This is a genomic window from Leifsonia psychrotolerans, from assembly GCF_013410665.1.
Taxonomy (GTDB): domain Bacteria; phylum Actinomycetota; class Actinomycetes; order Actinomycetales; family Microbacteriaceae; genus Cryobacterium; species Cryobacterium psychrotolerans_A.
This window is the reverse complement of the sequence record NZ_JACCFM010000001.1, coordinates 1,438,116-1,552,217: the sequence shown is the minus strand read 5'-3', so window position 1 is coordinate 1,552,217 and position 114,102 is coordinate 1,438,116. Positions and strand designations below refer to the sequence as shown.

Annotated in this window: 108 protein-coding genes, 2 tRNA genes and 1 other RNA gene (2 of these 111 running past the window's edge); 60 read left to right on the top strand and 51 right to left on the bottom strand. The window is 63.7% G+C overall.

What is annotated here, in order from left to right; all coding sequences use genetic code 11:
• Positions 1-355, bottom strand: partial view of a DUF427 domain-containing protein gene (locus HNR05_RS07285; RefSeq protein ID WP_179578414.1) — the 5' portion only. The gene continues 143 nt to the left of window position 1, outside the view; 355 of the gene's 498 nt are visible here — the first part of the coding sequence; it begins with the start codon at positions 353-355; its stop codon lies beyond the left edge, outside the window.
• 84 nt (positions 356-439) lie between these two features.
• Here HNR05_RS07285 and HNR05_RS07280 point away from each other — a divergent pair, with 84 nt between their 5' ends.
• Positions 440-859, top strand: a complete 420-nt coding sequence (locus HNR05_RS07280; protein ID WP_179578413.1) for a PPOX class F420-dependent oxidoreductase — start codon at positions 440-442, stop codon at positions 857-859.
• Here HNR05_RS07280 and HNR05_RS07275 read toward each other — a convergent pair.
• From HNR05_RS07275 to HNR05_RS07250, 6 genes are all read right to left on the bottom strand, one after another.
• Positions 856-2,037, bottom strand: a complete 1,182-nt coding sequence (locus tag HNR05_RS07275; protein ID WP_179578412.1) for an acetyl-CoA C-acyltransferase — start codon at positions 2,035-2,037, stop codon at positions 856-858. The genes HNR05_RS07280 and HNR05_RS07275 overlap by 4 nt on opposite strands.
• On the bottom strand, positions 2,034-3,770 hold the full coding sequence (locus HNR05_RS07270) for a class I adenylate-forming enzyme family protein (protein WP_179578411.1): 1,737 nt from the start codon (positions 3,768-3,770) through the stop codon (positions 2,034-2,036). The genes HNR05_RS07275 and HNR05_RS07270 overlap by 4 nt, the downstream gene beginning before the upstream one ends.
• Before the next feature lie 84 nt (positions 3,771-3,854).
• Complete coding sequence (locus tag HNR05_RS07265) at positions 3,855-5,321, bottom strand: carotenoid oxygenase family protein (protein WP_179578410.1); 1,467 nt, start codon at positions 5,319-5,321, stop codon at positions 3,855-3,857.
• A gap of 17 nt (positions 5,322-5,338) precedes the next feature.
• On the bottom strand, positions 5,339-7,057 hold the full coding sequence (locus tag HNR05_RS07260) for an aldehyde dehydrogenase family protein (RefSeq protein WP_179578409.1): 1,719 nt from the start codon (positions 7,055-7,057) through the stop codon (positions 5,339-5,341).
• A gap of 110 nt (positions 7,058-7,167) precedes the next feature.
• Complete coding sequence (locus HNR05_RS07255) at positions 7,168-7,617, bottom strand: PaaI family thioesterase (protein WP_179578408.1); 450 nt, start codon at positions 7,615-7,617, stop codon at positions 7,168-7,170.
• On the bottom strand, positions 7,610-8,809 hold the full coding sequence (locus HNR05_RS07250; RefSeq protein WP_179578407.1) for a thiolase family protein: 1,200 nt from the start codon (positions 8,807-8,809) through the stop codon (positions 7,610-7,612). The genes HNR05_RS07255 and HNR05_RS07250 overlap by 8 nt, the downstream gene beginning before the upstream one ends.
• Positions 8,810-8,847: 38 nt before the next feature.
• Here HNR05_RS07250 and HNR05_RS07245 point away from each other — a divergent pair, with 38 nt between their 5' ends.
• From HNR05_RS07245 to HNR05_RS07220, 6 genes are read left to right on the top strand one after another with little or no spacing between them, the layout of a single operon-like run.
• Positions 8,848-10,446, top strand: coding sequence for a class I adenylate-forming enzyme family protein (locus HNR05_RS07245; protein ID WP_179578406.1), 1,599 nt, complete (start codon positions 8,848-8,850; stop codon positions 10,444-10,446).
• Positions 10,443-11,387, top strand: coding sequence for an NAD(P)H-dependent flavin oxidoreductase (locus HNR05_RS07240; RefSeq protein WP_179578405.1), 945 nt, complete (start codon positions 10,443-10,445; stop codon positions 11,385-11,387). The genes HNR05_RS07245 and HNR05_RS07240 overlap by 4 nt, the downstream gene beginning before the upstream one ends.
• A gap of 13 nt (positions 11,388-11,400) precedes the next feature.
• Positions 11,401-12,330 carry a winged helix-turn-helix transcriptional regulator gene (locus HNR05_RS07235; RefSeq protein ID WP_179578404.1) on the top strand — a complete coding sequence of 310 codons (930 nt, stop codon included), beginning with the start codon at positions 11,401-11,403 and terminating at the stop codon, positions 12,328-12,330.
• Positions 12,331-12,352: 22 nt separating this feature from the next.
• Positions 12,353-13,138 carry an SDR family oxidoreductase gene (locus tag HNR05_RS07230; RefSeq protein WP_179578403.1) on the top strand — a complete coding sequence of 262 codons (786 nt, stop codon included), beginning with the start codon at positions 12,353-12,355 and terminating at the stop codon, positions 13,136-13,138.
• Entirely contained in the window at positions 13,135-14,358 is a 1,224-nt protein-coding gene (locus HNR05_RS07225; RefSeq protein ID WP_179578402.1) for an acyl-CoA dehydrogenase family protein, read from the top strand. Before HNR05_RS07230 ends, HNR05_RS07225 begins: the two co-directional genes overlap by 4 nt.
• Positions 14,358-15,431, top strand: coding sequence for a phosphotransferase family protein (locus HNR05_RS07220; protein WP_179578401.1), 1,074 nt, complete (start codon positions 14,358-14,360; stop codon positions 15,429-15,431). Before HNR05_RS07225 ends, HNR05_RS07220 begins: the two co-directional genes overlap by 1 nt.
• Positions 15,432-15,470: 39 nt before the next feature.
• Here HNR05_RS07220 and HNR05_RS07215 read toward each other — a convergent pair whose 3' ends face one another.
• Complete coding sequence (locus tag HNR05_RS07215; RefSeq protein ID WP_179578400.1) at positions 15,471-16,715, bottom strand: acetyl-CoA acetyltransferase; 1,245 nt, start codon at positions 16,713-16,715, stop codon at positions 15,471-15,473.
• Positions 16,716-16,783: 68 nt separating this feature from the next.
• On the opposite strand from HNR05_RS07215, the gene HNR05_RS07210 reads away from it, so the two are divergent.
• From HNR05_RS07210 to HNR05_RS07195, 4 genes are all read left to right on the top strand, one after another.
• Complete coding sequence (locus HNR05_RS07210; protein WP_179578399.1) at positions 16,784-17,533, top strand: TetR family transcriptional regulator; 750 nt, start codon at positions 16,784-16,786, stop codon at positions 17,531-17,533.
• 57 nt (positions 17,534-17,590) lie between these two features.
• Positions 17,591-18,160 carry a DUF2510 domain-containing protein gene (locus HNR05_RS07205; RefSeq protein WP_179578398.1) on the top strand — a complete coding sequence of 190 codons (570 nt, stop codon included), beginning with the start codon at positions 17,591-17,593 and terminating at the stop codon, positions 18,158-18,160.
• Positions 18,161-18,348: 188 nt separating this feature from the next.
• Complete coding sequence (locus tag HNR05_RS07200) at positions 18,349-18,555, top strand: hypothetical protein (protein ID WP_179578397.1); 207 nt, start codon at positions 18,349-18,351, stop codon at positions 18,553-18,555.
• Between the two features lie 259 nt (positions 18,556-18,814).
• Complete coding sequence (locus HNR05_RS07195) at positions 18,815-20,629, top strand: HNH endonuclease signature motif containing protein (RefSeq protein ID WP_179578396.1); 1,815 nt, start codon at positions 18,815-18,817, stop codon at positions 20,627-20,629.
• Positions 20,630-21,458: 829 nt separating this feature from the next.
• Here the strand turns inward: HNR05_RS07195 and HNR05_RS07190 are convergent.
• The 9 genes from HNR05_RS07190 to HNR05_RS07150 form a co-directional block, all read right to left on the bottom strand.
• Positions 21,459-22,610: a cysteine desulfurase family protein gene (locus HNR05_RS07190; protein WP_179578395.1), complete on the bottom strand. Its 1,152-nt coding sequence runs from the start codon at positions 22,608-22,610 to the stop codon at positions 21,459-21,461.
• A complete protein-coding gene (nadC, locus tag HNR05_RS07185; protein ID WP_179578394.1) occupies positions 22,607-23,554 on the bottom strand; it encodes a carboxylating nicotinate-nucleotide diphosphorylase in 948 nt (315 codons plus the stop codon). The genes HNR05_RS07190 and nadC overlap by 4 nt, the downstream gene beginning before the upstream one ends.
• Complete coding sequence (gene nadB / locus HNR05_RS07180) at positions 23,548-25,197, bottom strand: L-aspartate oxidase (RefSeq protein ID WP_179578393.1); 1,650 nt, start codon at positions 25,195-25,197, stop codon at positions 23,548-23,550. Before nadB ends, nadC begins: the two co-directional genes overlap by 7 nt.
• 2 nt (positions 25,198-25,199) lie before the next feature.
• A complete protein-coding gene (gene nadA, locus HNR05_RS07175) occupies positions 25,200-26,558 on the bottom strand; it encodes a quinolinate synthase NadA (protein WP_179578392.1) in 1,359 nt (452 codons plus the stop codon).
• Complete coding sequence (locus HNR05_RS07170; protein WP_179578391.1) at positions 26,555-27,334, bottom strand: NUDIX hydrolase; 780 nt, start codon at positions 27,332-27,334, stop codon at positions 26,555-26,557. The genes nadA and HNR05_RS07170 overlap by 4 nt, the downstream gene beginning before the upstream one ends.
• A 122-nt stretch (positions 27,335-27,456) precedes the next feature.
• Positions 27,457-28,218: a polyprenol monophosphomannose synthase gene (locus HNR05_RS07165; protein ID WP_179578390.1), complete on the bottom strand. Its 762-nt coding sequence runs from the start codon at positions 28,216-28,218 to the stop codon at positions 27,457-27,459.
• A gap of 4 nt (positions 28,219-28,222) precedes the next feature.
• Complete coding sequence (locus HNR05_RS07160; RefSeq protein WP_179578389.1) at positions 28,223-29,815, bottom strand: glycosyltransferase family 39 protein; 1,593 nt, start codon at positions 29,813-29,815, stop codon at positions 28,223-28,225.
• 112 nt (positions 29,816-29,927) lie between these two features.
• Positions 29,928-31,298 carry a sensor histidine kinase gene (locus HNR05_RS07155; protein WP_179578388.1) on the bottom strand — a complete coding sequence of 457 codons (1,371 nt, stop codon included), beginning with the start codon at positions 31,296-31,298 and terminating at the stop codon, positions 29,928-29,930.
• Positions 31,295-31,969 carry a response regulator transcription factor gene (locus HNR05_RS07150; RefSeq protein ID WP_179578387.1) on the bottom strand — a complete coding sequence of 225 codons (675 nt, stop codon included), beginning with the start codon at positions 31,967-31,969 and terminating at the stop codon, positions 31,295-31,297. Before HNR05_RS07150 ends, HNR05_RS07155 begins: the two co-directional genes overlap by 4 nt.
• Positions 31,970-32,047: 78 nt before the next feature.
• Here HNR05_RS07150 and HNR05_RS07145 point away from each other — a divergent pair, with 78 nt between their 5' ends.
• From HNR05_RS07145 to HNR05_RS07130, 4 genes are all read left to right on the top strand, one after another.
• A complete protein-coding gene (locus HNR05_RS07145) occupies positions 32,048-32,884 on the top strand; it encodes a carbon-nitrogen hydrolase family protein (RefSeq protein ID WP_179578386.1) in 837 nt (278 codons plus the stop codon).
• A 51-nt stretch (positions 32,885-32,935) separates the two neighbouring features.
• A complete protein-coding gene (locus tag HNR05_RS07140) occupies positions 32,936-33,274 on the top strand; it encodes a hypothetical protein (protein ID WP_179578385.1) in 339 nt (112 codons plus the stop codon).
• 208 nt (positions 33,275-33,482) lie between these two features.
• On the top strand, positions 33,483-33,788 hold the full coding sequence (locus tag HNR05_RS07135) for a hypothetical protein (protein WP_179578384.1): 306 nt from the start codon (positions 33,483-33,485) through the stop codon (positions 33,786-33,788).
• A 42-nt stretch (positions 33,789-33,830) separates the two neighbouring features.
• Positions 33,831-35,567 (top strand): HNH endonuclease signature motif containing protein, encoded by a 1,737-nt coding sequence (locus HNR05_RS07130; protein WP_179578383.1) that lies wholly within the window; start codon positions 33,831-33,833, stop codon positions 35,565-35,567.
• A gap of 80 nt (positions 35,568-35,647) precedes the next feature.
• Here HNR05_RS07130 and HNR05_RS07125 read toward each other — a convergent pair whose 3' ends face one another.
• Positions 35,648-36,850, bottom strand: a complete 1,203-nt coding sequence (locus tag HNR05_RS07125) for an aminotransferase class I/II-fold pyridoxal phosphate-dependent enzyme (protein WP_179578382.1) — start codon at positions 36,848-36,850, stop codon at positions 35,648-35,650.
• Positions 36,851-37,056: 206 nt separating this feature from the next.
• Here HNR05_RS07125 and HNR05_RS07120 point away from each other — a divergent pair, with 206 nt between their 5' ends.
• The 5 genes from HNR05_RS07120 (at position 37,057) to HNR05_RS07100 (ending at position 43,151) form a co-directional block, all read left to right on the top strand.
• Positions 37,057-38,919, top strand: coding sequence for a S1C family serine protease (locus HNR05_RS07120; RefSeq protein ID WP_179578381.1), 1,863 nt, complete (start codon positions 37,057-37,059; stop codon positions 38,917-38,919).
• Between the two features lie 130 nt (positions 38,920-39,049).
• Positions 39,050-40,105: a glycosyltransferase family 2 protein gene (locus tag HNR05_RS07115; RefSeq protein ID WP_246318367.1), complete on the top strand. Its 1,056-nt coding sequence runs from the start codon at positions 39,050-39,052 to the stop codon at positions 40,103-40,105.
• A 2-nt stretch (positions 40,106-40,107) separates the two neighbouring features.
• Positions 40,108-40,920 (top strand): CDP-alcohol phosphatidyltransferase family protein, encoded by an 813-nt coding sequence (locus HNR05_RS07110; RefSeq protein ID WP_179578380.1) that lies wholly within the window; start codon positions 40,108-40,110, stop codon positions 40,918-40,920.
• A 13-nt stretch (positions 40,921-40,933) separates the two neighbouring features.
• Complete coding sequence (locus tag HNR05_RS07105) at positions 40,934-41,800, top strand: glycosyltransferase family 2 protein (protein ID WP_179580658.1); 867 nt, start codon at positions 40,934-40,936, stop codon at positions 41,798-41,800.
• Positions 41,801-41,873: 73 nt separating this feature from the next.
• Positions 41,874-43,151, top strand: a complete 1,278-nt coding sequence (locus HNR05_RS07100) for a hypothetical protein (RefSeq protein ID WP_179578379.1) — start codon at positions 41,874-41,876, stop codon at positions 43,149-43,151.
• On the opposite strand, the gene HNR05_RS07095 is transcribed toward HNR05_RS07100, so the two are convergent.
• The 7 genes from HNR05_RS07095 to HNR05_RS07065 all read right to left on the bottom strand — a co-directional run bounded on the left by HNR05_RS07095 (position 43,148) and on the right by HNR05_RS07065 (position 53,653).
• Complete coding sequence (locus tag HNR05_RS07095; RefSeq protein ID WP_246318366.1) at positions 43,148-44,032, bottom strand: hypothetical protein; 885 nt, start codon at positions 44,030-44,032, stop codon at positions 43,148-43,150. The two genes, HNR05_RS07100 and HNR05_RS07095, sit on opposite strands and share 4 nt — an antisense overlap.
• 129 nt (positions 44,033-44,161) lie before the next feature.
• Positions 44,162-45,913 carry an ABC transporter permease/substrate binding protein gene (locus HNR05_RS07090; protein WP_179578378.1) on the bottom strand — a complete coding sequence of 584 codons (1,752 nt, stop codon included), beginning with the start codon at positions 45,911-45,913 and terminating at the stop codon, positions 44,162-44,164.
• Entirely contained in the window at positions 45,910-47,208 is a 1,299-nt protein-coding gene (locus HNR05_RS07085; RefSeq protein WP_179578377.1) for a betaine/proline/choline family ABC transporter ATP-binding protein, read from the bottom strand. Before HNR05_RS07085 ends, HNR05_RS07090 begins: the two co-directional genes overlap by 4 nt.
• A gap of 400 nt (positions 47,209-47,608) precedes the next feature.
• On the bottom strand, positions 47,609-49,762 hold the full coding sequence (locus HNR05_RS07080; protein WP_179578376.1) for an ABC transporter ATP-binding protein: 2,154 nt from the start codon (positions 49,760-49,762) through the stop codon (positions 47,609-47,611).
• A 48-nt stretch (positions 49,763-49,810) separates the two neighbouring features.
• Positions 49,811-50,776, bottom strand: a complete 966-nt coding sequence (locus HNR05_RS07075) for an ABC transporter permease (RefSeq protein WP_246318365.1) — start codon at positions 50,774-50,776, stop codon at positions 49,811-49,813.
• 2 nt (positions 50,777-50,778) lie between these two features.
• A complete protein-coding gene (locus HNR05_RS07070; protein WP_179578375.1) occupies positions 50,779-51,723 on the bottom strand; it encodes an ABC transporter permease in 945 nt (314 codons plus the stop codon).
• A 73-nt stretch (positions 51,724-51,796) separates the two neighbouring features.
• Positions 51,797-53,653, bottom strand: a complete 1,857-nt coding sequence (locus tag HNR05_RS07065; RefSeq protein ID WP_179578374.1) for an ABC transporter substrate-binding protein — start codon at positions 53,651-53,653, stop codon at positions 51,797-51,799.
• A gap of 181 nt (positions 53,654-53,834) precedes the next feature.
• Here HNR05_RS07065 and HNR05_RS07060 point away from each other — a divergent pair, with 181 nt between their 5' ends.
• The 3 genes from HNR05_RS07060 to HNR05_RS07050 all read left to right on the top strand — a co-directional run bounded on the left by HNR05_RS07060 (position 53,835) and on the right by HNR05_RS07050 (position 54,779).
• On the top strand, positions 53,835-54,125 hold the full coding sequence (locus tag HNR05_RS07060) for a helix-turn-helix domain-containing protein (protein WP_179578373.1): 291 nt from the start codon (positions 53,835-53,837) through the stop codon (positions 54,123-54,125).
• 24 nt (positions 54,126-54,149) lie between these two features.
• Positions 54,150-54,302, top strand: a complete 153-nt coding sequence (locus HNR05_RS07055; RefSeq protein WP_218868837.1) for a hypothetical protein — start codon at positions 54,150-54,152, stop codon at positions 54,300-54,302.
• A 156-nt stretch (positions 54,303-54,458) separates the two neighbouring features.
• Entirely contained in the window at positions 54,459-54,779 is a 321-nt protein-coding gene (locus HNR05_RS07050) for an ABC transporter permease (RefSeq protein ID WP_218868836.1), read from the top strand.
• A 26-nt stretch (positions 54,780-54,805) separates the two neighbouring features.
• Here the strand turns inward: HNR05_RS07050 and HNR05_RS07045 are convergent, their stop codons facing one another.
• From HNR05_RS07045 to HNR05_RS17545, 4 genes are all read right to left on the bottom strand, one after another.
• Positions 54,806-55,552, bottom strand: coding sequence for an ATP-binding cassette domain-containing protein (locus HNR05_RS07045; RefSeq protein ID WP_179578372.1), 747 nt, complete (start codon positions 55,550-55,552; stop codon positions 54,806-54,808).
• Positions 55,552-56,352: an ABC transporter permease gene (locus HNR05_RS07040; RefSeq protein WP_343062494.1), complete on the bottom strand. Its 801-nt coding sequence runs from the start codon at positions 56,350-56,352 to the stop codon at positions 55,552-55,554. The genes HNR05_RS07045 and HNR05_RS07040 overlap by 1 nt, the downstream gene beginning before the upstream one ends.
• 69 nt (positions 56,353-56,421) lie before the next feature.
• The gene (locus HNR05_RS07035; RefSeq protein WP_179578371.1) at positions 56,422-57,114 is read right to left on the bottom strand and encodes an NTP transferase domain-containing protein; all 693 of its coding nucleotides are present in this window, start codon (positions 57,112-57,114) and stop codon (positions 56,422-56,424) included.
• Between the two features lie 42 nt (positions 57,115-57,156).
• A complete protein-coding gene (locus HNR05_RS17545; RefSeq protein ID WP_179578370.1) occupies positions 57,157-58,056 on the bottom strand; it encodes a pentapeptide repeat-containing protein in 900 nt (299 codons plus the stop codon).
• Between the two features lie 70 nt (positions 58,057-58,126).
• Between HNR05_RS17545 and HNR05_RS17540 the strand changes: the two genes are divergently transcribed.
• From HNR05_RS17540 to HNR05_RS07015, 3 genes are read left to right on the top strand one after another with little or no spacing between them, the layout of a single operon-like run.
• The gene (locus HNR05_RS17540) at positions 58,127-58,876 is read left to right on the top strand and encodes an ATP-binding cassette domain-containing protein (RefSeq protein WP_179578369.1); all 750 of its coding nucleotides are present in this window, start codon (positions 58,127-58,129) and stop codon (positions 58,874-58,876) included.
• Positions 58,852-60,426, top strand: a complete 1,575-nt coding sequence (locus HNR05_RS07020) for a hypothetical protein (protein WP_218868835.1) — start codon at positions 58,852-58,854, stop codon at positions 60,424-60,426. Before HNR05_RS17540 ends, HNR05_RS07020 begins: the two co-directional genes overlap by 25 nt.
• Positions 60,427-60,478: 52 nt before the next feature.
• Complete coding sequence (locus HNR05_RS07015; protein WP_179578368.1) at positions 60,479-60,766, top strand: DUF3039 domain-containing protein; 288 nt, start codon at positions 60,479-60,481, stop codon at positions 60,764-60,766.
• Between the two features lie 2 nt (positions 60,767-60,768).
• Here HNR05_RS07015 and HNR05_RS07010 read toward each other — a convergent pair whose 3' ends face one another.
• On the bottom strand, positions 60,769-62,091 hold the full coding sequence (locus HNR05_RS07010; protein ID WP_179578367.1) for a nicotinate phosphoribosyltransferase: 1,323 nt from the start codon (positions 62,089-62,091) through the stop codon (positions 60,769-60,771).
• Between the two features lie 46 nt (positions 62,092-62,137).
• Here HNR05_RS07010 and murI point away from each other — a divergent pair, with 46 nt between their 5' ends.
• From murI to HNR05_RS06990, 4 genes are all read left to right on the top strand, one after another.
• Positions 62,138-63,007 carry a glutamate racemase gene (murI, locus tag HNR05_RS07005; protein ID WP_179578366.1) on the top strand — a complete coding sequence of 290 codons (870 nt, stop codon included), beginning with the start codon at positions 62,138-62,140 and terminating at the stop codon, positions 63,005-63,007.
• Positions 63,004-63,744: a ribonuclease PH gene (gene rph / locus HNR05_RS07000; protein WP_179578365.1), complete on the top strand. Its 741-nt coding sequence runs from the start codon at positions 63,004-63,006 to the stop codon at positions 63,742-63,744. The genes murI and rph overlap by 4 nt, the downstream gene beginning before the upstream one ends.
• On the top strand, positions 63,741-64,334 hold the full coding sequence (gene rdgB / locus HNR05_RS06995) for an RdgB/HAM1 family non-canonical purine NTP pyrophosphatase (RefSeq protein ID WP_179578364.1): 594 nt from the start codon (positions 63,741-63,743) through the stop codon (positions 64,332-64,334). Before rph ends, rdgB begins: the two co-directional genes overlap by 4 nt.
• 93 nt (positions 64,335-64,427) lie before the next feature.
• A complete protein-coding gene (locus HNR05_RS06990) occupies positions 64,428-65,339 on the top strand; it encodes a cation diffusion facilitator family transporter (RefSeq protein ID WP_179578363.1) in 912 nt (303 codons plus the stop codon).
• Between the two features lie 15 nt (positions 65,340-65,354).
• Here HNR05_RS06990 and HNR05_RS06985 read toward each other — a convergent pair whose 3' ends face one another.
• The 4 genes from HNR05_RS06985 to HNR05_RS06970 all read right to left on the bottom strand — a co-directional run bounded on the left by HNR05_RS06985 (position 65,355) and on the right by HNR05_RS06970 (position 67,726).
• Positions 65,355-66,083, bottom strand: coding sequence for a VTT domain-containing protein (locus tag HNR05_RS06985; RefSeq protein WP_179577139.1), 729 nt, complete (start codon positions 66,081-66,083; stop codon positions 65,355-65,357).
• A gap of 97 nt (positions 66,084-66,180) precedes the next feature.
• Positions 66,181-66,858, bottom strand: coding sequence for a DedA family protein (locus HNR05_RS06980; RefSeq protein ID WP_179578362.1), 678 nt, complete (start codon positions 66,856-66,858; stop codon positions 66,181-66,183).
• Positions 66,859-66,860: 2 nt separating this feature from the next.
• Positions 66,861-67,514 (bottom strand): biliverdin-producing heme oxygenase, encoded by a 654-nt coding sequence (locus HNR05_RS06975; protein WP_179578361.1) that lies wholly within the window; start codon positions 67,512-67,514, stop codon positions 66,861-66,863.
• A 130-nt stretch (positions 67,515-67,644) separates the two neighbouring features.
• Positions 67,645-67,726 (bottom strand) — tRNA-Leu (locus tag HNR05_RS06970).
• A 92-nt stretch (positions 67,727-67,818) separates the two neighbouring features.
• Between HNR05_RS06970 and HNR05_RS06965 the strand changes: the two genes are divergently transcribed.
• From HNR05_RS06965 to HNR05_RS06920, 10 genes are all read left to right on the top strand, one after another.
• Positions 67,819-69,048, top strand: a complete 1,230-nt coding sequence (locus HNR05_RS06965; RefSeq protein WP_179578360.1) for a TadA family conjugal transfer-associated ATPase — start codon at positions 67,819-67,821, stop codon at positions 69,046-69,048.
• Complete coding sequence (locus HNR05_RS06960) at positions 69,048-69,947, top strand: type II secretion system F family protein (RefSeq protein WP_179578359.1); 900 nt, start codon at positions 69,048-69,050, stop codon at positions 69,945-69,947. The genes HNR05_RS06965 and HNR05_RS06960 overlap by 1 nt, the downstream gene beginning before the upstream one ends.
• A 24-nt stretch (positions 69,948-69,971) precedes the next feature.
• On the top strand, positions 69,972-70,859 hold the full coding sequence (locus tag HNR05_RS06955; RefSeq protein ID WP_179578358.1) for a type II secretion system F family protein: 888 nt from the start codon (positions 69,972-69,974) through the stop codon (positions 70,857-70,859).
• On the top strand, positions 70,859-72,286 hold the full coding sequence (locus HNR05_RS06950) for a recombinase family protein (protein ID WP_179578357.1): 1,428 nt from the start codon (positions 70,859-70,861) through the stop codon (positions 72,284-72,286). The genes HNR05_RS06955 and HNR05_RS06950 overlap by 1 nt, the downstream gene beginning before the upstream one ends.
• A 292-nt stretch (positions 72,287-72,578) precedes the next feature.
• Positions 72,579-72,743 carry a hypothetical protein gene (locus HNR05_RS06945; RefSeq protein ID WP_179578356.1) on the top strand — a complete coding sequence of 55 codons (165 nt, stop codon included), beginning with the start codon at positions 72,579-72,581 and terminating at the stop codon, positions 72,741-72,743.
• Positions 72,743-73,348: a hypothetical protein gene (locus HNR05_RS06940; protein WP_179578355.1), complete on the top strand. Its 606-nt coding sequence runs from the start codon at positions 72,743-72,745 to the stop codon at positions 73,346-73,348. The genes HNR05_RS06945 and HNR05_RS06940 overlap by 1 nt, the downstream gene beginning before the upstream one ends.
• 553 nt (positions 73,349-73,901) lie before the next feature.
• On the top strand, positions 73,902-75,425 hold the full coding sequence (locus tag HNR05_RS06935) for an Eco57I restriction-modification methylase domain-containing protein (protein WP_218868833.1): 1,524 nt from the start codon (positions 73,902-73,904) through the stop codon (positions 75,423-75,425).
• A complete protein-coding gene (locus HNR05_RS06930) occupies positions 75,422-76,384 on the top strand; it encodes a BsuBI/PstI family type II restriction endonuclease (RefSeq protein ID WP_179578354.1) in 963 nt (320 codons plus the stop codon). The genes HNR05_RS06935 and HNR05_RS06930 overlap by 4 nt, the downstream gene beginning before the upstream one ends.
• Positions 76,385-76,602: 218 nt before the next feature.
• Positions 76,603-76,752, top strand: coding sequence for a hypothetical protein (locus tag HNR05_RS06925; RefSeq protein ID WP_179578353.1), 150 nt, complete (start codon positions 76,603-76,605; stop codon positions 76,750-76,752).
• 188 nt (positions 76,753-76,940) lie between these two features.
• Entirely contained in the window at positions 76,941-77,921 is a 981-nt protein-coding gene (locus HNR05_RS06920; protein ID WP_179578352.1) for a tyrosine-type recombinase/integrase, read from the top strand.
• A gap of 24 nt (positions 77,922-77,945) precedes the next feature.
• Here the strand turns inward: HNR05_RS06920 and HNR05_RS06915 are convergent, their stop codons facing one another.
• The 5 genes from HNR05_RS06915 to HNR05_RS06895 all read right to left on the bottom strand — a co-directional run bounded on the left by HNR05_RS06915 (position 77,946) and on the right by HNR05_RS06895 (position 85,103).
• Positions 77,946-78,221, bottom strand: coding sequence for a hypothetical protein (locus HNR05_RS06915; RefSeq protein ID WP_179578351.1), 276 nt, complete (start codon positions 78,219-78,221; stop codon positions 77,946-77,948).
• Positions 78,222-79,623: 1,402 nt separating this feature from the next.
• Positions 79,624-80,394 carry a sigma-70 family RNA polymerase sigma factor gene (locus HNR05_RS06910; RefSeq protein WP_179578350.1) on the bottom strand — a complete coding sequence of 257 codons (771 nt, stop codon included), beginning with the start codon at positions 80,392-80,394 and terminating at the stop codon, positions 79,624-79,626.
• Between the two features lie 163 nt (positions 80,395-80,557).
• Positions 80,558-80,947, bottom strand: coding sequence for a hypothetical protein (locus tag HNR05_RS06905; RefSeq protein ID WP_179578349.1), 390 nt, complete (start codon positions 80,945-80,947; stop codon positions 80,558-80,560).
• Positions 80,932-82,050, bottom strand: coding sequence for a DNA polymerase (locus tag HNR05_RS06900; protein ID WP_179578348.1), 1,119 nt, complete (start codon positions 82,048-82,050; stop codon positions 80,932-80,934). Before HNR05_RS06900 ends, HNR05_RS06905 begins: the two co-directional genes overlap by 16 nt.
• A gap of 437 nt (positions 82,051-82,487) precedes the next feature.
• Positions 82,488-85,103 (bottom strand): hypothetical protein, encoded by a 2,616-nt coding sequence (locus HNR05_RS06895; RefSeq protein WP_179578347.1) that lies wholly within the window; start codon positions 85,101-85,103, stop codon positions 82,488-82,490.
• A gap of 1,011 nt (positions 85,104-86,114) precedes the next feature.
• Here HNR05_RS06895 and HNR05_RS06890 point away from each other — a divergent pair.
• The 7 genes from HNR05_RS06890 (at position 86,115) to HNR05_RS06860 (ending at position 91,594) form a co-directional block, all read left to right on the top strand.
• A complete protein-coding gene (locus tag HNR05_RS06890) occupies positions 86,115-86,669 on the top strand; it encodes a hypothetical protein (protein WP_179578346.1) in 555 nt (184 codons plus the stop codon).
• A gap of 91 nt (positions 86,670-86,760) precedes the next feature.
• Positions 86,761-88,029 carry a hypothetical protein gene (locus HNR05_RS17360; protein WP_218868832.1) on the top strand — a complete coding sequence of 423 codons (1,269 nt, stop codon included), beginning with the start codon at positions 86,761-86,763 and terminating at the stop codon, positions 88,027-88,029.
• Between the two features lie 1,167 nt (positions 88,030-89,196).
• On the top strand, positions 89,197-89,376 hold the full coding sequence (locus tag HNR05_RS06880) for a hypothetical protein (RefSeq protein ID WP_179577138.1): 180 nt from the start codon (positions 89,197-89,199) through the stop codon (positions 89,374-89,376).
• Positions 89,373-89,774 (top strand): TadE/TadG family type IV pilus assembly protein, encoded by a 402-nt coding sequence (locus tag HNR05_RS06875; protein ID WP_179578345.1) that lies wholly within the window; start codon positions 89,373-89,375, stop codon positions 89,772-89,774. Before HNR05_RS06880 ends, HNR05_RS06875 begins: the two co-directional genes overlap by 4 nt.
• Complete coding sequence (locus HNR05_RS06870; protein WP_179578344.1) at positions 89,749-90,222, top strand: hypothetical protein; 474 nt, start codon at positions 89,749-89,751, stop codon at positions 90,220-90,222. Before HNR05_RS06875 ends, HNR05_RS06870 begins: the two co-directional genes overlap by 26 nt.
• A complete protein-coding gene (locus HNR05_RS06865) occupies positions 90,219-90,659 on the top strand; it encodes a pilus assembly protein TadG-related protein (RefSeq protein ID WP_179578343.1) in 441 nt (146 codons plus the stop codon). The genes HNR05_RS06870 and HNR05_RS06865 overlap by 4 nt, the downstream gene beginning before the upstream one ends.
• Before the next feature lie 50 nt (positions 90,660-90,709).
• Positions 90,710-91,594, top strand: coding sequence for an EamA family transporter (locus tag HNR05_RS06860; RefSeq protein WP_343062493.1), 885 nt, complete (start codon positions 90,710-90,712; stop codon positions 91,592-91,594).
• A 10-nt stretch (positions 91,595-91,604) separates the two neighbouring features.
• Here the strand turns inward: HNR05_RS06860 and HNR05_RS06855 are convergent, their stop codons facing one another.
• Positions 91,605-92,252, bottom strand: coding sequence for a pentapeptide repeat-containing protein (locus HNR05_RS06855; RefSeq protein ID WP_179578341.1), 648 nt, complete (start codon positions 92,250-92,252; stop codon positions 91,605-91,607).
• A gap of 4 nt (positions 92,253-92,256) precedes the next feature.
• Positions 92,257-93,537, bottom strand: coding sequence for an MFS transporter (locus tag HNR05_RS06850; protein WP_179578340.1), 1,281 nt, complete (start codon positions 93,535-93,537; stop codon positions 92,257-92,259).
• A 42-nt stretch (positions 93,538-93,579) separates the two neighbouring features.
• Between HNR05_RS06850 and prfB the strand changes: the two genes are divergently transcribed.
• The 3 genes from prfB (at position 93,580) to ftsX (ending at position 97,020) form a co-directional block, all read left to right on the top strand.
• The gene (gene prfB, locus HNR05_RS06845; RefSeq protein ID WP_179578339.1) at positions 93,580-94,692 is read left to right on the top strand and encodes a peptide chain release factor 2; all 1,113 of its coding nucleotides are present in this window, start codon (positions 93,580-93,582) and stop codon (positions 94,690-94,692) included.
• A gap of 85 nt (positions 94,693-94,777) precedes the next feature.
• Positions 94,778-96,109 carry a cell division ATP-binding protein FtsE gene (gene ftsE, locus HNR05_RS06840; protein WP_179578338.1) on the top strand — a complete coding sequence of 444 codons (1,332 nt, stop codon included), beginning with the start codon at positions 94,778-94,780 and terminating at the stop codon, positions 96,107-96,109.
• Positions 96,106-97,020 (top strand): permease-like cell division protein FtsX, encoded by a 915-nt coding sequence (ftsX, locus tag HNR05_RS06835; protein WP_179578337.1) that lies wholly within the window; start codon positions 96,106-96,108, stop codon positions 97,018-97,020. The genes ftsE and ftsX overlap by 4 nt, the downstream gene beginning before the upstream one ends.
• 58 nt (positions 97,021-97,078) lie before the next feature.
• Here ftsX and HNR05_RS06830 read toward each other — a convergent pair whose 3' ends face one another.
• A complete protein-coding gene (locus HNR05_RS06830; protein WP_179578336.1) occupies positions 97,079-97,477 on the bottom strand; it encodes a PLDc N-terminal domain-containing protein in 399 nt (132 codons plus the stop codon).
• 215 nt (positions 97,478-97,692) lie between these two features.
• On the opposite strand from HNR05_RS06830, the gene smpB reads away from it, so the two are divergent.
• From smpB to HNR05_RS06815, 3 genes are all read left to right on the top strand, one after another.
• A complete protein-coding gene (gene smpB, locus HNR05_RS06825) occupies positions 97,693-98,169 on the top strand; it encodes an SsrA-binding protein SmpB (protein ID WP_179578335.1) in 477 nt (158 codons plus the stop codon).
• Between the two features lie 151 nt (positions 98,170-98,320).
• Positions 98,321-98,696: a transfer-messenger RNA gene (gene ssrA / locus HNR05_RS06820) on the top strand.
• Between the two features lie 361 nt (positions 98,697-99,057).
• The gene (locus tag HNR05_RS06815) at positions 99,058-99,483 is read left to right on the top strand and encodes a hypothetical protein (protein WP_179578334.1); all 426 of its coding nucleotides are present in this window, start codon (positions 99,058-99,060) and stop codon (positions 99,481-99,483) included.
• Positions 99,484-99,505: 22 nt separating this feature from the next.
• Here HNR05_RS06815 and HNR05_RS06810 read toward each other — a convergent pair whose 3' ends face one another.
• A complete protein-coding gene (locus HNR05_RS06810; protein WP_179578333.1) occupies positions 99,506-100,192 on the bottom strand; it encodes a two pore domain potassium channel family protein in 687 nt (228 codons plus the stop codon).
• A gap of 106 nt (positions 100,193-100,298) precedes the next feature.
• On the opposite strand from HNR05_RS06810, the gene HNR05_RS18060 reads away from it, so the two are divergent.
• Positions 100,299-100,829 (top strand): Imm61 family immunity protein, encoded by a 531-nt coding sequence (locus tag HNR05_RS18060; protein ID WP_179580648.1) that lies wholly within the window; start codon positions 100,299-100,301, stop codon positions 100,827-100,829.
• 192 nt (positions 100,830-101,021) lie between these two features.
• Positions 101,022-101,201, top strand: coding sequence for a hypothetical protein (locus HNR05_RS06800; RefSeq protein WP_179578332.1), 180 nt, complete (start codon positions 101,022-101,024; stop codon positions 101,199-101,201).
• Here the strand turns inward: HNR05_RS06800 and hisN are convergent.
• Positions 101,191-102,018: a histidinol-phosphatase gene (hisN, locus tag HNR05_RS06795; protein WP_179578331.1), complete on the bottom strand. Its 828-nt coding sequence runs from the start codon at positions 102,016-102,018 to the stop codon at positions 101,191-101,193. The two genes, HNR05_RS06800 and hisN, sit on opposite strands and share 11 nt — an antisense overlap.
• 120 nt (positions 102,019-102,138) lie before the next feature.
• Between hisN and HNR05_RS06790 the strand changes: the two genes are divergently transcribed.
• Positions 102,139-102,211 (top strand) — tRNA-Lys (locus HNR05_RS06790).
• Between the two features lie 51 nt (positions 102,212-102,262).
• On the opposite strand, the gene HNR05_RS06785 is transcribed toward HNR05_RS06790, so the two are convergent.
• A complete protein-coding gene (locus HNR05_RS06785) occupies positions 102,263-102,913 on the bottom strand; it encodes a hypothetical protein (RefSeq protein ID WP_179578330.1) in 651 nt (216 codons plus the stop codon).
• A gap of 110 nt (positions 102,914-103,023) precedes the next feature.
• Here HNR05_RS06785 and gad point away from each other — a divergent pair, with 110 nt between their 5' ends.
• A complete protein-coding gene (gad, locus tag HNR05_RS06780) occupies positions 103,024-104,424 on the top strand; it encodes a glutamate decarboxylase (RefSeq protein ID WP_179578329.1) in 1,401 nt (466 codons plus the stop codon).
• A 13-nt stretch (positions 104,425-104,437) separates the two neighbouring features.
• On the opposite strand, the gene HNR05_RS06775 is transcribed toward gad, so the two are convergent.
• A complete protein-coding gene (locus tag HNR05_RS06775; protein WP_179578328.1) occupies positions 104,438-105,607 on the bottom strand; it encodes an AI-2E family transporter in 1,170 nt (389 codons plus the stop codon).
• Between the two features lie 150 nt (positions 105,608-105,757).
• On the opposite strand from HNR05_RS06775, the gene cls reads away from it, so the two are divergent.
• Together cls and HNR05_RS06765 are read left to right on the top strand one after the other, a co-directional pair.
• Complete coding sequence (gene cls, locus HNR05_RS06770) at positions 105,758-107,230, top strand: cardiolipin synthase (protein WP_179578327.1); 1,473 nt, start codon at positions 105,758-105,760, stop codon at positions 107,228-107,230.
• Between the two features lie 2 nt (positions 107,231-107,232).
• Positions 107,233-107,901, top strand: coding sequence for a GAP family protein (locus tag HNR05_RS06765; protein ID WP_179578326.1), 669 nt, complete (start codon positions 107,233-107,235; stop codon positions 107,899-107,901).
• A 418-nt stretch (positions 107,902-108,319) separates the two neighbouring features.
• Here HNR05_RS06765 and HNR05_RS06760 read toward each other — a convergent pair whose 3' ends face one another.
• The 5 genes from HNR05_RS06760 to HNR05_RS06740 form a co-directional block, all read right to left on the bottom strand.
• Complete coding sequence (locus HNR05_RS06760) at positions 108,320-109,300, bottom strand: FKBP-type peptidyl-prolyl cis-trans isomerase (protein WP_179578325.1); 981 nt, start codon at positions 109,298-109,300, stop codon at positions 108,320-108,322.
• 107 nt (positions 109,301-109,407) lie between these two features.
• Positions 109,408-109,968 carry a CbiQ family ECF transporter T component gene (locus HNR05_RS06755; protein WP_218868829.1) on the bottom strand — a complete coding sequence of 187 codons (561 nt, stop codon included), beginning with the start codon at positions 109,966-109,968 and terminating at the stop codon, positions 109,408-109,410.
• 29 nt (positions 109,969-109,997) lie between these two features.
• Positions 109,998-110,678 carry an energy-coupling factor ABC transporter ATP-binding protein gene (locus HNR05_RS06750; RefSeq protein WP_179578323.1) on the bottom strand — a complete coding sequence of 227 codons (681 nt, stop codon included), beginning with the start codon at positions 110,676-110,678 and terminating at the stop codon, positions 109,998-110,000.
• Complete coding sequence (locus HNR05_RS06745; RefSeq protein WP_179578322.1) at positions 110,675-111,304, bottom strand: biotin transporter BioY; 630 nt, start codon at positions 111,302-111,304, stop codon at positions 110,675-110,677. Before HNR05_RS06745 ends, HNR05_RS06750 begins: the two co-directional genes overlap by 4 nt.
• A gap of 67 nt (positions 111,305-111,371) precedes the next feature.
• A complete protein-coding gene (locus HNR05_RS06740; RefSeq protein WP_179578321.1) occupies positions 111,372-113,159 on the bottom strand; it encodes a glycoside hydrolase family 15 protein in 1,788 nt (595 codons plus the stop codon).
• Between the two features lie 29 nt (positions 113,160-113,188).
• Here HNR05_RS06740 and HNR05_RS06735 point away from each other — a divergent pair, with 29 nt between their 5' ends.
• Positions 113,189-114,102 carry the 5' portion of a glucose-6-phosphate dehydrogenase gene (locus HNR05_RS06735; RefSeq protein ID WP_179578320.1) on the top strand. 463 nt of this gene lie beyond the right edge of the window, so the window shows 914 of its 1,377 coding nt (coding positions 1-914); the start codon lies at positions 113,189-113,191; its stop codon lies beyond the right edge, outside the window.

Sequence of the window (114,102 nt, the reverse complement as noted above, 5' to 3'; positions counted from 1 at the left end):
CCCGGTCGGCGAGCAGCTCGAACCCGGCTGTCGGTGCCGGGTAGAACCAGGCCGCACCCACAGCGCTTCCGACGGAAAGGTAGCGCGCTTCGCCCTTGAACTCGCAGAAGGTCTGTCCCGGTGCCGGCTGCAGCACGCCCGGCGCGAACGCGCTGCGCGGCAGATAGTAGACCGGCGGATGGCTCGTTTCGAGAACGCGCACAACGTCACCGGTGTCGACCACGCGCTGCCCGTCGACGTCGATCGTGACCCGCTGGCTCATGCGTTCGACGCGGGGCGGTCGGGGATAGTCCCAGACGGATTCTTGCCCGGGGCGGGGAGCGATCCGACGGTGCCGCAGGCGTGGGGGAGTCATGGCATCAGGCTACTGCGCAGGGCTGAATCGCAGCTGCGCATCGTCAGTCTGCAGTCTGTTGTCGAGTGATCTACAGTTGGGCTGATGACGAATCTCGCTCTCTCTGGCCTCGCCGCCGAGACCTATGTGCTGTTGACCACGTACCGAAAAAGTGGGGAGGCCGTGTCGACACCGGTGTGGATCGCGCAGAGCGCAGACGGTCAGGTGCTGGTGACGACGGGTGAGACCTCGGGCAAGGTCAAGCGCATCCGTCAGAACCCGCAAGTCGAGCTTGTGGCCTGCGACATGCGTGGCGGCATCCGTGAGGGGGCGACACCGGTGCAGGCGTATGCCGAGATCGCGCCGGATGCCGACACCCGGGTGCTCATCGAGGCGGCTCTGAAGGAGAAGTATGGCGTGCGGTACACGGCCGTTCGTCTGGCCGGCGCACTGAAATCGAAGACGGCGGGCAGCGTCGTGTTGCGCATCTCGACGGTCGCCACCGAGACGACCGCCACCGACTAAAATGCCTCGATGACGATCGCGGTAGCCAGACCCAGCGCCGCCGGGATCGTGACGAGCCCGTACCCACCACCGCGCCGCCGCAAGTGGTCGAGCGCGTTCGCGATGAGAATCCCGCCGGACGCCCCGAGGGGGTGACCGACCGAGATGGCCCCGCCGTGTGGGTTGACGATGTCCGCGGACACGCCCAGTTCGCGGGTCAGCAGCAGCGGAGTCACCGCGAACGACTCGTTCACTTCGATCACCGACAGCTCGTTCGCCCGGATGCCGGCACGCGCGAGCGCCTTCACGCTCGCGGGAACGGTGGCCCCAAGGCCCGGCGAGCGTACGGCGGCTTGTGCCCAGCCGAGCACTCGACCGCGCGGCTGCCGACCGTCGTCACGGGCTCCGGCCTCGGACGCCAAGACGACGGTGGCGGCGGCATCCGCAAATTGAGGCGCGGTGCCGACCGTGTGCCGCCCTCGATCGGGGCCACTGGTGAGACCGAGACGTCGCTCGACGCGTTCCCAGTGCGGGTCGTCGGCGAATAGGGGGGCCAGCTCGGCCAACGATTCGAGTGTGGTGTCGGGGCGGGCACCTTCGTCGTGTGACAGCACCGCGCCCGCCGGAGTGGACACCGCGACGATCGACTCCCAGGCCGGGGCCGCAGCCGAACGCAGCTGCGAGCGCACTCCATAGGCGTCCAGTTCGGCGCGTGAGATTCCGGCACGGAGGGCCGTGGCATCCGCCGACACCCCAATCGAGACGAATCCGGCGGCCTCACCGGCGGCCGCATCACGTGCGAACGCCGGCGCGTCGGCGAGCATCGGCACGCGCGACATAGACTCGACCCCGGCGGCGACGATCAGATCGGCACCGCCGGAGAGCACCTGTGCGGCCCCGGCGATGACCGCGTCGAGGCCCGAACAGCACAGGCGTGAGACCATTCCGGCGGGAACGGTGTCGGCCCAGCCGGCGTTCATCACCGCAATGCGCCCGACGTTGCCGCCCTGTTCACCGACCGCTGTGCTCACCCCGACGATCAGGTCATCGACGCGGTCGTCGCGGAGGCCACGCTCACTGAGCTGGCGCAGGAGAACGGCCAGCAGGTCGGCCGGCGGAATATCGGCGAGGGTGCCGCCCCCACGGCGCACGCGTGCGCGCGGGGTGCGCACGGCATCGAGAATCAGCGCTCCCGTCACGAGGCCGCCCCGGCGAGCGCCCGACGCAGCTCAGTCTTCACGACCTTGCCCACGGGGTTGCGCGGCAGCACGTCGACCACGCGCAGGTGTTCGGGCAGCTTGTAGGAGGCAATGTGCTGTTCGCGGAGGAACTCGACGAGTTCGGCCAAATCGAGCGTCGTCTCGGGGTGCAACGCCACGAACGCCGCGACCTTTTCGCCGAGCGTCTCGTCGGGGTGGCCCACTACGGCGACGTCGGCCACCGAGGGATGCCGCAGAATGAGTGTCTCCAGCTCGACCGGTGCGATGTTCATGCCGCCGCGAATAATGATGTCCTTCGCCCGGTCGATGTAGCGCAGGAACTGACCCTGTTCGCCCGCGATCTCGAAGATGTCGCCGGTCTTCAGGTAGCCCTCGTCATCGAACGGATTGTTGAGCGTCTCGGCATTCAGATAGCGGGCAAACAACTGCGGGCCGGCGATGTGCAGTTCGCCCGGTCGCCCCGGCTCGGTGATCTCCTCACCGGTCTCCAGGTCGAAGAGTTTCACGTTCGCCCATTCCGACAGACCGATCGACCACTTCACCCCTTCCACGCCGTAGCGGGGGAAGAATTTTGCTCGATCGTCAGGGTTGGGGATGTCGACGTTGCTGGAGAGCAGACCGACGCCCTCGTTCGAGCCGAAGAAGTTGATAATGGGCAGATTGAACCGCTCCTGCCAGCCGCGCACCATTGCGGGGTTGAGCGGGGCGGAACCCGAGCCGATGCGCGTCAGGCTGCTCAGGTCGATCTTGCTCAGGAGGTCTTCGTTGTGCAGGAGCATCGACAGCAGCGCCGGCGGGGCCAGCGTGTAGGTGACGCGCTCACGGGCGATCTGGCCGAAGAACGTGGGGGCATCGAAGGGGTGGTGTTGCACGAGCACGCAGCCGGTACGCACCCAGGGCAGCAGCATGGCGCAGATGCCCGCCATATTGATCATCGGGAACGCGTTCAGGATGACGTCGTCGGTGGTGGTGTTCGAGGCATCCTGGCAGACCATGCTGAAGACGAGCCAGTCGTAGTGTGCCCGCATGACGCCCTTCGGCACACCCTCGGTGCCCGAGGTCCAGCAGATCGTCACGCAGTCGTTGGGGTCGTTGGGCGCGGCTTCGCGGTAGGCGGCAACCGCTGCTTCGTCGGCGGCGGTGGCCAGGCTCGGGAACAGATGAGTGACGCCGGCGCTGTTCTCGCAGAGAGCATCGTCGGCGAGTCCGTAACTGAACACCTCGCGCACACTCGGAATCTGATCGCGGAGCCGAGCGAAGTCGTCGGCCGGATGCCGGTCGTGGAAGGCCCGGGCGGCGATGACCCAGTCGAATGCGGCGGCATTGCCCATCGTTGTGGCCTCATGGTCGCGGTACTGCATGGCGAGCGGGGAGACTGTCGCGCCCAGCGTCCAGGCGGCGATGAGCGCCTCGGTGAGCTCTGCGCCGTTGGCGAGTTGAATGCCGATCGTGTCGCCGCGACGCACTCCGGCCTCGGCCAGCCGTGCGGCGAGCGCGGTCACCTCACTGTCGATCTCACGCCAGGTGAGGCGTCGCGCCGCCCCGCCGGCCAGGGCCGCACGGTTGGCCGGGTCGACGAGCGCGAGTGCATCGCCACGCCGGGCGGCGGTTGCGCGAAACATCGCGTCGATGGTCTCGGGGGTCCATTGTCCATTCCGAAGAAGAGTATCGACGCGGGACTGGGGGTGCAGATTCAGACGGCTCTCGGTCATTGCGGATCCTTACTGGTTCAGTCTGTGTTGTGCGGCCGACGACTGTGTCGGCCGCAGAACAGTGTGATCGTGTGGATACTTCGGTTAAGAAAGCTGATCGGCCCGGATCCAGGTGGCATGGAATCCGGCGGGGACCGACTGTGGAAGCTTGATGCGGGCGATGGGACCCGCGGCGATGTCCTCCGCTGAGAGCACGAGGATCTCGCCGCGGCCCTCGGCCTCGTCGTTGACAAAGGTCACCAGGTAGCCGTCGCTGTCGCTCGTGGAGCCATCGCGTGGGGCGAACGGGCTCTCGGAACCCCACCGTCCGGCACCGAACTGGTAGGTCTCTTTCTCGCCGGTCTGCGAGTCGTGCCGCACGATGCCGTCGAACAAGAGCGTCGGCTCGTTCGCCAGGCTCATGTTGTAGGAGTAGCGGTGCCTGGTCCCGACAATGCGCTGGTCCATGCTGGGGAACTCGATGTTCTGGTCGTCGATCGGGCGCTCACTGGTCTGCCCGGTCGCGAGATCGAACTCGTAACGGTACAACTGCGCATCCAACCGCATGTAGGCGAGCATGTTGGCCAGTGGATGTTCAAAGGTGGTCTGGTGCTGGGGGTTCTTCACCCGGCACACCTCCATGATGATCTTCGTTCCCTCTTCCCACGAGTTGACGACGTGGTAGATGTAGCAGGGCTTCGCCTCGAACCAGCGCACGTCCGCCCCGGTTCCGTAGCGGGGGAGTACGGCGAAGCGGGAGACCAACGACTTGTCGTAGAAGATGCGGTACTTGCCATTGCGCCGCGCCTCCTGATCCTGCACGAGTGGCAGGTCCATCAGAATGGTGTAGTTCTCGGTGATCGCCATATCGTGAGGCAGCCGGGGGCCGGGAAGATCGACTTGGGCGAGGTGCGTCTGCGTGCCATCCGGGCCGATGATGCCGTATCGCATGTAGTCGATGTCGGGCCCGTAGTCGAACCAGAGCAGCTCCCCGGTGCGCTCGTCGGCCTTCGGATGCGCCATCATGTCGCCGGCGAACGTGCCGAGGAAGTCCTGCGCGCCGAGCGTCTCGAGCGAAAGCGGGTCGACGGCGTACGGGTCGCCGCAGAGGTACCAGGTGGCGAGCACCTGCCCGCGGTGGAAGATCACGTCGGTGTTCGCCGAATCCTTGATGCCGAGACCGTGCCCGTTGCCGAACGGATTCTGTTCGGGGTTTTCCATGAGGCCGGTCCACAGCGACTTGCCGGCAGCAGATTCCTCGTGGAACGCGCGGGTACGCACCCAGCGGTTGCGGTAGCGCACCTGGCCGTTATCGAAGTGCACCGCATGGATCATGCCGTCGCCGTCGAACATGTGGTACCGGCCGGGAGCGTCGAAGCGACGGTTGGGACCGTTGCGCAGGTAGACCCCGTTCAGGTCACGCGGTACCTCGCCGATGACCTCGAGGTCTTCGAGCGACAACTCGGTCTGCACGGGCGCGTACACCCCGAGCAGATAGGGATTGTCGAATGATCCGTTGTCTCCCAGTGCACGGGCGACGGCGATCGGCTGGTCGGGGGTGGCTGCGGGCATTGTCGGAACCTCGGTTTTCAGTTGCGCACAGAGCGGAGTGGGCGGCGGGATTGCACGACGCGGAAGCGTCCGGTGACGAACGAGTCGTCGGTGAGGGTCGCGGTGCCTGCTGGATTCAGGCCCGACACGTGGAAGTCGCTGAATGCGGCGGAGAAGTTGATCGGCATCGCGCCGGTGAGGTTGGTGGTCAGTGACGCGCCCGCCGCAGCGAATCCCTCTTCCGCGGCATCCACCAGATCGTCATTTGTGGAATAGAGGAACGCGGTGATCGCCCCGTGGCGGGAGGCGTTTTCGACCGCGTGCCGCAGCGCAGAGCGGGCGTCGGGCACCCGGATGAGGAACACGACAGGGCCGAAGCACTCCTGCGCGAACAGGTCGTCGTCCGTGGCGCAGACGCCGGCGATCAGCGGCGTGCTCGTGCGCGCATCCGGGTAGCCGGGTGCCGGCCAGTCGCGCGGTTCGCTGAGGACCCGGGCCCGTGAGCGCAACGTCGCGGTGAGCGCGGAGATCTCGTCGATGGTGCGCTCGGCCTGGATGGTTCCCAGCACCGCGGCCGCTCGTCGGGGGCTCTCCAGAATGGCCTCGACGGCGTCGACGATGCCCTGTTCGAGCTCGGCCGCCGACATGTTGCCCTCGGGCGTGGTCACGCCCGACTGCGGAATATAGATGTTCTGCGGCGCCGTGCACATCTGTGCCGAGAACAGACTGACGGCGCCGGCGATCGCACGCAACGTTCCGGCCGTGTCGTCGAACGAGTCGAGCACGACCGCGTTCAGGCCGGACGTCTCGGTGTAGACGCGCGCCTGACGGGCGTGCTCTTCGATCCAGGCGCCGTAGCGCGCCGACCCGGTGAAGTCGACAATGCGCATCTGGGGGTGGGTGGCCAGCTCCGAGGTGATCGGCTCGATCGCAGAGTCAACGGCGAGCTGCACCACGTCGGCGTCGCACCCGAACTCGACGAGCGTCTCGCGCAGGATCTGTACGGCGAGCGCCATCTGCAGTACCGACGACGGATGCGGCTTCACGATGACCGGGTTGCCGGTCATGAGATTGGCGAACACGGCCGGGTAGACGTTCCAGGCGGGGAAGCTTGCGCAGGCGACGACGAGCGCGGGGCCGAGTGGCACGATGCGGTAGGTCTTCTCCAGCGCGACCAGCTCGGTGCCGAAGCTCTGCTCCCAGGTGGCGGTGGTCGGGACCCGTCCCAGTACCTGCCAGGCCGCGGCGATGGCTTCGAGACCCCGATCCAGTGCGTTCGTGCCGCTGCCGGACAGGCTCATGCCTCGTCCCTGGCCGGTGGTATGCATGGCCGCCAAGCCGAGCACGGGGTTCGCGGCGAAGAGCCGCTCGATCATCTCGAGGCAGAGGCCCGTGCGCTCCGGCACGGTGAGCCTGCGCCACGACGTGCGGGCATGCAGCGCGCGCTCGACGAGAAGGGGAGCGTCGGCGCGCGGGTAGCTGACGCCGAGCGGCAGGCGAGTCCAGGGCGAGACCTCATCGATTTGAAGCGTGCTGGTGCCGACATGATCGCCCAGGTCGAGAGGCCTGCCGAGAATTGCCGCGAACTGCGCCGCGGCATCCTCTCCCCGCGGACCGGACGGCTCGCGCCCGGCGAAACCGCTGAAGGCGGCACGACTGGTGACGGCTCGCGCGGCTTCGGCGAGCAGGGCCTGGTGCGCCTCGGCCAGCGCTGCAGGCGTGCGTGCAGTCGCCTGCTCGGGGGTGATCGTCGTCATTGAGAACTCCTCTGGCAAGTACCATAAGCGAAGTTAGGCGAGGAAGGCAAGGGTGATCTTCGACCCCGTCGCTCGGCCCACGTCTGTCGAGCGGAGCGACGGAGGCTCGCTTAGAGCAGAAGCTGCGTGCAGCGGAAGAGTGCGATGCGCGTGTCATCGGCGTCGAACACCTCGGCGTCCCACACCTGCGTGCGGCGCCCGCCGTGCACGAGCACGGCTACGGTGCGCACGGTTCCCGCGCGGGCCGTGCCCAGGTACGAGGTCTTCAGCTCCATCGTGGTGAACCCGGTCGCGCCCGGCGGCAGTGCCAGGCGGCAGCCGAGGCCGCAGGCGGTATCGGCCAGTGCGACGACGGATGCGGCATGCAGGTAGCCGTTGGGGGCGAGCAAGGCTGGCGTCACCACCATCTGCGCGTCGATGCGCCCCGCGGCGACGGCGGTGACCTCGAATCCGAGGAGGCCCGGAAGGCGTCCGACGCCGAGGGCGGTCAGTTCTTCAGGACTCGGGAGCCCCTGTGCAGTGGCCGGCGGCGTTGCGCGTGCGGCGCGATCCTCACTCATCGTGCACCTCCAGGGCAACGGCGATGGCTTGGCCGACGCCGATGCATGCGGTCATAATGCCGAGTCCGCCGCCGCGTTCACGCACCGCGTGGGCGCAGTCCATGAGTGCTCGCGTCGCGGATGCGCCGAGGGGGTGGCCCATGGCGATGGCCCCACCGTGGGGGTTGACCTGCACTCGCGCGGGTGGGTCAAGCCGTCGAAGGCAGGCGAGCACCACGGCAGCGAATGCCTCGTTGATCTCGAGCACGGCGACATCGCCGAGGGTACGGCCCAGTCGGTGCAGGAGCTTCTCGACGGCATCAACCGGAGCAAGCGCGAAGCGAGCGGGATCGACGCCGACGACGGCCGACCCGAGAATGCGTGCCAGCGGGTGGCTGCCCGACGCGACGACGCGTCGCCCCGAGGCGATCAAGGTCGCGGCGGCACCGTCGCTCAGCGGCGACGAGTTGCCGGCGGTGACGGCGCCGCCGGGGGAGAACGCGGCGGGTAACGCGGCCAGGGCCGCGGCAGTCGTATCGGCTCGGATGCACTCGTCACGGTGCAAGCCGGCCAGGTCGAGAACGCGACCATTATGGAATCCGTCGGCCCACGCCGCCTGGGCGCGCTCATGTGAGCGCAGTGCCCAGGCATCCTGAGCGGAACGGTCGATGCCGACCTCCTCGGCGATCAACTCGGCGGAGCGTCCGAGCGAAGCGGTCCAGTGGTCCGGGAACACCGGATTCACCATGCGCCAGCCGACGGCCGACGACACCAACTCGGTGCGCATCGGCAGGCGATCGTCGACGGGTGTGAGCACGTGCGGCGCGCGGCTCATCCCCTCGACGCCACCCGCGACGACCAGATCGGCGTCACCGGCTCTGATCATTCGCGCGGCCTGTACGATCGACTCGGCCCCTGAACCGCACAGCCGGTTGACCGTCGAACCCGGCGTTGATACCGGAAGTCCGGCGAGCAAAACGGCCATTCGTGCGACATTGCGGTTGTCTTCGCCCGCGCCGTTCGCATCGCCATAGATGACATCGTCGATGCCCGCGGCCGTCACGGCGCGGTTGCGCGCCGCGAGTTCGCGCAGCGGCGCGGCGGCCAGATCATCCACCCGTATTCGAGACAGCGAACCGCGATGGCGACCGAACGGGGTTCGAACGGCATCGAGGAGGTAGGCCTGATTGAGCTCTGTCGACGTCAGTGTCATCTGTACTCCACTCTCAAACTTCGCTTATAGTACCGATTATGACAACTACGGTGTTGGGCGGTGCGCGCGTCGTCGGTGATGTGCTTGACGTCGCAGCTCAGCGCCACGGTACACAAACGGCGGTGCAGGATTCCACCGGATCGCTCACATTCGTCGAGCTGCGTGACCGTGCCCGACGCCTGGCCGACGGCTTGCTGCGCAGCGGCCTGCTCCCCGGGGACCGGGTGCTCGAGGCGCTCCCGAACAGCTGCGACCTGCTCGTGAGCGAGATGGCGCTCGCGCTCGCCGGGCTCGTGCGGGTGCCGCTGAATCCCCGACTCGGGCCGTCCGAGTGGCGCGGCATCCGTCAGGATTGCGGCGCCCGTGGGCTGATCGTCGACGCCGGGCTGCGCGGTGCCGACGGCGTGGCGATCACCGACGTGATCGCGTGTGAGCGTGTGTTCCGTGCCGATGCGGGGGACCTGGACGGTCTGATCGCCACCGGCTCAGCCACTGCGGTGCTGCCGCAGGCGCAGCCGGGCGACACGGTGGGCCTGGCCTACTCGTCGGGAACGACGGGACTGCCCAAAGGTGCGATCCGCACCCATGCGATGCGTCTGGCCGCCGCGCAGGCGATGCTGCGCGAGGTGATCGCTCCGACCGGTGCTGTTGGGGCGTACCTGCACGCCGGGCCTGCTATCCATACCAGCGGCCTGTTCATCCTGCCGATGCTGGCCCTCGGCGCCCGGCAGGTGATGGCCCACCACCCCGACCCCGAGCGGATCGCCGCCCTGATCGCCGGGGAGCAGATCACGCACCTCGCCCTGGTGCCGAGCGTGCTCGAGGCACTCACGCACCTTCCCCTCGGCGATCGTGCGGCGTTCGACCACGTCAGGATGCTGGCCTCTGCGGGCGCGCCGATGCCGCCCGCGCAGATTCGTCGCGTCGCAGAACGCCTCACCGACCGCCTGGTGCAGTATTACGGCTTGGTCGAGGCGATCCCGCCGCTCTCGGTGCTCAGCATCGACGACCATGCCCGCGGGCTGCGGGATGAACCGCGCTTGCTGGCCTCGGCCGGGCGCATTGTCGCCGAGGCCCGAATCGAGATCAGCGCCGGGGCGGGACTCGGTGAGGTCGTGGTGTCCGGTCCGATGGTCGCTGCCGGGTACTGGAACGCGGCCGAGCGGGCCGACCTGGGGAAGGCTTTTGAGGGTGCTGCGCTCGCCACCGGCGATATCGGGTCGATTTTTGAGGGCTACCTCTTTCTGACCGATCGCACGAACAACATGCTGATCAGTGGCGGATACAACATCTACCCCAGCGAAGTCGAGGAGGCCGTGGCGCTCTGCCCCGGATTGCGTGAGGTCGTGGTGGTGGGAATTCCCGACGAACGCTGGGGGGAGCGCATCACGCTCGTCTACACGACGATGTCGGGTCGTGACCTCGACGCGATGCAGCGGCGCGCCCTACGGACATCCCTCGACGCCCTGTCACGACACAAGCGACCCAAGTCTCTGCATCGCCTTGCCGAGTTTCCGCTCGGAGCCACGGGCAAGATCGATCGTCGTGCGGTGGTGGCGCACTTCATCGCCGCAGAACGTACCGGCGCCGAGCATCAGGCCCCCGACTCTCCCCACGAAAGGTTCCTCACCACATGACTGCTTCTGCACTGCTTTCGCGCCTGCGCCTGCCGGTGGTGGCCGCCCCGATGTTTCTGGCGTCGGGACCCGAACTCGTCATCGCTGCCAGCCGCGCCGGCATCATCGGCTCGTTCCCCACACCGAACTGCCGCACCATAGCGGAGCTTGACGGCTGGCTCACGCAGATCACGACCGCACTCGGAACCGGGCCCGACGCCGTGCCGTGGGCACTGAACCTGATTACACATTCGACGAACACACGACTGTCCGCCGACCTCGAGCAGGTGGCGAAACATCACCCACCGATCGTGATCACGGCGCTCGGCTCGCCTCGGCCGGTGGTCGATGTGGTGCACGCGTACGGTGGGATTGTGCTCGCCGACGTCGTCTCGTTGACGCTGGCGCGCAAGGCCGCGGATGCCGGTGCCGACGGACTCGTCTGTGTGTCAGCCGGAGCGGGCGGCCACACCGGCAGTCTCTCGCCGCTGCCGTTCATCGCGGCGGTGCGGGACAGCTTTGAGGGGCTGGTCTGTGTCGGCGGCGGCATTGCAACCGGGGCCGGTGTGGCCGGTGCCGTCGCCGCGGGCGCCGACCTCGTCTACATGGGCACACGGTTCCTTGCCTCCCGCGAGAGCATCGCGCTCGAGGGGCACAAGCAGATGGTCGTCGACAGCGGCATCGACGACCTTGTCGTCTCGGCGGCAATCACCGGCACGCCGGCATCCTGGCTGCGCCCCTCGCTGGCCGCCGTCGGCATTGACCCGGCCGCGACCGCTGTCGTTGCCCGCGACTATTCGACCGAGATGTCGAACATTCGTCGGTGGAAGGACACCTGGGCCGCCGGGCAGGGGCTGAGTACGATCCGTGCGATCGACACGACGGCTCAGATCGTCGATCGCCTCGCCGAGGAGTACGCCGCGGCGCTGGATCGGGCCGGTCGGCTTGCCTTCGCACGCTGACTATGCTGGCAGGGTGTCGACGACGTTTCCCCAGAATGGCAGTGCAATCGGGAGGGGGCTGCTCGCGGTGGGCGACCGCTGGACATTGCTCATCCTGCAGCGTGCTTTCGTCGCGCACACCCGTCGTTTCGGCGACTGGCGCGCGCAGTTGGGGCTCAGTGAGTCGACGCTCGCCGCACGTCTGCGCGGCCTGGTCGCGGCCGGGCTGATGGAGCGCGTGCCCTACGACGACAACGGTCGAACCCGTGACGAGTACCTGCTCACGGCACGGGCGCTGCAGCTGTGGAGTCTTCTGCTGGCCATCTGGGGCTGGGAGCGGATCTCGATGCCCGACGTGCCGAACGCTCCGGTTTTGGTGCACAACGATTGCGGCAGTGCGGCCCTGCCCGTGCTGGGGTGTGGGGTCTGTGGGGTGAGCCCGGTCACGGCGCGCGACACCTCCGCCGAGCGCGGTGCCAAGGCAGAGTTTGCACAGATCGCCGTGCCCCGACTGCACCGGCGCGCACAGGAATCGAGCGGCCCGATCGACCCGCTGTCGTACTACCCGCAGACGATGGAGATCCTCGGCGACCGGTGGAGCACCGCAATCCTCGCCGCGGCGTTTCTCGGCGTGCGCCGCTTCACCACCTTCAAGACGGAGCTCGGCATCGCCCCGTCGATTCTGTCGGATCGGCTCCGACGTTTCGTGGCGGCCGGAGTGCTGCACGCTCCGTCTGACGAGGGGGAGTACCGGCTCACTCGACGAGGGATGGACTTCTTCCCCGTCTACGCCATCCTCGTCGATTGGGCCCTCCGTTCGTATCCCACGCACTCGGCCCACGATCTCGTGATCCGGCATGCGTCCTGTGCTGCGCCGCTCCGCCCGATCCTGGTCTGCTCACACTGCGGTGGTGAGCTCAGCCGCACCTCGGTGCACTTCACGTTTTCTCCAGCCGTGTCATAACTCCCTTCAGGAACGGATGCACATGAATCACGACAGTGTCGTCACCTCACCTCGGCTGAGCGGAAAAGTCGGTCTTGTCACCGGCGCGAGTCGGGGCATCGGGCTCGCGATCGCGCGCCGTCTCGTCGCCGAGGGGGCGCGGGTGTGCATCACCGCCCGCACGCCGGAGCCGTTGGCCGACGCCGCGGCCTCCTTTCCCGCGGGAAGCGTGATCGTCGTGGCCGGCAAGAGCGACGATCCCGCACACCGCGCCGAGGTGCTGGATGCGGTCGGTCGTGAGTTCGGCGGGCTCGACATCCTGGTCAACAATGCGGGCATCAATCCGGTCTACGGTCCGCTGATCGACATCGACCTCGTCGCGGCTCGGAAGCTCATTGACGTCAACGTGCTGGGCACGTTGGCCTGGACGCAGGGCGCCTGCCAGCACGCTGCGCTCGCGTTTGCGGCCCGTCACGGTTCGGTGATCAACGTCGCCTCGGTGACGGGGCTCGTCGCGTCGGAGGGGATCGGAATGTATGGCGTGACCAAGGCCGCGATCATGCACCTGACGCGCACGCTGGCTGTTGAACTGGCCCCCGACATCCGTGTCAATGCCGTCGCGCCGGCCGTGGTGAAAACCCAGTTCGCCCGCGCGCTGTACGAGGGCAGAGAAGCGGAGGTGGCGGCTGGCTACCCACTTCGACGACTCGGCACCCCGGACGACGTTGCCGCGGCGGTGGCGTTTCTCGCCTCGGCTGATGCGTCTTGGGTGACGGGCCAGGTGCTGACGCTCGACGGCGGGCTGCTTGCGGCAGGGGGACGAGCATGAGTGGCACGCCTCCGGAATGGGAAGCGCTGCGCGCCCGCACCCGAGAGTTCATTCGCACCGTCGTCGTACCCGCCGAGCCGGCACTGGGCGAACGACTGACGGAGGAGATGCGCGCGAGCCTGATGCAGGCCGCCCGGGAAGCGGGCGTGTTCGCCCCGCACGTGGCCCGCGAATACGGCGGCCAGGGCGTGCCGATCGAACACTGGTCGGCCATCTTTCAGGAGGCCGGCTATTCGCCGATCGGCGCGAGCGTGCTCAACTGCATGGCCCCCGACGAGGGCAATATGCACATGCTGGGCCTCATTGCGACCGATGCGCAGAAACAGCGCTACTTGGCCCCGCTCGCCGCGGGCGTTGTGCGCTCGTGCTTCGCGATGACCGAGCCGCATCCGGGCGCAGGATCAGACCCGGAGGCGCTCGGCACCGCGGCAGTGCGCGTGCCGGGTGGCTGGCTGATCAACGGACACAAACGGTTCATCAGTGGTGCCGAGGTCGCCGGTTTCGCGATCGTCATGGCCCGCAACGACGCCAGTGACGGCGTGCCCGCCGGGGCGACCATGCTGCTGGTCGAGATGGACAACCCCGGCCTCCGTATCGGCGAACAGATCCACGCGATCGACCGCGCGATTGCCGGCGGGCATCCGCACGTGCATTTCGAGGACTGCTTCGTCGCCGATGAGGCGGTTCTCGGCGCTGCGGGAGAGGGATTTCGCTACGCGCAGGTGCGGCTGGGGCCGGCCCGTCTCACCCACTGCATGCGCTGGCTCGGTCTGGCCCGGCGCTCGCTCGACATCGCACTGGATCGAGCGAACGAGCGTCGGATCTTTGGTCACCGGCTCGGTGAGCTGGGCATCGCGCAGGAGATGATCGCCCAATCGGTGATCGACATCGAGACCAGCAACGCGATCATTGCCCAGACTGCGCAGCTGCTCGAGACCGACCCGAAGGCGGGGTCGGCGATGTCGTCGATCGCCAAGGTATTTACCTCGGAGGCGGTCTACCGGGTGATCGACCGTGCGGTGCAGCTCTGCGGCGGCGACGGTGTCACCGACAACCTGCCTCTCGCGTCGTTCCTCAACGAGGTGCGCCCCTTCCGCATCTATGACGGATCGAATGAGACGCACAAATGGGCGATCTCCCGTCGCGCGTTATCACAGCGCCGCAAGCAGGTGGCGGAGGGTGCGCCGCGGCTGGACGTCGTCGGCGAGGCCGGCGCCTGATGTCGACGCCCGACGGGATCGAGGTCGTCGCGACGCGGGCGGATGCGGTGGCGCTGGTGCGCCCACCGCTGCTCGTGCTCGACGCGCTCGAGGAGTTCTTCGATGCCGAGGGTCTGGGCTCGGGGGCTCTCTCCTGGGAGCGAATCGGCGAGGGGCACTCGAATCTGACCTACCTCCTGCGTCGGAATGCTCGCTCATTCGTGCTGCGCCGAGGCCCCCGGCCGCCGCTGCCGAAATCCACTCATGACATGATGCGCGAGGCCCGCATCCAGCAGCTCGTCGGGGCTGCGGGTATCGCTGTGCCCCAGATCGTGGCGGTCTGCGCAGACGAGTCAGTGCTGGGAGTGCCGTTCTACGTCATGGACTACCTCGACGGCGTCGTCATCACGAACGATGTCCCGCCGGCGCTCGATACTCCCGCGCAGCGGCGGGAGACGGTGTTCGCCGCGGTGGACACTCTGATCGGGCTGCACCGGGTCGACGTCACACAGGGCGGGTTGGCTCAGGTCGGAAGGCCGGATGGCTACCTGCACCGCCAGGTGAGCCTGTTCTCGGCGCTCTGGGAGGGCGCAACACTGCGGTCCCTTCCCGAGGTGTCGGCGGTGGCATCCTGGCTCGTGGCGAACACGCCCACGAGCCAGCGGGCATCCGTCGTGCATGGCGACTTCCGGCTGGGCAATCTTATGTTCGAGCATTCCGCGCCCCCGCGCGTGCTGGCGGTTCTGGATTGGGAAATGGCCACCGTCGGCGATCCGCTCGCCGATCTTGGCTATTTCACCGCAACGTATGCGCAGGCGGGGCTGGTGCCCACTCCGCTTGAACTCACGACGGTCACGCGCCTGGCCGGTTACCCGACGCGCGACGAACTTGCGCAGCGCTATGCCGCGGCAACGGGCGTCGACCTGTCGAACCTGCGGTGGTATCAAGCGCTTGCACTCTGGAAATCCGCGGTCTTCTGTGAGGCGATCTACACGCGGTGGTTGAACGGGGAACGGCCGGGCGACGCCTACGCGCCGCTGCTCGAGCAGGGCGTTCCCCGGCTCATCGAGGCCGCGGCTGACCTGATCGGCTGATCTGACCGGCTGAGGCCCGCTCGGTTCGGCGCTGCCTCTCTACCGATCCTGCCCGACCACGAAGCTCGCCACCGTCGCGACGCTGCCCCCGAAATTGAGGGTTGCCACATTCTGGGCGCCCTCGACCTGCATGGCGCCGGCCTGCCCGGTGACCTGGCGGCGGGCATCGTTGAGCATGCGCACGCCGGTCGCGCCTACCGGGTGCCCGCCCGACAGGAGTCCGCCCGAGGGATTCACCGGGATCGCGCCGCCCCGTTCCATCCGGCCGTCCTCGACCGCCTGCCAGGCCAGACCGGGCGCCGTGATGCCGAGGTGATCCACGGCCAGGTACGAGCTGACCGAGAAGCAGTCGTGCAGTTCGATGGCATCCAGCTCGTCGATGCCCCTGAGGCCCGCGCGAGTGTAACTGTCGGTGATCGCCGTGCGCAGGTGCGGAAAAAGGTAGGGGCTGTCGACGGATGCGGCAAGCTTCTCGTCGAGTGACATCGAGGAGGTTCGGTGGCCCCACCCCGTGAGGCGCGGAGGCATCGAGGCGTGCCCGTGCCGTGTGCGCCAGCGCTCCGCATAATCGCGACTTGCGAACACCACGGCGCTGGCCCCATCGGAGATGCGGCCGCAGTCGCTCTTACGCAGCGAGCCGATGATCACGGGATTGGTGTCGTCGTCGTCGGCGAATGATGCCGGGGTCTCGATCCACGTGCGGGTCTGTGCCAGGGGATTGCGACGTGCATTCTCGCGACTGTTCTGCACAAGCCTCGACAGATGTTCGCGTGTCATTCCGCCGTAGCGTCGCGTGATCTCGTTGGCAACGCGATCAAACGCCGTCGGCCAAGCCAGCTCGCCCAGATCTTCCCGCGCGCGCCACGATGCGGCACCCAGATTATGGGCGGCGGCTCGGCCGGGCACGTTGCGCATCTGCTCGACGCCCACGACAAGCACGACGTCGTACAGCCCTGCTTCGATGTCGGCCATTGCTCCCAGCGCCGCCATGCTTCCTGACGCACACGCTGCCTCATGCCGAGAGGAGGGGAGTTCGCGCCAGGCATCCGTCACCGCGGGAAGCATGGCCCCGAGGTGAGACTGACCGGTGAAGAGCTCGCTCGCGTGGTTGCCCACGTGCCCGCGCTGCACGTCGCGGGCGTCGATTGCGGCATCCTCGATCGCGCCGAGTGCAGCCTCGCGCAGCAGCGCGAAGAGGGGATCAGCAGTGCCCTCGGTGCTGATATTGCGCGCGAAGTCCGTCTGAGAACCTCCGAGCAGATACACGCCGTTGGTGCGGTTCATCGTTATCGACTCCGTTCAGGACAGCTGTCCGGGTCGACTGTCCTGGACATGTGGCCTACGGTATAGGTGTGCCCGCATCCCGTCAACCCACGCACCCCGACCATTCGACCGCACGCACGAGTTCGCGCGATGATCGAAAAGAGGCGCTCATCGTGGCGGCGGTGAAGACGCTGAAGGAAGTCGGCCTGAGCGGATGCACCGTGCGTGCGCTGGTGGATCAGACGCCATTCAGCAAAAGTGTCGTGCACTATTACTTCGACAGCATCGACGAGATTGTCGAGAGCGCCTACGGCCGCCTCACCGAGAGCTACGTCGCGAATATTCGACGGGCCGCGGCCCAGGCGGACGACCCGGTCGACGCATTCTGGACTGTGGTGTTCGAATGGCTCGGCCCGTTCGTCACACACATGAGCATGCTCCGACTGTGGCTGGAATACTGCCAAGCCGGCGTGGACAGTGCCGAGAAGATCACGCGTGCCGAGAAGATCACACGTGCCGAGAAAAAGGGCCTGCGCCACTCCATTGAGGCGATTGAGACGCTCCTCGCCGATGCGCTGCAGGAGATCCGCCCGCAGGAGATCCGCCCGCAGGAGATCCGTACGCTCGCTTCAGGCGCGAGCGAGAGCGCGCTGCGCTACCTCATGGGCTCGGTGATTCAGATTCCAGCGTTTGCCGACAGCTTGTCGGTCTCCACTGTCGAACGCGTGAGTGCTGATCTATCGCTGCTCACCGGCGTTCCCGCGCCTTCGGCCCGATGGCAGCCGTTCAACCACGACCGGTTCTGCGCGGTGTGCGGAGATGATTCCTTCTCCCGGTGAGGCAGGTAAAGTGATCGTGACGTGCGCGACGCCGACTGTCGCTCCGAGGGGGAAACAATGACTGCAGCACCGGGCTGGTACGCCGAAGCCGAGGGATCGACTCGCCAACGGTGGTGGGACGGCACCGGGTGGACCGAGCATGTTCAGGATTCGACACCGAACGTTTTTGCCGTGGCCCGACCGGCCGTCGATGGAACGACTCCCGTGTATGGACCCTTGATCTGGCTGATCGTGCTTCTTCCGCTCATCACTGTGCCGGCGATTCTGGCCTGGGACATCGAGGCCTACCTGATGGCGTCGATGTCGGGAGAGTTGATTTTCGATGGGGGCTACATCGCCCTTCAGGCGATCAGCTGGCTGTTGTACGCGGCGACCGTGGTGTGTGCCGTTTTCGACTCTCGGCGCCTGCGCGCTCTCGGGTATGTGCGACCGTTCCACTGGGCGTGGACGTTTCTGTCCAGTGCCGTCTACATCATCGGCCGTTCGGTGGTCGTGAAGAAGCAGGCGGGGCGTGGACTGACGCCGATTTGGGTGATGATCGCCGTCTTCGTTGTGGACATCGTGGTCATTTCGACGAAGATTGTCGGTGCAATGATCGCTGTGGTCGAAATGATGCCGACGTACTAGCGGGTATCAGGGTCTAACGGGTATCACGGCCGAGTGAGGCCGCCCATCGTGGGGGAAGGCGCTCGATGGTGGGCGCGTGAACAGGGGAGTCGATGGCTGCAGCGCCAGGATGGTACGTCGAGCACGCCGGGACGACCCGCCAGCGTTAGGGGGACGGTTCCGAGCGGACCGAACACGTGAAGGATGCCGTGGACATCGTTGACCCGGCATCGGGCCGCCCGGCACTCACGGCAGCGACTCCGATCTCTGGCCCACTGATCGGGGTGATCACCCTCCTGCCTCTACTTCTCGTTCCCGTGCTTGTTGCGTTCGATGCCAGCGGAGACTCGGTGGGGAACGCGTGCGGAACGGTCATGCCGAGTGAGAGCTATCGCGTCACGATGCTCTGTGGTTAGCTGATCGGGCGGTGCCTATCGTGCCTGCTGTTTTCGACTACCGTCGACTGCGCAGTCTCGGTTTCGTGCGCCCGTTCCGCTGGGTCGGGGCAGTTCTGCTGACTGCCGTGTACCTCATGGGACGCGTTATCGTCGTCAACCGACAGGCGGGGCGAGGGCTCGACCGGGCGGCGCTCCTCCCCAGATAAATGTTCGATGACTTATGCACAGATCCTGAGATTTGCTCGTATTCATCTGCGCAAAGTTTTAGAGTGGGGGTATGGAAAAACTCACCGATCGACTCAGGGAATCCGCCGCAGCGGTCGCCCGGCTCGGTGATGGTGTGGCCGCGTTCCACGGGCTCTCCGACGCCGAGTTGCTCGGGGCGCAGGGTCTGATTGCGACGCTACGGCGACAGGTCGACAGTTACGCGGTGTGGGCGGCCGGCGAGATCGCGCTTCGATCGAAGCCCGAGTTCGGTCAGCGGGGCCTGGCCCGGCGGCACGGCTTTGGCAGCCCGGAGTCGATGATCGAACGCACCGCCGGAACGACCCACGCCGACGCTGTGAAACTGGTCAGCCTGGGCGTGATGCTCGCCGACACCGCGGATGCCGCCGAGGCTGCTGTGGCCGCTGACGCTGCTGCCGCTGCTGCTACTGCCGCTGCTGCCGCTGCTGCCGCTGCCGCTGCTGCTATTGCCGCTGCTGCTACGGATGCGGAGGATGCCGCCGCCGAATCGGGTGACGCTTCACACGCCGACGATCCCGGCGCTGTCGACGCGGAGGCCGGCCCGCCGCCGGGTGCGCCGAGTGCGTTGTCGTGGCTGGCCGAGGTCTCGGCGGCGTTGAACGCGGGAACACTGTCGGCCGATGCCACAGCCGCCATCCGCAAGGGCCTGGGCGAGACCGGCCCCGGCGTGTCGGCCGAGAAGCTTCACGCGGCAGCCGTGCTTTTGATCGGTGAGGCGCGCACCCTGAGCGCCGACACGCTCTGGAAGCGGGCCCGGGTGCTGCGGGATCAACTCGACATCGAGGGCATCAGCCGCCGCGAGAAGACCCAGCACGGTGAACGCTTCTTCCGCCTCTGGAAGCAGCCCAACGGCATGTACCGGACCAGCGGCCTGTTCGCGCCCGAACAGGGCCGGCAGATCGAGCTGATCGTCGAGGGAATCACCGGCCCTCGCCGCGGCGGACCGCGCTTTGTCGACCCCACAGCCCACGCGAAAGCTCAGGCCCTGCGCGACGACCCCCGAACAACCGACCAGATCGCCGCCGACGGCATCCTCACCCTGCTGCACCTCGGCACCGAGGCTGACCCCCACGTCGTCCTTCTCGGCCGCCGCCCCACCGTCACCGTGCACGTGAACGCCGCAGCGCTTCCCGCGGCCAACCCGCCCGAGCACCCCGAGCCCGCCACGCGCGGCACCGCCAGCGATGACCGCGATCAGCATCCGCGCAGCGGCGAAACCCTGTCGAGCTCGGCCCTGTCGCCACCAGCACCAGCACCAGCACCAGCACCAGCACCAGCACCAGCACCAGCACCAGCACCAGCACCAGCACCAGCACCAGCACCAGGCTCAGTATCAGCACACGCGCCCGCGCCCCGACCAGCCGCGCCCCTGCCACGTTCGGCACCCAGCACATCAGGCGCAGCGGGCGGGTTCGGTCATATCGACGGTGTCCCGGTTTCGCTTGCGACGGTTGAACGGCACCTCTGCTCCGGCTACATCGCCGTGCAGTTCGGTCCCACGGGTCAGCCGGTCAACCTCGGACGCGAACAACGCTTCTTCACCACGGCACAACGCGCCGCGTTGGCTGCCCGCGACGATGGGTGCGGCTGGGTGGACTGTGACAAACCAGCCTCCTGGACCGAAGCGCACCACATCGAGCACTGGGTCGATGAACACGGCAACACCGACCTCGCCGTTGGCATTCTGCTCTGCTACTTCCACCACATGCTGCTGCACAACAACGGCTGGCACATCGACCGACACGGCGACACCTACTGGCTTGTCCCACCAGGCGACATCGACCCGAACCAGACCCCGATCCAGCTCCGCAGCGTCAACCTGCTGCAACACACCACACGTCCGTGAACCGAACGCACTCACGAACCCACTGACCGACCGGCGGGGCACGGATCAAGCTGCCCCCGTTGATCGGGCCCGTCGAGATCACCGCACCGAGTCTCGGGACGGGTCACGGGGTCTCGACAAGCTCGACCAGCGGGGCGGGCCCGACCAACGGAGTGGGCCCGACCGGTGAACCCGTTGATCGGGCCCGTCGAGATCACCGCACCGAGTCTCGGGGACGGGTCATGGGGTCTCGACAGGCTCGACCAACGAAGGGGGGACGACCGGCGGGGCGACCCGGTCCGCGAACCCGTTGATCGAGCGTGTCGAGATCACTGCACCAGGTCTCGGGGACGGGTCATGGGGTCTCGACAGGCTCGACCAACGGAGGGGGGACGACCGGCGGAGGCGGGGGCGGGGCGACCCGGCCCGCGAACCCGTTGATCGAGCTCGTCGAGATCACCCCACCAGGTCTCGGGGACGGGTCATGGGGTCTCGACAGGCTCGACCAACGGGGCGGGGACGACCGGCGGGGCGACCCGGTCCGCGAACCCGTTGATTGAGCGTGTCGAGATCACTGCACCAGGTCTCGGGGACGGGTCATGGGGTCTCGACAAGCTCGACCAACGGAGGGGGGACGACCGGCGGAGGGGGCCCGACCAACGGAGTAGGCCCGACTGGCGAAACCGTTGATCGAGCTCGTCGAGATCCTCCACCACGTCCCGGGGACGGGCCACGGGGTCTCGACAGGCTCGACCAGCGGGTGGGGGCTCGACCAGCGGGTGGGGGCTCGACCAGCGGGGCGGGGGATCGACCAGCAAAGTGGCAACCCGCGCCGCGGTGTTGACGATGACTACGACTGGTTGGCGCCGAGCCGCGCGACACTGTCCACCGCCATGCGCACGGATGCCACGGCTTCGGTCACGTCGTCGGCCGTCGTCGTAGCGGCCAGCGTGAACCGCACGGCTGTCTGGGCGACCTCGACCGACAAGCCGAGCGCCGTCAAAACGTGGGAGGCCTCATCGCTGCCCGCGGCGCACGCCGAGCCGCTCGAGCAGACGATGCCCCGGCGCTCCAACTCGAGAAGCACCGCCTCACCACTGGTTCCCGGAAAGACGAACGAGGCCGTTCCTGGCAGCCTGTGAGCGGGGTGACCCGTCAGTTGGGCGAGCGGAACCCCGGCCAAGACACCCGCGATCAAGGCTTCGCGGAGCCCGGTGGTGCGCGTGGCGGCATCCGTTCGTTCCAACTCGGCCAGGCGCAACGCGGTGGCCAGCGCGACGGCGCCCGCCACATTTTCGGTGCCGCTGCGCTTTCCACGCTCCTGCCCGCCGCCGTGCAGCACCGGCTCGAGAGGATAGCGTCCGCGTACGAACAGCACGCCCGACCCCGGGGGAGCGCCGACCTTGTGCCCGGACAGGCTGAGCGCGTCGACGCCCAGCGCCATCACGTCCAGCGGCAGCCAGCCGGCGGCCTGCACCGCGTCGGTATGGAATGGAACCCCGTGCTCCCGGGCGACCGCCGACAGCTCGGCGAGCGGCTGCACCGTGCCGACCTCATTGTTGGCGTACTGCACCGTGACAAGGGTCGTGTCCGGGCGGATGACGCGGGCAAGATCGGCCGGGTCAACCCGGCCCGTCGCATCCACCGGCAGCATCGTGACCTCGAATCCGTGCACCCGGCGCAGGTACGCGACCGATTCAAGGACGGCCTCGTGTTCGATCGGAGCGGTGACGAGGTGGTGGCCGCGCGGGTTGCCGAGCGCGAGGCCCTTGATTGCCAGGTTGTCTGCCTCGGTGCCGCCACTCGTGAAGACGACGTCGCCCGGGCGGCAGCCGAGCACGCCGGCGACGGTGCGCCGCGCATCCGTCAGAGCAGCACGAGCAGCCTCGCCGATGCGGTGATGGCTTGACGGATTGCCGAAGCTACCCGTGAGATGCGGCCACATGGCCTCGAGCGCTTCGCGGCGCACGGGAGTGGTCGCAGCGTTGTCGAGGTAGATCATGGCCGTGCGGCAGGCGCGGCAGGCGCGGCAGGCGCGGCAGGCGCGGCAGGCGCGGCAGGCGCGGCAGTGGCAGCAGTGGCGGCAGTGGCAGCGACGGTTAGCCGGATGTCGAGTCCCAGATCGAGCGAGCGCACGCTGTGCGTGAGCGCACCGACCGAAATGACGTCGACCCCTGTGGCCGCGATGGCTGCGACGGTGTCGAGGCTCACCCCGCCGCTGGCCTCGACAATGGCCCGTCCGGCGACGATGGCCACGCCCGCACGAAGCGCATCCGGGTCGAAATTGTCCAGCATGATCGTATCGATTCCGGCGGCGAGCACGGGTTCAATCTGGTCGATTCGGTCGACCTCGACCTCGAGATGTGTCGTGTGTGACAGCCGGTCGCGCACCTGCCGGAGGGCGCTCGTGACGTCGAGTCCGCCCGCCGTGAGCACCGCGAGATGGTTGTCTTTGGCCATCACCGCGTCGGACAGGCTGAACCGGTGGTTGTGACCGCCGCCGTCTCGCACGGCCTGACGCTCAAACTGGCGCAGGCCCGGCGTGGTCTTTCGGGTGTCGACGATACGGGCCTCGGTGCCGGCCGTGAGGGCCACGTACTGTGCGGTGAGGCTGGCGATCCCGCTCATCCGCTGCACGAAGTTGAGTCCGATGCGTTCGGCTTGCAGGATGCCGCGGGCCGGCCCGGTCACGCTGGCCAGCACGGTTCCGGTCGCGAAGTGGGTGCCGTCGGCGACGAGCACACGCACCTGAACCCGCTCGTCCGTGAGACGGAACGCGGCCTCAAAGACGGCCCCACCGCTGAAGACCCCGGGTTCGCGGGCGATGAGATCGGCCGTAGCCGTGGCATCCGCGGGGATCAGGGTCTCGGATGTCAGATCGCCCCAGGGGGCGTCTTCGGCGAGCGCGGCCCGCACAACTGTGTCGATGGTGTGTCTGGTCAGCATGCGAAGGCCTCCTCGGCCGAGTAGAGAGAATGGCGCGCCCACGTCACTGATTGTGCGAGCGACGGATCGGCGTGTGGGAAGTCATCGCGATGGTGGGCGCCACGCGATTCCTCGCGGGCGAGTGCTGCAGCCACCGTGAGTCTGGCAAGCAGCAGCAGATTTGCGTCCTCGCGTTCCGCCACGGAGGGGCCGTCGGCGGCGGGATCGACGCCGTGCCATCCGCCGAGCGCTGCGGAGGCCATACGGAGCCCGTCGCCAAAGCGGTGCACCCCGGCGTGCTCCCACATCACATCGGCGAGCCGGTCACGCCGCACGAAAGTCGTGGCGGGTGAAACGACCGGCTCAATCACCGCACCGTGCCCGGCCGCACGGAGTCCGGCCGCACCGTGCCCGGCCGCACCGTGCCCGGCCGCACGCGAGTGCGGCGTGACCTGCGCGGGCGGCCAGCCGTCCGCGTCGAGCGCTCTCACCGCACGGTCCGCGAAGACGGCGGCCTCGAGCAACGAGTTTGACGCCAACCGGTTGGCCCCGTGCGCGCCGGTGCGCGCGACCTCACCGACAGCGAAGAGGCCGGGCAGGGTGCTGCGTCCCCACAGATCGGTGACGACGCCGCCCATCCAGTAATGCGCGGCCGGCGCGACGGGTACCGGGGTGTCAGCCCAATCGAGGCCGGCCGCCTGGCAGGCGGCGGTGATGGTGGGAAAACGCGACTCCAGCGTGCTGCGGGGAAGCGACGTGGCATCCAGTCGTACCGGTTCGCCGCCCTGGGCGGCCATCTCGGTAGCGATGGCCCGGGCGACCACGTCACGGGGCGCGAGCTCGGCATCGGGATGCACGGCGAGCATGAAGCGTTCTCCGCGACGGTTGCGGAGCACGGCGCCCTCACCGCGCACGGCTTCAGACACGAGGGGCGTGCCCGGAACAGCCAATGCGGTCGGGTGGAATTGGTAGAACTCCAGGTCGGCCACCGCCGCGCCCGCACGCCAGGCTGCCGCGACGCCGTCGCCGGTCGCGACGTGCGGGTTCGTGGTGTACCGATAGAGCGCGCCGGCCCCGCCCGTGGCGAGGATGACGGTGTCCGCGTCGACGAGCCGGCACACGCCATCGCTACCCGCCACGAGTGCCCCGGCGACCCGCCCATGTTCGACGACGAGGTCGGCGAGCATGCTGTGCTCTCGGATGCGCAGGCTTCCGGCCCGCAGCGGACCCGGTCGGGTGCCCCGACGACGCACCGTCGCAACCAGCGCCGTTTCGATGGCCGCCCCCGTGGCGTCGCCGCCGGCATGCAGCACGCGCGAGCGGGAGTGCGCGGCCTCGAGACCGCGGCGCAGGCCCGACTCGTCGTGGTCGAAGTCCACTCCGAACCGGATCAGGTCGCGCACCCGGCCCGGCCCCTCCGTGCAGAGCACGCGCACGGCCTCAGGGTCGTTGAGGCCGGCGCCGGCCCGCAGGGTGTCTTCGATGTGCGCCTCGGTCGAATCGTCGGGAAACAGCGCCGCGGCGATCCCGCCCTGCGCGTAGAGCGTGTTGCTCTCGGGTAACGCGCCCTTGGTGACGAGGGTCACTCGGTGTCCGGCGTCGGTTGCGCGCACTGCGGCAAGCAGCCCGGCGAGCCCGCTACCGACGACGAGAACGGATGCCATGGCTAGGCTCCGGCTAATGCGGACACTGGCGCGGATGCGGTGACGGGCGCGGGCACGGTGGCCGGCGCAGTCGGCAGGGCCGCCAGCATCCGTTCGAGGGCAAGTCGGGCATGGTCGGCGACATCGTCGGCGACGGTGATGCGGTTAAGCACGGCGGCGGGCCGTTCGGCCGTGCCGACGAGCGCATCGAGAACCCAGGCCAGGTAGCCCGCGTGGATGCGGTACATGGTCGAGCAGGGGCAGACGACGGGGTCGAGGCAGAAGATGGTGTGCTCGGGGTGCTCGGCGGCGAGCCGCTGCACCAGGTTGATCTCGGTGCCGATGGCGAATGTCGATCCGGCCGGAGCAGCGGCGATCGCCCTGCGAATGTAGTCGGTCGAACCGTATTCGTCGGCCGCGTCGACGACCGGCATCGGGCACTCGGGGTGCACGATCACGCGCACGCCTGGGTGCGTCTGACGGGCCGCAGCGATCTGGTCGACGGTGAAGCGCTTGTGCACGCTGCAGAATCCGTGCCAGAGGATCACCTGTGCGCTGTCAAGCTCGGGGGCGGTATTGCCTCCGAGCGGACGGGTCGGGTTCCACATCGGCATCCGCTCGAGAGGGATCCCCATCGCCTTTGCGGTATTGCGACCGAGGTGCTGGTCGGGAAAGAAAAGCACCCGCTGGCCGCGCTCGAACGCCCACTCCAGCACGGTCTCGGCGTTGGACGAGGTGCAGACGATGCCGCCATTCTCGCCGCAGAAGCCCTTAAGCGCGGCCGAGGAGTTCATATAGGTGACCGGGATCACGGGAACCCGGCCGTCGGCATCCGGTTCGGTGCCGTACAGCTCTGTGAGCTGCTCCCAGCACTCGGTGACCGAGTCAATGTCGGCCATATCGGCCATCGAACAGCCGGCGGCGAGGTTCGGCAGGATCACGGCCTGATCCGGGCCCGAGAGCAGATCGGCGGTCTCGGCCATGAAATGCACGCCGCAGAAGACGATGGCTTCGGCGTTCGGGCGGCTGCGTGTGGCCTGGGCGAGTTGGAACGAGTCTCCGACGAAATCGGCGTGACGCACGACCTCATCGCGCTGGTAGAAGTGGCCGAGCACGACGACACGCTCGCCGAGCGTTGCCTTCGCGACACGGATGCGCTCATCAAGCTCCGCCGGTGCCGCCGTGCGGTAGAGCTCGGGAAGCTCGCCTTGGCGGGGAGAGCCGGTGGGGATCACGTCGCCCATCGAGGAACCGGGGCCGTAGCCGGGCACACCGGCGTCGAACTCCCACGGCGCCGTTGCGAGGTCGGGGCTGCAGGTGCTGCCGGAGGACTTTCCGGTACTGATGAGCCTGATGGTCTGGTCGACGGATGCGTTGATCATGGTGCTTCTTCCGAGTGGGGGCGTGCGGGAATGTCAGAGGGGCGGCGACCGGAGGGCGGCGGGGTGGCCGGCGGGCTGGCGTCGTTGAAGCGGTACAGTCGCGGCGGCCGATGCCGCGTCCCGGCCAGGAATTCGCCGGTTTCGACGACGTCGCCCGACGCTTCCACTCGGCGCCGGAAATTTGCCGGATCGATCGATCGGTGCAGCACCGCTTCGTGAACCTCGCGCAGTTGCGCCAGGGTGAAGGTCTCTCCGAGGAACGAGTGGGCGATCCGTGAGTATTCGACTTTCGTGCGCAGTCGCCAGAGTGCGTACTCGACGATGCGGTTGTGATCGAAGGCGAGCTGCGGCAACGAATCGGCCGGGAACCACCGCACGTTGTCGCCGACAGCGACCTGAGCGGCCTCGTCCGACTTCACCAGAGCCCAATACACGACAGACACCACCCGTCGGCCCGGGGAGCGTCCAATCGCGCCGAAGGTGTACAGCTGCTCCAGGTAGGTGGGTGTGAGGCTTGTCGTTTCACGGAGCGTGCGGGCGGCCGCGGCGGCGAGTTCCTCGTGGTTGGGAAGCCAGCCTCCCGGCAGCGCCCACTGGTTGCGGTGCGGATCACTCGTGCGACGCACCAAGGGCAACCACAGTGTCATCACGCCGGATGCCGCGTCGTCGTGTTTCTCGACGGGGCGCAGCGCAAAGATAACAGTGGACACCGCCAGCGTCGCGCTCAGTGTCGCGCTCAGTGTCGTGCACTGTGTCGTGCGCTGTGCTGTGCTCATCGGAACCCCCGCCGAGTAAAGGTGCATGGGACTTTAACTCTTGGGTTCCATCATAGAGTCAGAATGACTCAAACGCATCTGTGCGGTCGCCGAGCGAGTCACCGAGTGCGGTCAGCGACGCGCTAACCCTGGCGCGACGTGACCGCAGCCGGGGGTGGCACTGCCGCCGCACGCCGTGCCGTTTGGCCGGTGAGGCCCCACATCGTGACTCGGCCCATCGCCTCGATCACGATCCGGCTGCTCATCTTCGACGCACCGAGGGTTCGTTCGACAAATGTGATCGGTACCTCGGTGACGACCAATCCTGCCCGCACGGCATGCAGCAGCATGTCGATCTGAAAGCAGTACCCGTGGCTCTCGACGCTGCCGAGCCGCATTCGATCCAGAGCGATCGCACTGAAGACGCGGAAGCCGCCGGTGACATCACGTTGGGGCAGGCGCAGCAGAATGCGGGAGTATGTCGATCCGCCCTGGGAAAGCATGCGTCGGTGCCACGGCCAATTGACGATCGAGCCACCCGGAATCCAGCGCGACCCCAGCACGACGTCGGATGTCGTGGCCGCAGCCAAGAGGCTCGGCAGTTGCTCGGGCAGGTGCGAGCCATCGGCATCCATCTGCACGAGTGTGGTGTAGCCATGGGAGAGACCCCAACCGAAACCCTCGAGGTATGCGGCGCCGAGACCCTCCTTCGACGAACGGTGCAACACCATCACTGAGGGGTGACGGGCGGCGAGTTCATCGGCGATGACGCCGGTTCCGTCGGGCGATGAATCATCGACAATGAGAACATCGGCGCTGGGTGCGCTCGCGAGCACGCGGCTCACGATGGGCTCGATGTTCTCACGTTCGTTGTAGGTCGGAATGATGACCAGCGTGTGTGGCATGGGGCTACCTCGTCATTTCGATAATAGTCGTGCGTTGAATGGTGGTGCTCGCCGCCTCGGTGAACCCGATGCTCTCAAGGTCGTGAACGTCGGTCCCGCGCAGGGACTCGACGCTTCCCACGTTTTCGAGCACCCAGACGGTGTGGGTAGCGGCCAACCTGTCGGTGACGGATGCCAGCGGTACCGTCGTGTCCCACAGCCCGGCCGTGTCGGAGAAGGGGTGAGCGAGTGTCACGTCGTCGAGTCCCCGAAAATCCTGCGGGTAGAGCCGCATCGCCAACCGTGGACGGCGTGAGGGTCGCGTGCTTTCGTCAAACACGACCGCCTCGCCGGGCTTGGCTCCGGCCCCCACCACACTCGCCGCCTGTCGCCAATCGCTCCCGCCGTCTTTTGCGAACTCCGTGCGCTGCGCGAGGAAGGTGGGGATCATGAGGGCGATGAGCAGCAGCAGGGTGCAGACCTGAAGCCAACGCACGCGCAGTGCCACGATCCCGATCGCGATCACAATCGCGACGGCCGGGGTGCAGAACGAGAGATAGCGTTCTGAGTACATGGGGGCGATCAGGCGGGTCCCGACGAGCAGAACGGCACTTGGCACGATCAGCCAGGTCAGCAGCACGAGCAGGGTTCGACGCTCGGGGGCGTGGGGTCGAGCGCGGAGTCGAGGGTCGAGTCGAGGGTCGAGCCGAGGGCGGCGGAAGACCCAGAGAATCGCTGACCCGATCAGCAGCCAGGCGACGAGGGCGCTCAGCGCGGAGCCAAACCATTGGCCCACCATGGCCGTGGCGAGATCAGCCTGTTTTCGATGGGCCAGAAACGAGATTTGGTCGTGCTGCGCGAGGCCGTAGACGAGAACGGGCAGGGCAAGGGCGAGCGCAACGCCCACGGAACGAAGCCACGCGCCAAGGCGATGAAGTCCGTCCTCACGGTGCGGACCACTCAGCCAGACGGCCACGGCGTGCGCCGGAAGCAGCAACACGAGATAGAGAAACATGTAGATACCGGCGGCAAGAAGAACGGCATAGCCGATCCACGCACGACGACGTTGACGCGGCGTGGAGTCCGGTCCGAGGCTGACCTGCAGAATGTGCAGCAGAAGCACCGTGAGCCAGACCGCGATGGCCGTGGCCAACGCCGTCGAGCGGGCTTCGGCGCCCATGTAGGTGACGCGAGGCAGCGTGGCGAACACCAGCGCGGCGATCACGGCGATGCGCGTGCCGAACCCGGATCGCACAACCACCATTCGGGCAAGTGTTGCGGTTCCCGCTGTCGCCAGTCCAATGGCCAGGGCGCTCGGCAGTCGTGTCGCCAACTCGGAGGCGCCGAACATGTCAATCCAGGCATGAAGAAACAGATAGTACATTCCATGAACGGCATCCACGTGCCCCCACATCGGGAAGAGGGACGGCAACGACCTCTCCGCCGACAGAACGCTTGCGGCCTCATCACCCCAATACGAGGGTTGCCACAAGCCGGCGAAGGACACGAGGAACCCGAATACCCCGAGTAGTGTTGCCGTCCCGGTGAATCCGCGCTCAGGCGGCGATACAGGCGGGGAACCCGTCGAACTGGTCGGGTGCGCGAGTGCGAATGTCACGCTCTGACGCTATTCCCGGAGGCGTGCTCATTGGCTGGGCGTCACACGAATCGTGCTGCGAAGGCTCTCAGGAGGTGTTCACCGAACGTTCAGCCGACCTCTTTCAGAAGCATCAGTCCGGAGGGAGGTGTCGCGGAAGTGTTGCCTCCACCGCTAATCCGGTGCCGGTATTTCGCACCGAGATGGTGCCCCCCGCCCGCTCAACAATGGCGTGCACGACGGCCAGACCCAAGCCCGACCCGCCGTTCCCGCTCGCTCGGGATCCGTCGGTGCGAGAGAAGCGGTCAAAGGCAATCGGAATAAACCCGGCGGGCATGCCCGGCCCGGTATCGACGACGCGCAGATGGGCGTCCTCCCCGTCACGGTGCAGTGTGACCGTCACGATGCCCGTATCGCCGATGGCCGTCATCGCGTTTGTAATCAGATTGTCCACGAGTTGGCCAACATTCGTGCGCGAGAGCGCGTAGTGACCGTGCGGGTCGGCGCCGGTGATCTCGTAGGCGATTTCCAACTCGCGTGTGCCCGTGGTGATACGGGCGCGATCGACGGATGCCGTGATCTCAGCGCACAGGCCGGTCCAGTCGGTTTCGGGTGGGGCCTGGTCGCTTTCGAGCTTGGACAGTTCAAGCAGGTTGGTGGCCAGCCGGGAGAGTCGCTCGACAGTCTGTGAGGCCGCGTCGATGTCTTTCAGCAGCGCGGGGGCATCGCCAGAATTGAGATGCGCAAGCTCCAACTGTGTTTTCAAGACGGCGAGGGGCGTACGCAGCTCATGGCTCGCATCCGAGACGACCTGCTTCTCACGATCGACGCCGCGCCGTAGGCGGTCGATAAACGCGTTGAGGGTGTGTGCCAGCCGGCTCACTTCGTCGCGACCGGCGGGAACCGGCAGCCGGGCCGAGGCCCCGACCTCGCTGAGGCTCTCCGCTTCCTCCCGCAGCCGGTTGACGGGGCGGAGAGCGGCGCCGGTGAGTAACCAGGACGCAGCGCCGAAGCCGATCACGAGTGCCACCGTGCCGGTCACGAGCACGCTGGTGAGTTCGTCGAGCAACAGGGCAAGAGCCTCTTGTCGGCGCGCCGTCACGATGACCCAGATTCCCGCCGACGTCGGAACGGGCGTGGCCATCACCAGGTAGATGGTATGACCGACCTGAACTTCTTGAGGGCTCTCATCCAGGGTCGTCAACGACGTCGTGAGCGCGGCCAGGCTGTGGGGGAGTGTCGACTGCTGGACAAGTCCGGTTGGGTCGATGACCGCGGCCAACTGGCCCTCGGCCGGCGGCTCGACTTTCGCCGTCGGGGAGCCGAGGATGTCGGTGACGATCGGGGCCGCATCGTTCCGCAGGAGGGTCGAGGTGGTTTGATCGAGAATCGACCGCACCTCGAGTCGGAAGAAGAACGCGGCGGTACTGAACAGGATCGCGGCCACGGCGAGGCTGCCCAGCGTGATGCGTGCCCGGATCGACAGCCCGGGCAGTCGCATCATTCCGTCAGCTCCACCGTGTACCCAGTGCCTCGCACCGTCACGATGCGAATCCCGGCCGCCACAGAATCGATCTTGCGTCGCAAATAGCTGATGTACTGATCGACGATGTTCGGGTCGATGTGCAGCGTGCCATCCCAGATCTCTTCGAGAATTGTGGTGCGGTCGACGACGGCGCCGGCACGGCTGCAGAGCAGTCGCAGTAGTGAGAACTCCTTGGGACTCATCGAAATCGTGTGGCCCGCGACGCTCACGCGCAGGTCACGGGAGTCCAGCACGAGGCGACCCAATTCGAGCGTGAGCGGAGTGCCCATTGATTGGCGTCGCAGCAGTGCACGCACGCGGGCGGTGAGTTCGGCGAAGGCGAACGGCTTGGTCAGGTAGTCGTCGGCGCCGCTATCGAGACCGAACACACGGTCTTCGACGGTGTCCCGTGCGGTGAGCAGGATCACCGGCATGGTGCTTCCGGTTTCGCGGATGCGCCGACACACCTCAAAACCCGACATCTGCGGCAGCATCACGTCAATAGCGGCCAGGCCGAAGTCCTCGTGCGCGACGGCGATCAGGGCATCCATTCCGTTGGAGAGACGCAGCACGTCATACCCGTCTGCAACGAGCCCGCGTTCAATCAGCGCTCCCATCTGCTCATCATCCTCAACCACCAGGATTCTCATCAGCACACCTTTCACGCACTCAGGCTGCAACTTTCTCACACTCACCGCAGTGTGTCAGCCTCCAGTTAGGCTGGCGCCATGGTCGAATCCGCTGTGTCGCAGTCCTTTTCCCCGCTTGGCGTTGCTGTCGCACAGTTTCAGCCGGGTATCGATGAAGTCGAGAATCTGGTCACAATGCGTCGACTCGCGGGCGTTGCGAGGGATCGGGGCGCTCGGCTTGTGGTCTTTCCGGAATATTCGGCCTACTTCGAGCCGGCCCTTGGTCCGGGCTGTGTGCAGGCGGCGCAACCCCTCGACGGCAGCTTTGTCCAGGCTCTGGCGGCGCTCGCCGAGGAACTCCAGCTCTGTGTGGTCGCCGGAATGCTGGAGCAGGTGGCCGACGCAACGCGCTTCTCGAACACGCTCGTCGCCGTGTCGCCGACCGGTGAGCTCGTGGCACGCTATCGCAAACTGCACCTCTACGATGCGTTCGGCGACACGGAGTCGAAATGGGTGGTCGCAGGCGAAATCGAGCAGCCTGAGACGTTTGACGTCGATGGCCTGACGATTGGTTTGCAGACCTGCTACGACATCCGTTTTCCCGAAGTCACGCGACGCCTCGTCGACGCCGGTGCCGACGTCGTGCTGGTTCCCGCCGAGTGGGTGCGGGGCCCGCTGAAGGAGCACCACTGGCGCACTCTGGTCACGGCGCGCGCGCTCGAGAACACCATTTACGTTGCGGCAGCCGACCATGCGCCGCCGGTCGGCGTCGGCAACAGCATGGTGGTCGACCCGATGGGCGTCGAGTTGGTCACCATTGGCGAGACGACGGATGTCGCTATTGCGTGGGTCTCGCGCGAGCGGATCAACGCGGTACGAGCGATCAATCCGGCGCTCGAATTGCGCCGGTTTCGAGTCGCCCCTGTCGGTGAGTGAGTCCCGGCGTCACGCCCGCTGAGCCTAGATCGGTAGCGCGTTCTGTCCTTCGTGCCCACACCGCTGATCGTTCCCGCCCCGCTGATCGACCCCTCGCCGCTGATCGAGCCCGCCCCGCTGATCGAGCCCACCCCGCTGATCGAGCCCGCCCCGCTGGTCGAGCCCACCCCGCTGATCGAGCCCGCCCCGCTGATCGAGCTCGTCGAGATCCCGCGAGTCACCCTCGAGACCCGGCCCATCCCGCTGATCGAGCCCGCCCCGCTGATCGAGCTCGTCGAGATCCCGCGAGTCACCCTCGAGACCGAGCCCAGGGTCTCGACAAGCTCGACCCACGTTTCGGTGATCGACCCGCACCCCCTTCCGCTGATCGAGCCTGTCGAGATCCCGTGACCCAACCTCGAGACCGGGTACCGAGGTCTCGACACGCTGGACCCACGTTTCGGCGCTCGAGCCCGCACCCCTTCCGCTGATCGACCCCACCCCGCTGATCGTTCCCACTCCGCTGATCGACCCCACCCCGTTGATCGACCCCACTCCGCCGATCGACCCCACTCCGCCGATCGAGCCTGTCGAGATCCCGTGACCCAACCTCGAGACCATGGACCGAGGTCTCGACAAGCTCGACCCACGGTCGGCGGTCGGCCCCGTACCCCGCCCGCCGATCGACCCCACCCCGTTGATCGTTCCCACGCCGCCGATCGACCCCACCCCGTTGATCGTTCCCACGCCGCCGATCGACCCCACCCCGTTGATCGTTCCCATGCCGTTGATCGTTCCCATGCCGTTGATCGAGCCTGTCGAGATCCCGCGAGCCACCCTCGAGACCCGCGGGCAGGGTCTCGACCGGTTCAAGTTCTCGATCCCTCCACAGACACACCTACGAGAACTTATCCACATATACTGAGAAAAGCTCGTAATCGTGTTCGTTCTTTGGGAGAATGGAGCTATGTCAATCACCTCCCCACCCCCCGTCTCCGCCTCGGAGCCGACACCCGCCTCGGGTGCGTCGGCACCGACCGCGGCCATGGTGCTGGCGGCGGTCGAACAGGCCCGCTCGGTTCTGGCAGTGCTCGGCACCGTCGGCCCCGACCGGTTCACCGACGACGACCTCCTCGGGGTGCTCGGTGCGTTCGAAGGTGTGGGCCGGCTGGTTGATGCCGGCCGGGTGGCTGTGGCGGCGACGGTCGAGGAACGCTCCGGCCGGTGGCTGGGCCGTGACTCCCTGGCGGCGAAGCGGGGCTGCACCAGTGGCATCGACCTGATCACCCGGATCACCCGCATTTCCGGCCGTGAAGCGAAACGGCGTAGCGCCCTCGGCCTGCGGATGCGCGACACGCAACACGTCGGCACGATCATCCCCGCACTGTTCCCCACGGTCGGTGCCGCGGTCGCTTCGGGGTTGCTGGGGGTGGATGCGGCGGAGGTGATCATGTCCGGTCTGGCCGAGATCTCCCCGCGCGTCGCCCCCGATGACCTCGCGGCTGCGGAACGCGCTCTGGTGGGAGCGGCGACGGGCACGATCACGGCCGAGAATGAGGGTGAGCCGGGCGCGGGCTTTGCGTTCTCGGCGGACTCGATGCGGGTGCAGATGTTGCAGTGGCAGGCGGCGCTGGACCCCGACGGGGTGGCACCGAACGAGGTCGAGGGTGAGGCGACGAGCACGATCAGTTTCGGCCGCTTCAAAGACGGTGTGTATCCGGTGCGAGGCGGTGTGACTCCCGATCTGTACGGAATCATGAACCTCACCTTCGACGCCTTCATCGCCGCCCACAAAACCCCCGCGTTCCCCACCGCCGCCGAGCAAGCCCGCGACCAGGCACGCGACAACCGCGCCGAGCACGACGACCGTGCCGAGCACGACGACCGTGCCGAGCAGGATGCCCACGACGGTCCCGACGGACACGACTTGAACGACGAGCGCGACCGCGAGTACGACGACCGTGACCACGAACGCGATGACCACGACCGCGACCACGACCACGACCACGACGGCCACGACCACGACCACGACCACGACCATGACGACCACGGTCAGGGTTCAGCCTCGGCCGAGGCTCCTCTTCCCGGGTCGGCCGGGCACGAGTTCGATGACGTCGACACCCGTACCGCCGGTGAGAAGCGGGCCGATATTCTGCGCGGCATGTTCACCCAGTTGGCCCAGGCCGACGGCACTCCCAGCATTGGTGGTGCACCGCCGACGGTGGTGGTGCATGTGAACGTGAACGATATTGAAGCCGGTCGCGGTGTCGGCTGGATCGACGGCGTCGACGCCCCCATCTCGCTTCGCACGGTGGATCAGATGATGTGTGCCGGAGGCACCCAAACGGTTCTGTTCGGTCCGAACGGTGAGGTTCTGACGCTGACCGATCCGCAACGACTGTTCAACCGTGCCCAACGCCGGGCGATCCTCGCCCGCGACGGCGGCTGCGGCGTTCCCGGCTGCGATGCACCCACACAGTGGCTCGAGTTTCATCACGTGATCCCCTGGAGCAAAGGCGGCATTACCGAGGTCGACAATGGTGTGGCGTTGTGTTGGCGACATCATCACACCATCGAAACGTCCGGCTGGGAGATCCTCATGGTCAACGGCCGACCCCAGGTGAAAGCCCCGGCCTGGATCGACCCGAGCCGCACCTGGCGCGACGCCAACCGCCACCGCACCGACACCCACCGCACCGACTGAACCGCTGAGGCTAACGCGCCGCGACCGAGCCGCCGCGACTGTCTGCCGTGACTGACCCCGCAGCGACTGTCCTGCCGCAGTTAGAGCCGCCTGATGCCCGCCAACTGGGCGACGGCCTGTTCGAGCACCGCGCTCCTTTTGCAGTAGGCGAATCGTACAAGCGAGCTGAAGTGGTGCCGATTCGCCGGCGACGTGAACGCTGAGAGAGGCACAGCGACAACGCCGGCCAACTCGGGAAGCGCCTGGCAGAATGCGACGCCGTCCGCATAACCGAGCGGCGCGACATCCGCCACGATGAAATAGCTGCCCTGGGGGAGCGTGACGCCAAACCCCGCGGCGGTCAGTCCTGCAGCGAGCAGATCGCGTTTGGCCTGGAGATCGGTGGCGAGGTCCTGGTAAAACTCATCAGGCAGGTCTAGCCCACGGGCGATGGCTGGTTGAAAGGGGGCACCATTCACATAGCTGAGGAACTGTTTCACAGTGATGATGGCGGTGACCAACTCGGCAGGAGCAGTGAGCCAGCCGATCTTCCATCCCGTGGTGTTGAATGTCTTGCCTGCCGACGAGATCGTGATGGTGCGTTCTCGGGCACCGGGCAGACCGGCAATCGGGGTGTGGGTGGCGCCGCTAAAGATCAGATGCTCATACACCTCGTCGGTCACGATCAGAGCGTCGTGTCGGGTCGCGAGCTCCACGATCAGCGCCAAGGTCGCGTCATTGAAGACGCTTCCGGTTGGATTGTGAGGGTTGTTGACAAGGATGAGGCGGGTGCGGTCAGTGATTGCGGCCCGCAGATCTTCGGGGCGTGGCTGAAAATCGGGGGCGTGCAGCAGTACTGTGCGGTGCACCCCGTCGGCGAGGCCAATCAGTCCGCCATAGGCGTCGTAGAACGGCTCGAATGTGACGACCTCGTCGCCGGGTGATACCAACGCGAGAAGTGTTGCAGCAAGTGCTTCGGTGGCGCCGGCCGTGACGAGAATCTCGCTGGACGGATCAACGGTCAGACCGTAGAAGCGCGACTGGTGCCGTGCGATTGCAGCCAACAGAACAGGGTCGCCACGCCCGGGTGGGTACTGGTTCACACCGTCGCTGATGGCCTGGCGTGCCGCCTCAAGCACCGGAGCCGGGCCGTCTTCGTCGGGAAACCCCTGACCCAGGTTGATTGAACCGGTGCGCACCGCGAGCGCGCTCATCTGCGCGAAGATGCTGGCGGCCACACCGCCGTCGGGGGAGAGGAGTCCGGCGCCACGTGCGGCGCGCTGCCAGGGGGCGGGAATGGTCATCGAGAAACCTGCATGGCTCCCAAACTACGACATTCAGTGACACAGCCAGTCGCGCTACGCTGATTTCGTCGGCAACTCTGCGTGATTCCGCCGGTCGGATCCAACCCCAAGCAAGGTCACGGCTTCGCCATCGGATGCTCTTACTTCTCACATAGAGAACACTCAGGTTCGAGCGTGAAGCTGACAACGCTTGGAAGGAGCACCCCATGACCGACAACACACAAGAACCCGGCACAACCCCCGAACAATCCGGCAACGGTGTGAACCCGGAGGTCAATGCGGGGGCGCCGGCGAACGTATCGGATTCCGCGGCGCAGGCCGCAGAAAGCGCCATTGCCGCCGCGCATGCTGCGGCAGCGGAAAGAGCTGCCGCGGCGCTGGCTCACGAAGCCGCCGTTGAAAAGGCCGCCGCCGCCCAGCGAGCGGCAGCTGCAGCGCAGGCTGCTTTTGCCGCTTCGGCCGCGCCAGCACCACCAGCCGCACCCGCAGCAGCATCCGCTGTTCCCGCCGCGCCCGCTACGATTCCTCCTGTGTCCGAGGCTTCATCAATTCAAGCCCCGCCCGCTCCGCCGGCCCCACAGGTGGCTCCGCCAGTCGCGTCGGCCCCGCCGGTAGCCCCTCCAGTCATGCCGGCCCCGACGGTTACGGCAGCCCAGCCTGAGTCGATGGCTCAGCACGCTGCGTACCAGCACGCGGCCCCGAGCGCGGCCCCGAGCGCGGTCCCGAGCGCGGTCCCGAGCGCGGTCCCGAGCGCGGCCCCGAATGGATCTACGGCCGCCTATCCCACCGATGCATTCGGTCGCCCGCTCTATGCCTCCGAAAACGGTTCTCCGACCGAACCGAACCAGCCGGCCCCTGTACCCGCGCGTCGCCGACGGGGCGGAATGCTCGTCGCGGCACTGGCCATCGGTGCGATCATCGGCGGCGCAACCGGTGCCGGAGTGGTCGCACTCGCCGGTAGTGGCAACAACAACTCCGGTGCGGCCAGCCAATCGCAGGGTCCCGCGAACATCGTGGTGAACAACACCCAGAGCGTCAACGACGTCACTGCTGTCGCAGCGAAGGCGTCGCCGAGCGTTGTGACGATCAACGTGACGACGTCCTCTGAGGGTGGCACGGGGTCGGGAGTGATACTGAGTGACGACGGCTACATCCTGACCAACACACACGTGGTGACTCTGGATGGAGCCTCGGCCGACGGAACGGTCAAAGTCACCCTGAGCGATGGCTCAATCTACAACGCAAAGGTGATCGGCACCGACCCCGTCTCCGACCTGGCCGTCATCAAGCTGGTTGACGCCTCCGGTCTGACCCCGATCAGCTGGGCGAACTCGAGCAAGCTCAACGTAGGCGACGCGACAGTCGCCATCGGAGCACCCCTAGGTCTCTCGGGCACAGTGACGACGGGAATCGTCAGCGCGCTCAACCGCAGCATTACCGTCGCGTCGTCGGCGGCGCCGACGTCACCGGACACCACAACACCAAACAAGAACAGCACGCCGGGCCCGTTCGATTACTACTTCGATCAGGGCAACGGGAACGCCCCGCAGCAGAGTGCGACAGCAAGCGTGTCGCTGCCCGTGATTCAGACCGACGCGTCGATCAACCCGGGCAACTCCGGTGGGCCGCTGCTGAACAGCAGCGGAGAGTTGATCGGCATCAACGTGGCGATCGCGAATGCGAGCACCACATCGTCCACGGGCGGGAGCATCGGCGTCGGATTCGCGCTTACGTCGAACCTGGCCAAGCGCATTTCTGACGAACTTATCGCCACGGGAACGGCCACCCATGGTCTGCTCGGCGCGAGCGTCGGCGATGCATCAGCCGCGGCGTCGAGCACGACCGTTGGGGCGTTGATCAGCTCAGTGACCTCCGGTGGTCCGGCCGCAGCCGCCGGATTGCAGAAGGGCGACATCGTGACCAACTTCAACGGCGTGCCGATCACCGGGGCGACAGATCTCACTGCTCAGGTGCGTGCCGTAGCAGCCGGCGCGAAGTCGGAACTGACGTACGAACGCGACGGAAGTGCGAAAACCGTCTCGGTCACCCTGGGGTCCCTCGCGGGCTGACCGGCTGTTCCTTCCAGACAGCAGCGCCGCCGGTTAACCCGGCGGCGCTGCTGTGTCTGGCGCTGAACCACCCTTAGCGCTGCCCCATCGGCTGCCTGATAGGCTGATCGACCTGATCACGAATGGAACTATGGCTAACCTCGAGCACCGACCCGGCGACGAACCCTTGATTGGCGTCTCCTATGTGATGCCGGTGCTGAACGAAGTGAGCCACGTGCGAGCCGCTGTCGATAGCTTGCTGCAGCAGGACTACGACGGTCCGTTCGACGTGACTCTCGCACTCGGGCCGAGCATAGATGGCACGACAGAGCTTGTGGCGGAGATGGCCGCGGTCGATCCGCGCATCCGCGTTGTGCCCAACGACATCGGCTCGACACCGGCCGGTCTGAACATCGCGATTCACGCGTCATCGTTCCCGGTGATCATTCGGGTGGATGCCCACTCGGTACTTCCCTCAGACTATGCTCGCATCGCTGTGGCCACGTTGGAACGCACGGGTGCCGCCAATGTCGGCGGCATCATGGACGCGCAGGGAGAACTGCCGTTCCAGAAAGCCGTCGCCCGTGCTTACGGTTCGCGCGTCGGGCTGGGCGGAACACCCTTCCACATCGGTGGGGCAGAGGGGGAGGCCGACACGGTCTACCTCGGTTGCTTCCGCCGCTCGAGCATCACCGCGGTCGGTCTCTTCGACGAGAGCATCAAACGTGGTCAGGATTGGGAACTGAACCGTCGCCTGCGCGAATCCGGGGAAACCGTCTGGTTTACTCCCGACTTGAAAGTGCTCTACCGTCCGCGACCCAGCGTGGCCAGGCTGGCCCGGCAGATGCTGTCGACCGGACTCTGGCGCGGCGAACTCGCCCGACGTTTTCCCGCTGCCAATGGGCTGCGCTACTTTATACCGCCGGCGACGGTTGTCGGCACCGCTCTCGGACTGGTGCTCGGAATCGTCGGAATTGTAGTGGCCGTGCTCGGTGGGACCCCGTGGCTTCTTCTCGGATTCGTCGCCCCCGCCGTGTACCTGCTCTTCGTGATCGCCGCCACAATCCTCGTGACCCGCCCGGACGGTTTTCGTGCAGCGCTCTGGTTTCTCATAGTCTTGCCCTGCATTCATTTTTGCTGGGGAAGCGGCTTCGTTCTCGGCTATCTGAAGCTGACCAGCAACATTACTGCTCACACGGGAAGATAATCATGCAGCCAGAATCACCGGCCTACTCCCGTCCCCGCTCAATTGATGAACTTCGCCGTATCACTCAGCCTCCCGAAGTGCGGCTGCGCGACAACGCCGAGCATTGGACGGCCTCGCTCTACCTGCGCGACCTCTCTCCATACCTCACCTGGATGCTGCTGAAGACGCGCATCTCGGCGAACGGTGTCACCGGACTGATGATCTTGGTCGGCTGGTCGACCGCTGCCGCACTACTCATTCCCGGTATCTGGGGTGCGGTTCTCGCCCTTCTGCTCAGCCAGTTGCAGATGCTGGTCGACTGCTCCGACGGCGAGGTTGCCCGCTGGCGCAAGACCTCGTCTCCGGCCGGGGTATTCCTCGACAAGGTGGGCCATTACACAACCGAGGCTCTCATTCCGATCGCGTTCGGAATCCGTGTCGCCGCCTACCCGTTCGAGGCACCCGCCGACTTCCTCTGGACGACGCTGGCGCTGCTTCTGGCCCTGCTGATCGTACTGAACAAGGCGCTCAACGACATGGTGCATGTGGCCCGGGCCAACGCCGGCCTGGTGAAGCTCGCCGATACCCAGGGAGAGAAGGCGCCAACTTCGAGTCTGCTCGCGCGCGCACGCCGCTTCGCCCGGTTCGTGCCGTTCCACCGCCTCTACCACTCGGTTGAGATGACAATCGTGATCTTCGCCTCAGCGCTGGTGGGGCTTTTCCTGGGGCAGCCGCTCGTCGATCGAATCGTAGTGATTGTTCTCGTGCCACTCGCCTTCCTCGCGCTCGTCGGCCATTTCGTTGCGATCATGGCTTCCAAGCGTGTCCGTTCCTAGCGCGCACGAGCGGATGCTGCCGACTGTCGGCGTCGTCGTGCTCACCCAGGGAACCCGGCCAGACGACCTTGATCGCGGGCTCCGAAGCATCCTGGCGCAGCGGGGCGTGCAACTCGACGTGGTCTGCGTGGGCAACGGCTGGGAACCGACTGGACTGCCGGGCGGCGTCGCTACCCTCGGCCTCCCGACGAACCTCGGCATTCCGGCTGGCCGAAACCGTGGTGTCTCGCTCGTGACGGGGGAATACCTCTTCTTTCTCGACGACGATGCCAGCATTCCCGACCCGAATTTTCTGCGGGATGCCGTCGCCATCGTGCGTTCAGACCCATCGATCGGTCTCGTGCAGCCGCGCGTGGTTGACCCGAGCGGTTTGACCCCGCCGAAGCGCTGGATTCCGCGCATTCGCAAGGGGGAGGCTACGCACTCCAGCGCCGTTTTCTCAGTCTGGGAGGGCGCCGTTCTGCTGCCTCGTTCCGTCTTTGACGCGACAGGCGGCTGGGCCGAGCCATTTTTCTATGCACACGAAGGTATCGAGCTGGCCTGGCGGGTCTGGGATCAGGGCCTCCGCGCCTGGTATGCCGGCAATCTTGAAGCTCACCACCCCGTGATTTTGCCCACGCGACATGCGGCGTATTACAGGCTGAATGCGCGCAACCGCGTCTGGCTGGCGCGCCGCAATCTTCCGGCTCCGTTCGTGCCGCTCTACGTCGGGTCGTGGACGGCCATTCAGATGTTGCGGTGGGCGCGAAATCGGCCGGCATTGTCGGCCTGGTTCGGCGGCTGGCGCGAAGGCTGGACGCACGACCCGGGGGAGCGGAGGCCGCTGTCGGCCCGCACAATCTGGCGCATGACATTGGCCGGGCGGCCACCGATCGTCTAACGATTCGCTACCGGTCCGTCGTTTCGAGCCGGTTCCCACGGAGTCACTCAGGCGCGCTCGATAGTCTTAAAACGTGGGTATTAATCATGACGTCAGACGGGCCGTTAAATTAGTCAAAGAGGTGCGGGCGTCGCGTCAAGCGAAGCGTGCGCTGCACGGCAAGCTGGCCGAGCAAGGCCCACTGCCCAGCGGGCATTTCAAGATTGCGGTCTACTTTGCCGATGGCCCGGTGAACCTCTACCAGATGCGCCAGTGGTACAAACCGCTGGCCAGACTGGCCGAGACCTGGCCGGTCGTAATTCTCAGCCGCACCTCGGGAGGCACTCTCACGATGCTTTCCGAATCACCGCTACCCGTGGCACATGTGCGGAAAGTGACCGAGTTGGAGCAGGTCATCGCCGAGCAAGACATTCGTGTCGTGTTCTATGTGAACCAAAACACAAAGAACTTCCAGATGATGCGCTATGGGCGCCGCTGGCACGTTTTCATCAACCATGGTGAGAGCGACAAGATGTACATGACGACCAACCAGTTCAAGGCCTACGACTACGCGTTCGTCGCCGGGGATGCCGCGTTGGCACGCCTCGACACGGTGCTCTGGAACTATGACTTCGATGCGCGAGCGGTGAAGATCGGACGCCCTCAAGCCGACCACTACGCTGGAACGCTTCCGTACACGCCGGACGAGCGTCAGGTCGTGCTCTACGCCCCCACCTGGGAAGGCGACCGCCCCGCCGCGGCATACGGTTCGATCGCCAGTCACGGCGTCGGGATCGTCACTGCTCTCCTGGCGACCGGTCGTCACCGGGTCATCTACCGCCCCCACCCGCGCAGTGGTGTCGTCGATCCGGCCTACGCAGCCGCAAACAAGCGGATCATCCAGGCGATTGCCGCAGCCAATGCGCGTGATTCCGCTGCGCAGCACATCTACGACACCGGTGCCGAACTCGGCTGGCAGCTTTCGAACGCCGATGTGGCGATCGTCGATATTTCGGCGATGGTCTACGACAGGCTCGCTGCGGGAAAGCCGTTGCTGATCACGCGCCCGTTGAATGCCGCGGCAGAGATCGACAGGGGTGGGTATCTCTCCGACTGCGAATGGCTTGCGGCGAAGGATGCCCCGAACGTGGTCGCCGAAATCGACCAGCTCACTCACGACGAGGCAGCCGAGGCCCGCCTGGCCGTCTGGGTCGAACGGTACTTCGGCGATTCGACGCAGGGTGCGGCAACGGCACGCTTTCACGCGGCAGTCCAACACGTGATGGATGAATGGGACCGGTTCAAGACGCTGCATTCCCAAGACGCCGAGATCGACGAACTCGAAAAGGAACCGCAGGGCGAGCCGGTCTAATCTTCCTCGGATGATGGCTGTGCGGACGGAGGACGCCGCAGCACCGAGCGCGCGCTTGTGCCTAGACGCGTGAGTCGCATAGTTGCGGCCTCGCGCACTCCCACCTCGCGCACCCGCACCGTGCGCACTTTCACATCGCGCACGATCGGTTCGAGTTCCGCTCTGAAGAAGGCGGGAGCCGGTCCGAATGCGAGCCGTGACGACTGCACGACTCGTTTGCCGAGGATGTGGTTGCCGGCGCCGCCGATGACCGCACCAATCCCAAACGGCGCTGCTTTTCCGATGAAACTCGCGCCGCCGCGAGAGGCGAACTGACGTATGAATGCGCTTTTCAGCTTGTCGGTCAGGGGGACCATGATGGTGCGCGGAATACTGCTCGTGACGAGTTCGCCCCAATAGGCGGTGCGCGCGGTGCCGGCGCCGGTGACCTGACCGCCAAGCTGGCGCACGAGGTCGGAGCCTTCCCGGCCCAGCATCATTGTCAGCACGAGTGCCCGGGCGCGTTCGGGGTCTTCGACGGCGATGCCATGCACCTCGCTCACCGATTGCGCGTACAGGGTCGTCGCCTCGAGAAAGCCGGCCGTCTCGACTCCGCTCAGCACCAGGGTGATGCCGGTGGTGACACCGGGAATGACGGCGGTCGCTCCGACGGCAGCCCCGCCGGTGGTGACGGCAGCCAGGTAGCGGCGTTCCAAAATCCGCACGAGTTCAGCGGGACTCGCCGTCGGGTTTCGGCGACGAATGGCCCGAATGTGCGCGAGCACAGACGGCCGATGGATCGCCAGCATGCGATCGAAGCCCTTGATGATTCCCGACGGCAACTGCCCGCCTTCGGCGGGACCGCCAGTCGGCGAGACGAGGGGCTTGGGTTTCCTGGCCATGGCATGAGCTTACGTGTTCCGGAACGGAGAAGCCTGGCAGAGCTCCGGCGGACTCACCGTGCCTGCACGTGAAATGGCCCGGCATCCGAACGGATGCCGAGCCACGTCACGTCGTAGTCATGACCGGAACTAGTTTGTCAGCCCGTCGACGTAGTCCTCATTCTTGGAGATCCACTCCGCGACGATGGGTGCGTAGTCGCCCGAGGTCTCACCATTGAACATGACGTTCTCGAGTGAGTACAGCAGGTCAGAGTCGAGTGTGAAGTCTCCGATCCAGCCGGCGAGGGTGGGGAAGTCCTTCGTGAACGCGAGACTGCCGATGGAGTGGATTGACTCTGTCGTGCCGAGCGCGCCCTTCGGGTCAGCCAGGTTCTTCAGATCGAACTCGTCATAGGCCCAATGCGGGCTCCACAGTGTCACGGCGATGTTCTCACCGGAGGCTAGGGCGGCCTTCAACTCTGACAGCATCGCCGGCGTTGACGAGGTGATGAAGTCCATACCTTGCAGCCCGTAGCCGGGGATCACATTCTTCTCGGTCGCATTCGTGAGACCGGCACCCGGCTCGATGCCGATGATCTTGTTGTCGAACAGATCAGCGTGAGCCGCGAGGTCGTCGAGCGAGTCGATCGGAGCATCGGCGTTCACCGCAATGAAGTTGGCCGCGTCGTTGTTCCACGAACCGAGGTCGACGAGCGTGTCGCCGTACTTCTCCATGTAGGCCTCGTGAGTGGTCGGCAGCCAGCTGTCGAGCACCAGGTCATAGTCGCCGGTGCTGAGTCCGGTGAAGACAGTGCCTGCATCCGCGTATTCGAGGTCGACGGTGTAACCCTTCTTCTCCAGGATGTCCTTCCAGAGGTACGAGGCCGCCTCGCCCTCCGGCCAGCCGTTGAAGACGGCGAGCGTGAGGGTCTTCTTGTCACCGTTGTCCGGCCCCGCTGCAGTCGCACCGGTGTTCGCCGTGAACCCGGCGACGCCGAGCGCTGCGACGACGACGACGGCACCGCCGACGAGCAGTCCGCGCGTGAGACGGCGAGACGGCGCACTGACGCGCTTCGGGCGGGGTGCGCCGAGAGCGGCGGTGAGACGGTCGAGCAGGATCGCGAGGATGACGACAGCGAGGCCGGCTTCGAACCCGAGGCCAACATCGATGCGGCTGAGGGCCTGCACGATCTGACCCCCCAATCCACCGGCGCCAACCATTCCGGCGATGACAACCATCGAGAGTGACAGCATGATGACCTGGTTAACGCCGGCCATGATCGTCGGTGCGGCGAGGGGCAGCTGGATCTGGCGCAGGATGCGACGCGGGGAGGCGCCGAAAGCGTGGCCGGCTTCGACAACCTCCTTGTCGACTCCGCGTATGCCGAGTTCCGTCATGCGCACACCGGGGGCGAGTGAGAAGATGATCGTCGCGACGATGCCCGGAACGACTCCAACCCGGAACAGGATCAACGCGGGAATCAGATAGACGAAGGCCGGCATGGTCTGCATGAAGTCGAGCACTGGCTTCAGGATCTTCGAGGCAGTTCCCGAACGTGCAGCCAGAATTCCGAGCGGCACGCTGATCACGATCGCAATGATCGCGGCAACGAGTACCAGAGCGAGAGTGTCCATGGCGTTTGACCACTGGTCGACACCGACGATCAGCCCGAGACCGACGACGGTGCCCGCACCGAATAGCCAGCCGCGCGCCCAGACGCCGAGGGCAGCGATCACCAGAATGAGAATCCAGAACGGTGGAGACTGAAAAATCAGGGCGACGCCCTCGTAGAAGCCGCCGAAGAGCGCGCTGATCACGTTGAAGACGGGTTGAAAAATATCGGTGATGAACTGCACGAAGGCCTCGGCCCAGGTGCCGATGGGCAGACGGATGTCGGTCATCGGGTACCTCCTTCAGAAGCGAATGCCGGGGCCGTTTCTCGTAGGGTCTCGGTGATCACTTCCATCGAGTAGGTGGCCGGTGGTTCAACGATTGCGACCTCGCCCGTGTGCGACGGAACGTTTCCCAGCGCGGCAAGCAGGGTGACACGGGGAATCACGCCGAGGAGGCGCTTCTTGTCATCGATGACGGCGACCGGCAGCGGGCTCTCGACCGAAAGCTCGAACATGTCGCTGAGGTGCGCATCGGGTTCGATGGTGGCCACGTCGTTGCGCACGATGAGGCTGAGATCGGTCTCGCCCGCTCTCACCTGGCGCATGACGTCCTTGTCCCGTACAACACCGACCAGGGTGCGGCCGTTGCCCACGACGAATGCGGCAGAAGTCTGCAGGTCGCGCATCGTGCGCAGGGCGGCCCGGGGGCCAGCCGAGGCTGAGACGACTGACTTCGCCGGTTCCATCACTCCGGATGCGGTGAGCACCCGTGCCCGGTCGACATCCTGCACGAACTGCGCAACGTAGTCGTTTGCGGGGTCGGTGAGAATGTCGTCGGGGGTGCCCACCTGAACGATGCGGCCATCGCGCATGACTGCGATGCGGTTTCCGAGGAACATGGCTTCGTTCAGATCGTGCGTGATGAAAATGATGGTCTTACCCAGTTCGGACTGAAGTTCGACGAGTTGCTCTTGCATCTCGCGACGGATCAGCGGGTCGAGGGCAGAGAACGCCTCATCCATCAGAAGAATATCGGTGTCGCTGACGAGGGCGCGGGCCAGCCCCACACGCTGCTGCATGCCGCCGGACAGTTCACCGGGGAGTTTGCTCTCCCAGCCGGCGAGACCAACCCGTTCGACGATGCTCTGGGCACGCTCACGGCGCTCCGCCAGCGGAATTCCCTGCACTTCGAGACCGTATGCGGCGTTATCGAGCACGGTGCGGTGCGGGAGCAGGGCGAAGTGCTGGAATACCATCGAAATGTTCGAGCGACGGACCTCACGAAGCTTCTGCGCCGGAATTCCGCTGATCGGCGTTCCCATAACGGTGACCGAGCCGGATGTCGGCTCCAGCAATCCGTTCAACATGCGGATCAGGGTCGATTTGCCCGAGCCAGACAGGCCCATGACCACGAAGATCTCGCCGGCCTTCACATCGAAGGACGCATCAATGACGGCAGCAGTTCCTAAGTGTGACAGCGATGACCGGTCGGCACCGGCCTGTAGTTTTTTGACGACTTCCTTGGGTTTGCGACCAAATGCTTTGTAGAGATGGTGAGCGCTAATTGCGATGTTTTCGGACACGTGTCTCCGTCCCGGGCGCGAAAGTGGTTGTGCGCCAGGGGTTTTCGTTTCTGTCGGCCGGGTGTGTGAGATGTGCTCCGGTTACCCATCAAGCACTGGCTGCACGATTCAACGTGCACGGGCCAGGCGACTCGAACTGTCGGAGCGGGCGTGGTCATGGGACCGTCACCAACCTCGTCACACCATACGTCCACGGGCAGCCGATGGAGCTGGTGCCGGCGTGGTCGCGGACTGGTTTTCGGCCCGAAGGCCATCAAACAACGTATCAACCAGACTGGAGTGCGTCCAACTGAGACGCCCTCACGTGCAGATATCGCGCTCCATGCCCACCGCCAAACAGTCCCCGGCGACAGGGATCGGGCGGAATCGGGCCGGGTTCCAATTTTCTTGTGACCCCCACTCAGATGTGCACCTTTCCGGTCTTATGAATCACCGAATCGACGTTGAGCGGAAAGTGACAGGCCACGAGGTGGCTAGCCGGTCCGGTCGGTTCGGGCAGCAGATGGGGGCGAATCCCGCCACCGCCCACCTGCAGTGGGGGTTCGACGCGCGCGCAGATCTCCTGGGCGGCCGGGCATCGTGTGCGGAAGCGGCATCCGCTCGGTGGGTTCATCGCAGACGGGAGTTCTCCACGCACCCCGAGCTGGGTCTTCTGCTTCTCGACGGCGGGGTCTGCGACCGGAATGGTATCGATCAGCCCGCGTGTGTAGTGGTGGTTCGGTCGCGAATACACGTCGACTGCCGACCCGATCTCGACCAGCTTGCCCAGATACATGACGGCGATGACGTCGGAGAGGTAACGCACCACCGAGAGGTCGTGGCTGATGAAGAGATAGGTGAGCTCACGTTCCCGTTGAAGCTCCTTCATCAGATTCAGAACCTGCGCTTGGATCGACACATCGAGTGCCGAGACCGGTTCGTCGGCCACAATCAGAGCGGGCTGGAGCGCGAGCGCCCGGGCGAGCCCGATGCGTTGGCGTTGTCCACCCGAGAACTCGTGCGGATAGCGTTCCGCCGAACTGCGGGGAAGCCCGACGGCATCGAGCAGTTCGTCGACCCGCGTGTTGCGGTCCCGCGCGGTGCCGACGCGTTGAATCTCGAGAGGTTCCCTGAGAACGGCCCGCACCCGCATGCGCGGATCGAGGGAGGCGTAGGAATCTTGAAACATGAACTGCACATTCCGGCGGCCCTCGCGCGCTTCCTTGCCGCGAAGGCTTTCAACGGGGCGTCCACGAAACAGGATGCGCCCGCTGGTCGGCTTTTCGAGACCAACCACCAGCCGACCGAGTGTGGTCTTACCGCACCCCGACTCGCCGACAAGCCCGAGGGTCTGGCCGCGGCCGATCGAGAGGGAGACCTCGGCGACGGCACTGATGGCACCCACCTTGCGTCGCGCGATTGCACCGGCAGTCACCGGAAAGTCCTTCACGAGACTCTCGAGCTGCAGGAGCGGTTGCGACGTGGCGGGCATGTCGGCCTTCGGCGCCACCCACTCCCGGTTCTCGGTGAGGAGGGGGTCGCTCACTGTCGCGCTGGCGGCTTCATGTTTGGCGGCAAGTTCTTCGGCTGAGCCGAGGGGCTCGGTGCAGGGCACGAAACAGGCGAACTCCTGCACTCCTGTTTTCAGTGCCACAGCCTCCAACGTCGGCACGACAGTGCGGCAGACGTCAGTCGCAAATCTGCATCGCGGCGCAAACCGGCAGGCCGGGGGCGGGGACACGAGGTCGGGGGGCAGCCCCGGAATTGAATAGAGCAGGGCACCGGTGCCGGCAGCACGCTCCGGAAGAGCTTCGAAGAGCGCCTCGGTGTACCGGTGCCGCGGCCAATCGAACAACGTGCTGGTGGTGGCCATCTCGGCAATCTTGCCGGCATACATGACGGCAACCCGGTCGGCCCTCCCGGCGATCACACCCAGGTCATGGGTGACCAAGATCATGGCCATGTTCAGTTCGACGCGCAGGCGATCGATGAGTTCCAAGATCTGCTTCTGAATCGTGACGTCGAGTGCCGTCGTCGGTTCGTCGGCGATCAGTAACTTCGGTTCGCAGATCAGGGCCATCGCGATCATCACACGCTGGCGTTGCCCACCCGACATCTGGTGCGGATACGTATTGAGGTTCCCGGCGGCGTTCGGAAGTCCCACCAACTCGAACATCTTCAGCACCGACTCGTTGGCCTCGGACCGGCTCAGGCCGCGGTGCAGCACGAGAGGCTCGCCCACCTGCTCACCAATGGTCTGCACCGGATTGAGACTCGTCATCGGGTCTTGAAAAATCATGCCGATGTCTCCACCCCGCACCGAGCGCATCGTGGCCTCAGACGCCGAGGCGAGGTCGAGGCCGTTGAAGAGCACCTGACCGCCGACGATGGATCCGCCCGGCGGCAGTAGGCGCTCGATTGACAAAGCGGTCATTGTTTTTCCGCTGCCGGATTCCCCGACCAGCCCCAGCGTTTCGCCGGCCTCGACAGCGATGCTCACCGAGTCGAGCGCGTGCACCGTCGACTTGCTCAGACGGATGTCGGTGCTGAGATCAGTGATTTCGAGCAGTGCCATCGCTCTTCCCTTCGCTGGGTGAAACTCTCGTCGTCGCTGCGAGCCGCTCTACCGACGTTGCAGTCGGACTTCGACCGAGTCGCGCAGCCCGTCACCAACCAGGTTGACGGCCACCACGACCAGGATGATCGCGAGTCCCGGGGGGTAGATCAGCCACCAATAGTTCGTGAAGATGTTCTGAGTGCCGTCACTGAGCATCCCGCCCCAGTCGGTGGCCGGCGGCGCAATTCCCAGGCCGAGATAGCCGAGATAGGCCACGAGCAGAATCGCATCCGCAACCTGGAATGTCGCGTTCACGATGACGGTGCCCACGACATTGGGCATGATGTGCCGTGAGACCGAGCGCCAACTCGAGCCACCCATCACCCGCACGGCCTGGACATATTCGCGCACCCGCAGTGTGAGCGATTCCCCGCGCACGAGACGCGCGGGGATCAGCCACGCGGTCAGACCGAGAACAAAGATCATCACCGGGATGCTCGGCTGCACGATCGTGACGAGGAACAGGAGCAGGAACAAGATGGGGATCGACAGGATCGCGTCGACGATACGCATCATGAGTCCGTCGATCACCCCACCGAAGAAACCGGCGATTGCCCCCCACAGTGTGCCGATGATCGTGGCGATAGCTGCTGCCGCGAACCCGACGATGAGCGAGGCCTGCCCGCCGATCATCATGCGGCCGAGCTGGTCGTAGCCGGCACCGTCGGTGCCCAGCGGATGCCCGGGACCCGGCGGCAGATTCACATCAGCCAGGTTGACGGTCACCTGGTTGGTCGGATAGACGAGAGGGCCGAGAAAGCAGAACACCACGGCGAGAAAGACGATGACGAGGCCGGCGATCGCAAGCCGATTCTGAATGAAGACTTCAAAACCGAGCCGAAACATGCTCTTGGGCTTGCCGACGGGGAGGCCCGTGGGAAGCACGACGATCGGGGCCGACTCGTTCGGCTCGACGGGAACGGGCGTCATTGTCGAGTCGTCGCCGAATTCCTGCTCTGGGTTCTGTCCCATGGTCATAGTTTCACCCGCGGATCTATGATGACGAGTGAAATATCCGCCACCAGATTGCCAATTACCGTTGCGAACGCCGTGACGATCACGACGCCGAGTTCCACCGGGTAGTCGGATTGCTGGGCGGCATTCCAGAACAGCAGCCCCATACCGGGAAAGTTGAAGATGGACTCGGTGATCAATGCGCCGGCGAACAGGGCCGGCAGCGACAGGCCGAGCAGCGTGATGATGGGGATGAGTGCGTTGCGCAACACGTGCCGACTCAAGACACGCGATTCCGAGGCGCCCTTCGCCCGGGCGGTGCGCACGTAGTCTTGGTTCACGTTGTCCAGCACCGAGGAACGCATGTAGCGCGAGAAGCCCGCTATTCCGAGCAGTGCGAGCGTCACGATCGGAAGGATCATGGCGTCGAAGTCGCTGAAGATCGGACCGATACCGTTTGATTGGGGTGCTTCGGGCGGGAACCAGGGCAGTTTCTGTGAGAACCAGTCGATCATGACGAGGCCGATGAAGAACGTCGGTGCGGCGTAGAAAATGAACGAAAGCGCCGTCGCAATATAGTCGAATGCCCGGTTGCGGCGTACCGCCTGGTAGATGCCGACGGGGATGGCGATGATGAGAGTGAGCAACAGCGCAAAACCGCCGAGGATCAGTGTCTTTGGCAATCGTTGGACCAGCAGGGAACTCACCGACTGGTTGAGTTTGTAGGAGAAGCCGAAGTTGCCGGTCGCCCAGTTGCCGAGGTCACGAAAGTACTGCAGGATCAGGGGCTGGTTGAGTCCGTTCTCGGCGTTGAACGTCGCGATCTGTGCCGGTGTCGCGCGCGGGCCGAGAATGGCGTGTGCGGCGCCACCGGGAAGCGCCTGCAAGAGAATGAAGACGATGATCGTGACGACGATGACGACAGCGATAGCCTGCACGACACGGCGCAGAATGTAGCCGAGCATTCAGTCACCTCCGTCGTCGGGGTGGTCCGGCACCGTCCGGAGAAACCGAACGGTGCCGGTGGATCCAGGTCACTCAGTAGTGCCACTCTTCGGGGGTGAGGGTTCCGAATGGATTCAGGGGGGTGACGCCCTGAAGCCCGTTGGCCACCTCAACCAGCGAGTAGGTGTAGTTGGGCGACCAGATGACCGGGAGGTCCTTGGCCAGTGCATCCTCGTACGCCTGCATGACTGCGGTGCCGCTCTGTGTTGCGGTGTTGTTGATCAGCGTGTCGATCGCCGGGTCGGAGTAGCTGCCCGAGTTCGATCCGGCACCGGTGGCGAATAGAAGCTCACCGGTCGGGTAGAAGTCGGGCACGTAGACCCAGCCACCGCCCCAGTTGCCGATCTGCCAGGTGCAGGTTGCGCCCGTGCACGGGACGGTGTTGCCGATGACGGTGTTGAACGGCTGCGGCTGCAGGGTGAGACTGATTCCGACCTCGGCAGCGTTTGACTTCAGCGACTGCATCCCCGTGGTGATCGACTGAGTACCACTGGCATACGGCAGATCAAACGAGAGTTGCTCGCCGGCCGTAATGCCTTCACCACACTCGCCGGTCGCCGTGCCCGGCTTGGCACAGGTGGAGACACCGCCCGGAACCACCGTCCACCCGTTGTCGGCCAGGTACTTCTTCGCGGCGCTGATACTGAAGGGATACAGATTGTTCTGTTCCGACTTCGAAATCAGCGGGCTGTCGGGTGGCACCAAGGGGACCGGGCCGTCGGTGATCACGCCGTAGCCTTTCGCTGCTGCATTGATGATGGAGACCTGGTCATAGACCGATTGGAGTGCTTGCCGAAAGTAGAGCTGCTTGAAGATCGGGCCAACAGTGGGGTTGTTGAAGTTAATCGGGAAGTAGTTCACTCCGTACAGGAACCAGGGGTCCAGGGTGTAGTTGGCGCTCAGTGGATTCGGGCCGGCCTCGGTTGCCGGTGTGTTGGGCGGCTTCGGCTTACTCAAATCTTGCGTCGGAATGTAGCCGACGTCGATCGTCTTGTTCGCATTCAGCACGTTGAACTCCGCGGCATCGGTCGTGAATGGAACCTCGATGAACTCCTTGATGCTCGGCTTGGTCGGGCCAGAGTACTTCGGGTTCGGAACCATTGTGACGTGGCCGTCAGAGCTGAAGCTCTTGAGCTGCCACGGTCCGTCGACGACCGACCAAATTGCGCTGGTCGCATAGGTGGGGAGGTCCTTGGACTGAGCGTTCAAGTAGGCGTAGACGGCGGCGCAGCCCGAGACATCGGTCGCGCAGGTTCCCTTCGCTGTGGCGCTTGTCATGTCCCAGGCCATCGGCATTGGGGTGATCTGGCTCAGCTGGTTGTAGAGGAACCACTGCTCGCTGTAGGCCTTGTCGGTCGTGAAGACGATGGTGGAGGCATCGGGGGTGGCGACCGCAGTCACATTGTCGGGGAATTGGCCGGGAACATAGGCTGCCCAGTTGGCCTTTTCCGCGGTTTCCATGTTGAACCAGAACAGAACGTCCTGCGAGGTGACTTTCTCGCCGTTGCTCCATTCGTAGGGCTTGAGTGTGACGGTCACTGTCGTGCCGCCATTGCTGAAGACCGGGGCGTTGGCAAGACTGAGGGAGTCGTTGATGGCCGGGCTGCCTTTGTTGTCGCCAAACCAGTACAGCGTGCGATACATCGGCAGCTGCAGTTCAGAGGAGTTGGTGAGGCTGAAGTTGGCCAAGGAGGCGAACGGCCAAATCCAGTTTGGAATCGTGTTCGGGGGATCCGCGAAGGTCACCGTGTTTGCGCTTTTGCCCGGTGCGCTTGCGTTGGCGGTGGTCCCACTCGACGTGCAGCCAGCCAGGATCAGTAACGACATCGCTCCCACGCAGAGGGCGATCTTCTTGACCGTCCCCGTTCTGCCGAGCCCCAAGGTTTTCATGAGAATGTACCTCCTTGGCCGACACGGGTCGCGCTCGTGCGAGACGTCGAATCGGTTTTCTCCCCAAAACTGTACGCTCCAATTCAGCCGCCGATCCGGAGAATCCTCACAGACGGATGCCGGGTTTTTCGCCCCTGTGCGGGGGATAGTGTCGCTTCGACAGCGGAACTACACTGTGGCCATGCCGCAGCCTCACTCTGAAGCATCTCGCATCCTGGGTCGCCGATTGCGTCAGCGCCGGCGGGAACTCTCGCTCAACCAAGAGCAGGTTGCGCAGCGCGCCGGGCTGAACGTGTCGAGCTATGCGCGCATCGATCGTGGCCACGGAAATCCCACGTTCCACACGCTGATCCGGCTGGCCGGTGTACTGGTGATCGAGCCCGGCGAATTGGTCGCCGGGTTCACTGCGGCGCATTTGGTGGCGGCGCCCGACGCGTGGCCGAGCCCGGAGGGGCATCGCATCACGCACTAGTCGCCTCAGAAACGAGGTGTCACGATGAGTCCTGCCCGCGGTCTTGCTCGCACGTTCGACACCAAGCGGGGCCGGGAAAAGATATCGGTGGCTGCTGTCGCCGGAGTCGATCTCGACGTGGCCGAGGGCGAGATCGTCGGGTTTCTCGGCCCGAACGAATCTCTGGCTGCACATTGAGGATTTGCGTTCAGAACGGGGAGCGACGATCTTCCTGACCACTGCGCTTGAACCTGCGCAACCCGACCTGGGTGATCATCAGGCTGGTTCAACCCGTCCTGTATCTGGGCCTTTTCGGACCGCTCCTGACGCCTCCGGCCGAGCGTATTTGAGCGGGTGACTCCCGCCAGTCGAACTGCTCTCCTACTGGGGCGCGTTCTGCGCGACGTCGTGCTGTTGTTCGTGCACGGTGTCGTGCTCGTTGCCCTCGGCTTCGCATGCAGACCGACCGGTTCGATCGGCGGTGAGCTGCTGGGCCCTGGGCTCACCATGCTTCTCGGCGGTGCCTGTTCCGCCTCGTCGAATGCTCTGGCGCTGACCACCACGAGTGAAGACGTGCTCGCTCCGATCCTGAACAGCGTGGCGTTGCCGGTCCTGCTGCTTTCGGGAATCCTCCTGCCCATCAGTACGCGGACGTTCCGGAGGGAGAACGCCTGAATTGACGCTCCGAGGCCCGGGGCGGGTCAGGCGGGAACGATCCCGTAGTCTGCATTGTATTTCGCCAGGACGTCGTGAATCGGAGCGTCGAGTACGAGCGAGCCCTTATCGAGGTACAGGCCGCGCGAGCAGAAACGGCGCAGGTCGCGTTCGTTGTGCGAGACGATGAAAAGCGTGCGCCCACCGGCCAGCAGCTCCTCGATCCGGCGATAGCACTTCTCCCGAAATGCTTTGTCGCCCACGGCGAGCACCTCGTCCACCAGCAGAATCGGTTCTTCCAGCCGTGAGATCACGGCGAAGGCAATGCGCACCTTCATGCCGCTGGAGAGATGCTTGTACGGAGTATCGAGGAAGTCTGCGATCTCGGCAAAGTCGATGATGTCGTCGAAGCGAGAAGCGATCTGCTTGCGGGTCATGCCATGTAGGCCAGCCGTCAGGTACACATTGTCACGCACGCTCAGATCGTCGACGAACCCACCCGTGATCTCGATCAGAGGTGCAACGCCCTCGGCGACGTGCACCGTGCCCTCGTCGGCAAGTACGACTCCGGTGACGAGCTTCAGCAGGGTCGACTTCCCCTGGCCGTTTCGGCCGACGACGCCAATGGCTTCGCCCGGTTGCACCGTGAACGAGACGCCGCGGAGCGCCCAAAACTCGCCGGGGCGCGACCGGCGGCTGCGACGTGCGAAAAGGTCTTTGAAGGAGCGCCGACCGCGTCGGTTTCTGCGGAAGCGTATGCCGACGTTGTCCAACGCGATGACCGGTGCCGGCACTAGATCTCCTTCAAAACCGCGCGCTCTGTGCGCATGAAGACGAGGATGCCGACGAGCAGGATGACGACCGACACGGCCGCACTGACCCCGACGGTCATCCAGTTGAGCTCCTGGGGAAAGAAAGCCGAACGATAGAGGCTGAAGATGCCGCTGAGCGGGTTGAAGCCTGCCCAGAAATGCAGCTCGGCGGGAAGATTCGTCGTCGAGTAGATGATGGGGGAGGCATAGAAGAGAAACCTCAACACCAACTTCACCGCACGCTCCAAGTCGCGGAAGAACACAACGAGCGGCGCAACGATCAGCCCGACCCCGGCGGTGAGAACCGTCTGAATCAGGATTGCAAGCGGGAACAGCAGGGCCTCGATGTGCAGCGGTGCCTGATAGATGATCGCGAAGAGCGCGAGCACAGGCAGGGAGGCGACGAACTCGATCCCCTTCGACAATACGAGGCGGTTGACCCAAATCGATCGAGGGATGCGGGTTGATCTGATCAGTTTTGCTTCGCGAAGAAATGCTCGGGTCGAGTCGGAGATGGTGCCGTTGAACCACATCCAGGGAAGAAGGGCGCTCAGGAGAAAGATGATGTAGGGGTCTTCGCCGACTCCGCGGTGAAAGATCTGGGTGAAGACGAACCAGTAGATCCCGGCCATGACCAACGGATCGAGGATCGACCAGAAGTAGCCGAGGAGAGAGGTTGAATAGCGAACTCGCAGATCGCGTTGCGTCAGCAGCCAGAGCGCATGACGATAGCGCGCGAACGGTGTGCGCTGCCCCGGGCGCACTTCAGCGTAACTACTCACACGTTCTATCGTAGGGCCGCTGGGCCGAGGAATGGTTCCGGTCGGGAACCCGACAGGCGCAGCCGTTGCCTAGACGAAAAGGTTGGCCCGCTCGAGGTCCTCGGCAAAATCAACCTCGACGGCGTAGAGGTCGGAGATGTCGACCGGCTCGACAAGCATGCGGTTCTTCTCAATCGCAAGCTCGATGCCGCGCTCGAAGTAGTCCTGGTCATCGACCTTCGAGAGGTGGCGGAGCAGAACTGCCTTGTCGACGCTCGAAATGTAGTTGATGCCGACAGCCTCGCCCAAGCCGCCACGCACCGTCTTAGACAGTTCTTTGATGTAGCCTTCGGCACTCGTTGTGTACTTGACTTCTTCGTCGGAGACCTTCGAGGTGTTCACCGTGACGAACGACTGATCGCGCGCCATCATCGCCGCGGCGCGGTCAAGGATGGTCGGGTCGAAGACGACGTCACCGTTCATCCACAGCACTCCGCCGGGGCCCGAAGCCTGAAGCGCACGCATCAGGCTCTTGGACGTGTTGGTCTGGTCGTACTGCTCGTTATAGACGAAGGATGCCTGCGGGAAGGCCTCGATGATGTGCTCGAGCTTGTATCCGACGACGATGGTAACTTTCGCCTTCCGGCCGAACGCGTGCTCGATGTTGTCGAACTGCTGTCCCATGATGGTGCGGCCGTCGCTGAGTTCAGTCAACGGCTTCGGCAGTGAGCGGCCGAGTCGGCTGCCCATGCCCGCTGCAAGAATGACTACCTGGGTGGTCACGATTATCTCCTCAAAAAAGGTGTGAGCATTCAACCGGAGCCTTCAATGCTGAAGAATTTGCTCACGGTTTGCCCAAAAGTTCACGTTAAGACACACCGTTATGCCACTTCCACAGTAACCGCGCACCCTGACGACAGTGAAGAATTCGTGCAGCCGTATCCAATTCGTGATAGAGCATGGAGGATTCTCCCAGGAAAAGCGACGGTGTTCATCTGCGCAGTGGCGCGCGTCACGGGCAACGCAGCGGGCCGAGGCTTGGTAGGTTTGGCTGGTGACTTCCGTGCCTACTCCTCCTGAGCCTGACCAGCCTGTGAATGACATGCCCGGAACCAAATCGACCCCCGCACCGGCCCCTGCACCGGCCAAGCCTGCCGTGGGGCAGAGTTCGACTGTGATGACGGCGGCAGCGACGCAGGCGCCTGCGAACGGCGCGCCTGCCAAGTCCACAGCCGCGAAGAGCACGCCCGCCAAGGCAACGCAGGCGAAGAGCACGCCCGCGAAGAGCACGCCCGCGAAGGCAACGCAGGCGAAGAGCACGCCCGCGAAGGCAACGCAGGCGAAGAGCACGCCCGCGAAGGCAACGCAGGCGAAGAGCACGCCCGCGAAGTCCGTTCCCGCGAAGAGCGTTCCCGCGAAGAGCGTTCCCGCGAAGTCCACGGCAGCGAAGAGCGCGCCTGCGAGGAGCACGCCGGCGAAGTCCACGGCAGCGAAGAGCGTCGTTGCGAAGTCGACTCCTGCGAAGTCCTCAGCAGCGAAGAAGCCACGAAGTGAATCCACGTCGGCCCAGGCCGCCGCACTCGTCACCCAGCCAGGCCGCGCCGTCTCCGAGGCTGTCGAGGCGAGTGCCGCTGCCCCTGACCGTGAGGCCACCGATCGCTCGGCTGAGGCCCCCTCCCGCAGCGTTGCAGCGAAGAAGCCACAGCGCCGAACTCCGGTTTCCACGAGCGTAGTCTCGGCTCGGGCATCGGCTGCGGCGGCTGAATCACCCGTCGCTCCAGAAGCCCCGGTTGTGATGGCCGTCCACGGACTCGAGAAGTCGTTCGGGCAGAACATGGCCGTTGCCGGCATCGATCTCGAAGTTCGTGCCGGATCCTTCTACGGGATTGTCGGTCCGAACGGTGCCGGCAAAACGACAACTCTCTCCATGATCACCGGCCTCCTCCGACCTGACGCCGGTTCGATTCAGATTCACGGAATCGACGTCTGGAGCGATCCGCTGAAAGCGAAGCGCATCGTGGGAGTGTTGCCCGACCGACTGCGTCTCTTTGACCGACTGACCGGTGCACAACTTCTTCACTATTCGGGTGTCCTCCGGGGGCTTGACGGCGAAACGGTACGGACCCGTGCTGCCGATCTGGCTGCAGCATTCGGCCTGGACGACGCGATGAATCGCCTGGTTGCCGATTACTCAGCCGGAATGACCAAGAAGATCGCGCTCGCCTGCGCCATGATCCACTCGCCTCGACTGCTTGTGCTCGACGAGCCGTTCGAATCGGTTGACCCGGTCTCCGCCGTCAACGTGACCGAAATTCTGCAAAAGTACGTGGCGAGCGGTGGCACCGTGGTGCTGTCGAGCCATGGAATGGATCTGATTCAACGGGTATGCGACCATGTGGCGATCATCGTGCAGGGGCGAGTGCTCGCGTCGGGAACGATCGATGAGGTTCGAGGCGTGAAGTCACTAGAAGAGCGTTTCGTCGAGCTCGCCGGCGGACGCAAGGTGGCGGAAGGCATGGAATGGTTGCACAGCTTCTCGGACTAAAGCTCCGTCTGATTGCGAACATCTTCCGGCGCAGCCCCTGGCAAATCGTTGGAATTGTCGTTGGGCTGGCCTACGGGCTGGGGGCGGCCGTCGCGCTTGCGATCCTGCTCGTGAGTCTGCGCTTCAGCGGGGATCTGGCGCTGATTCGGGATGGCCTCATCGTCGGCGGCTCGCTCGTCGTTGCCGGCTCGCTCGTGCTGCCTCTCATCTTCGGCGTCGACGACACGATGGACCCACGCAAGTTCGCCCTCTTCGCAATGCCCACTCGCACGCTGTCGTTCGGTCTGGCCGTATCGGGGCTGATCGGGGTTCCGGCCGTCGCACTCACGGTCGTGACGCTGAGCACTGTGGTGACCTGGTCGCGCGGGATCGGTGAGACCGTACTGGCCATCATCTCGGCGGCACTCATCGTCGCGACCTGCATCCTCGCCTCACGGGTCAGCACATCGATCGGCGCTTTGCTTCTGTCCTCCCGGCGGTCGCGTGAGTTTTCGGGAGTGTTCGGTGTGCTGCTTGTGCTTTTGATCTCGCCGGTCGTGGTTTTGCTGGTGTCGATGGACTGGGGAACTTCGGGCCTGCGGGTACTCAGCGAATTCGCCGGCATCCTCGGCTGGACGCCGTTGGGTGCTGCGTGGGCGGTGCCCGGAGACGCAGCGACGGGACTCTGGGGTTCCGCACTTCTGAAGCTCGTGATCGCTGGAGGCACGCTCGGGGGCGCCTGGTTCGTCTGGCAGCGACTCGTGGCCCGTATGCTCGTCACGCCCGGGCGTGAGGTCGCAGCGAAGCAGTACGGCGGACTTGGCTGGTTCGATCGGCTTCCGCACACTCCGGTGGGGGTGATCGCTGCACGCAGCTTCACCTATTGGGGGCGTGACTCGCGCTATTGGGCGTCGCTCATCATGATTCCGGTCATTCCTTTCATCGTGCTTGTTCCCCTCTCGATTGCCACTGTTCCGGTGCACTACCTGGCTTTGCTTCCGGTGCCACTGATGTGCATCTTCCTTGGCTGGGCATTGCACAACGATGTCGCCTACGACAGCACTGCCATCTGGTTGCACGTTGTCTCGGGCACCCGTGGCGTCGCAGACCGAATCGGGCGCCTGGTTCCGGCCATCGTCACCGGCATCCCGGTCATCGGCTTGGGATCGGCACTCAGCGTCGCAGTCTACGGAAGTTGGGCGCAATTGCCCGCGCTGCTGGGCGTGAGCACCTGCCTTCTTCTCACCGGACTCGGTTTCGCCAGCTTTACCTCGGCACGGTTCCCGTACCCCGTTACGAGACCCGGCGACAGTCCGTTCGCCCAGCCCCAGGCATCCGGCACCGCTTCTGCCCTGATCCAGTCGTTGACTCTCTTCGGATCGGTGCTGCTGTCGTCTCCGGCGATCATCGCGGCAGTCCTGGGGATCTTCGTGGATCCATCCTGGAACCGACTCGCTTTGATCTTCGGTGTTGGTGTCGGCGTCGTGGTGCTCGTCGGAGGGGTGTGGTTGGGGGCGCGTACTTTTGACCGGCGCGGACCCGAGATGCTTGCGTCAGCTCTGCGCGCTTAGCGTCGTCGCCCACACGCTGGTCACTCCCAGCGCCGGTGTCTAAACTGGGATCATGACTCACGAATTTCGCGCAAGCATCGCAGACCCAGGACAGCCGGGCGGCGGCACCTCGACTCTCGACCGCGAGCTCGAGGAGCTGCTTAATCAGGAACAGATCGAGCCCGGTGACCACGAGCGTTTCTCGCACTACGTGCCCAAGAACAAGATCATGGAGTCGGCGCTGACCGGCAAGCCGGTTCGCGCGTTGTGCGGCAAAAAATGGTTGCCCGGCCGCGACCCCGAGAAGTTCCCGGTGTGTCCGTCGTGCAAGGCCATTTACGAAAAGATGAAGGCCGAGTAACGCTAGCGGTAGGTCGTCGGGATAACGGGTTCGCCCCGACCGAGCCGGAAGGCTTCGAGCGGCAGTTCGCGCATGACGGATTCGTGGTGGGTGCGAGCGAGCTGGGTACCCGCCGCGCCCAGGTAACGTTCATCTATTGCGCCCTGATTGATGAACGGCACCAGCAGGGCCCGGTTCAGGCCTGATGTTCCGGAATCCTCGGGGAGGCCAGCCGGTCCGTCGCCGAGAAGAACGATTTCTTCGTGGGCGATCCCCGAGGCGTCGAGTCGTCGGACCGCATCCTTCCGTCCCCCGACTGATGCCTTCGCGGTCGAGGTCTTCGCGACTGGAATCCAGGCGCCGGTGTCGTCGGTGTGGGCGACCAGCTTGTAGACCATCCCGGCGGCCGGCGATCCCGATCCGGTCACGACCGAGGTGCCAACACCGAAAGCATCGACGGGTGAGCCGGAGAGCGCGGCGATGGAGTACTCATCGAGGTCACTGGTTACGGTGATCGTCGTGTTGACCGCGCCGAGTTCGTCGAGTTGTCGGCGCGCCGCAGCGACGACGGTCGGCAGGTCTCCAGAATCGATGCGAATGGAGCCGAGGCCGACACCGGCAACCTTCACGGCCATGTCAATTCCACTCTCGATGTCGTACGTGTCGACCAAGAGAGTGGTGTGTGCGCCGAACGAGTCGACCTGGGCCCGGAACGCCGTCTCTTCGCTGTCGTGAAGCAGCGTGAAGGAATGGGCAGCGGTGCCCATTGTGGGGATACCCCAGGTGCGCCCCGCTTCCAGGTTGCTGGTGGCCGAGAACCCTGCGATGTAAGCGGCACGGGCAGCGGCCACCGCACCGTATTCGCTCGTACGGCGCGAGCCCATCTCGGCGATCGGGCGGCCGAGACTCACCGACACCATGCGTGCCGCGGCGCTGGCCACCGAGGTGTCGTAGTTGAGCACACTGAGAATCAAGGTTTCGAGGATGACGGCCTCGGCGAAGGTGCCTTCTACGACAAGAAGTGGCGAGCCCGGAAAATAGGCCTCCCCTTCCTGATAACCCCAGATATTGCCCTGGAACGAATAGTTGGCCAGCCAATCGAGTGTGGGGGAGCGCACAACCTCGTTGTTACGCAGCCACGAGAGCTCGGCATCCGTAAAGCGAAAGTCGCGGATCAACTCCAGGAGGCGACCGGTGCCGGCAACGATGCCATAGCGGCGTCCGGCCGGCAAACGGCGCGCGAACGCCTCGAACATGCACTCTCGATGGGCCGTGCCGCTGTGAATTGCGGCATCTACCATCGTGAGTTCGTAGCGGTCGGTGCGAAAGGCGCTGGTCTCGGTCACAGTCAAAAGCCTAGCCGTCCGCCGTGCAGCACTAAGCTTGATGATCGTGACTGACGCACCGATTGGGATCTTTGACTCCGGAGTCGGAGGCCTGACTGTCGCCCGGGCGATCAAGGACCAGCTGCCCAACGAATCCATTCTCTATATCGGAGACACGGCACACTCGCCGTACGGTCCGAAGAAGATCGCAGACGTGCGTGGCTACGCACTCGACGTACTCGACGACCTGGTGGCCCAAGACGTCAAGATGCTGGTCATAGCCTGCAACACAGCATCCGCGGCCATGCTGCGTGACGCGCGGGAGCGCTACAGCGTTCCCGTCATCGAGGTCATTCAGCCGGCGGTGCGTCGCGCGGTCGGCACCACGCGCAACAATCGGGTCGGCGTGATCGGCACAGCGGGAACCGTCAATTCGCGCGCGTACGACGATGCGTTCGCCGCAGCCACCCAGATTCAGCTGTTCAGCCAGGCCTGTCCCCGATTTGTTGAATTCGTCGAAGCCGGTGTGACAACGGGGGACGAGGTGCTGGCCGTGGCCGAAATGTACTTGGCACCCTTGAAAGCGTCGGGCATTGACACTCTCGTTCTGGGCTGCACCCACTATCCCTTCCTCAAAGGCGCCATTTCGTACGTCATGGGCGAGGACGTCGCTCTGGTCTCGAGCGACACCGAGACCGCCAATGATGTTTACCGCGTTTTGGTCGGTCAAAACCTGCTTCGTGCGCGGGGCAACCCGCCCAGCTACCGTTATGAGGCAACGGGCGACAGCGCCGAAGATTTTCTTGCCCTGGCCCACCGTCTGATCGGTCCGGAAGTGTCCCAGGTCGATCTGATTGAGACCGGCTCTGTCAATCTTCACGACCTCGCCGCGGCCCGCACGCTTTCCCCGTCCACCCCCGTCAAGGAGAACCAGTGACCGACATTCTGCGTGCCGATGGCCGCACCAACGACCAGCTTCGCCCCGTCACCATCGAACGCGGCTGGAGTGCCCAGGCCGAGGGGTCCGCCCTGATCTCGTTCGGGCGCACCAAGGTGCTCTGCACCGCCTCATTCACCAATGGTGTGCCGCGCTGGATGGCCGGCAAGGGCAAAGGCTGGGTGACCGCCGAATATTCGATGCTTCCTCGGTCGACCAACTCTCGCATGGACCGTGAATCGGTCAGGGGCAAGATCGGCGGCCGCACGCATGAGATCAGCCGGTTGATCGGGCGCAGCCTGCGTGCCGTCGTCGACATGAAGGCGCTTGGCGAGAACACCATCGTCATTGACTGCGACGTTCTGCAGGCGGATGGCGGCACGCGAACGGCCGCAATCACCGGCGCCTACGTTGCCCTTGCCGATGCGCTGGAGTGGGGCCGCACCAAGAAGTTCATCGGACAGAAGGCACAGCCGCTGATCGACAGCCTCTCGGCCGTTTCGGTCGGCATCATCGACGGTGAACCGATGCTCGATCTGGAATACACCGAAGATGTGCGTGCCGAGACGGACATGAATGTCGTCGTCACCGGCCGCGGCCTGTTCGTCGAGGTGCAAGGCACTGCTGAGGGGGCGCCATTCGACCGACGCGAGCTCGATTCGCTTCTGGATCTCGCCCTCGCCGGCGCGGTGAACCTCACGGAGTTTCAGAAGATTGCACTGGAGAACCGCGCGTGAACCGTGTCGTCCTCGCTACACACAACCAGCATAAAGTCGACGAGCTGCGCCGCATCCTCGACGTGACGCTGCCGGGCATCGAAGTACTGGCCTATGACGGGCCGGAGCCCGTTGAAGACGGCGCGACCTTCGCAGAGAACGCCTTGATCAAGGCACGCGCCGCGGCAGCCCACACGGGGCTGCCGGCGATCGCCGACGACTCGGGCATCTGTGTCGATGTCTTGGGTGGGTCGCCCGGCATCTTCTCAGCGCGCTGGGCTGGGCCGGGCCGGGACGGTGCAGAGAATCTGCGCTTGGTGCTCTGGCAGATCAGCGACATGGCCGACGAGCATCGTGGTGCCCATTTCACCTGTGTCGCCGCACTTGCACTGCCTGACGGAACGGAACGGCATGTGACAGGGATCTGGCCGGGTCAGATACTGCGGGAGGCCACCGGGGAGGGCGGCTTCGGGTATGACCCGATCTTCAAACCGAACGGTCATGACAGCTCGGCCGCCGACTTGGCGCCTGGTGTGAAAGATGCCGAGAGTCACCGTGCGATCGCCTTCGGCGAACTCGTCCCGGTGCTGACGGAGTTGCTGCGACCGTAGCGGGATTGCCCGGCCCGCGCTGCTGAGAACAACACTCATTCCCAACTAGCGCGCGGGCTGGCTTCCGTTGAGAAAGGCTCGTACCGTGGAGGTATGGGTCACGATCATTCTCATTCAACGGGTACGAACCGCAGCAGACTGTCGGTGGCGATCGGCATCGTTGCGTGCGTTTTGGTCGTCGAAGTTATTGGCGCATGGCTCAGCGGTTCTCTGGCTCTTTTGGCCGATGCCGGGCACATGTTTTCAGATCTCGCCGGTCTCAGTGTCGCGCTGACGGCGACGCTTGTCGCCGCGCGTCCGGCCACCGACCGGCAAACCTACGGCTATCAGCGCGCCGAGGTGTTCGGCGCGCTCATCAACGGCGTCATTCTGATTGTTGTGGCGGCTTTCGTGGTGGTTGGCGCCGTCTCTCGACTGCTCAGTCCCGAATCGGCCGAACTCCATGCGACGCCGATGCTCGTCGTTGCGATCATCGGCTTGGGGGCGAACATCGTGGCGATGCTGGTGCTGCGGCCGGCGGCTGAGGCGTCGATCAACATGCGCGGAGCGTATCTCGAGGTTCTCGGCGACACGTTGGGTTCCGTGGCCGTCATCGTGGCGGCAGTCGTCATCCTGACCACGGGCTTCGGACAGGCCGACGCGATCGCCTCGCTGCTGATTGCGGCGCTCATCGTGCCGCGTGCGTACTCGCTGCTCCGGGATGTGGTGCGGGTGCTCAGCGAGTCCGCCCCGGCAGATACCGACGTCGCTGAGATCCGGGCGCATCTCTTGGGCACCGCTGGGGTCGTTGCGGTGCACGATGTGCATGTCTGGGCGATCACCTCGGGAGCCCATGTGTTCAGCGCTCACGTTGTCGTTGAACCGCAGGTACTCAGCAGCGGGGGAGCAGGTGCTCTCCTCGACAGGTTGGCGGAATGTTTGGCGCACCACTTTGACGTGGAACACTCGACGTTTCAATTGGAACCGGCCGAGCACGCAGCACACGAAGACCATCTGCACCACTAGCGGATGCGCGATGGGTTAGGCCTCGTGCTTGCCCTCGTGGTCGGTGTTGAAGGCATCCGACGGTAAAACGAGGTTTCCAGTCGCCGTCTGCCCCTCGCGGTTGGCCTTTTTTGCCTTCGCACTGGACTGCAGGTAGTGAATGACCGTGGGAATCAGGGTGATGACGACTGCGCTGATCAGAATGAGGTCGATATAGGACTTGACGAAATCGGCGACGGGCGGGATGAGATTCAAGAGGTAACCGAAGTAGGTCAACCCGGCGCCCCAGATCATTGCCCCGATGAAGTTGTACAGCGAGTACTTGCGATAGTTCATGTGCCCAACGCCGGCGGCTACGGGAGCGAAGGTACGCACGATGGGAACGAAGCGGGCGAGGATGACGGCCATTCCGCCAAACTTCGCGAAGAACGCATTGGTTCGTTCGACATTTTTGACGCTGAAGATTCCTGATTCCTTGCGTTCGAAGACGCGCGGACCCAACTTGTGTCCGATGAGATAGCCCACCTCACCACCGAGGAATGCGGCAAACCCGATCGCGAGACAGACCCACCAAATGTCGATCTGAATCAGCGTGCCTGTGAGGAGGCCGGTGATGACGAGAAGGGTGTCACCGGGGAGCAGGAAACCAATCAGCAGTCCTGTCTCGGCGAAGACAATCGCACACACGACGACGAGAGCCCAGGGTCCCGCAGAGGTGAGAATGACCTCCGGGTCGAGCCATGGGATGAGCGAAGTGTGGAACACGAGTGAACTCCATAATGCATTGGACAGCTCTAAAAGCGGAGACGGTAGAAGGTACAAAGTACAGGTTAGCCCGATTAGGCGACCGTTCCTCCCACGGCTACTCCCCAGAGATCTGGTCGGACACCTGGGCTTTCGCTGCTGCCTCGCGTGTCTCGCGTCGGTCTTCTCGCCAGGTGCGGAATCCGAAGATGATCGATGCGGCGATGAAGACGCCGGCAATGACATACGCCGCGTTCTTGACTCCTGGAATCGCAGCAGCGTAGTACCCGATCAGGGTGAGCCCAACGCCCCAAGCCAGAGCGCCCACGGCGTTGCTGCTCAAGAACTTGTAGTAATTCATGCGGCCGACGCCGGCCACAACCGGAACAAAGACCCGGCCCCAGGGCATGAAGCGGGCGATCACCACGGACCACCAGCCGAATTTGCGGTAGAAATTCTCGGTCTTCGCAATTGCAACGCGGGTGCGCCGACCGCCGTGCCGATCCAGGTAGCCGCGACCATACCGGCGGCCGAGCAGGAAGCCGACCTGGTCGCCCAAGAACGCTGCGATACCGGTGCCGACGGCAAGCACGGCGATGCTCAGGTTAGGCGTGGATGCCGCAACGAGGCCTGAGCCGAACAGCAATGAATCACCGGTGACGAATGGAATGAAGACGCCGAGAAAAAGTGCGGTGCCGGCAAAAACCAGACCCCAGATGACGAGGTAGAACAGAATTGCTCCGCTGTGCCCGAGCAGCTCGTCGAGCTGGCCGTCGAGCGCTGACGCGTGGAGCATACTTAGGCCGCCAGGGCGTCGAACAACGCGCCGTTGAACGAGAATGAGGCGTCGACTTCGGCGACCAGGAGTCTCACCTGCTCGTCAGTTAGGTCAAGACGGTTCAAATTTTCACGGTAAGCCCGCTTGTACCGAACGACGCTCTCGATCTGCTCGAAGCGAAAGAAGCGCAGCTGCTCGGGAGCGGCCCCATAGTGGCGGGCCACGAGCGATGCGATTGCCTGGCCGCCCGAAAGGTCACCGAGGTAGCGCGTGTAGTGATGGGCGAGAGCCTGAACGCCGTCGGACGCGTCGAGGCCCCTCAGATGCTCAACGTACTCGGCCGTCGCAGCGAGGGGTGGGTAGATATCGCGCCAGTGTGCCGCGCCCAGCGCGACGAGGTCAGCTTCGATCGCGTTCATACGAACCAGTCTCGGGTCGAACAGTGCGTCGAGTCCGGGGACTGTGCTGACGTCAACGCGCCCAATGAGGTCTTCCAACGCTTCGTAGATCCAGGCGTACTGTGCCAGATACTGCGTGTAGGCAGCCAGCGAGAGCGAGCCGCCCATGAGTTCTGTAATGAACGATCGGTTCTCGGTGCTGGTGTGCTGGCTCTGGGAGCTCGCGCGGATGTGCCCCGCGAGATCGAAGGGTGCCGCTATCAGTGTCGAGGTCATGGAATGCCTGTCTCAGAGTGGGAAGGTTTGGTAAGGCGATCCTAACCTACTTGCCTGGGTGGCAGCCACACGGCCGTTGAGAGGGGCTCGCGGTCGCGAACTGAGTCGGTCTGTTTTCACCGACGCCGTGTGCGGGAGAAGGGACTTGAACCCTCACGCTCGAAAGCACAGGAACCTAAATCCTGCGTGTCTGCCAATTTCACCACTCCCGCGAGTGCGGTTCAAGTGTACTTGGCGGGGGAGACCCGTTTTGCCTGTGGATAAGTTTCACGCGCGGCGCGCGGATCGGAGCATCATTCAGGGCATGAGTGAGGCTGTGCGTGTGATCACCGAGCGGGTGCGGGTGCGCGTGCGTCAGGAGGGGCTCGACCTGGCTGATGATGGCCGTCTTGCCAATCAATATGTGGGCGATGAAGTGCGTCGCTATAGCGAACGCGCCCTGGGTGGTGCCGTGCCGATGCTTGACGATGAGCGAGCGGCGACGCAAGAAGTCATCGCGTGCTTGACAGGGTTTGGGGTGTTACAGCCGTTTCTTGACGACCCGGGCATCGAAGAAATCTGGATCAATTCGCCCACCCGAATCTTCGTCGCACGCAGTGGTGTCGCTGAGCTCACCCCGCTTGTGATGACCGAGCAGAGCGTGCGCGACGTCGTGGAGCGCATGCTGCAGGCATCCGGAAGACGCATCGACTTCTCCTCACCGTTCGTCGACGCATCATTGCCCGACGGCTCTCGGCTTCACGCGGTCATTCCCGACATCACCCGCCGATACTGGTCGGTCAATATTCGCAAGTTCACTCGTCGCATCCGTGATCTGCATCGGCTCGTCGAACGTGATTCGCTCACCCTGCAAGCGGCAGAATTCCTGCGCATGTGCGTGTGGGCCGGTCAGAACATTCTGGTCTCCGGGGCCACCCAGACCGGCAAGACGACACTGCTGGGCGCCTTGTTATCGAGTAGTCGAAGCGCCGAACGCATTGTCACCGTTGAGGAGACCTTTGAACTCGACGTGAGTGCGCGAGATGTCGTGGCGATGCAGTGCCGCCAGCCAAGCCTCGAGGGCACGGGGGAAATCACTCTGCGTCGACTGATCAAAGAGGCATTGCGGATGCGACCTGACCGCATCGTGGTGGGCGAGGTGCGTGAGGCCGAGAGCCTTGACCTCTTGATCGCTTTGAACAGCGGTCTGCCCGGCATGTGTTCCATCCATGCCAACAGCGCCAGAGATGCGCTCGTGAAGCTTTCGACGCTCCCGCTTCTTGCCGGGCCGAACATTGATGCGGCATTCGTGTTGCCCACGGTCGCCGGGTGTATCGACATCGTCGTGCACTGCGAGCTGAACCGACGTGGGCATCGGCGGGTGAGCGAGATCCTCGCTCCGAGCGGGCAGCTGAACGGCGCAGCGGTCGACGCGAGCCCCCTCTTTGTTGTGATCGACGGGGTGCTTCAGCCGACAGGCGCCTTCCCATCCAAAATGTCGAAGTTCGCGGCGGCCGGGCTCGATCCTGCCGTCGTCTTGCGGTCGAGCGACTGATGAGCATTGTTCTCGGTTGCGTTCTCGGTGCGGGCCTGCTGTTGATCGCCTCGCCGTTTCTCTGGCCGATCGGGCAGACGACGGCCTCGTCGGACGGCAGCACCGCGACCGGGTCACCGAACCATCTGGGCCGCCGCGTCATCGCTGCGGCCAATTCGAAACTCGCGCAGGCAGGGCTCGGTCGGGTCTCTCCCGCGGCGGTCGGCAGCGTCTCGCTCGTGCTCGGCGTTGCGGCTTCCTCGCTCGCCGAGGCGATCGTCGGGGTGCGCGTGCTGTCGCTGATCGCCGGCGGAGCTGCCCTCGCGGTGCCCACGCTCCTCGTCGGGTGGCGAGGTCGGATGCGACGTCGAGCGAACCGCACGGTTTGGCCCGATGTTGTGGACCATCTGGTGTCCGCGGTGCGGTCGGGTTTGGCGCTTCCCGACAGCGTCAGCAGCCTGGCGCACGTGGGACCCATAGCGACCCGCGGATCCTTCGCACGTTTCGAACTGGAATACCGGGCAACCGGAAATTTCGGGCAGTGTGTCGACACCCTGAAGAGCGACTTGGCCGACCCCACTGCAGATCGCATCATGGAAACCCTCCGAATGGCTCGGGAGGTTGGCGGTACCGACTTGGTTGTCGTCTTGCGCAGCTTGGCGGGGTGGCTGCGTCAGGACACCGCGATACGCATGGAGGTCGAAGCGAGGCAATCATGGATCCTCAATGCGGCGCGACTGGGTGTTGCGGCGCCCTGGATCATCCTCGTGTTGTTGAACACCCGGCCCGAAGCGGCGCTGGCCTACAACCGGCCAGCCGGTATGGCGGTCATTCTGGGCGGGCTCGTCGTGTCAGTGCTGGCCTACCGAATCATGGTGAGGCTGGGACGCTTGCCGGAGGAACGCCGGTGGTTCCAGTGAGGTGGTTCAAATGAGGTGGTTCTCGTGACGAGCCCGATGGCCTGGGCAGTGTTCCTCGGGAGTGTGCTGGGTCTCGGTCTGTGGTCGCTGGTGAGCGTGACCCCGCGGTTTGGTCGACCACGGCTCGCGGCGCGAGTTGCGCCCTCCCTGCTTGATGTATCGGTCGAGGCGCGCAAAGTGGTCGGACGCACCACGGTCAGCCCCATCCCGGTTCTCGGCTCGATTTTCGCTCCGCTCATTCAACGGATGGTCCGCCCGTTCGGAGCGCTGGTGGGTGGCGCTGACGCGACCGAGCGGCGGCTTCGCCAATCGGGTTCGCGGCAGAGCGTTGATGCCTTTCGGGCACTGCAACTCGTCTGGGCGCTTGTCGGCATCGCGCTCGCGTCCGCAGCGGTATTGCTACTCCCCGCATTTCAAGCCTTGCCCCTGCTCGCTCGTCTTCTTCTTCCTCTTGTGGGCGGCGTTTCCGCAGCATTCGGGCGAGATCTGCTGTTACAGCGTGCGGCCGCACACCGCGTGGCGCGCATCCGGAGTGAATTGCCGACAGTACTTGAGTTCTTGACACTCTCGCTGTCGGCCGGTGAGGGAATACTCGATGGGCTGCGCCGAGTGTCGAAGGCAGGCTCCGGCGATGTGTCGAAAGAGCTGTTCGGCGTCGTGGCCGAGGTCCACGCCGGGGTGCCGCTGGCCACAGCCCTCACGTCGTTGACGCAACGCCTGCAGATCTCAGCGCTCAGCCGATTCGTCGATCAGCTCATCGGTGCGTTGGAGCGCGGCACGCCCCTTGCCGACGTGTTGCGGGCGCAGGCGCAGGACGCCCGCGAGGAAGCCAAACGGGACCTGTTGGAATCGGCAGGCCGCAAGGAAGTGTCGATGATGGTCCCCATCGAAAGTCCAATAGGATGCTTCTAATGGATGCTGGCGTGTATACCCGAATTAGTAGCGACTCCGAGGGCGAGGGGAAGGGCGTAGCCCGCCAGGAAGAGGATTGCCGGGCCCTTGCTGGCCAGCTCGGCTGGGTCGTCGTAGACGTTTACCGCGACAACGACGTCAGCGCTACACGGTCCAAGATAAGGCCTGAGTATGAGCGGATGATGGCAGACGCACGCTCCGGGCGAATCGGTGGCGTCGTCGTTTGGGCCATCGACCGTTTGACCAGAACCCCGCGCGAGCTCGAGAACGTTATCGACATCGCCAATTCGACGGGCCTCAAATTGGCGAACGCGACGGGCCGAAGCGAAATTGACTTGTCCACGTCAATCGGCCGAACATCCGCGCGAATGATGGGCATCTTCGCGCGCCTTGAGACTGAGAACCAGAGCGCACGCCTCAAACGAAAGTATGAACAAAAGGCCCAAGCGGGGGAGCCCCACGGGTTCGCCCCCTACGGTTTCGAACGCCGTGTGCCCGAAGGTGGAACCATCGGCCTCGACTTCGCGATTCCAGAGCAGGCAGAAATTATCCGGGAGGCCGCCAAACGAACGCTCAGTAGGGAGTCGTTGCGCTCCATCGCTATGGACTTTGATGCCCGCGGAATCCCAACGCCGCGGGGCGGAAAGTGGAACAGCACGGTCCTCAGGCAAATCCTTGTACGGCCTGCGAATGCTGGTCTCAGGCAGCACCGCGGGGAAGTGGTGGGCGAATCGAAGTCAGAGAAAATCATCTCCGTCGAGTTGTATCACCAGCTCGTTGCGTTCCTGAGCGACCCATCACGGAAGTCCAATTTCGAAGGAGCAACACCCAAATACTTGCTCTCAGGGATTGCCCGGTGCGGCGCTTGCTGGGAAACCAAGGGCGGGCGCATGCGGCGCCTCGATGGGCGCAGCCAGAAGCAAGCGAATGGCACGTTCAAACGCCAACCGCCGGCCTACAACTGCAGCGCATGCTTCAAGATTCGCCGCAATCAGGCGAAGGTCGAAGAGGTTGTCGTAGCCGTTATCGTGGCCCGGCTCTCAAAGCCGGATGCCATGATTCTCATCGGGGCGGCAAGCCCGCAAGAGGCCCTCGATGCTCAGAGCGCACTGGACGCCCTCGATGCGCAGCTTGCCCTTGGCGTGGATATGTTTTCAGACGGCGAAATGAACCGGGAACAGTTCAAGCGCCTGAACGAATCCCTTGAAGGGAAGAAGATTGCAGCCGCACGCCGGCTGGCCATTGCCCGGCCAAGCAGCCCGCTCACCAATCTTGCCGGCGCACCCGATGTGCAGGCGGCCTGGGACGTGTTACCGCTCGGGGCGCAACGGGATGTTGTGGATTCACTCATCACCGTTACGATTCTTCCCGTGGGTTCCGGTGCACGGTTCAATCCTGAATCCGTCCAGATTGACTGGAAGAACTAGCTCAACACGGCTCTAAGCGTGGCTTCTTGCTCGGGGGATAGCGGCGGCGCTACGGCTACCAGGCGGGCGGCGTAATTGGCGATAGAGGTGGTCATGATGGGCGGTTCCGTTCCCTGAGCAACGACCGCCGGTGTGAACGGTCAGACGCCCTATGCGCTCGGATTCATAGAGATGCTCAAACCGTTCGCCGCTGTGGAATGAAACCCCAGGCCAGTGGCAAATGCTTCTTGCCGGTCCCGGGTGCATGGCCGAGCAATCCCGGGCGCGTCGACGCACTGCGCATAGGTAGGGCATGGCAACCATCGCTCAGCAACCGCAGCCCTCCTATGTCGTCATCGGCTCGTTGATGGAAGCAGCGGCGTGGGCGCGGGCGGCAGGGCTGGAACCCACCGATTGGGACCTCATCGAAGAGGGCCCGGTACCGCTCCGCGTTTACGCCCGGCTCAGCTTCGCCTGATGCGCCCCGGCATGGCTGCGCTCATCATCGGGCAGGGCGTACTCAGCCCATCGCACGCCCCGTGGGCCTTGAGTGAACGCCGACTATTCACTAGAGCATCCGGGCCAACGCTAACGCCGCCCGAAGCCCTCACAAGTTACGAGCTCACCTTTGACATCCTGTCGCGCGCATCCGCAGCAGGGCACGTTTCGACCGTCGTCGTCGGTGACGGGCAGTCGCTCGATTTCACCTCGGTCACCGGCGTAAACTTCCAATGCTCCGTCGAGCTCCTTTTCAACCAGCCGAGAACCGGAATCAACGAACTTGAACGGTTCCACGAGCGCGTCGCCGACCTGCAGGGGTACTTCGACCTGCTGAACGAAGACGGTACCCACGGGGTTTGGGTTGATGAGGGCCTTCGCTCAGCGGCATGCCGCAAGATGGCTCGCGATGCCCTCGGTGACTGCATGCTCCTGATTGGGGCAAGCGCTCACGGCGGCCTCCAACCTGCGGATGCGGCCGCAGCTTGCGAGTGGGTTGGGCTGGATGCGCCTTTGATTCACATGCACGCGCCGAAGCTGCACGACCAGCGCGATTATGATGGCGACCCGAACGAACCGTTCTAATAGGGGAACCATGGCAACGACATTCTTGTTCATTGGGCCTGAGGTGCTCACGGGGCCCGTGGGGTGACGCTGGAACGCCGCGAGCGACTGTTGGATTGGGTGCGGTTGGCTCACGCTTCTCGGAACAGTAACGTGGTCTCCGTGTCGCGCGCCGGCAAGCCGATGTCGTTCGTAGGCGCAACCGGCCGCGACCATCACGAATACTTCGCGGCACACCTCGAGCCCGTCGAGATTCGCAGGATGAATACGGTCGCGAAGCTTTCGCCGACCGCCTCGAAGTCATTCGTGAGTACCTGAACGCGGGGCGAACCCGGGTGGACCAGCTCATGATGTTGGACACGGATTTGAGCTTTAGCGACATGAACTACATGGCTCGAGTCCTTCACCGTTCCGGCCGCTTGACGTTGCTCGAAGGTGAAGAACCTGGTCGAGGTATAAGCCAGGTGCGGGCCGATTTTCTCTCACGGATTTTCGACGTCGGCGCAAGTCACATGGATGAAGGCTGGGCCGACAAAATCGAGCTGGAGTTCCCGCTCCGGGACCGGACTGGACGGTGGCGTCAGTCGCCAAAGATAAAGTAAATCGTATGGACTCAATCGCTTCTCTCCTTGCCCGTACCGAAGGTAGGCGCACACAGTCGCTGGCGTCGCTGGATGAGGATTCTCAGGCGGCGTTGGGTCAGTTCTTCACACCAGGCATCGCGGCGGACCTTATTGCTTCGATGGTGCAGCTCCCCGCGAGTGGAACTCTCAGAGTGCTGGACCCTGGTGCGGGTTCGGGGTCGCTCACCGCTGCTATCGCAGCGCGAATCTTTCGAGAGGCGCCGGCCGTCAAGCTGGAACTCGTCGCCGTTGAGCTTGATGAAAGCGTTTGCGGAGTTCTTCGTGAAACACTTGACGACATTCGAGCGACCGGGACTGAACTCGGGGTTGAAGTCAGTACCGGTTTGGTGACAGTTGACTTCATTGAGGAAGCCGCATCGCTCGGCGCCGACTTCGGTTTAGTCATCATGAACCCGCCATATGCGAAGATTCCCGCAGGCTCACCGCACCGAAAAGCAATGGCACGGCACGGGGTTGAGGCACCGAACCTTTACGCTGCGTTCCTCGCCCTTGGGGCAATTGCGCTCAAACCTGGAGGGCAGCTCGTAGCAATTACACCGCGTAGCTTCGCGAACGGGCCGTACTTCGCGCAGTTCCGTGGATTCCTGCTGGACCGAGTTTCGCTCAGCCGCATTCACGTATTCGAATCACGCAAGACCGTGTTCTCTGACACTGGAGTCCTGCAAGAGAACATCATCATCGCCGGCACTCGGGATGGCATTGCCAACACTGTCACGCTATCCGCATCGACCGGGCATGAAGATGAAGTTACAGAACGCGTGGTGCCAGCTGATGTGATTGTGCACCCCGGCGACCTCCACCGATTCGTCCGCATCCCTTCCGCTGCCGGTGCCGACGATGCTACGAGCATCATGCAGAGCCTGCCGGCGACGCTTGAAGACCTCGGGGTGAAAGTGAGCACTGGCCGCGTGGTTGACTTCCGTTCTCGAGACAACCTCGTGAGCGAACCCGACGGCGGAACCTACCCGATGGTGTATCCCGCGAACATAAAATCTGGCATAGCGATTCACCCAATGCCGATAGGTAAGCCGCAGTGGTTCCAGTTCGTCGAGCCGAAGGATGAAAAACTCCTTGTTCCCGCTGGTGCCTACGTCATTATCAAACGGTTCTCGGCTAAGGAAGAACGTCGTCGAATCGTTGCAGGCGTTTGGTCTGATTCGACCACACCAGCCGCTTTCGATAACAAGACCAACTACGTTCACTCCAACGGCACCGGCCTCGATATGCGATTGGCGACCGGACTGAATATCTGGTTGAACTCCACTCTCGTCGACACCTACTTCCGGGTATTCTCTGGGCACACTCAGGTGAACGCCACCGACCTCCGGTCGATGCTTTTCCCGTCCGCCGCCGCACTACGCTCGTTGGGACGGGATGAACCGTTCGAGTTGCCGACGCAGGGGGAGATTGACCGGATGGTTACGGAATTGCTCGATACGGAGATGGTCGCTTGAGCGCGGAATCGCGTCTCAAAGAAGCACGGTCAGTGCTTGAAGCTCTCGGGTTCGATAAGGCCCAATCGGGAGACAGAAGCGCATGGACGCTCCTGGCACTTCTACAGCTCAAGCCGGGTTCCGCGTGGGCCGAAGCGCAAAGCCCGATGCTCGGAACTCACGCAATCATGGGGTGGGTCCGCCAACACTACGGCAAGGACTACGCGCCAAACTCTCGCGAAACGTTCCGCCGACAGACCCTCCACCAATTTGTCGACGCTGGCCTAGTCGTTTACAACGCCGATGACCCCGGACGTGTGACCAATTCAAAGGACAACAACTACATGGTCGCCCCTGAAGGGCTGGCTCTCTTGCAGACGTTCGGCACGAGCGAGTTTGAAAAGCGTCTGGCCGAATACTTGGTCACGGCGCCGGGGCTTAAGGCCAAATACGCCGCGGCGCGCGAGATGACTCGCATCCCCGTCACTCTTCCGGATGGAACCGAAATTGACATTGCCGGTGGCGGTCAGAATGTCCTCATCAAAGCAATGGTTGAGGATTTCTGCCCACGCTTCACACCAGGTGGGCATGTGCTCTACATCGGCGATGCTGACGCAAAGCTTGCAGTCTTTCTCGAGGATGACCTTGCCGCACTCGGAGTGACGATTGACTCCCACGGCAAGATGCCAGACCTCGTCGTTCACCAGGCTGACAAGAATTGGCTCTTCCTGATGGAAGCTGCCAGCACCCACGGGCCGGTTGATGGAAAACGGCACGGAGAGTTAGCAAAACTGTTCTCAGGTTCGACCGCTGGCCTCGTATACGTTTCGGCGTTCCCAGACCGGAAGACGATGCGGGGGTATCTCGCCGACCTTGCATGGGAGACCGAAGCGTGGACAGCTGACGAGCCGTCACACATGATGCACCTCAATGGCGACCGTTTCTTGGGCCCGCACGAACGAACCCGAGCTGGTAATTAACGGGTTAGAAACACTCCTGCACGAGCGACGGTTTAGGCTGGCGCATAGCCTTGACCAATGCCTATTACCGTTTACGAAATGTCCAACTCCCGCCGAGAAGTCACCAGTATCCTCAAAGCCGGTTGGTGAGAGTTTGCAGACGGAATTGACACATATGCCGGCATGGAGCTTGACGTGCGGGCGTACTTGGATTCCGCGGGGAACACGAATCCGACGAGATGCCCATCGAGGGCCTAGAGCACATCCAGGAACTCAGCGGGGTAAGCGTGGAAGTCGTGATGGATATCGCCGGCAGGCTGACCGAGCTTGCTCTAGAGACCGATGTGTTCATACCAGCGACGCTCAAGTCCGAGCCAAATGCAAACTGAGTTCCTCGCCGGGTCTTCCTTCGACGAGGTTCCAACTATGGCGATAGGTTCTACGGCTTCATTGCCGGCCCGGCATTCGCCAAATTCACTGATGCCGCCAAGTAGCGCTAACGCTCATTAGCGGGAGCTAACCGGCCTTGTTCATTGTCGCGTTAGTTGACGTCGCTATACCGCGCATAGTTAGGCTCATGGAACTCATCGAGAAGCCGCAGCCGGGTGGTACGGAACTAACGCAGCGGCACATCAAACTCGTGGAGAATGCGCTGCTCGCCAGCCGCGCGCCAGCCACACGAAGGGCCTATGCCGGCGCCATTAAGCGGTTCACCGAATGGTCGGCCGCGAATGGCAATCACACGCCGCTCCCCGCCGACCCACGCAGCGTCGCGGCCTGGTTGGTGACCCTCGCCGCTGACGACGGCCTCAGTATGAGCACCATCACCATCGCTTGCAGCGCACTGAAGGCCTGGCACCTCGACGGCGGCCACCGTGACGTGACCAGGCATCGAGGTATTGTGCAGACCTTGGCTGGGTTGCGCCGGGAGCTCGGGACTGCACCTAGAAAGAAGGCCAGGGCCTTCGATGTACCCGAACTTCGACGCTTGCTGAACGCCCTTGACACCGACTCGAACTCGGGTCGCCGCGACCGTGCGCTCATGCTCCTCAGTTTCGCAAGCGGGATGCGGCGCAGCGAGGTGGTTGCCCTCAAACGAAGCGACCTTCAGCTTTCAGCCTCCGGGATTCGAATCACCATAAGACGCTCCAAAACCGACCAGGTCGGCGCCGGTGTGGAGATTGCCGTGGTCGCTGGCAGCAACCCGGCAACGTGCCCAGTGCGTTCGATGCGCACGTGGTTGGGTGTGCGCGGTGGTGGGCCGGAGGACGCGGTGTTCACCCGTGTCACCCGGGGCGACGTGATTCTAAAAACTACGCAGTTGAGCGGGCAAAGTGTGAGCCTCATCCTCAAGGCAACGGCTGCGAAAGCGGGCGTGGAAGTGGAGCACTTGAGCGGACATTCCTACCGCGCTTCGCATATCACGGAGGCGGCGGCGGCAGGGGTTCCGCTGGAGCGAATTGCACGTACAACGCGGCATTCCTCGAGCGTGATTCTGGGTTACATCCGTTCGGCGAACTTGATGGAAGAAACCAGTGCGGCATCGCTTGGGTTGTGAGGTTTGCAGCGACGCACCGGGCCGCTAGGGCTCCGGGTCCCCGGCCAGGATGCAGCAACACTCCGGGCTGGACATGACCAACTCGACGCCTTCGCGAATGCAGCGGCTGTGGTAGCGGAAATCTGTCATCACGGCTGCGACCAAGTCGCCAGGTTTGCGGAAGGTTCGGGCGAGCCGGCGCCATCGCGAATAGCGTTCCGGCGTCAGCTCGAGTGGAGACATTGCCGCCAAAATGTGGAGCGCAATACCGAAAGAGTCAATAACTTCGGGGGACTCCTTGGGGCCGAACGGGATGCTCATGAACCCCCTTATGCGCGCTACCCAACAACCAATGACGCTGTCCGCCCGCGCGGTGTGGAACGAAGGCGAGCGTGCCTGCTCACCCCTCTCCGGTGGCCGAGTGCGCCCTCAAGTTTCCGGCGACAACTCGCCCAACTCTGGCTCAGTGGTTAGCCACGGCTCCGTGCCATCCAGGGCGACAACCGGCTCATCGGGAAGCGGCAACTGCACTACGTTCGGTTCCATTGCGGAAGTCTACGCCGAGAGTGCGAACGGGGTGGCGGTGACGCGGTCGAGCCTCTCGTTAGGCGATGACTTCGACTCACACATGTGTCTGTCAGTGCGAACGCCCTATCCGTTGCTTTTGGGGGCCGTAGGTAGGAAGAAGCGCAAACAAGCGGGCCTGCAATGGTGGGAGAGTCTCGAAAAATGCCCCACCCATCTCCGGCCAATACTGCCCATGCTGATGTTGAAAATGGTACCGCGCTTCCTTACCTTATGACGTCACCTCGACGGAACGTCGTCCACCTTTCAATTTTCGGATGTTTGTTTGGTCTCAATATGTCGGCAATGTGCAGGTCTCGTCCATCCCCTCGGCACGGTCCTTGTGGCATGAATCGTGAGGTGTTCTCCCTTTGCCGGCCACGTCGGCAGTCGTCTGGGCTACGCAATGAACCTGTTGCTCGAGCCGCCTAGTTGTTGGAAGTCTGGCGGATGCTCCCGCCTTGGCGAGTTCGCCCTCCCGGCCCGCTCGTCGTTGAGGGGCGCAGCGCTCGCGCGGGACTGATGCGGGGGCTACGGAATCAACGCTGCCGCCAGTCGGGTAGATGAAATTGCATCGGGCAGCTCGGTCAGCCTGCGGCACGTGTGGTCTGCCTGCAGAACGCTGGGTGGCTCAGCGCGGGTGGCACTGACGGATGCCGCCGTGGTTCGTTGTTGGCGTGAAGCTACGAGTCCAGAGCGCGCACTTCGGGATGGTCGCGAGTGGGCGAAAGGCCGGCCGAGGTGCCGTGAAGTTTGTAGCTCCCCTTGGTATCGGGTTGGGAGCAGCGGTTCCCCCTCCTTCTATGCGTTCAAGGCGAAAAGTGCAGCATCGAAAAGAGGGGAACACCTCAGCGACTTGGGCTAGCGCCCTGAAATTCTTCGGCTGCTTGCGGCCGAAGTTTCGATACGGCTGCGGCTAGATAGGTCCGTAGGAAATAGGTCTATTCGTCCGACGTGCTTTCCGCTATCCGGGCAACAAGAGCCTCCCGAAATCCTGGGGGGAGCGGGCCGGTGATGAGCACGTGGTTGTCACCAACGCTGATTTCGATTCCGCCTTCGAGCGTCTCGTGGAGTTCCATTGGGTGCCTTTCGTTAGGGATGTACATATAGATAGGCGTCGTGCCAGGTCTTTTCGGCTTTCTCCCAAAGAATCTTGAATTCAATACGCAGTCGCGTCGAGAAGAACGCTGCGGAGCTTTCGTAAAGCGCTCGCCTCGGCGTTTGCCAGCTCAATCTTTGAAAGTCCCAGCTCGGTCGCCAGGGCGGCTCGAGTCGGGCCTCCGGCCTCTGGCAAGTAGTAGCCGGTGACCACTGAACGTTCGGTCTCGTGGAGCAAATCGAGTGCTGCCAGCACAACACGTTTCAGTTCGCCGCTGATGACTGCATCCTCGGTGCTCTGCACGCTGGAATCAGCGAGTGCTTGAGCTTCAACATCGGCTCGAATCGTTTCGGTGCCGGTGTCGTCGTTTCGTGTGAGCTCGGACAGTCGCGAAGCGCGGTCGCTGTGAGCGACGGTGCCACGCCGCAGCTCCCGGGTGATGCACGTAGCGCCGTAGCTGACGAAGGAGGCGGTGTTCGAGTTCCAACTCGCAAGGGCCGTACTGACGGCTAACCGGCCCTCTTGCATCAACTCGTCGTGGCTCGGGCCGGTACCGGAGCTGTAGCGTCCCGCAATCTTGGCAACCAGTGGTTCGTAGCGGCGGATGAACTCGGCGTGAGCGCGGGATGCGTAACGGTTGCCCGGGGATTGGCGGGCTTCAGCGGCAGCGCGCATCTCGAACATGGACACTTCGGCGGCGCGGGCATCGTTGTGCTTGGCGGTGCGCGCGAGGAGGAGCGCTCGGCGGGCCCGGGTGGCGTCGGTGGCGAGTCGAATGTCGGGTAGTGCGTGCTCGCGAAGTTCAGCATCGGGCAGGGTTGAAAGCAGCATGAAATGGCCGTTCGTCGTAATCGAAGGGCTGGGTTCTCCCAGTCCGTCCGTTACCCTGCGGCGGTCGCCATTTCGTGCGTCCCCGGGCAAAAAAATGCCCCGCACAGGAAACATCTGTGCGGGGTTGTGGGCGGTGTGAACGCACCCGGGAGGGTGAGTGTAGTTACGGTTCGGTGGCTTCTAGCTCGCTCATGAACGCGTCCCTGACCTGCTCGTCGAGGTCAGCCATCCTGATGGGGGCACCAGTTTTTTGAAGGGCAAGCAGTTCGGCTACGGCGGCTGCGATAACGTCAAGCGCATCTCCGGCAAGGAAGGCCGAATGCTTGGCGGGGGATGCCTTTGGGTTCCTCTTGCGAGGGGGATTTACTCCGTACTTTCTGACCGGCGCGCCTTTGGCCGCAGCGTACCGGGCGCGGGCGGCTTCGCGCCGCCGTTCGACAGCTGAATCGGTGCAGCTGCCGGTGCAGCGGGCGCCGCCGTCTGCCTTCGAACGGCACATTGTCTGTCCTACCTTTGTCGCGAACTCCAAATTCGAGATTAGCTCTTCTGCCATGCGGGTCCGAGAATGTGCGGCTCGCCGGTGATGGGAATGCCACCCCGGTGCTCGGTCATTTTCTCACGGAGGACATCTGCGGCGTGGTCCGCGTCGTCGGTCGGGACCATGACTATCAGTTCGTCGTGGAACGGCAGCCACAAGCTTTCAGCGCCGAGCACTGCGGCGACACGCATGATGCCGGCGTAGAAGACGTCTGCCGCGGAGGCCTGAATGCGCGTATTGAGCACAGCGTATTCTTTGCCTACTGACGGCCTCGGGATGGGGCGACCCCCAATGGTGAGTTCGGCGGTTCCTGCCCGCATCTCCGCTTTTAGTCGTTCTGCGTATGCCGCTAGGCCGGGGAAAGCTCCCCAGATGTCCGCAATAATGGCGGTCGCTTCGGGAACTTCGCAGTTCAGCCGCTGGGCGAGCCCTTTGGCGCCGGCGCCGTAGAGCACCGAGAGTAAGCCCGTTTTGAAAAGTGACCGGGCCCCAGCATCTCCGCGGACTTTCAGGGCAAGGTCCGTGTAAAGGTCGCCGGCAAGGATAGCGGCGCGCATGGAGGAGTCGCCGGAAAGTGCGGCGGCTACCCGCGGTTCGACTTGAGATAAGTCTAGTGCCACCAGCGCGTGTCCCGGCTCGGCGAGCAGGAGCGGACGAAGCGCCCCGGTGGTGTTCTGGAGCGAGGGACGCAGGATAGTACCGCGGCCAGTCTTCGCGTGGTGCAGGACAAGTTGAGGGAACACCCGGTCGCCCTTGCGGTAGTGCTCAAACTGCCCGAGTGTCGACAATCTTGCCCCGATATGGCGGGCCTCGCGGAATTGCGCCCACACCAAGTGGGCTGCCTGAGTGGGCGGAACGATTGTTCGGTCGGCGTCGCTTCGCGCGAGCGAGGGTGCGCCGTCGTGGTTCGTGACGTGGATGCCAACTCGTTGCAGCCAATCGTGCGTTCGGGTCGCGCCGGAGGCTGACTCGTCGAGCACGTCCAAGCCAAGTTCACGTGCGGCCTGGGCGCGGAGCGCCTGGTGCGAGGCGAGTTCACTCTCGAGCAGCTCTATATCAACGCGCCACCCTTGCGCCTGCCGCGGTCGCCAAAGCTGCTCGTGACGTGCGGACGTCATGACCGCCGCTCGAGTTTCTAGTGCTGCTTGGTCTTGGAGTGTGGCCATGAGCCGAGCAGTCGATACAGCCTGACGTGCTGCCCCTGCGGATTTGAGTGTGGGGCGGTCTCGTCGCATTGACACCCACGACTCAGCACCCGGTTGTATGACTGCCTGGGCGACACTGGCGCAGTACATCCATCCGAACCGGTCGAGTGGCTGCGAAGTGATGCGATGTAGAGCAATGGCGGTTTGAGCCGCGTTCGCCACCCAAACGCTGGTCCCAGAGTCCCGAACAGCGGCAAGGGCGCGCCGGATTGCCTGGGTATCCGTGCGCGAGATGAGCAGGTTTCGCCCGCTGGTTGTCCCGAAGGCGAGCTGACGGTCGGTCAACGCGGCACCCCACGGTCGTTGAGTCACCAGCATTGCCCGGAACTCTTCCAGGGTAATCGACTCCACTAGCTGACCTCGTGCGTCTCGGGCGGGGCGACGGTTGCGTTGGGCTCAGGCGGGGCAATCGGGCGGCCGGGGATGAGCGCGCGGCCAGACGCATCAAAAGCTTCGACAACATACTGCTTCGATTTCTTGGACTTCTCTGCACGGTTGGGTACCGTCATTCGGTAAGTCACGCCTTCGAACGGCACGCTTGTATTCAGAATCTTCCGCAGTTCGTTGCCCCACTTGACGGCAATCTGCGTTTCCGTACCGCCGGTGAAAGCGAGCTCGGATGGAAGCAAAGGGCGTTCATCTTCGGCGCCGATTTTAGAAATCTTGAAGAGTTCCGCTGCCGGTCGTGGATGGCCGCTCGAATGTTTCCAAATGGCGGCGAGCAGTTCCCCCCACTCGGTCCCTAGGTCGTCTTGCTCGGCCACTTCAGCGTCCCAGCCGGTGAGAGCGAATTCTGCAAGCTCTCGACCGTTCGAGTGGGTTAGGTGTGACATCGCCCCTAGAATCTGGCCGGCCCAGTTGTGTGAGAACTTCATGCCCGGGATGACGCGTTGCGTGGCCTTGTTCTGCAGTCCGTGCAACAGAACCGTATGCGCCGCCGCGAGGAGCTGGGGCCGGTTCTTCAAGACGTAGGCATAAAGGTTTGGGTGACGGTAGACCGTTTGGTCCGAGGCAGTGCCTGCGGGTGGGCGTTGAATCCTAATCGTCAGGAAACGGCGATTGGTATCACCGCCGAGCTCAACCTGGTTTCCGGCTGCCGTAATGATGACGTTCTTCAGGGTGGCCATGTCATTGCCCTGCAGAATGCGGTGCTTCACTTCGCCATCGACCGCGGAGAGTGCGCCGGTGAGAGTGGTGCCTTTCACCTCGGCGCCCCGGGGGACCTCATCGCAGTGGAAGAACCGGCCACCGGAGAGGATGAGCGAAACCAGGGCCTTCTGCGTCTCGTCGTCAGCCCATCCACCGACCTTGTACGAGGTAGCGTGGACGTGGCCCTGCGCGAGGAGGCGGCCAATCATAAGCAGATATGACTTGCCACTACCCCTGTCGGGGGCGGTAGCGAGAAACCCGATGGAGCCGTTCAGGAGCGGGCGCCCTACGCATGTCAGGAGGTAGGCAAACGCGCGCGCTTGGTCAACCGGCGTTGCGAATGGGAAGGATTCCAGGAGTTCCGTGCGGAGGAAGTCGTAGGCAGCCTGAGCGTCTTGTTTGCTCGGGTTGTCGGGTACCACGTAGTCCCGCAGCCACCGCGAGCGGTCGCGGTGGGGCATCGTAATGACCGCCTTGGCGGCGCGGTTGTACCCGGGGTGACGTGCGATGCGGCCTTCAGGAGTGAGAACCGGCTCGGTCGCGACATGCTCGACGGGCGGTAGCATGCCGGGGCCCTGCAAGGCCTCGAGCGTCCCGCTCACGATGGAAGGTGGCACAGAATGGTCGTACTCGACCGATGGGCCGTTCTTCCCCTCACGGGTGCGGACAAGCTGGGCTGCGGCGATGAGAAGACCGGTGCCGTTTCGCTCGTTCCATCGTCGGACCGAACCCGAAGGGGCTACTGAAATAATCCCCTCGACCACTCCATCGGTTTGAGTTGCGAAAGCCAAGGGCATGCCACCATCGGTGTTCAGAACCGCGCTCTTAATGGAATCGGCGAACTGGGTAATCACAGCCAGCGTGGGCTGGTTGCGGTTCACCTGAACTGCGCGGCCGCGCGCGGCAAAGAGCTCGGTCTTTGTGGTGACGTGTCCTTCCTCGACCAGCCGCGTAGCGAGTTCCTCAGCGGTCTCCTCAGGTTTCGCACGAGCTTTCGCTTGGGCCTTTGCGTAAAGGTCGAACGGCCGGAGCACCTCCGTCAATTTCCCAGAATCTGCGTCTAGCTGGAGAAACGTCGATAACCCATGTGGGAGCCGCGCTATGAGGTTGTCACGGCGATAGTCGTGACTGGTCGCGCCGCTGCTGGTTTCTTGCCAGCCTGCATCGAGTGCCCATTGGCGCATCTCGAGCGATGTTGTACGTCGATTGAATCGGTCTCGAATCCCGTTGGTCTGGTCGTCGTGCTCGCGGGTGTCGTAACCGCGGACGAGCGCCGTACGGGTGTCACTAGCTACATCCAGTACGACGCCAACGCCCAGCAACTCTTGCGGGCTGAGAGGTGTCAGCCTGCCGCGGTCGCCGTCAGCGAGTGCGAAACCTGCGGTTGGGGCAACGATGACGGCGTTGCCGAAAGTCAGCTGGGCGAGTGGCACAGAGGATTGCGTCGCGGTCACGGCGGGGAGGCTGGAGATGAGCTGCTGATACGCCTCGGGGGTGGAAAGGGTGACACCGGCGTACGCCTGCAGCATGCCGTTGGAGGACGACTCCACCCATCCGGTGCGGAGCCGTTTGAAGACCTTCTCGCAGGAGGCCATAGCGATGGCGCTATCGAACGCATCGCTCTGGGCCGGAATCGTGATGGTCAGCGGGTACGTATGTTCGGTCCCAGTTGGGATTGCTCCGCGTAGGCCCATCTGAATTGCCAGTGCTGAGCTGGAGGATTGCGGTACCAGCGTCAGGTGTGCGGCCTGAAGCTCGGATGATGCTTTCTGCATCCTGGCGGTGTCGGCATCGAAGCCGGCGGTCAATGAATCCATGGGGGGGGGACCTTTCTGTTACTTCCAGATAGGTGCGGGGTAGGAAGATTTTTGAGACATCGGCAAAAGATTTCCTCAGGGTGCTTGGATTGAGGCAAGCAAAGAGGGGGACAGGGGGAGAAGGGGGGCATTTTTCCGCCGTTTCGTTATCCCCGCTTTAGAGGCGACACTTCTGAACTCGCTCTCTAAGAATCTTCAGGTCCTGAGTCGTTTCGTCCATCAATGAAGCTGGACGAGAATCCTCCCCCAATGCCCCCCCTGCCCCCCGCCCTTCGGGGTATGTGAGGATTGCGGACGGAGAGCCCCTCAAAGCTTTGTCGCGTGGAGCTACCCAGAATGAAAGGAGTTTGCCCCCCGAAGCCCCCGTCCCCCCTCCGGGCAGGAATGTCGGAACCGCTGATTAAAGGCAGTTCCTTGAAACCCGCCGCAGGGTACGGGATGAACCCATATCAGGGCTTCGGCCTCAAACGGCCGTCACCGAGTAAGCGGCGCTCCAGCATCACAAGGCGGCGCAGCCCTCACTTTCGAAAGTGAACTTCCATGTTCGAGTCATTAATAGCAGCGCGCCCGTCTACCCGTCACTGCAAGATTGGACGGCTGCTCACCGAAATCGCATTAACCGACCCGCAAGGCGCACGCAACTTGAGTAAAGGCCTAGCCCGTTCGGCTGATGAGCTCTCAACCCGCGCGATTTGGAGGGAGATAGTCGCCCAATTTCCCAACCGGCTGTTCGCCCCGGGGGCTATTTACAAACACCGCGCAAGGTCGTGTCGGTGCCCGGCGTCAACTCACTAGACGTTGAGGTGGAAGGGGACATCTGAGCAATTTGCAGTGGCCCCTCCCGCCGCGCTGTTTGGCATCCACAATGAGATATCTGTACGAATAGCGGCACTGACCGTACGCTCGTACAGTAATATTGGTTGGTGGTAGCCCACGCCGAAGTCTCCCTTCCCGCGCGTAGCTCGACTAGGAACGCCACTTGGCGCCCCCCCCCAAACAACCAAGGACCACATGGCTTTTGCAATCAGCCCTTCCCCGGACGACGAACTCCCCACTCGTGAGGACGGCGCGCCGTTCCCGTACGCGTTCGTTGTTCCGTCTGGCGCAGCCCTGTTCGCTGACACTGTGACAGAACTCGTCGAACAAATCATCGTGGGGTATGTCGAACTCCCTGAGATGGACGCTGAGGACGACCCGTACTTGGAAGCTCGCCTTGACCATCTCGCTGTTCTGGCCGCGAAGGCGCAGGCGACGGTCGTGGCGACGTTGGAGGAGGAAGGACAGTTCGTCGTTGAGGACCTGTCTGAGGACACGCTGACTGCGCTGTTCACTCGGAAGGACGGCCCTGTCCTTGAGTTCGATGAATGGCGTGAGGAAATCCCGCTGATTCTGTTCACCACGAACTACGCCCCGTTCAGCGAATTTGAGCGGCCGGTCGGTGAGAACATCATCTGGTTGAACGCGTACACGGAACGGACGTACTTGGATTCGCTCGAGAAGCTCGGTGTCGGCGAACTGCATGTCCGCGCGGATGACGAAATCGTCGTGGAGGCCGACAGTGTGTGAGGGCGGTGGCTTCGGCTGCCGCCCTAAATTCTGAGTCATCTCGGAACAATGTTCGGGGCGGGAGCACCGTGAAACGAAGGAACATCAAACCATGTCAAATCTTGACCCCGGCTCGACGAGCCCCCTCGAACCTGAGACTGTAGAGCTGTCCGATGCCGATGCTGTAGCTGACGCGCCCGTTGAACTGAACGTCAAGTCGCGATTCAACGCTCTCCCGAAGCCCACCAAGGTTGGACTCGCTGCTGGCCTCGCCCTGCTGCTTGTAGCCGGCGGGACTGGTGCGGCCTTCGCTGCTGTAGGAGCCGCCAACAAGGCGGCTCACACCGCGGCGGTCACCGACTACACCGAGGCGATGAAGGCGCTCGCCCTGGCGAAGAAGGCGGACGCTACGAAGTCTGACCTGCTCGGCACGACTGTCGTGGATGCCGGGGCTTTCAACACTCAGGTTGGCGCTCTTGTCACCGCGGTCGAAGGCATCGTTGATGAGCCCGCTCGCCTCGCTGTCGACGGAGAGCGCAAGACCTTCGAGAAGCTGTTCACAGGCATTGCCGCGGACCGCACCCTCGACGTGAAGACCGGCAAGCTCGTCGAGGGCACTAAGGTCATCGCGACCCCGGACGCACCGACGGCCAACGAGACGCAGGAGACCGACGACATCAAGGCGGTCACCGAGAAGCTGGGCAAGCTCATCGCCGCCAAGACCAAGGCGACGGACGACACTGGCAAGCTCATCAGCAAGGTCGCTACCGGCACCCAGAACCTGCTTGACACGTTCCCGGCCGTCATCGAGTCGGTGCCAGCGCACGGTCAGGGCCGCCTCGACGGTTCAGTCTCCGCCGGCCAGGGCGAACGCGACGCACTTACCGCAGCAATCGCAGCGTTCAAGGACAAGAAAGCCAATCCTGTCGAAACCCTGACCGCCTACGCTGCTGCAGCGGAAGCCGTCCGCGCATCCCACGACGCTGTCGAAGCGCAGAAGGCAGCCGAAGCCGCAGCAGCAGCACAGGCAGCAGCAGACGAAGCAGCACGCAACTCCGGCGGCGGTTACTCCGGCGGCGGTGGTGGCGGTGGTGGCGGTGGCAACTCCGGTGGCGGTGGCGGTTACTCTGGCGGTGGCGGCGGTGGCAACTCCGGTGGCGGTGGCGGTGGCGGTGGCGGCTCATCGTCCGACGGTGGATACACCATCGGTGTCGGTTCCAACATGACGTGCAATAACGCTGGTGGCAGCAACAGCTCGTCGGGTGGCTTACTGCTTATCCCTGGGTTGAATGTCGCCAGCTATTGGGTTTCTGGTGGCCCTGGCAACTGGACCGTCCACTGGACGTGCAACGCTCCAGATGATGGTAGTAGCGACTGGTAATTCTCCGCTTCGCCCTCTCGCCCGGTATGTCTTCGGGCTGCTGGGCGAGAGGTGTTTAACGGCTAGACCCGGATGTGGACACGGGCAGGGATATTGAGAGGTGCTGAGCGCTGGATGAGCAACGTGGTGCTCTTGGGTCGAAGTGTGAGTGCGGTGATTGCGGCTGCAAGGAAAACCACTGTGAGTGTGGCGATGAGCGTTCTTATCCGACAAGCCGACCTCGTCGACGACTGCCGGTCAGTGGCGTGGAGGTGCGACGGTAGGCGCTGCGAGCAAGCTGCACGGCCCGATGACGAACTGTTCGGCTGTCGGAGCGCGCTGTCTGCTGGCACCGGGCCAGCCTTCGTGAGCGGCCCAACGCATGGAGTGGGGCTAAGACGGCAGCGCGATGGTGCCATTCAAGGTGGGCAGCCCCGAGGACAAGGGGGCCTTCACCGTCGAGACTTACTCGGTCATTGGTTCCGGAAACAAAGCACGGATTGACCACGTCACTTATGACCCACACCGATTGGTGGGTAGGGATTCCATGCCGGAGGGCTCGGTTATGTTGGACGATTGGGTTGTCGCTAGAGTGCCGGTGGCAGCACCGCAAAACTATTGCTGTCGATGTCAATCGGACGCCGCCGATGGCCGGACAAGAGCTCCGTTGGCGGCTGAGGCGACCGTCAGGTACACACAGCCCGTCCGCGCCACGAAACTGCCATGAGCGTAGACGGCGCCGGAGTGCACGCCGCGTCGCCGTCACCAACGACGGGACCATCGGGGCCATCGACGGGTGCGCTGTTGGCGGGCTCGGGACAACTTACCTACCTGACTACGAGGTTCACGCGACTTACCAGATTGGTGACACCGAGCTTGGCAAGCGATGTGGCCGAAGCGGCAGCCATTCTCAGTCAAGTTCACTTTCGAGTACGCGCCGGGGCTCGGGGCCCGTCGCCGATGCTGCTCGCAGTCGGCCGCACAATCTGCAAGACCCTCATCGCTGATGGAGTGCCGCGTGTTTCTGAACTCCGACCGAAGTTTCATTAGGAGCATCTTTATTCGATGATGGTCCCCCTGGTATTCCTGATCCTGCCGATGACGATTCTTTTCGCCGTCTACCCGGGGCTCTACGTACTTCAAACCGGATTTTGACCGTACAAGCAGTCACAACGAGAGAAGGAGACGATGATGTTGGTCTGGTGGCGTCGAATGAGACGGGGATGGACGGATGACACGGGCGACGTTCCGGGCTGGGTGTTGATCACACTGATGACCGCCGGGTTAGTAATCATCATTTGGGCGCTGGCGGGTCCGGCACTGAGCGGTGTGTTCAAACAAGCGATCGACAAGGTCTCCGGGTTGTGACTCTTGCCGGGCGTACGGCAGTCGGCGACGATGAGGGCTCGGCTGTGGCCGAGTTCGTGCTCGTCGCAGCGTTGTTGACGCTCCTGACACTGTCGGTGATCCAGCTTGCGCTGGCGCTGTATGTGCGTACGACACTCCTCGACGCCGCGTCGGAGGGCGCCCGATACGCGGCGCTCGCCGGGAACGGTCCGTCCGACGGGGCCGAACGAACCAGGGACCTGATTGAATCGGCCATCGGACCGGTCTACGCGTCACACATTACCGCCGCCTATGGCACCCAATACGGCTTCCCAAGCGTCGAGGTTCGGGTCAGGGCTCCGCTTCCCCTCCTGGGCCTGCTCGGGTTCGACCGCGGTGTGAGGGTGGTGGGCCATGCTGCGGTGGAAAGTCTGGACTGAGCCTTGTCGTCGGGCCGGCAGCGAGAGCGGCTCGGCATCACTCGAGTTCATCACCGCCGGGATGATTCTTCTGGTTCCCCTCGTCTACCTGGTTGTGACGCTCTCGGCGCTCCAAAGTGGTGCGCTCGCCATTGAAGGAGCGGCGCGGCACGCAGCGCGCGTGTTCGTGCAAGCACCGGACGAGACCGAGGCACGCGCGCGGGCGCTGCGCGCTATCGAATTCGGACTGGCCGACTATGGTCTCGACGCTGACGATTCAACCATCACAATCGAGTGCGACAATCCGGTTGCCGGATGCTTGAAACGGCAGGGAATCGTGAGGGTGACAGTGAGGATCAGCATTGCGCTACCGCTGGTTCCCGACGTGCTCTCGCTGCACGACACCGCACGCATCCCACTCGAAGCACGCGCCAGCCACACCGTGTCGCGATTCTGGGGCGCGCAGTGACCAGGCGGCGCATCAGCGGCGACACCGGTTCAACTCTGATTCTGACGGTGTTCTACGGCATGCTCGCCCTCGTGCTGATTCTCGTACTCACCGCTGCCACCTCGCTCTACCTGGAGCGCAAACGGCTGTTCAGCCTGGCCGACGCGGCGGCGCTCGCCGGGGCCGAGGCCTTTGACCTGGGCGCAGTGACCATCGAGGAGGGAAAGCTGCGTCCGCGGCTGGACTCGCTCCGTGTTCGCCAGGCCGTCGATGGCTTCCTCGCTGTCGCACCGCACCCGCAATTTGAGGGGCTCAGGGTGACCCAGGCGGAGTCGCTCGATGGCTACAGTGCCACGGTAACGCTGCGTTCAGCGTGGCGCCCGCCGGTACTCACGCTCGTGTTGCCGGTAGGCCTTCCCCTCGAGGTGACGGCCGAGGCCCGAGCGATCTTCCGCTGACGCCCGGTACGCTCGTTCAGTATCCGTGTCGGATGCCGGCAAGGAGAAGAGTGACGACTCAGAAAGACCGAATGATCGGGGCGGGCGCCCAAGTCGCCACCGAAGTGAGCATCAATTTCGGATCGTCACTGGCCGGTCTGGTGATCCCTCTGGTCGGCGCACCCGTCGTCGTTGCTGCCCGTCAATGTGTCATGCTCTGCGCACTGCTTCCGTTCTACCGCCCGAAACGTTCCAGTTTCAGCTGGCGTCTGATCTGGCCGGCCTTGGCGCTCGGCGTCGTACTCGCCGTGATGAATCTGGCGTTCTACGAGTCGGTCAACCTGTTGGGCCTGGGTATCGCAGCCACCATCGAATTTCTCGGTCCGTTCGCGCTCGCGTTGGCCACCTCGCGGCGCCTGCTCGACGTGCTGTGCGCCCTCTTCGCGGCGGGCGGAGTGGTCTTGCTCACCTGGACCGGCGGCGAGATCAGCCTGCTCGGAATCGTCTTCGCTCTGATTGCGGCGGGCGCCTGGGCGGCCTACATTTTACTCACCCGACGTGTTGCACACACATTTCCCGGCCTCGAGGGCATCTCGATCGCTGGAGTGGTCAGCCTCCTTCTGATTCTGCCGGTCGCGCTCATCACGGTCGAGCTGTCGGCGCTCACATGGGCAGTAATCGGGCTGCTCGTCGCCGTGGGCGTGCTGTCCAGCGCCTTCCCGTACACGCTCGACACATATATTCTGCGCCGCATCACTCCGCGCGTGTACTCGATCATCACCAGCTGTGGCCCGGCAATTGCCGCGGTCTTCGGTGCACTCGTGCTGGGCGAGTCATTCGAAGTGCAGCAGATCGTGGCGATCGTCGTCGTCTGTGTCGCCGCGGGCGCGGCTCTTGCCACTCAGCGGGATCAGCCCACGACAGATCTCGAACGCACGGCCGGGGCGTTGACCTAACCGGGCGCTGCTACTCGACGCGCAGGCCGAGATGCGCTGCGAGCAGGGGAGCCAGCTGTGAGAGCTGGGCATCGTCGATGGTCGCCCCGCGCAGCCCTTCGATGCCGCGGATGGCACTGAAATCGCTTGAACGCAGGTCGACATCTTTCAGCTTTGCGTTTGTCACGTCGAGGGTGCCGATACGGCAGTCGCGCAGCTCCAAACGCTGAATCGTCGCGCCGCCGAGATCCAACTCTTCGATGATGCAGTTCGACAGCAGCACATCGGTCAGGTGGGCGCTGCGCAGATTGACGAAGTCGAGCTTTGAACCGTCGATCTGTACCCCGCGCAGAGTGGCTTCGTAGGCTTCCACCGAGCCGAGCCGGGAGTGTTCGATGCGCACATCGCGCCAGATCGAGCGAGGGACGCTGAAGACGGGGGCGTGCAGGTCGGTAACGATGCACTCCGAAAAGGATGCACCGCGCAGCTTCGTGTCGTTCAGGGAGAGTTGGCGAAACTCACACTCGCTGAAACTAATGCCGGTGAGATCGCGCCCGCCCAACTCGGCGCCGGTGTATCTCTCTGCCTCGCGGCTCGCGCCGGCGTCAATGTCGAGGCCATCGGCATCGGTCAGTCCGTCGAGATGAATGGGGTCGATGGTTGGGGCTTTGGTACGCATCCCTTTATTGAATCGCACTTTGCTGGGGCCCTCGTCGGTGAGGGGCATAGCGTGGGATGTAACGCGCGAGCAACACGGCGCCGACGAGACCGAGCACGCCCACCACGCCACTGGCGACTGAAAGCGAAGCGACGGCGGTGAGCCCGGCCACGAGCAGGGGCGCTGCGGCGCTGCCGGCATCACCGGTGAAACGCCAGGCGCCGAGGAACTGGGCAGGGTTGGGGCGAGGGGCGAGATCGGCACCGAGCGTCATCAGGAGGCCGCTGCCGACCCCGTTGGCCAGGGCCAAGAACAGGGCCACTCCGATAAACCAGGAAGCGTTGTCTGGCAGATTGTGGGTGAAGGCAAGCACGAGGAATCCGCTGGCGAGTCCGATCATCGAAGGAAGCGCCGTCCAGATGCGCCCGAACCGATCCATGATCTGGCCGCTGGCATAGAACAGGGCGAAGTCGAGTCCGCCGGCGATGCCGATGATCAGCGCGATTGCGGGGGCATCCAGGCCGATGCTCACGGCCCAGAGGGGGAGCAGCACGACCCGGCTCGCCCGCATGGCGCCGACCAGCCCGGCCGCTGTGCCGAGTCGTGCGAGAACCGAGCGGTGCAGCCAGAGCGAGTGAAACAGCCCCACGGATTCTTCAGAGGCCAGCTCGGCCCCGGCATGGTGCATCGATCCGTCCGGGGCGGCGGCCAACTGCGCAGGGCCGAAGGTCTTTTCTGGGTCGGTGAGGAACAGCAGCAGGATGCCGGCTCCCGCAGAACAGACGATAAACAGCCAGAAGACGCCCTGAACGCCGCCCGTGAGCTGGATGATGCCGGCCGAGAGGAATGGCCCGACGAACCAGCCGGCGCGAAAGATGCCGCCGAGCGTTGACAGCGCCCGGGCGCGGTAGGCGAGTGGAACGTAGCTGGTCATGAAGGCGTGCCGAGCAAGTGCGAAGACCGCTGTGGCCAGGCCGATGACGAACACACCGATACCCAGTACGAGCGGGTTCGGGGCGGCGATGCAGACGAGTACGGCGACGACGGTGAGGACAGACGCGCTGATCATGGCGTTACGTTCCCCGATACGTGACACAACCCATCCGCTCGGAATATCACCGATCAGTTCACCGACCATGACCATGGCGGCGATGACACCCGCGATCGCGAGTGAGGCACCGAGGTCATGGGCGACAAGGGGGAGCAGCGGAATGATGGAGCCTTCGCCGATCGAAAAGAGCAGCGTGGGAAGAAAAGCTGCAACGGCGACGGAGCGGAGGGTGAATGGACGTTCGGCTGAACTCATGACGGTGTCGATGCTACGCCAGACCGGTAGGCTGGGCGAGACATGGATGAGCAGGATTTCTCGGAGCAGATTGCCGCGTTGCGGGCCACGTTTGGCGACATCCGGTCGGTGATCGACGTCGATCGACTCCGCGCCGACATCGCCGACCTGAGTGAGCAAGCGGGCGTTCCCGACCTCTGGGACGACACCGAGCGTGCCCAGAAGGTCACCAGTGCCCTCAGTCATCGTCAGGCGGAGCTTGCGAAATTGACCAGCATCGACACGCGGCTCGACGACCTTGCCGTGCTCGTCGAGATGGCGTTCGACGGACAGGGCGATCCCGAATCCGCCGATGAGGCAGCCAGCGAGTTGAAAAGCGTGCAGAAAGTGCTCGGTGAACTCGAAGTGCAGACACTGCTGAATGGCGAATTCGACCCGCGTCCCGCGGTGATCACCATTCGGGCCGGTGCCGGCGGCGTGGATGCGGCGGACTTCGCCGAAATGCTCATGCGTATGTACCTGCGTTGGGCCGAGCAGCACGGCTACTCCACGAGCGTTCTCGACGTGAGTTATGCCGAAGAAGCCGGCATCAAGTCGACGACATTCGAGGTCGATGCGCCCTACGCCTTCGGAACGCTCAGTGTCGAGGCAGGTACCCACCGCCTCGTGCGGATGAGTCCCTTCAACTCGGCTGGCAAACGCCAGACCTCATTCGCGGCGGTCGAAGTTGTTCCTCTGATCGAACAGACCGAATCTGTCGAGATTCCTGACAATGACATTCGAGTCGACGTGTTCCGTTCAAGCGGACCCGGCGGCCAATCGGTGAACACAACCGACTCCGCGGTGCGCATCACCCACTTGCCGACGGGCATCGTGGTGAGCTGCCAGAACGAGAAGAGCCAGATTCAAAACCGGGCAGCCGCCATGCGGGTGCTGCAGTCTCGTTTGCTTCTTGTGCAGCGCGAAGCCGAGGCCGCAACGAAGAAAGAACTGGCTGGTGTGATCACCGCGAGCTGGGGCGACCAGATGCGCAGCTACGTGCTCGCTCCGTACCAAATGGTCAAGGACTTGCGCACCGAGTTCGAGGTGAACAACCCGTCGAATGTGTTCGATGGCGACCTTGACGGCTTCATCGCCGCCGGCATCCGCTGGCGCAAACAGTCTCCGAAAGACTAAATTTCAGTCAGTTTTTACAGCGAGTCACGCGTCAGCGGTATGTCGCGGTGGGAAAACCCGGATGCGTGCCTAGGCTCAAGAGGCCATGATCCGTTTTGATCACATCACTAAGCAATACCCTGGGACGACCCGACCGGCCCTGAACTCCATCGACGTTGAAATTTTGCGCGGCGAGTTTGTGTTCCTGGTCGGCGCCTCCGGGTCCGGAAAATCGAGCTGCCTTCGACTGATGTTGAAGGAGGAGAAGCCGACAAGCGGCAGCATTCACGTGCTGGGTCAGAACTTGCGGTCGATCTCCAATCGCAAGGTGCCGTATTTTCGGCGCAACCTCGGAGTCGTCTTCCAAGACTTTCGCTTGCTGCCGAACAAGACCGTCTACGACAATGTCGCCTTCAGTCTGCAAGTGATCGGCAAGTCCCGCGGATTCATTCAGGAAGCTGTTCCCGACACCCTGCAGATGGTCGGCCTGGCCGAAAAGTCGCACCGGTTCCCGCACGAGCTCTCGGGCGGTGAGCAGCAGCGTGTCGCGATTGCGCGTGCCATCGTGAACAAACCGCAGATTCTGCTGGCCGACGAGCCGACCGGAAACCTTGACCCGACGACAAGCGCTGGAATTATGTCGCTGCTGGCCAGCATCAATGCGGCCGGAACTACCGTCGTCATGGCCACACATGAAGCCGGCATCGTCGACAAGATGAAGCGTCGCGTGATCGAGTTGTCCGGTGGGCAGATCGTTCGTGATGAGCGTCAGGGTGGCTACGCCACGACCGCAATCAATACCATCGTCAGTGCGGCGGATGCGGCGGCTTCTGCCACGGCACTCGCCAACGGTGGCCTCGCACCAGTCGTTGTGAGTGCAGCAATTGCGCAGGCGGCATCTGAAGCCCTCACGTACCCCTCGATTCCGATCCCCGTGGCCGTTCCTGCAGCGGCTCCTGCAGAGGCTCCTGCCGCGGCCAGCTGGGCTGAGAACATGGCCGCGGAACAAGCGCAGCAGGCCGAGCTCGCCCAGGCGCAGCACGAGTTGCAGGCGCGAGCCGAGGCCCAGGCCCTGGCCGAGGCTCAGGCGCAGGCCGAGGCTCAGGCCCAGGCCGAGGCACTCGCTCATGCGCAGTCATTGGCTCAACAAGCGCAGGCGCTTCAGGTGCAGGCTCAGGCGGCGGCCCTCGCGGCCGTTGCCGCCCAGGCTCAACTGTCGAAGCCCGCCCAGCAGCCGGTTCCGGCCGCTGCCGCCGACGTACCGAGTGCCGAGCCGACCCTCCCCGACGAGTCCGGCCGTTCCATGACCAGGCCGGCGTTTCCGGTCACCCAGCACGAGGTGACCGAACAGCTCACCCTGGCCGAGAAACTCGGACTGCGAGCTCCGGGTGCGAGCCCCGATCAGACCGGGGAACAGATTGTAGGACCTACCCGATGAGACTCGGACTCGTACTCTCCGAAGCGTCAAGCGGCCTGCGCCGCAACGTTTCGATGGTTATTTCGGTCGTGCTTGTGACCTTCATCTCGCTCACCTTTGTGGGCGCGGCAATCCTGATCCAGATGCAGATCGGTCAGATGAAGAATTACTGGTACGACAAAGCACAGGTCGGTATCTATATGTGCACGTCGTATTCGACGGGGGAGACCTGTACGGCCGGCGAAGCGAGCGCGGAGCAGATCGCGTCGGTGAAGGAGCAGTTGGAATCGCCAACGTTGTCCCCGTTCATCGATAAGTTCTACTTTGAGACGCATGAGCAAGCCTTTTCGAACTTTCAGAAGCAGTTCGCCGGAAACCCGGTTGCCGACTATGCCACGCCTGACCAGTTGAACCAAACATTCTGGGTGAATCTGAAGGATCCGTCTCAATCGGATGTGCTTGTCGAAAGCCTGTCGGGCGTCGCGGGTGTGGAGAACGTCGCGGATCAGCGCAAGTATCTTGACCAGATCTTCTCGGTTCTGAATGTGGCGAGCTACACCGCCATCGGGATCGCCTCGCTGATGCTTGTTGCGGCGGTGTTGCTGATCGCCACGACGATTCGGCTGTCGGCGTTCTCACGACGTCGGGAGCTCGGAATCATGCGCCTCGTCGGTGCGTCAAACCGTTTTATTCAGACACCCTTCATCCTCGAAGGAGTCTTTGCCGCGCTGCTCGGCTCGATCCTGGCGGGCGGGGCGGTTGTCGGACTGGTGCAATGGTTCGTGCAGGGGTATCTCGGCTCACGGTTGCAAGGGTTCGCTCTGGTCGGCCTCGACGATGCTTTTGCCGTGGTTCCGATGTTGCTGGTGCTCGGTGCCGTTCTCGCGGCGATCTCAGCCAATTTTGCGATCTCGCGTTATCTGAAGGTCTAGACCGAACGAGTTCGGCCAGTCGGCGTGAGGATTCTCCCGCCGACTGGCCGTTGTCGTGTTAAGCGCGCTGTTGGGCGAGAGCGTGCGCCTTGAGCTGCTCAAATTCCTGGAGCGAGATGCTCCCTGAGTCCATCAGCGCTTTCGCCTTCGCGATCTCATCGGCGGCGCTGTACCCCGCGACGCTCTTGATATAGCCCTCTGTCTCCCTGTGGGCCTGCTGCACGGACTTCACCTGGCGTTCAGCCATACCGCGTCCGCGAGCGATGAGATACGCCAAAACGGTCAAGAACGGCAGGAAAACCAAGAAGATGATCCACAATGCCTTCCACCAGCCATTGAGCTTTTGATCACGGAACAAGTCGCTGATGACCGAAAAGAGTGCAAAAAGGTAGGCGATGAAAGCGAAGACCCAGAAGAAGAGCCAGATGACGTGCCAGATGTCGCTCCAAAAACTCATGATTTCCTCCCGGTATCGATGGACGCCTGCCCTCTGCTGCCCAGGGTGGCTGCCCGTCCTGCTGCAGGACGGATGCCCCGTGGGTACTGAACCTAATGGCTGCGGTTCGATCTGTATAGCATTCTCGATGCGGACGTAGACCTCATCAGGCCGCTAGACTGATGGGCTGCCCGGTGTTCGACCGGCGCACACATCGATCAATCAAGGAGAATTCCGTGCCTAGGGAACGTGGCGAAAAGGTCGTAGCCACCAATCGCAAAGCGCGCCACGACTACCTCATCGAAGACACGTATGAGGCCGGGATGGTCTTGAGCGGCACCGAGGTCAAGTCGCTGCGCGCAGGTCGGGCGTCTCTCGTTGACGGATACGCGTTTATCGACGGCGGCGAAGCGTGGCTGGATGCGGTTCACATTCCCGAGTACAAGGCTGGAACCTGGACGAACCACCCTCCTCGGCGCAAGCGCAAGCTTTTGCTGCACAAGCAGGAGATCATCAAGATCAGCCACAAAACGAAAGAGGGCGGCTACACCCTCATTCCGCTGAAGATTTACTTCTCGGACGGGCGGGCGAAAGTTGAGATCGCCGTCGCCAAGGGTAAGAAGGAGTATGACAAGCGTCAGACTCTGCGTGAGCGTCAAGACAAGCGAGAGTCGGATCGGGCGATCTCCGCTCGAAAGAACCTCGGAGACTAACGCCGAAAGTAGGCATAAATCGCCCGTCGCTGATGTTGTAGAGTAAGAAGCTGCAGAGGTCGAAATGAACGTTTCGGGTTCTGCAATTGGAAACTCAACAGTGTGTGACAACAACCCACCTCAGTGTCGATTCTTGACAGTAGGTGTGCAGGGGGATGATCGGTTTCGACATTGCCTGCGCAATTATGAGAAGCGGGTCGAGGATGCAGGGTTATCTCGTAAACGCTCCCAGCAAAACAATAAGTGCCAATTCAAAGCGCACTGACTTCGCCCTCGCTGCCTAAGCGAGCGCACTAAAGAAGTCCGTCAGACCGGGAATGCTCTCTACTCGGACCCTGGCGCAATTTAGAGAGATTGCTTCTACATTGAGCCGCGGGGTGTAGAGGGACTTAAACGAAGGCTGGGCTTGTCGGATTAGGTGCCAGTGGCAAATTCCGGAGCCGAGTAGAACGATTTCACTGGATACACCCGTAGAAGGCATATGACCACAGCAGTGGACCGGGGTTCAATTCCCCGCATCTCCACCACTGGTTGCTGTCACACACTCTTGAGCAAACAAGGCCACCCGACCGGGTGGCCTTGTTTTGTCTCGGGGTGACGACGAACCGCCGCGCAACCACGCCGCGACGGCGGGAGGCTGACTCTGAAGCGGCAGGCGGCTGACTCTGAAGCGGCAGGCGGCGATCGTCGCCCGCCACGAGAAACCTGGCAGGTCGGCGTCGGTGGGAATGGAACGCGCGGGCAGGGAGCAACGTGAGTCTCGGGCACCGCGGCATCCTGCAGACATAATGCTCGCCGAGCCGGCCGTGTCGCGAATTAAGTACCGGGTCGATCGCGCAATACTGGATGATCGAGGTACATGACACCTCTTGAGCGAGAAGAGTGTCAATGAGTGATGCACCTCGTCCCGACCACGGGTGGAAGAACGAAGATCTGCATTTCACGGTGGTCGATGAGCCGCCACGTTACGGTGAGCGGATCGATGGTCCGCTTCGGTACGTCACGGTTGCTGCGGGGAGCCAGCCGGTGGGGTACTTGTGGTTCGATGACGCTACGGATGCCGCCAATTTCGTTTTTTGTACCGACGGAGGAAATCGTGCGCGCAACGCTCGGGGCGCCTGGGTCAGGGAGCTGCTGACTGCGAAGGCGAAGGGACTCACGCCGTCGCAGGCGATCGCTGAGTTCGCTGCCGAGGTGGGCAACGGCCGGATCGGTTGGATTGTACTTGACTCGGTCGCGGAGAGTGAGAGTCTCGCTGCGCTACAGGAGTTGGCAACTGCTTCTGGCGTGGATTCAGGCGATCAGACGCACTGAACGCGATTCGGTTGAATTGCCGTCACTCTGGCCTGGCGCGGGATCTCGGCACCCAACCCGTGACGACCCGCGCGACGGCAATGACCAGAAAAAGCTGCCCCGTGATCGCCTCGGCGATGGCGATACTCTGCACCGTTTCACCACTGGGGACGAGATTGCCGTAACCGGTCGTCGTGAGGGTGCTGAACGAGAAAAACAGCTGGCTGGTGAGGGTGTCTTCGGTGCCCGGACCAAAGATCGGAGTCGGAGTGACGAGAGCGATGAAGTTGTAGAGAAAGGTGAAGAACATTCCGACCAAAACGTAGGCCGAGATGGCTGCCAGGAGGGTTTGCACATCGATCTTCGGCCGGGTGAACTGATGCCGCAGGATCGCGACGGGGGCCACGAAGTACGCGAGCATCGCGGAGCCCGACAACACAACGTACAGACCACGTCCCTGAAGGCCGGCGAACCACACGACGATACTGGCGGCTGCGGCCACGGACAGCACGATGTGGGCTACGCGGAGCACCAGCGGTGGAACCTCGGTGACCTGCAAGATTGCGGCGACCGTCACGAGCTGCACCAGCAACGTCACGGCGCTGAGATTCGGAGTGACTTGGTAGGCACAGAGTACGTACGACACAACAATCAACGTCAGGACGATCCAGTACTTGAATCGCCAGAACCAGGCGAAGTGCCCCGCACCAACCTTGCCCGTGGTCTCCATGGCGCGAGTGTAGCCAGCCGGAGATCGGTGCACTACTGGAAACGATCAGGAGGCGTTACGTACGGGGCCCGATTCCCTACGCCGCGAGCGTGGCTTCGTCGAGTAGATCGCAGAGACCTGTCGTCGAGGGGACTGGCGGACCATTCGTTCATCTCCTCGGGACGATGAGTCGGGGTCGTGTGTTGTCGTTGCGGATGGCAGCAGCGAAGTTCGGTATTCCATCCGTGGAGAAAGTGGTGCCGGTTACGCGGTGTCTCGTACTGAACGCAGTGAGGCCGAACGACCGGTCATGAGGGCCGCTGACGCCTTAGACAGTGAGCGCTACCTAACAGTGGCATTTGCGAGTGAGTTTCGGCAGAACGCGCAGCTTCCCCCGCTCCTCATGCCGGGTGGAGCGCACGAGTACGCGCCCGGATTCAGTGGCGAGCGCGGTGATGGCTGTGTGTGGCTGCACGGAGGTCACACCTCGCCGGTGGCCTTCGTCGAACGAGATCCGTATCGCCCGAATTTAGCCGTGAAATTCTCCCGCTACGGGGATGCGAGCCTCGACGAGATTGTTGCTTCTGCTGCGAGCCCGACGGGGAGTCCGCTTTTCGATGTCCAAGAGACCGATTGGGGTAGATGGCCCGGGTGGTGACAGGGCGATGCCGCGAGGTTCGTAGTCTCCGAGGGATTCGATGCAAGAAACCGTGACAGCTCGGAGGGCGAACCAGGGAAGCGGAGGAGGATTCTGGAGAGTAGAGCTCGTTTCATTTCACTGGCGACCATTGCGGTGCTGGCTGTGCCCGCACTTGTGGTTTGTGCTGGAGCAAACCCGGAGGTCGTCGCCATGTGTTCGACCTTCGAGGCGGCCGATGGTTCCGGCGCGACGATCGGACCGGTGTCGATGTGGGTGCCCAAGGAAGATCTGTTGCCGATCGTCACGGACACACTCGCTGCGCTGGGGGATTCGGCGCCGCCTGCGGAGATCGCCGAATCGTGGGATGCCGTGAAGAGGTTCAGGAACTGAGGCCTGGTGCCGCGGTTCCCAGTGCAGTCAGCGTGGCCTCGTGGAGCAGCCCGTTGGTGGCCAACGCGCTCCCGTGCCACGGGCCCTCCTGCCCGTCGACCGAGGTGAAGCGCCCTCCTGCCTCCTGCACGATTGGCACGAGCGCAGCCATGTCGTAAGGCTGGAGGTCGAATTCGCCGGCAATATCGATGAGCCCCTCGGCGAGCATCATGTACGACCACATGTCGCCATAGGCGCGTGTGCGCCACACCTGGCGCGACAGGGCGATGAGCGGTTCCAGGTGACCGGCGACATCCCACTGCTGGATGCTGTTGTAGCTGAGTGAGGCGTCGGCGAGCTCGGAGACCGCGGAGACCTGCAGCGGAACCGGCGCGTGATCCGGCCTGTGCTTGTCTCTCATCCAGGCGCCCCCACCGACCGTCGCCCACCAGCGTTTGCCGAGTGCCGGAGCGCTGACGACACCGACAACGGGAACGCCGTCAACAGCGAGCGCGATCAGCGTGGCCCAGATCGGTACACCCCGCAAGAAGTTGGCTGTGCCATCGATGGGATCGATGATCCACTGACGCTGCGTGGACCCCTCGGTGCCATATTCTTCACCGAGAATGCCATCGCCGGGGCGCGCGTGGGCAAGCCCCGCACGGATAGCGCGCTCGACGGCCTGGTCGGCATCTGTCACCGGCGTGCGGTCGGGCTTGGTCGTCACAACCAAGTCCATCGCCATGAAGCGCGAACGCGAGATCGCATCGGCGGCATCGGCCAGCTGGAGAGCGAGTGCGAGGTCATCGGAGAGGGCGAAAGTCGAGGGTTCGGTCACACCCTCCACGATAGTGATTCAGACGTGACGCGCCCGGCGTTTCACTGATTTGGTATCTAACGTGCACGTGATGTTATTGTTGATCTCGGTTCGGACAGCGCAGGCTGGAAGAAACTACTCGCACCTCTAGCTCAATTGGCAGAGCAACTGACTCTTAATCAGTGGGTTCCCGGTTCAAGTCCGGGGGGGTGCACTGTAAAACCCCGGTCTCTCGAGGCCGGGGTTTTGTCGTTGGCCACCTCGGTCACTCGTTTGTCTCTTTCGATGTGCTCGGGTCCGATATGCGCAGGCTGAGCAACGCCGCGATGAGAAAACATAGTGCGCCCAGTAGCGTTCCAAGATTCGCCCACGTGGGGCTGAGGGAATTCGTTGTCGCAGGGATGACATACGCCCCGGCTGCCGAAAGCGCAAAGAAGACCGAGCCGAGCATGTTTAGCCACGCGCAGCGCCACGCACGGTCAGACGGATCCCAGAACTGTGTGCGCCGAGCGACCGCAGTCACGGCGAGGCCGCTGGCGATGAGAAAGCAGAGCGAGCCGAATGCGTCGGGGCGCCATCCGCTGTTCAGCCGGGTGGCGCTGTTGATGCTGGTGATCAAGGCATTTGTCGTGCTGATATTGAAAAACACGGTTCCGACGAATTGAACGGCGGACGCCCACCAGTCGTCGACATCCGCTCGGTCAGCGGAGCGTCGCGGCGTGCGCCGGCCGCTGAGTACCAACTGGATAAGCGCGGCTGAGGTGAAGAAAAGCGCGCCGATGAAGAATGTGAGATCGTCGAGAGGGGCTCCGACGGCCAGGGCGTAGTGCGGAAGTGCTCCCACCACAAAGAACAATGCTCCGATCGCGAATCCCCAGGATTCGAGGCGGAGGCGGATCTTTCGGTCGGCAGCCACGACGTGAGCTTAGGCACGCGGTCACGACCCGACATCACCCCATTGGGATGACCACTCACCTCGGTTTCCTTCCTATGGTGTCGTGCATGAGCGCTCGCAAGCCTGCAGAAATGACAGACCAATCGTCACACGCCTTCACCGGGATATCCGATAGCAACCAGCTCAATCCGTTGTTTGCTCGCGCCGGAGAATCGACTGACTTTCCGCTCAATACGATTCCGCCGGGGGAGTCTCTGCCGGAGACGGCCTATCAGGTTGTCCATGACGAAGCGATGCTCGACGGCAACTCCCGACTGAATTTGGCGACGTTCGTTGGAACGTGGATGGACCCGCAAGCACAGCAGATCTACTCTGAGTCCGCAGACAAGAACCTGGTTGACAAGGACGAGTACCCGCAGACAGCGGCGATCGAGACGCGCTGCTGGAAAATGATCGCCACCCTGTGGAATGCCCCGGATGTCGAGACAACCATCGGAACCTCCACCATCGGATCCTCTGAAGCCTGCATGCTCGGCGGGCTTGCCTTGAAGCGACGCTGGCAGCAGGCTCGTCGGGCGGATGGCAAGTCGACCGAGAAGCCCAACCTGGTGCTGTCGAGTGCGGTGCAGGTGTGTTGGGAGAAGTTCTGCAACTACTGGGACGTCGAGGCTCGCTACGTGCCGATTTCCGACGAGCATCGTGTGCTCGACGGCTCTGACCTCAAAACCTATGTGGACGAGAACACCATTGGTGTTGTGGCCATCATGGGTGTCACGTACACCGGCATGTACGAACCCGTCGCCGATATCGCGGCCGCGCTTGACGCGATTCAGGCCGAGACCGGCCTGGACATTCCGATCCATGTCGACGGTGCCTCGGGGGGAATGATTGCACCCTTCCTTCAGCCCGACCTGGTGTGGGACTTTCGTCTCGAGCGCGTCGCATCCATCAGCACCTCGGCCCACAAATATGGCTTGGTTTACCCCGGACTGGGCTGGGTGGTCTGGCGTACCCTCGACGACCTGCCCCGAGATCTGGTGTTTGATGTCACCTATCTCGGCGGCCACATGCCCAGCTTCGCTCTCAACTTTTCGCGGCCCGGTGCACAGGTGCTTTTGCAGTACTACCTCTTCTTGCGGCTTGGTTACGACGGATACTACCGGGTGCAAAAGGCATCACAGGATGTCGCGGTGTACCTCTCGGGCGAAATCGGCAAGATGCCGGCCTTCACACTGTGGAATGAGGGAACGGACATTCCGGTGTTCGCATGGCAACTGACGAAGGGCCATACCGACCGATGGAACCTCTACCACCTGTCGGAGCGCCTTCGCATCAAGGGGTGGCTCATTCCGGCCTATCCCATGCCAGACAACATCAGCGAGATGGTCGTGCAGCGTATCGTCGTGCGGAATGGTCTCAGTCGGAACCTGGCTGAAAGTCTCATCCTGGACATCCAGGAGGCCGTGGACTACCTGGATGCACTCGAGTCCCCGATGCCGACCGAGGGCCTCATCTCCACTTTCACGCACTAAGCGCGCAGTCCCGTCACGGCGTGGGCCGGCGCTGGGGGTCCGTGTCGTCGGTGCTGGTGCGGGCGGCCTTAGCGTTCTTGCGGGCCGTTTTTGAGGCGAGGCTCTCGGACTTCATGATCGTGCGGGTCTCGTTTGTCGGACCGAGGGCCGGGCGCCACCAGTGAGCTTCAGGATTCGCATCGATGAGAAAAGTCTTGGTCAGCAGCGTCAAGGGGATGGCAAGGATAGCGCCGATCGGCCCGATAATGACGGCCCAGAACAACACCGAGAAGAACGTGATGGTCTGGCTCAATGACACCGCGTGGCCGACGACCCTCGGCTGGATAATGGATTGCACCACGGCATTGATGACGCCATAGACGATGATGATGGCGATCACGACCGGCCATCCGCCGACCAGAAATCCGAACACGATCGGAGGGGCGATGGCGAAGAAGTAGCCGATGTTGGGGATGAAGCTGCACAAGAACGAAAGCAGACCCCAGAGGAGGGCGGCTGGAACCTGCATGATGGACAGCGCGATTGTGTTGAGCGCACCTTGAATCACACCGAGAACCGTGGTGACGACCATATAGCGGCGAACATGTGAGGCGTAGTCGGTCAACGCCGTGACGAGGTACGGGTTTCGCACACTCAACTGGTTCAGAATCGTGCGCGAATAGACGGCATCGGCGGCCATCAGAATCATCATCGTGAGCACGATCACCAGGGATGCGGTGATACTCACCACGCTGCCGAGGGCGTCGGTGACGACGCCTGCGATGTTCGCCGGGTTGATGCCCGTGACGACACTGTGGACCTGATCGTGGCTGATTCCGATGCGTGACAGCCACGACGTGATGGCCGTCCCCGCTTGCTGAAACTGCTGTGAATAGTTCGGCAGCATCGACACGAATTGCGCGAACGCGATGATGATCGTGTAGGTGAAACCGGCGAGCAAAGCGAAGACCGTGAGGATGACCGACCCTGTGGCAAGGGCGCCGGGCACGCCACGCTTCAGCAGAGCGGTCCGAACCGGGTTGGCGCAGATTGTGAGGATCAGCGTGAGGAAAACGGGGGCAAGGATGCCGCGAATGCCGCTGATCCCAATCGAGACGACAACCGCCGAGGCCAGCCCGATGAGGATCACAGTGCCACGCGGGTAGCGCAAACCCCCAGGGGTGCTTGCGGGCATATTGGTCATGGCCTCACGCTAAGGACGCTGATCGCCCCGGTCATCATCCGATCGGGGTGATGTAACACCCGTGATTTCCCGGCACACTGTTCTCCACTTCCTTCGAGACTGTCGCACACACGCTCCCGAAGGCCGCCGTGCTATCGAGAGGCATCGCACGTGAATTCGCAGCAGGTCACCGTGCTGGTGTGGGTGCTCGTGGTCGTCGTAGATCTGGGAATCCGAGTCGCGGCGATCATTATCATCCCGAGGAATCGCAAGCCCAGCGCTGCAATGGCGTGGCTCCTGGCCATCTTTCTCATCCCGTACATTGGAATCTTCTTCTTCCTGCTGATCGGCAGTTCGAAGTTGCCCAAGAAGCGTCGCGAGAAACAACGGGCAATCAACGCAATGATCGCCCAAGCCACCGCCGGCCTCGACTTGGCCTCGGATCGGGCTGCGTGGCCTGAATGGTTCGAGCGGGTCACCATCATGAACGAGACGCTGGGTGCAGTCCCGCTGTCGAGCGGGAACACTGCGACCCTGATCGGCGATTATGCCGGTTCGATCAGGGCAATGACCGAGGAGATCGACACCGCGACGACGTTTGTGCACGTCGAGTTCTACATCGTCGCATTCGACGATGTCACGAAAGGCTTCTTTCGGGCCATGGAGGATGCGGTACGTCGAGGCGTATCGGTGCGGGTGTTGCTGGACCATATTGCCTCCGTCCGAACGTCTGTGCACGCGGCCACCTTTGCCGAATTGGATCGCATCGGAGTGAAATGGTCGTTCATGCTCCCCGTGATGCCCCTGAAAGGCAAATATCAACGTCCGGATCTCCGTAACCATCGCAAGCTGGTGGTCGTCGATGGGCGGGTGGGGTTCATGGGATCGCAAAACCTCATCAACCGGAACTATGACTCAGCCAAGAACATCAAACGTGGCCTGCAATGGCAGGAGCTGATGACCCGCGTCACCGGACCCGTCGTCAGCGGAATCAACGTCATCTTCCTCTCCGACTGGTACTCGGAAACGGATGAGATCATCGGTCATGAGAACGTCCCACTGAGCGAGCACACGGTCGATACGAGTCCGAACGGGCTGGACTGCCAGGTGGTGCCATCGGGGCCGGGATTCGACGGCGAGAACAATCTGCGGCTCTTTCTCGCTCTGCTGTATTCGGCCCAAGAGAAGATCATCATCACCAGCCCGTATTTTGTTCCGGATGAGGCAATGATGTACGCCATCACCTCGTCATGTCAGCGGGGGTTGGACGTGCAGTTGTTTGTGTCAGAGATCGGCGATCAAGGGGGAGTGTGGCATGCCCAGCGGTCGTACTATGGCGAGTTGCTCAGCGCCGGTGTGACGATTTGGCAGTATCCAGCGCCGTTCATCCTGCATGCCAAGCACTTCTCGATCGATGACGATGTGGCCGTGATCGGTTCAAGCAACATGGATATCCGATCGTTCGCTCTCGACCTCGAAGTGTCACTGCTGGTGCGTGGACAAACGTTTGTGTCCGACATGCGCGTGGTTGAAGAGGGATATCGTGCAATCAGCAGGCAGCTCACGAGTGAGGAATGGGCCAAAGAACCCATGAAGGCCACGATCCTCGACTCTCTTGCACGACTGACGTCGGGCCTGCAGTAGCAATGCTGGCGGCTCTGGGGCACATCCTTCCGATCGCCGTGGCGGTCGCCCTCAGCTCCGTCCCGATTATGGCCACCGTTCTGATTTTGCTTTCTCCCAACCGCAACCGGTCCTCGGTGCCGTTCCTGATCGGCTGGGTCATCGGCCTCGCTACCGTGGTGAGTGCGTTCACGCTTGCCGCTCACGGGCTCCCGGCCTCCGCCCCGAAACACCCCGAACTCGGCGTGGCGATCAGCGAGCTCATCGTCGGCAGCGCTCTGATCGTCTTCGCTCTCATCACCTGGCGTCGAGTAGTCCATGCGCCGAAGTCAAGCGGGATACCCACGTGGTTATCCGCCGTCGGTTCGCTGGGCCCGTGGTCGTGCTTCGGCCTCGCCTTCGTTCTCAATCTGCGCCCCAAAGCTCTGCTGCTTGCAGCCGCGGCGGGGCTTGCGATGCGCGGAGATCAGCTCAGTCTTGGGTCTACAGCGATCGTCGTTGCTGTCTACGTCGTGATCTCGGCCACAACCGTTGTCGGTCCCATCGTGGCAACCCTCTTCGCTCCGAACAAAACTCAGGGCTGGCTGCAACACGCCCGCGCCTGGATTGAACACAACAGTCGAATCGTCACAATCCTGATCATGCTCATGATCGGCGTCGTGATTATCGGAGACGGCCTGACTCGATTGTGAACCCGGGAGGATCGGCGGTGAGCGAAGTCTGACGGACTAGCCGCGCGGCTCGATCCAACGGTAGACAGGCCCCTTCACCGAGTGCTGAGAGCCTTCAATAAGCCAGAGCCCCTCAATTTTTCGCCCTCGATTGTCGATGGGATTGACAAGTAGCGCCGGGAGTTCGCCGAACCGATCGGGTCGAATATCGATCTGGGGCGCGAATCGCGGAATATGTGGTCCAGCGAGTGATGCGACGACAGTCGGTGTAACGTTCATGGGCGTATCCCTCCGATGGATTCTCGCTTCGCACTATCGGCCAACTGCTCTCGATGGTAAGCCGTTATCCCTGTCACGCTTCCGAAACTTTTCAGGGACGGCATCCGACACCGACGGCAAGTCGATGACGGATGCCGCCCCTCGGCCGAGGGTCCGGTCGTTAGCCGGCTGCCGGCGTGGTGCCCAGGATGTCGAGCACGAAGACCAGGGTGTCGGTTCCGCTAATTCCAGCCTCCGGAACGCCCTTGTCGCCGTAGCCATCGGCCGGCGGGATGACAGCGAGAACCTGCGAGCCCACGGCCTGTCCGACCAACGCCTTGCTGAAGCCGGTGATGACGCCGGTGGTGGGGAAGGAGGTGGGACCGGCCGTCGTCCACGAGGAGTCGAAGGTCTTGCCCGTAGCCCAGATCACGCCGGTGTACTCGACAGAAACGGTGTCGCCCTCCGCGACAATTGTGCCAGCACCCTTTTTGAGGTTCGCGATCGTCAGCGTGGCGGGCGGAGCGGTCTTGGGGATCGTGATGGTGGGAGCGCCATCCGCGGCCAGTTTGACCGTCGGCAGCCCGGCGACAACCGGCTGATCGACACCATTGGCCTTGGCGAGAACTACCGGAGGAGCAGCCACCTTCTTCACGTCGATGACGAATACGATTGAACCGTCCTTCGCGGAGCCCGAGCCATCGGCCGGCGGGATCACCGCCACAACCCGGTCTCCGGCGACGGAGCAGGTCAGGGCCTTGACGAGGCCGGGGATGTACTTCGTGCTGTCGACGGTGAGCGCTGTGGCCGGAGCATCCGCGCCGTACTCCGTTGCATCGACCTGCTTGCCGGTTTCGGCATTGAACGCCGAGTACGAGACGTCTACGCTGGAGCCGGCGGTGGCCTTTTCTGTCCCCGTGCCGGTGATCACGACGGAGCGCTCGGTGCTCTTCGGCGTCTCCAGCGGGGTCTTGAACTTCACGGTCGGCGCGGCGTTCAGCGCACCGGTGACAGTGACAGAGTCAGATATCGTGCCGGCCGGCGTGCAGGCCGATGTCGACGCCTGGGGCTTGTCGGCCGACGCGGTGCTGGCGCTACTGGCGCAACCGGTCAGCGCGAGGGCGGCGCCGAAGACGACAAGGAGTATAGGAAGTTTGGGCACAAGTCATCTCTCTGTAGATCGTCGTCACGGTCCGGACGCATCTCTCTAGACTGCCCTGCCACGCTATACAGAACCTGTGTAGGGCCTGAACGACAGCAGAAAAGGGTTCAGTCGTCGAAGCCGCGGGCGATCAGCGCCTCTCCGAGGGCATCCGCCGCATAGAGGGACCGTACGATGACAGGAACGGCGAGTGCACGCACCGAACCACGGATGCCGCGGGCGGCGCGGGCCTCAAGCACTTCGGCGACGATGGCGGAGAGGAGGGGGATACAGCGAATCGTCAGGGCGACAAGTAGGCCGATGCGATCGGCATCGAGCCACCGGCGAAACGGGCGAAGCATCAGTTGGAACGTGTCCAAGACCGCACTGACCGATGTCGTCATCGTGAAGAGAGCGGCCAGGGCCACGGCGATGAGAAGACGTGCCGCCATGAGCCCGGCGATCACCCAACCGGCGAGGAAACCCTGAATCGGAGCGACGATCAGGAGCATCCACAGAATCGGCAGAATCTGACCCAGGGCAGCGCGCACGGGCACCTGAGCGAGCGCGAAGAGGGCGATGACGAAAACCGCCACCCCGGCGATCAGCCAGGGGTCTCGCAGCACGCTCACCGTGATCACGCTCGCCGAGAGCAGCAGCAGCTTGAGTGGCGCCGGTGTGCGATGCACCAGCGAGTTCCCCGGTGAGTAGAGCCCGATCATGCCAGGAGCGCTCGGTAGGCAGACAACGCGGCATCCGGCCGGCCATCTGCGACGACCTCACCGTGTTCGATCACAATGACGCGGTCAAAATTTGCCACCAGATCCAGCTGATGGGTGACGACAATCACCTGTTGCTCGAGCGACGCCAGGAGCTCGCCGATTCGCCGCGAATTTCGCGCGTCGAGCAGTGTTGTCGGCTCGTCGGCAATCACGATCTGAGGCTCGGCGACGAGCACCGCGGCGAGCGCAAGCAGCTGCTTCTGCCCGCCAGAAAGCCGATGTGCCGGATGTTCCGCATGCGCGCTCAATCCGAATCGGTCGAGCGCGGCGGCCGTGCGCTCGGCGATTTCGTCACGGCTGAGCCCCCGTCGACGGAGAGTGAACGCCACGTCTTCCTGCACGGTGGGCATCACGATCTGAGTGTCAGGATTCGTGAATACAAAACCGACCGACCGACGCACTTCGCGGGCGTGGCGAGCGACGTCCAGCCCGTCTACCGTGACTAAACCTGAGGTGGGTGTGACCAGGCCGTTGATCATACGCACGAGCGTGGACTTGCCGGAGCCGTTCGCGCCGACGATGCCGACGCGAGGTTCGGTCACGGTGAGGGTCACGTCTCGAAGGACGACCCGCTCTCCAAACGAGTGGGAGACCCCCGTGAAAGTGATTTCACTCATGCGCTGGCGTTCTGGCGCCGGGGGATGAGCCCGGGATACGCGCGGTGAACCTGCCCGGCGACCACAACTGTGACAACGACCTTGATCAGGTCACCGGGCAGAAACTTAGTCGCATCGATCATCGCGACCCAGAGCGGCACTCCCAGGTTGAGAGCGGTGACAGGAACACCGATCAGATACACGGCGACAATTCCACCGAGCGCCGTCACCGCAAGTGCCGGCCAGAATCGGTATTTCGGAAGTAACAGGGCAGTGAGAGCGCCGATCACTGCCGCGCCGAGCAACCAGCCATAGGGATAGCCGGCGGAGGGCGACGTGGTGAACCAGACCAGTCCGCCGCGTCCGCCCGAGAGAAGCGGGAGCCCAGCCGCGGTCAACACCAGCACCAGCAAAACGGAGAGGAAGCCCTTCCGAGCACCGAGCAGCGCGCCGGCGAGCATCACGCCGAGCGTTTGGAAGGTGAGGGGAACGCCCGTCGCCCCGAGTGAGAGCGCCCCAGGAAGACCGAGTGCGGCGATGAGTGCGGCGAACACGGCAATCTGGGCCAGGTCTCTGGCGGTGAGCGAACGGCGGCTGCGGGTGTCGCGTGGTTCTGTGGCGGCCACGGAGCGGGTCGAAGAAGTCATGTTCTTCAATTTAGAATTCGGGGCGCCGCCGTTGGCGACGACGATCTACAAAGAATTGTGCAGAACTCTAGAGCTGCGTTTCTCGGCGCGCGGTGGAGATCGCATCCGCCGCGCGGACGAGTGCCAGGTGCGAGAGGGCTTGCGGGGTATTGCCGGCCTGATGCCCATGGGTCACGTCGTATTGCTCAGACAACAAACCCACATCGTTGGTGAGATCGACCAGTCGCGTCATCAGCGTCATGGCGTCGTCGACGCGACCGGATGCCGCGTACTGTTCGACCAGCCAGAACGAGCAGGCGAGGAAGGGATTCTCGTCTGAACCGAGCCCGTCGGTGGCGCCCGTGCTGCGGTATCGCATCACGAGACCGTCGCGCATGAGGTCGGCTTCGATCGCGGCGACGGTGCCGAGCATGCGGGGATCTGTCGCCGCGCAGAATCCGACCTGCGGCAGCGCCAGCAGCGAGGCATCCACCTGCTCACTGCCGAAGAATTGGGTGTAGCTGTTTCTGGTCGTGCTGAAGCCGCGATCGTCGATGTCGCGGCGTACTTGGTCACGCAGCGCCGTCCAACGCACCAGGGGCCCCTCGAGCCCGAACTCGGTGATGCCGCGCACGGCTCGGTCGAAGGCGGCCCAGACCATGACGCGGGAATGGGTGAACTCACGAGCCGGTCCCCGCATCTCCCAGATGCCCTGGTCGGAGCGGTGCCAATTCGATTCGAGAAAAGCCATCAGGGCGCGCTGTAGCGGCCAGGAGAAGGCCGATTCGGTGATGCCCGCCTCGCGGGCAGAGTGCAACGCGACCATCACCTCCCCGATGACGTCTAGCTGAAACTGGTCGACCGCCGCGTTTCCGATTCGCACCGGGAAAGAATCACGATAGCCGGGCAGGCTTGTCGACTCGTGCTCCCGAAGCCGCCGTTCTCCGGCGAGACCGTACATGATCTGCACGTCGTTCGGGTCGCCGGCCACCGCACGCAGCAACCAGCTGCGCCAGCCTTTGGCCTCCTCGTCGAAGCCATGAGCGAGAAGCACCTGCAGTGCCAACGAGGCGTCTCGGAGCCAAACGTAGCGGTAGTCCCAATTGCGGTTGCCCCCGAAACTCTCGGGCAGCGAGGTTGTGGCGGCTGCAACAATCCCGCCCGTTGCCTCATGCGTGAGGGCGCGCAACACAAGCATCGAACGCACCACTTCGGCGTGAAACGGACCCTCGTGCGTGCAGCAGCTGGCCCAGTCGTCCCACCAGGCGACGGTGCGCAGATACGCGGCCGCGACATCGGTTGGTGCGGGGATCTTCCGGTGGGAAGGAAACCAGGTGAGTTGAACGTCGACATAGTCGCCGGCTTCGACGACAAACTCGGAGATGTGCCGGTGATCGGACGCGTGCAGACGCGGGCCGCGCATCACTATCGCGTCGGGACCGGCGACTGCGATGAGGCCGTGTGTGGCCTCGCCGGTGAGTTGACGCACCCAGGGAACTGTCGAGGCATAGTCGAACCGGATGCGCACGTCTTCGATCATTTTCACGGATCCCGACAAACCCCGAACCCAGCGCACGACATCGGCTCGACGATCGCCATGCGGCATGAAATCGATCACCTCGACCTGACCGGTGGACGTCGTCCAGACCGTCTTCAAGATGAACGTGTCGCCCATGTAGGACCGAGTGCACGTCGCCGACGGATCTTCTGGCGCGAGTAGCCAACGCCCATGTGCTTCATTGCCGAGGAGGGCCCCGAACATCGACGCGGAGTCAAATCGTGGCAGGCAGAGCCAATCGATGCTGCCATCCAGCCCCACCAAAGCGGCCGAGTGGCAGTCGCTGATCAATGCATAGTCCTCGATATTGAGTGCCATGAAGTCATCTTGACAGCTACGGTGGAGTAATGGTGCAGTCAATTTCGACTCTTCTGGTTTTGGGCGCGAGCGGGGACTTGGCCTCTCGGTTGCTCCTTCCCGCACTGGGCCAATTGCTCACGCGACATCCGGAACGACCCGTGAGGCTGGTCGGCGCTGCGAGTGACGAGCTGACGCATGCTGCGTGGAAGTCAATCGTTCGGGCGTCGTTCGCATCTGCGGAGGCCTCCGGCCCGGCCATCGACGCCCTGCTCGCGACGACGAGCTACCACACCGTGGATGTCACTGACTCGGCGGCTCTCTCGAACCTCCTTGCCGACTGCGAGGGAGATCCCGCGATCTACTTCGCCCTGCCTCCTGCTGTCACAACGCTCGTGTGTGACGCTCTCACGGATGTCACGTTGCCGGACGGGGTCAAGTTGGCTTTGGAGAAGCCGTTCGGAGTCGACGAAGCGGGGGCCGTGGCGCTCAACCACAAGCTGGCGCAGCTCGTTCCCGAGGAGAAGATCTTCCGGATCGACCATTTCCTCGGCCGGTCGACCGTGCTGAACCTGCTCGGCCTTCGCTTCGCGAACCGGGTCTTCGAACCGCTCTGGAGCAATCAACACATTGCCCGCATCGACATCATCTACGACGAGCAGCTGGGTCTCGAGGGTCGGGCCGGCTACTACGACAAGGCCGGGGCGCTGGTCGACATGATCCAAAGTCACCTGTTGCAGGTGATGGCGGTCGTGGCGATGGAACCGCCGTCGACGCTTTCGGCAGCGGATGTTCGCGATGCGAAGGGCCTCGTATTACGGGCAACCAAGCTGCGCGGCGGGAGCCCCAAGCGGTCGAGTCGCCGCGCCCGGTACACCGCCGGAACCGTCGACGAGCAGGTGCTCGGTGCCTACACTGATCAACCCGGGGTGAAGCCCGAGCGTGACACTGAGACGCTCGCCGA

Excerpts from the sequence above, each read along its gene's own strand:
- HNR05_RS06870 (WP_179578344.1), top strand. The coding sequence starts at position 89,749 with ATGCTGCGGTGGAAAGTCTGGACTGAGCCTTGTCGTCGGGCCGGCAGC.
- nadC (WP_179578394.1), bottom strand. The coding sequence starts at position 23,554 with ATGCTGACCAGACACACCATCGACACAGTTGTGCGGGCCGCGCTCGCC.
- HNR05_RS06975 (WP_179578361.1), bottom strand. The coding sequence starts at position 67,514 with ATGACCTCGACACTGATAGCGGCACCCTTCGATCTCGCGGGGCACATC.
- HNR05_RS07135 (WP_179578384.1), top strand. The coding sequence starts at position 33,483 with ATGGACCGAGGTCTCGACAAGCTCGACCCACGGTCGGCGGTCGGCCCC.
- HNR05_RS07095 (WP_246318366.1), bottom strand. The coding sequence starts at position 44,032 with ATGGCCAGGAAACCCAAGCCCCTCGTCTCGCCGACTGGCGGTCCCGCC.
- HNR05_RS07205 (WP_179578398.1), top strand. The coding sequence starts at position 17,591 with ATGACTGCAGCACCGGGCTGGTACGCCGAAGCCGAGGGATCGACTCGC.
- HNR05_RS06810 (WP_179578333.1), bottom strand. The coding sequence starts at position 100,192 with ATGGAGACCACGGGCAAGGTTGGTGCGGGGCACTTCGCCTGGTTCTGG.
- ftsE (WP_179578338.1), top strand. The coding sequence starts at position 94,778 with ATGATCCGTTTTGATCACATCACTAAGCAATACCCTGGGACGACCCGA.
- HNR05_RS07125 (WP_179578382.1), bottom strand. The coding sequence starts at position 36,850 with ATGACCATTCCCGCCCCCTGGCAGCGCGCCGCACGTGGCGCCGGACTC.
- HNR05_RS06910 (WP_179578350.1), bottom strand. The coding sequence starts at position 80,394 with ATGCTGCTTTCAACCCTGCCCGATGCTGAACTTCGCGAGCACGCACTA.
- HNR05_RS07145 (WP_179578386.1), top strand. The coding sequence starts at position 32,048 with ATGGTCGAATCCGCTGTGTCGCAGTCCTTTTCCCCGCTTGGCGTTGCT.
- HNR05_RS07130 (WP_179578383.1), top strand. The coding sequence starts at position 33,831 with ATGTCAATCACCTCCCCACCCCCCGTCTCCGCCTCGGAGCCGACACCC.
- HNR05_RS07060 (WP_179578373.1), top strand. The coding sequence starts at position 53,835 with ATGCCGCAGCCTCACTCTGAAGCATCTCGCATCCTGGGTCGCCGATTG.
- HNR05_RS07250 (WP_179578407.1), bottom strand. The coding sequence starts at position 8,809 with ATGACACTGACGTCGACAGAGCTCAATCAGGCCTACCTCCTCGATGCC.
- HNR05_RS06740 (WP_179578321.1), bottom strand. The coding sequence starts at position 113,159 with ATGGCACTCAATATCGAGGACTATGCATTGATCAGCGACTGCCACTCG.
- HNR05_RS07150 (WP_179578387.1), bottom strand. The coding sequence starts at position 31,969 with ATGAGAATCCTGGTGGTTGAGGATGATGAGCAGATGGGAGCGCTGATT.
- HNR05_RS06915 (WP_179578351.1), bottom strand. The coding sequence starts at position 78,221 with ATGAGCATCCCGTTCGGCCCCAAGGAGTCCCCCGAAGTTATTGACTCT.
- HNR05_RS07225 (WP_179578402.1), top strand. The coding sequence starts at position 13,135 with ATGAGTGGCACGCCTCCGGAATGGGAAGCGCTGCGCGCCCGCACCCGA.
- prfB (WP_179578339.1), top strand. The coding sequence starts at position 93,580 with ATGGATGAGCAGGATTTCTCGGAGCAGATTGCCGCGTTGCGGGCCACG.
- nadB (WP_179578393.1), bottom strand. The coding sequence starts at position 25,197 with ATGGCATCCGTTCTCGTCGTCGGTAGCGGGCTCGCCGGGCTGCTTGCC.
- HNR05_RS07230 (WP_179578403.1), top strand. The coding sequence starts at position 12,353 with ATGAATCACGACAGTGTCGTCACCTCACCTCGGCTGAGCGGAAAAGTC.
- HNR05_RS07015 (WP_179578368.1), top strand. The coding sequence starts at position 60,479 with ATGACTCACGAATTTCGCGCAAGCATCGCAGACCCAGGACAGCCGGGC.
- HNR05_RS06980 (WP_179578362.1), bottom strand. The coding sequence starts at position 66,858 with ATGCTCCACGCGTCAGCGCTCGACGGCCAGCTCGACGAGCTGCTCGGG.
- HNR05_RS06940 (WP_179578355.1), top strand. The coding sequence starts at position 72,743 with ATGCGCCCCGGCATGGCTGCGCTCATCATCGGGCAGGGCGTACTCAGC.
- HNR05_RS06880 (WP_179577138.1), top strand. The coding sequence starts at position 89,197 with ATGATGTTGGTCTGGTGGCGTCGAATGAGACGGGGATGGACGGATGAC.
- HNR05_RS06815 (WP_179578334.1), top strand. The coding sequence starts at position 99,058 with ATGAGTGATGCACCTCGTCCCGACCACGGGTGGAAGAACGAAGATCTG.
- HNR05_RS07155 (WP_179578388.1), bottom strand. The coding sequence starts at position 31,298 with ATGATGCGACTGCCCGGGCTGTCGATCCGGGCACGCATCACGCTGGGC.
- HNR05_RS07055 (WP_218868837.1), top strand. The coding sequence starts at position 54,150 with ATGAGTCCTGCCCGCGGTCTTGCTCGCACGTTCGACACCAAGCGGGGC.
- HNR05_RS06750 (WP_179578323.1), bottom strand. The coding sequence starts at position 110,678 with ATGAGTGAAATCACTTTCACGGGGGTCTCCCACTCGTTTGGAGAGCGG.
- HNR05_RS06765 (WP_179578326.1), top strand. The coding sequence starts at position 107,233 with ATGCTGGCGGCTCTGGGGCACATCCTTCCGATCGCCGTGGCGGTCGCC.
- HNR05_RS06990 (WP_179578363.1), top strand. The coding sequence starts at position 64,428 with ATGGGTCACGATCATTCTCATTCAACGGGTACGAACCGCAGCAGACTG.
- HNR05_RS07165 (WP_179578390.1), bottom strand. The coding sequence starts at position 28,218 with ATGCCACACACGCTGGTCATCATTCCGACCTACAACGAACGTGAGAAC.
- HNR05_RS06745 (WP_179578322.1), bottom strand. The coding sequence starts at position 111,304 with ATGACTTCTTCGACCCGCTCCGTGGCCGCCACAGAACCACGCGACACC.
- HNR05_RS06800 (WP_179578332.1), top strand. The coding sequence starts at position 101,022 with ATGTGTTCGACCTTCGAGGCGGCCGATGGTTCCGGCGCGACGATCGGA.
- HNR05_RS07240 (WP_179578405.1), top strand. The coding sequence starts at position 10,443 with ATGACTGCTTCTGCACTGCTTTCGCGCCTGCGCCTGCCGGTGGTGGCC.
- HNR05_RS07070 (WP_179578375.1), bottom strand. The coding sequence starts at position 51,723 with ATGCTCGGCTACATTCTGCGCCGTGTCGTGCAGGCTATCGCTGTCGTC.
- HNR05_RS07090 (WP_179578378.1), bottom strand. The coding sequence starts at position 45,913 with ATGACCGACATCCGTCTGCCCATCGGCACCTGGGCCGAGGCCTTCGTG.
- HNR05_RS07080 (WP_179578376.1), bottom strand. The coding sequence starts at position 49,762 with ATGGCACTGCTCGAAATCACTGATCTCAGCACCGACATCCGTCTGAGC.
- HNR05_RS07195 (WP_179578396.1), top strand. The coding sequence starts at position 18,815 with ATGGAAAAACTCACCGATCGACTCAGGGAATCCGCCGCAGCGGTCGCC.
- HNR05_RS07190 (WP_179578395.1), bottom strand. The coding sequence starts at position 22,610 with ATGATCTACCTCGACAACGCTGCGACCACTCCCGTGCGCCGCGAAGCG.
- HNR05_RS06960 (WP_179578359.1), top strand. The coding sequence starts at position 69,048 with ATGAGCATTGTTCTCGGTTGCGTTCTCGGTGCGGGCCTGCTGTTGATC.
- HNR05_RS07115 (WP_246318367.1), top strand. The coding sequence starts at position 39,050 with ATGGCTAACCTCGAGCACCGACCCGGCGACGAACCCTTGATTGGCGTC.
- HNR05_RS07105 (WP_179580658.1), top strand. The coding sequence starts at position 40,934 with ATGCTGCCGACTGTCGGCGTCGTCGTGCTCACCCAGGGAACCCGGCCA.
- HNR05_RS06830 (WP_179578336.1), bottom strand. The coding sequence starts at position 97,477 with ATGAGTTTTTGGAGCGACATCTGGCACGTCATCTGGCTCTTCTTCTGG.
- HNR05_RS07245 (WP_179578406.1), top strand. The coding sequence starts at position 8,848 with ATGACAACTACGGTGTTGGGCGGTGCGCGCGTCGTCGGTGATGTGCTT.
- HNR05_RS07270 (WP_179578411.1), bottom strand. The coding sequence starts at position 3,770 with ATGACCGAGAGCCGTCTGAATCTGCACCCCCAGTCCCGCGTCGATACT.
- HNR05_RS06855 (WP_179578341.1), bottom strand. The coding sequence starts at position 92,252 with ATGCGTACCAAAGCCCCAACCATCGACCCCATTCATCTCGACGGACTG.
- HNR05_RS06950 (WP_179578357.1), top strand. The coding sequence starts at position 70,859 with ATGGATGCTGGCGTGTATACCCGAATTAGTAGCGACTCCGAGGGCGAG.
- HNR05_RS06920 (WP_179578352.1), top strand. The coding sequence starts at position 76,941 with ATGGAACTCATCGAGAAGCCGCAGCCGGGTGGTACGGAACTAACGCAG.
- HNR05_RS07075 (WP_246318365.1), bottom strand. The coding sequence starts at position 50,776 with ATGGGACAGAACCCAGAGCAGGAATTCGGCGACGACTCGACAATGACG.
- nadA (WP_179578392.1), bottom strand. The coding sequence starts at position 26,558 with ATGATCAACGCATCCGTCGACCAGACCATCAGGCTCATCAGTACCGGA.
- HNR05_RS07020 (WP_218868835.1), top strand. The coding sequence starts at position 58,852 with ATGGTTGCACAGCTTCTCGGACTAAAGCTCCGTCTGATTGCGAACATC.
- HNR05_RS17540 (WP_179578369.1), top strand. The coding sequence starts at position 58,127 with ATGGCCGTCCACGGACTCGAGAAGTCGTTCGGGCAGAACATGGCCGTT.
- HNR05_RS07110 (WP_179578380.1), top strand. The coding sequence starts at position 40,108 with ATGCAGCCAGAATCACCGGCCTACTCCCGTCCCCGCTCAATTGATGAA.
- gad (WP_179578329.1), top strand. The coding sequence starts at position 103,024 with ATGACAGACCAATCGTCACACGCCTTCACCGGGATATCCGATAGCAAC.
- HNR05_RS07265 (WP_179578410.1), bottom strand. The coding sequence starts at position 5,321 with ATGCCCGCAGCCACCCCCGACCAGCCGATCGCCGTCGCCCGTGCACTG.
- HNR05_RS06900 (WP_179578348.1), bottom strand. The coding sequence starts at position 82,050 with ATGACGTCCGCACGTCACGAGCAGCTTTGGCGACCGCGGCAGGCGCAA.
- HNR05_RS06965 (WP_179578360.1), top strand. The coding sequence starts at position 67,819 with ATGAGTGAGGCTGTGCGTGTGATCACCGAGCGGGTGCGGGTGCGCGTG.
- HNR05_RS06895 (WP_179578347.1), bottom strand. The coding sequence starts at position 85,103 with ATGGATTCATTGACCGCCGGCTTCGATGCCGACACCGCCAGGATGCAG.
- HNR05_RS06775 (WP_179578328.1), bottom strand. The coding sequence starts at position 105,607 with ATGACCAATATGCCCGCAAGCACCCCTGGGGGTTTGCGCTACCCGCGT.
- HNR05_RS07220 (WP_179578401.1), top strand. The coding sequence starts at position 14,358 with ATGTCGACGCCCGACGGGATCGAGGTCGTCGCGACGCGGGCGGATGCG.
- HNR05_RS06850 (WP_179578340.1), bottom strand. The coding sequence starts at position 93,537 with ATGAGTTCAGCCGAACGTCCATTCACCCTCCGCTCCGTCGCCGTTGCA.
- HNR05_RS07120 (WP_179578381.1), top strand. The coding sequence starts at position 37,057 with ATGACCGACAACACACAAGAACCCGGCACAACCCCCGAACAATCCGGC.
- HNR05_RS07260 (WP_179578409.1), bottom strand. The coding sequence starts at position 7,057 with ATGACGACGATCACCCCCGAGCAGGCGACTGCACGCACGCCTGCAGCG.
- HNR05_RS06905 (WP_179578349.1), bottom strand. The coding sequence starts at position 80,947 with ATGGCAGAAGAGCTAATCTCGAATTTGGAGTTCGCGACAAAGGTAGGA.
- HNR05_RS07255 (WP_179578408.1), bottom strand. The coding sequence starts at position 7,617 with ATGAGTGAGGATCGCGCCGCACGCGCAACGCCGCCGGCCACTGCACAG.
- HNR05_RS06925 (WP_179578353.1), top strand. The coding sequence starts at position 76,603 with ATGCCCATCGAGGGCCTAGAGCACATCCAGGAACTCAGCGGGGTAAGC.
- HNR05_RS07170 (WP_179578391.1), bottom strand. The coding sequence starts at position 27,334 with ATGAGCACAGCACAGCGCACGACACAGTGCACGACACTGAGCGCGACA.
- HNR05_RS07065 (WP_179578374.1), bottom strand. The coding sequence starts at position 53,653 with ATGAAAACCTTGGGGCTCGGCAGAACGGGGACGGTCAAGAAGATCGCC.
- HNR05_RS06945 (WP_179578356.1), top strand. The coding sequence starts at position 72,579 with ATGGCAACCATCGCTCAGCAACCGCAGCCCTCCTATGTCGTCATCGGC.
- HNR05_RS06890 (WP_179578346.1), top strand. The coding sequence starts at position 86,115 with ATGGCTTTTGCAATCAGCCCTTCCCCGGACGACGAACTCCCCACTCGT.
- HNR05_RS17360 (WP_218868832.1), top strand. The coding sequence starts at position 86,761 with ATGTCAAATCTTGACCCCGGCTCGACGAGCCCCCTCGAACCTGAGACT.
- ftsX (WP_179578337.1), top strand. The coding sequence starts at position 96,106 with ATGAGACTCGGACTCGTACTCTCCGAAGCGTCAAGCGGCCTGCGCCGC.
- HNR05_RS07280 (WP_179578413.1), top strand. The coding sequence starts at position 440 with ATGACGAATCTCGCTCTCTCTGGCCTCGCCGCCGAGACCTATGTGCTG.
- HNR05_RS07215 (WP_179578400.1), bottom strand. The coding sequence starts at position 16,715 with ATGAACCGCACCAACGGCGTGTATCTGCTCGGAGGTTCTCAGACGGAC.